At 44.0% G+C, this 115343-nt stretch carries 91 protein-coding genes, 1 other RNA gene and 3 pseudogenes (2 of these 95 only partly in view); 51 read left to right on the forward strand and 44 right to left on the reverse strand.

The window, feature by feature from the left end; all coding sequences use genetic code 11:
- The 3 genes from JMX03_RS09515 to JMX03_RS09525 all read left to right on the forward strand — a co-directional run.
- Positions 1–1622: the 3' portion of an ATP-binding protein gene (locus tag JMX03_RS09515; RefSeq protein WP_201596401.1), read on the forward strand. 1177 nt of this gene lie to the left of the window's left edge; the window shows 1622 of its 2799 coding nt (coding positions 1178–2799); its start codon lies off the left edge, out of view; it ends in the stop codon at positions 1620–1622.
- Between the two features lie 370 nt (positions 1623–1992).
- Complete coding sequence (locus JMX03_RS09520; protein ID WP_406947744.1) at positions 1993–3033, forward strand: helix-turn-helix transcriptional regulator; 1041 nt, start codon at positions 1993–1995, stop codon at positions 3031–3033.
- A 63-nt stretch (positions 3034–3096) separates the two neighbouring features.
- Entirely contained in the window at positions 3097–3750 is a 654-nt protein-coding gene (locus JMX03_RS09525; RefSeq protein ID WP_201596405.1) for a TerD family protein, read from the forward strand.
- 106 nt (positions 3751–3856) lie between these two features.
- Here JMX03_RS09525 and JMX03_RS09530 read toward each other — a convergent pair whose 3' ends face one another.
- Both JMX03_RS09530 and JMX03_RS09535 read right to left on the reverse strand, forming a co-directional pair.
- Positions 3857–4837: an ion transporter gene (locus tag JMX03_RS09530; protein ID WP_201574305.1), complete on the reverse strand. Its 981-nt coding sequence runs from the start codon at positions 4835–4837 to the stop codon at positions 3857–3859.
- Positions 4838–5153: 316 nt separating this feature from the next.
- Positions 5154–5381 carry a hypothetical protein gene (locus JMX03_RS09535; protein ID WP_201574304.1) on the reverse strand — a complete coding sequence of 76 codons (228 nt, stop codon included), beginning with the start codon at positions 5379–5381 and terminating at the stop codon, positions 5154–5156.
- 359 nt (positions 5382–5740) lie between these two features.
- Between JMX03_RS09535 and JMX03_RS09540 the strand changes: the two genes are divergently transcribed.
- The gene (locus JMX03_RS09540; RefSeq protein ID WP_201596407.1) at positions 5741–6373 is read left to right on the forward strand and encodes an OmpW/AlkL family protein; all 633 of its coding nucleotides are present in this window, start codon (positions 5741–5743) and stop codon (positions 6371–6373) included.
- Between the two features lie 171 nt (positions 6374–6544).
- Here JMX03_RS09540 and JMX03_RS09545 read toward each other — a convergent pair whose 3' ends face one another.
- From JMX03_RS09545 to JMX03_RS09555, 4 genes and pseudogenes are all read right to left on the reverse strand, one after another.
- Positions 6545–8179: a 2-oxo acid dehydrogenase subunit E2 gene (locus JMX03_RS09545; RefSeq protein ID WP_406947745.1), complete on the reverse strand. Its 1635-nt coding sequence runs from the start codon at positions 8177–8179 to the stop codon at positions 6545–6547.
- Positions 8121–8273 carry a hypothetical protein gene (locus JMX03_RS15360; protein ID WP_406947716.1) on the reverse strand — a complete coding sequence of 51 codons (153 nt, stop codon included), beginning with the start codon at positions 8271–8273 and terminating at the stop codon, positions 8121–8123. Before JMX03_RS15360 ends, JMX03_RS09545 begins: the two co-directional genes overlap by 59 nt.
- Before the next feature lie 41 nt (positions 8274–8314).
- Positions 8315–11134, reverse strand: a complete 2820-nt coding sequence (gene aceE, locus JMX03_RS09550; RefSeq protein ID WP_201596409.1) for a pyruvate dehydrogenase (acetyl-transferring), homodimeric type — start codon at positions 11132–11134, stop codon at positions 8315–8317.
- A 515-nt stretch (positions 11135–11649) separates the two neighbouring features.
- Positions 11650–12398: pseudogene (locus tag JMX03_RS09555) on the reverse strand (IS5 family transposase).
- Between the two features lie 669 nt (positions 12399–13067).
- Between JMX03_RS09555 and JMX03_RS09560 the strand changes: the two are divergent.
- The 8 genes and pseudogenes from JMX03_RS09560 (at position 13068) to JMX03_RS09595 (ending at position 25384) form a co-directional block, all read left to right on the forward strand.
- The gene (locus tag JMX03_RS09560; RefSeq protein WP_201596411.1) at positions 13068–13481 is read left to right on the forward strand and encodes a hypothetical protein; all 414 of its coding nucleotides are present in this window, start codon (positions 13068–13070) and stop codon (positions 13479–13481) included.
- 55 nt (positions 13482–13536) lie between these two features.
- Positions 13537–14285: pseudogene (locus JMX03_RS09565) on the forward strand (IS5 family transposase).
- Positions 14285–15997 (forward strand): hypothetical protein, encoded by a 1713-nt coding sequence (locus JMX03_RS09570; protein ID WP_201596413.1) that lies wholly within the window; start codon positions 14285–14287, stop codon positions 15995–15997. The pseudogene JMX03_RS09565 and the gene JMX03_RS09570 overlap by 1 nt, the downstream one beginning before the upstream one ends.
- Before the next feature lie 244 nt (positions 15998–16241).
- Entirely contained in the window at positions 16242–16706 is a 465-nt protein-coding gene (locus tag JMX03_RS09575) for a hypothetical protein (protein WP_201574299.1), read from the forward strand.
- Between the two features lie 47 nt (positions 16707–16753).
- Positions 16754–17221, forward strand: a complete 468-nt coding sequence (locus JMX03_RS09580) for a hypothetical protein (RefSeq protein ID WP_201596415.1) — start codon at positions 16754–16756, stop codon at positions 17219–17221.
- A gap of 134 nt (positions 17222–17355) precedes the next feature.
- The gene (locus tag JMX03_RS09585) at positions 17356–18873 is read left to right on the forward strand and encodes a hypothetical protein (protein ID WP_201596417.1); all 1518 of its coding nucleotides are present in this window, start codon (positions 17356–17358) and stop codon (positions 18871–18873) included.
- A gap of 146 nt (positions 18874–19019) precedes the next feature.
- Positions 19020–24305: a DUF11 domain-containing protein gene (locus tag JMX03_RS09590; protein WP_201596419.1), complete on the forward strand. Its 5286-nt coding sequence runs from the start codon at positions 19020–19022 to the stop codon at positions 24303–24305.
- A 116-nt stretch (positions 24306–24421) separates the two neighbouring features.
- Positions 24422–25384: a hypothetical protein gene (locus JMX03_RS09595; RefSeq protein ID WP_201596421.1), complete on the forward strand. Its 963-nt coding sequence runs from the start codon at positions 24422–24424 to the stop codon at positions 25382–25384.
- 214 nt (positions 25385–25598) lie between these two features.
- Here the strand turns inward: JMX03_RS09595 and JMX03_RS09600 are convergent, their stop codons facing one another.
- The 4 genes from JMX03_RS09600 to glpK all read right to left on the reverse strand — a co-directional run bounded on the left by JMX03_RS09600 (position 25599) and on the right by glpK (position 30209).
- The gene (locus JMX03_RS09600; RefSeq protein ID WP_201596423.1) at positions 25599–26312 is read right to left on the reverse strand and encodes a TetR/AcrR family transcriptional regulator; all 714 of its coding nucleotides are present in this window, start codon (positions 26310–26312) and stop codon (positions 25599–25601) included.
- 222 nt (positions 26313–26534) lie between these two features.
- A complete protein-coding gene (locus JMX03_RS09605; protein WP_201596424.1) occupies positions 26535–27563 on the reverse strand; it encodes an endonuclease/exonuclease/phosphatase family protein in 1029 nt (342 codons plus the stop codon).
- 121 nt (positions 27564–27684) lie between these two features.
- Positions 27685–28197 carry a hypothetical protein gene (locus JMX03_RS09610; protein ID WP_201596427.1) on the reverse strand — a complete coding sequence of 171 codons (513 nt, stop codon included), beginning with the start codon at positions 28195–28197 and terminating at the stop codon, positions 27685–27687.
- Between the two features lie 407 nt (positions 28198–28604).
- The gene (glpK, locus tag JMX03_RS09615) at positions 28605–30209 is read right to left on the reverse strand and encodes a glycerol kinase GlpK (protein WP_201596429.1); all 1605 of its coding nucleotides are present in this window, start codon (positions 30207–30209) and stop codon (positions 28605–28607) included.
- Positions 30210–30787: 578 nt separating this feature from the next.
- On the opposite strand from glpK, the gene JMX03_RS09620 reads away from it, so the two are divergent.
- The 5 genes from JMX03_RS09620 to JMX03_RS09640 all read left to right on the forward strand — a co-directional run bounded on the left by JMX03_RS09620 (position 30788) and on the right by JMX03_RS09640 (position 37102).
- A complete protein-coding gene (locus JMX03_RS09620) occupies positions 30788–32332 on the forward strand; it encodes a TolC family protein (RefSeq protein WP_227695580.1) in 1545 nt (514 codons plus the stop codon).
- Between the two features lie 66 nt (positions 32333–32398).
- Entirely contained in the window at positions 32399–33262 is an 864-nt protein-coding gene (locus tag JMX03_RS09625) for a YihY/virulence factor BrkB family protein (protein WP_201596431.1), read from the forward strand.
- Positions 33263–33407: 145 nt separating this feature from the next.
- Positions 33408–34619 carry an HlyD family secretion protein gene (locus JMX03_RS09630; protein ID WP_201596433.1) on the forward strand — a complete coding sequence of 404 codons (1212 nt, stop codon included), beginning with the start codon at positions 33408–33410 and terminating at the stop codon, positions 34617–34619.
- A gap of 3 nt (positions 34620–34622) precedes the next feature.
- Positions 34623–35891 (forward strand): ABC transporter permease, encoded by a 1269-nt coding sequence (locus tag JMX03_RS09635; protein WP_201596435.1) that lies wholly within the window; start codon positions 34623–34625, stop codon positions 35889–35891.
- Positions 35891–37102: an ABC transporter permease gene (locus JMX03_RS09640; RefSeq protein WP_201596437.1), complete on the forward strand. Its 1212-nt coding sequence runs from the start codon at positions 35891–35893 to the stop codon at positions 37100–37102. The genes JMX03_RS09635 and JMX03_RS09640 overlap by 1 nt, the downstream gene beginning before the upstream one ends.
- A 45-nt stretch (positions 37103–37147) precedes the next feature.
- On the opposite strand, the gene JMX03_RS09645 is transcribed toward JMX03_RS09640, so the two are convergent.
- The 5 genes from JMX03_RS09645 to ppsR form a co-directional block, all read right to left on the reverse strand.
- On the reverse strand, positions 37148–37654 hold the full coding sequence (locus JMX03_RS09645; protein ID WP_201596439.1) for an IS630 family transposase: 507 nt from the start codon (positions 37652–37654) through the stop codon (positions 37148–37150).
- Between the two features lie 44 nt (positions 37655–37698).
- Positions 37699–38184: a winged helix-turn-helix domain-containing protein gene (locus JMX03_RS09650; protein WP_201596441.1), complete on the reverse strand. Its 486-nt coding sequence runs from the start codon at positions 38182–38184 to the stop codon at positions 37699–37701.
- A 106-nt stretch (positions 38185–38290) separates the two neighbouring features.
- On the reverse strand, positions 38291–39946 hold the full coding sequence (gene sthA / locus JMX03_RS09655) for a Si-specific NAD(P)(+) transhydrogenase (protein ID WP_227677650.1): 1656 nt from the start codon (positions 39944–39946) through the stop codon (positions 38291–38293).
- 87 nt (positions 39947–40033) lie between these two features.
- Positions 40034–40438, reverse strand: coding sequence for a DUF4377 domain-containing protein (locus JMX03_RS09660; RefSeq protein WP_201596443.1), 405 nt, complete (start codon positions 40436–40438; stop codon positions 40034–40036).
- Positions 40439–40591: 153 nt separating this feature from the next.
- Positions 40592–41488: a posphoenolpyruvate synthetase regulatory kinase/phosphorylase PpsR gene (ppsR, locus tag JMX03_RS09665; protein ID WP_374220343.1), complete on the reverse strand. Its 897-nt coding sequence runs from the start codon at positions 41486–41488 to the stop codon at positions 40592–40594.
- A gap of 413 nt (positions 41489–41901) precedes the next feature.
- Here ppsR and ppsA point away from each other — a divergent pair, with 413 nt between their 5' ends.
- From ppsA to ssrA, 6 genes are all read left to right on the forward strand, one after another.
- Positions 41902–44286, forward strand: a complete 2385-nt coding sequence (gene ppsA, locus JMX03_RS09670) for a phosphoenolpyruvate synthase (protein ID WP_201574285.1) — start codon at positions 41902–41904, stop codon at positions 44284–44286.
- A gap of 140 nt (positions 44287–44426) precedes the next feature.
- Positions 44427–45404 carry an RDD family protein gene (locus tag JMX03_RS09675; protein ID WP_227677649.1) on the forward strand — a complete coding sequence of 326 codons (978 nt, stop codon included), beginning with the start codon at positions 44427–44429 and terminating at the stop codon, positions 45402–45404.
- Between the two features lie 292 nt (positions 45405–45696).
- On the forward strand, positions 45697–46101 hold the full coding sequence (gene rpsF, locus JMX03_RS09680; protein WP_201574283.1) for a 30S ribosomal protein S6: 405 nt from the start codon (positions 45697–45699) through the stop codon (positions 46099–46101).
- A 16-nt stretch (positions 46102–46117) separates the two neighbouring features.
- On the forward strand, positions 46118–46345 hold the full coding sequence (gene rpsR, locus JMX03_RS09685; protein WP_201553980.1) for a 30S ribosomal protein S18: 228 nt from the start codon (positions 46118–46120) through the stop codon (positions 46343–46345).
- Between the two features lie 25 nt (positions 46346–46370).
- The gene (gene rplI, locus JMX03_RS09690) at positions 46371–46883 is read left to right on the forward strand and encodes a 50S ribosomal protein L9 (RefSeq protein WP_201574282.1); all 513 of its coding nucleotides are present in this window, start codon (positions 46371–46373) and stop codon (positions 46881–46883) included.
- 189 nt (positions 46884–47072) lie between these two features.
- Positions 47073–47431: a transfer-messenger RNA gene (gene ssrA, locus JMX03_RS09695) on the forward strand.
- A gap of 193 nt (positions 47432–47624) precedes the next feature.
- Here ssrA and JMX03_RS09700 read toward each other — a convergent pair.
- From JMX03_RS09700 to JMX03_RS09710, 3 genes are all read right to left on the reverse strand, one after another.
- Positions 47625–49364 (reverse strand): hypothetical protein, encoded by a 1740-nt coding sequence (locus JMX03_RS09700; RefSeq protein WP_201596445.1) that lies wholly within the window; start codon positions 49362–49364, stop codon positions 47625–47627.
- A gap of 395 nt (positions 49365–49759) precedes the next feature.
- The gene (locus tag JMX03_RS09705; RefSeq protein WP_201596447.1) at positions 49760–50197 is read right to left on the reverse strand and encodes a hypothetical protein; all 438 of its coding nucleotides are present in this window, start codon (positions 50195–50197) and stop codon (positions 49760–49762) included.
- A 289-nt stretch (positions 50198–50486) separates the two neighbouring features.
- On the reverse strand, positions 50487–51158 hold the full coding sequence (locus tag JMX03_RS09710) for an alpha/beta hydrolase (protein ID WP_201596449.1): 672 nt from the start codon (positions 51156–51158) through the stop codon (positions 50487–50489).
- 381 nt (positions 51159–51539) lie between these two features.
- On the opposite strand from JMX03_RS09710, the gene JMX03_RS09715 reads away from it, so the two are divergent.
- From JMX03_RS09715 to JMX03_RS09725, 3 genes are all read left to right on the forward strand, one after another.
- Positions 51540–52349, forward strand: coding sequence for a response regulator (locus JMX03_RS09715; RefSeq protein ID WP_201596451.1), 810 nt, complete (start codon positions 51540–51542; stop codon positions 52347–52349).
- A 54-nt stretch (positions 52350–52403) separates the two neighbouring features.
- The gene (gene creC / locus JMX03_RS09720; protein WP_201596453.1) at positions 52404–54140 is read left to right on the forward strand and encodes a two-component system sensor histidine kinase CreC; all 1737 of its coding nucleotides are present in this window, start codon (positions 52404–52406) and stop codon (positions 54138–54140) included.
- Positions 54141–54314: 174 nt separating this feature from the next.
- Positions 54315–54500, forward strand: coding sequence for a hypothetical protein (locus tag JMX03_RS09725; RefSeq protein ID WP_201596455.1), 186 nt, complete (start codon positions 54315–54317; stop codon positions 54498–54500).
- 149 nt (positions 54501–54649) lie between these two features.
- Here JMX03_RS09725 and aroC read toward each other — a convergent pair whose 3' ends face one another.
- The gene (gene aroC, locus JMX03_RS09730) at positions 54650–55753 is read right to left on the reverse strand and encodes a chorismate synthase (RefSeq protein WP_201596457.1); all 1104 of its coding nucleotides are present in this window, start codon (positions 55751–55753) and stop codon (positions 54650–54652) included.
- Between the two features lie 65 nt (positions 55754–55818).
- Positions 55819–56988, reverse strand: coding sequence for a 50S ribosomal protein L3 N(5)-glutamine methyltransferase (gene prmB / locus JMX03_RS09735; protein WP_201596459.1), 1170 nt, complete (start codon positions 56986–56988; stop codon positions 55819–55821).
- 362 nt (positions 56989–57350) lie between these two features.
- Between prmB and JMX03_RS09740 the strand changes: the two genes are divergently transcribed.
- Both JMX03_RS09740 and JMX03_RS09745 read left to right on the forward strand, forming a co-directional pair.
- Complete coding sequence (locus tag JMX03_RS09740; protein WP_201596461.1) at positions 57351–58766, forward strand: L,D-transpeptidase family protein; 1416 nt, start codon at positions 57351–57353, stop codon at positions 58764–58766.
- Positions 58767–58966: 200 nt separating this feature from the next.
- Positions 58967–59758 carry an aspartate dehydrogenase gene (locus JMX03_RS09745; RefSeq protein WP_201596463.1) on the forward strand — a complete coding sequence of 264 codons (792 nt, stop codon included), beginning with the start codon at positions 58967–58969 and terminating at the stop codon, positions 59756–59758.
- A gap of 121 nt (positions 59759–59879) precedes the next feature.
- Here the strand turns inward: JMX03_RS09745 and JMX03_RS09750 are convergent, their stop codons facing one another.
- Positions 59880–60098, reverse strand: coding sequence for a hypothetical protein (locus tag JMX03_RS09750; protein ID WP_201574271.1), 219 nt, complete (start codon positions 60096–60098; stop codon positions 59880–59882).
- 420 nt (positions 60099–60518) lie between these two features.
- On the opposite strand from JMX03_RS09750, the gene JMX03_RS09755 reads away from it, so the two are divergent.
- Positions 60519–62267 carry a TIGR00341 family protein gene (locus JMX03_RS09755; RefSeq protein ID WP_201596465.1) on the forward strand — a complete coding sequence of 583 codons (1749 nt, stop codon included), beginning with the start codon at positions 60519–60521 and terminating at the stop codon, positions 62265–62267.
- Positions 62268–62484: 217 nt separating this feature from the next.
- Here JMX03_RS09755 and JMX03_RS09760 read toward each other — a convergent pair whose 3' ends face one another.
- The 3 genes from JMX03_RS09760 to JMX03_RS09770 are packed head-to-tail and all read right to left on the reverse strand — an operon-like array spanning position 62485 to position 63497.
- On the reverse strand, positions 62485–62661 hold the full coding sequence (locus JMX03_RS09760) for a hypothetical protein (RefSeq protein WP_201596467.1): 177 nt from the start codon (positions 62659–62661) through the stop codon (positions 62485–62487).
- 7 nt (positions 62662–62668) lie between these two features.
- A complete protein-coding gene (locus JMX03_RS09765) occupies positions 62669–62968 on the reverse strand; it encodes a transposase (protein WP_201596469.1) in 300 nt (99 codons plus the stop codon).
- 34 nt (positions 62969–63002) lie between these two features.
- Positions 63003–63497: a winged helix-turn-helix domain-containing protein gene (locus JMX03_RS09770; protein ID WP_201595887.1), complete on the reverse strand. Its 495-nt coding sequence runs from the start codon at positions 63495–63497 to the stop codon at positions 63003–63005.
- A gap of 274 nt (positions 63498–63771) precedes the next feature.
- On the opposite strand from JMX03_RS09770, the gene JMX03_RS09775 reads away from it, so the two are divergent.
- The 5 genes and pseudogenes from JMX03_RS09775 (at position 63772) to JMX03_RS09795 (ending at position 70332) form a co-directional block, all read left to right on the forward strand.
- Positions 63772–64854 (forward strand): YkvI family membrane protein, encoded by a 1083-nt coding sequence (locus JMX03_RS09775; protein WP_201574269.1) that lies wholly within the window; start codon positions 63772–63774, stop codon positions 64852–64854.
- Between the two features lie 111 nt (positions 64855–64965).
- Positions 64966–67638 (forward strand): alanine--tRNA ligase, encoded by a 2673-nt coding sequence (gene alaS, locus JMX03_RS09780; RefSeq protein ID WP_201596471.1) that lies wholly within the window; start codon positions 64966–64968, stop codon positions 67636–67638.
- Positions 67639–68036: 398 nt separating this feature from the next.
- Positions 68037–69323 carry an aspartate kinase gene (locus tag JMX03_RS09785; RefSeq protein ID WP_201574267.1) on the forward strand — a complete coding sequence of 429 codons (1287 nt, stop codon included), beginning with the start codon at positions 68037–68039 and terminating at the stop codon, positions 69321–69323.
- A gap of 361 nt (positions 69324–69684) precedes the next feature.
- Positions 69685–69852, forward strand: a pseudogene (csrA, locus tag JMX03_RS09790) (carbon storage regulator CsrA); the annotation flags it as partial.
- Positions 69853–69957: 105 nt separating this feature from the next.
- The gene (locus JMX03_RS09795; RefSeq protein WP_227677648.1) at positions 69958–70332 is read left to right on the forward strand and encodes a HopJ type III effector protein; all 375 of its coding nucleotides are present in this window, start codon (positions 69958–69960) and stop codon (positions 70330–70332) included.
- Positions 70333–70414: 82 nt separating this feature from the next.
- Here the strand turns inward: JMX03_RS09795 and JMX03_RS09800 are convergent, their stop codons facing one another.
- Entirely contained in the window at positions 70415–71731 is a 1317-nt protein-coding gene (locus JMX03_RS09800) for an IS4 family transposase (RefSeq protein ID WP_265090475.1), read from the reverse strand.
- Positions 71732–71907: 176 nt separating this feature from the next.
- Between JMX03_RS09800 and JMX03_RS09805 the strand changes: the two genes are divergently transcribed.
- Positions 71908–72855 carry an IS256 family transposase, variant Zn-binding type gene (locus JMX03_RS09805; RefSeq protein WP_455233745.1) on the forward strand — a complete coding sequence of 316 codons (948 nt, stop codon included), beginning with the start codon at positions 71908–71910 and terminating at the stop codon, positions 72853–72855.
- 62 nt (positions 72856–72917) lie between these two features.
- Here JMX03_RS09805 and JMX03_RS09810 read toward each other — a convergent pair whose 3' ends face one another.
- Together JMX03_RS09810 and JMX03_RS09815 are read right to left on the reverse strand one after the other, a co-directional pair.
- Entirely contained in the window at positions 72918–73229 is a 312-nt protein-coding gene (locus JMX03_RS09810; protein ID WP_201596473.1) for a YeaC family protein, read from the reverse strand.
- 54 nt (positions 73230–73283) lie between these two features.
- Entirely contained in the window at positions 73284–74288 is a 1005-nt protein-coding gene (locus JMX03_RS09815; protein WP_227677647.1) for an NAD(+) kinase, read from the reverse strand.
- Positions 74289–74588: 300 nt separating this feature from the next.
- Between JMX03_RS09815 and JMX03_RS09820 the strand changes: the two genes are divergently transcribed.
- Entirely contained in the window at positions 74589–75311 is a 723-nt protein-coding gene (locus tag JMX03_RS09820; protein WP_201596475.1) for a Bax inhibitor-1/YccA family protein, read from the forward strand.
- 113 nt (positions 75312–75424) lie between these two features.
- Here the strand turns inward: JMX03_RS09820 and JMX03_RS09825 are convergent, their stop codons facing one another.
- Positions 75425–78286: a heavy metal translocating P-type ATPase gene (locus JMX03_RS09825; RefSeq protein WP_201596477.1), complete on the reverse strand. Its 2862-nt coding sequence runs from the start codon at positions 78284–78286 to the stop codon at positions 75425–75427.
- A gap of 354 nt (positions 78287–78640) precedes the next feature.
- On the opposite strand from JMX03_RS09825, the gene mrcB reads away from it, so the two are divergent.
- From mrcB to purH, 6 genes are all read left to right on the forward strand, one after another.
- Positions 78641–81121, forward strand: coding sequence for a penicillin-binding protein 1B (gene mrcB, locus JMX03_RS09830; protein ID WP_201574263.1), 2481 nt, complete (start codon positions 78641–78643; stop codon positions 81119–81121).
- A 93-nt stretch (positions 81122–81214) separates the two neighbouring features.
- Positions 81215–82045: a tetratricopeptide repeat protein gene (locus tag JMX03_RS09835; protein ID WP_201596479.1), complete on the forward strand. Its 831-nt coding sequence runs from the start codon at positions 81215–81217 to the stop codon at positions 82043–82045.
- A gap of 153 nt (positions 82046–82198) precedes the next feature.
- On the forward strand, positions 82199–83125 hold the full coding sequence (prmA, locus tag JMX03_RS09840) for a 50S ribosomal protein L11 methyltransferase (protein WP_201596481.1): 927 nt from the start codon (positions 82199–82201) through the stop codon (positions 83123–83125).
- Positions 83126–83314: 189 nt separating this feature from the next.
- The gene (locus JMX03_RS09845) at positions 83315–84436 is read left to right on the forward strand and encodes a zinc-ribbon and DUF3426 domain-containing protein (protein WP_227695925.1); all 1122 of its coding nucleotides are present in this window, start codon (positions 83315–83317) and stop codon (positions 84434–84436) included.
- A gap of 289 nt (positions 84437–84725) precedes the next feature.
- Positions 84726–84938 carry a helix-turn-helix domain-containing protein gene (locus JMX03_RS09850; protein WP_201577160.1) on the forward strand — a complete coding sequence of 71 codons (213 nt, stop codon included), beginning with the start codon at positions 84726–84728 and terminating at the stop codon, positions 84936–84938.
- Between the two features lie 272 nt (positions 84939–85210).
- Positions 85211–86791 (forward strand): bifunctional phosphoribosylaminoimidazolecarboxamide formyltransferase/IMP cyclohydrolase, encoded by a 1581-nt coding sequence (gene purH, locus JMX03_RS09855; protein WP_201596485.1) that lies wholly within the window; start codon positions 85211–85213, stop codon positions 86789–86791.
- Between the two features lie 144 nt (positions 86792–86935).
- Here the strand turns inward: purH and JMX03_RS09860 are convergent, their stop codons facing one another.
- Positions 86936–88810 (reverse strand): SurA N-terminal domain-containing protein, encoded by a 1875-nt coding sequence (locus JMX03_RS09860; protein WP_201596487.1) that lies wholly within the window; start codon positions 88808–88810, stop codon positions 86936–86938.
- A 341-nt stretch (positions 88811–89151) separates the two neighbouring features.
- Positions 89152–89424 carry an HU family DNA-binding protein gene (locus tag JMX03_RS09865; RefSeq protein WP_201574257.1) on the reverse strand — a complete coding sequence of 91 codons (273 nt, stop codon included), beginning with the start codon at positions 89422–89424 and terminating at the stop codon, positions 89152–89154.
- 437 nt (positions 89425–89861) lie between these two features.
- Between JMX03_RS09865 and JMX03_RS09870 the strand changes: the two genes are divergently transcribed.
- The 8 genes from JMX03_RS09870 (at position 89862) to fdx (ending at position 97189) form a co-directional block, all read left to right on the forward strand.
- Positions 89862–90506: a hypothetical protein gene (locus JMX03_RS09870; protein WP_201596489.1), complete on the forward strand. Its 645-nt coding sequence runs from the start codon at positions 89862–89864 to the stop codon at positions 90504–90506.
- A 476-nt stretch (positions 90507–90982) separates the two neighbouring features.
- A complete protein-coding gene (locus JMX03_RS09875) occupies positions 90983–91495 on the forward strand; it encodes an Rrf2 family transcriptional regulator (protein WP_201596490.1) in 513 nt (170 codons plus the stop codon).
- Positions 91492–92718 carry an IscS subfamily cysteine desulfurase gene (locus JMX03_RS09880; RefSeq protein WP_201574254.1) on the forward strand — a complete coding sequence of 409 codons (1227 nt, stop codon included), beginning with the start codon at positions 91492–91494 and terminating at the stop codon, positions 92716–92718. The genes JMX03_RS09875 and JMX03_RS09880 overlap by 4 nt, the downstream gene beginning before the upstream one ends.
- Positions 92719–92882: 164 nt before the next feature.
- Complete coding sequence (iscU, locus tag JMX03_RS09885; protein ID WP_201596492.1) at positions 92883–93293, forward strand: Fe-S cluster assembly scaffold IscU; 411 nt, start codon at positions 92883–92885, stop codon at positions 93291–93293.
- 249 nt (positions 93294–93542) lie between these two features.
- Positions 93543–93863 carry an iron-sulfur cluster assembly protein IscA gene (iscA, locus tag JMX03_RS09890; protein WP_201574252.1) on the forward strand — a complete coding sequence of 107 codons (321 nt, stop codon included), beginning with the start codon at positions 93543–93545 and terminating at the stop codon, positions 93861–93863.
- Between the two features lie 157 nt (positions 93864–94020).
- Entirely contained in the window at positions 94021–94602 is a 582-nt protein-coding gene (gene hscB, locus JMX03_RS09895; RefSeq protein WP_201596494.1) for a Fe-S protein assembly co-chaperone HscB, read from the forward strand.
- A 251-nt stretch (positions 94603–94853) separates the two neighbouring features.
- Positions 94854–96734: a Fe-S protein assembly chaperone HscA gene (gene hscA, locus JMX03_RS09900; RefSeq protein ID WP_201596496.1), complete on the forward strand. Its 1881-nt coding sequence runs from the start codon at positions 94854–94856 to the stop codon at positions 96732–96734.
- 116 nt (positions 96735–96850) lie between these two features.
- Complete coding sequence (fdx, locus tag JMX03_RS09905) at positions 96851–97189, forward strand: ISC system 2Fe-2S type ferredoxin (protein WP_201574250.1); 339 nt, start codon at positions 96851–96853, stop codon at positions 97187–97189.
- A gap of 136 nt (positions 97190–97325) precedes the next feature.
- Here the strand turns inward: fdx and JMX03_RS09910 are convergent, their stop codons facing one another.
- The 4 genes from JMX03_RS09910 to JMX03_RS09925 form a co-directional block, all read right to left on the reverse strand.
- The gene (locus JMX03_RS09910; protein WP_201596498.1) at positions 97326–97757 is read right to left on the reverse strand and encodes an HIT domain-containing protein; all 432 of its coding nucleotides are present in this window, start codon (positions 97755–97757) and stop codon (positions 97326–97328) included.
- A gap of 296 nt (positions 97758–98053) precedes the next feature.
- On the reverse strand, positions 98054–101779 hold the full coding sequence (gene mfd, locus JMX03_RS09915; protein WP_201598015.1) for a transcription-repair coupling factor: 3726 nt from the start codon (positions 101777–101779) through the stop codon (positions 98054–98056).
- 283 nt (positions 101780–102062) lie between these two features.
- Positions 102063–102581: a ribonuclease E activity regulator RraA gene (gene rraA / locus JMX03_RS09920; RefSeq protein ID WP_201598021.1), complete on the reverse strand. Its 519-nt coding sequence runs from the start codon at positions 102579–102581 to the stop codon at positions 102063–102065.
- 114 nt (positions 102582–102695) lie between these two features.
- Positions 102696–103397 carry an NAD-dependent epimerase/dehydratase family protein gene (locus JMX03_RS09925; RefSeq protein ID WP_201596500.1) on the reverse strand — a complete coding sequence of 234 codons (702 nt, stop codon included), beginning with the start codon at positions 103395–103397 and terminating at the stop codon, positions 102696–102698.
- A 552-nt stretch (positions 103398–103949) separates the two neighbouring features.
- Between JMX03_RS09925 and rpsT the strand changes: the two genes are divergently transcribed.
- Positions 103950–104216, forward strand: coding sequence for a 30S ribosomal protein S20 (gene rpsT, locus JMX03_RS09930; protein ID WP_201574246.1), 267 nt, complete (start codon positions 103950–103952; stop codon positions 104214–104216).
- A gap of 94 nt (positions 104217–104310) precedes the next feature.
- Here the strand turns inward: rpsT and JMX03_RS09935 are convergent, their stop codons facing one another.
- From JMX03_RS09935 to clpA, 10 genes are all read right to left on the reverse strand, one after another.
- Positions 104311–105048, reverse strand: coding sequence for a histidine phosphatase family protein (locus JMX03_RS09935; RefSeq protein ID WP_406947746.1), 738 nt, complete (start codon positions 105046–105048; stop codon positions 104311–104313).
- 209 nt (positions 105049–105257) lie between these two features.
- Positions 105258–106052 (reverse strand): metallophosphoesterase, encoded by a 795-nt coding sequence (locus JMX03_RS09940; protein ID WP_201596504.1) that lies wholly within the window; start codon positions 106050–106052, stop codon positions 105258–105260.
- Between the two features lie 142 nt (positions 106053–106194).
- Complete coding sequence (gene pyrF, locus JMX03_RS09945) at positions 106195–106896, reverse strand: orotidine-5'-phosphate decarboxylase (RefSeq protein ID WP_201574243.1); 702 nt, start codon at positions 106894–106896, stop codon at positions 106195–106197.
- 80 nt (positions 106897–106976) lie between these two features.
- Positions 106977–107384: a lipopolysaccharide assembly protein LapA domain-containing protein gene (locus tag JMX03_RS09950; RefSeq protein WP_201574242.1), complete on the reverse strand. Its 408-nt coding sequence runs from the start codon at positions 107382–107384 to the stop codon at positions 106977–106979.
- Positions 107385–107565: 181 nt separating this feature from the next.
- Positions 107566–107868, reverse strand: a complete 303-nt coding sequence (locus tag JMX03_RS09955) for an integration host factor subunit beta (protein ID WP_201574241.1) — start codon at positions 107866–107868, stop codon at positions 107566–107568.
- Positions 107869–108312: 444 nt separating this feature from the next.
- Positions 108313–109998: a 30S ribosomal protein S1 gene (rpsA, locus tag JMX03_RS09960; RefSeq protein WP_201577149.1), complete on the reverse strand. Its 1686-nt coding sequence runs from the start codon at positions 109996–109998 to the stop codon at positions 108313–108315.
- A 326-nt stretch (positions 109999–110324) separates the two neighbouring features.
- Positions 110325–111095 carry a (d)CMP kinase gene (gene cmk, locus JMX03_RS09965; RefSeq protein ID WP_201596506.1) on the reverse strand — a complete coding sequence of 257 codons (771 nt, stop codon included), beginning with the start codon at positions 111093–111095 and terminating at the stop codon, positions 110325–110327.
- A 213-nt stretch (positions 111096–111308) separates the two neighbouring features.
- Positions 111309–111866 carry a tRNA adenosine(34) deaminase TadA gene (tadA, locus tag JMX03_RS09970; RefSeq protein ID WP_201596508.1) on the reverse strand — a complete coding sequence of 186 codons (558 nt, stop codon included), beginning with the start codon at positions 111864–111866 and terminating at the stop codon, positions 111309–111311.
- Between the two features lie 9 nt (positions 111867–111875).
- Positions 111876–112616: a uracil-DNA glycosylase gene (locus JMX03_RS09975; protein ID WP_201596510.1), complete on the reverse strand. Its 741-nt coding sequence runs from the start codon at positions 112614–112616 to the stop codon at positions 111876–111878.
- Between the two features lie 216 nt (positions 112617–112832).
- Positions 112833–115343, reverse strand: the 3' portion of a protein-coding gene (gene clpA, locus JMX03_RS09980) for an ATP-dependent Clp protease ATP-binding subunit ClpA (protein WP_201596512.1). 27 nt of this gene lie beyond the right edge of the window; 2511 of the gene's 2538 nt are visible here — the last part of the coding sequence; the start codon falls outside the window, past its right edge; it ends in the stop codon at positions 112833–112835.

The following is a 115343-nucleotide window of genomic DNA, read 5'->3' on the forward strand; positions in this document are numbered from 1 at the left end:
CAGTCAATGTCATGGTGAGTCATGACCCTGAGGATGGCGCACCAGTCATCTTTGAAGACTTGCCGACTCACTTGAACTTACTAGGACATGTTGAGCAAATTACTCAGTTAGGTACCGTCACCACCGATGTCAGTATGATACGTGCTGGCGCCCTACACCGCGCCAATGGGGGTTACTTAATTTTAGAGGCCAGTCACCTACTCGAGCACCCTTATGCTTGGCAAGGTCTCAAACGTGCCTTACAATCACGCAAAATAAAACTGTCTAGCCTTGAGCAGATGCTCACCTTAACAGGCAGTTTGTCGTTAGCACCGGCACCGATCGACCTTGATATTAAAGTCATTTTGCTCGGAGAAGCAGATTTATATTATGAACTGTTAGAGTTAGAGCCAGAGTTTGATGCCGTATTCAAGGTTCGTGCTGACTTTCATGATGACGTGATTCGCACCAACGAGCATGAATTGGCGCTGGTTGCCAAAATGGCCGACATCATCGATTATGCCAAGCTTTATCCTTTTGATAGTAGCGCACAAGCAGCACTGCTTGAGCATCTCAGCTTGCAAGCCGAAGACCAAGACCGTCTGAGCCTGCACAGCGATCGTCTTATTAAGCTGTTGCATGAGTCCAATCGCCATGCACGCCTAAGTGGAGAAAACATCGTCGACGACTCTCATGTTGCCCAAGCCATCAGCGACATGGTTGAGCGCTCAGGCTACTTGCGCGACTTGTACTGGGATGAGCTAAAAACAGGCCAGCAGCTGATTAATACGCAAGGTGAGGCCGTCGGACAAGTCAATGCCTTAACTGTCGTCAGCTATGCCGATAGCGAGTTTGGCATGCCAGCACGTCTCACCGCTGTGATTCAGCCCAATATCGGTGCTGGAGAAATCCTAGATATTGAGCGTGATGTCGATCTGGGCGGCAGCTTACACGCCAAAGGCATGCTGATTATGACCAGCTACTTGCGGGCATTATTTAGCCAACATCATGCACTCAATTTTAGCGCCTCCCTAGCATTCGAGCAAAGCTATGCCCATATCGACGGCGATAGCGCCACTGTCAGCGAAGGCTGTGCGCTGTTATCCGCCTTAGCAAACGTTCCTATCAATCAAGCCTTGGCGATTACTGGCTCTATGAATCAGCTGGGAGAGGTACAAGCCGTTGGCGGTATTAACGCTAAGATTGCCGGTTTCTTCGATGCTTGCCGCGAGCAAGGCATGACAGGGCAACAAGGAGTCGTCATACCAATGGCCAATGTCAAGCAATTGATGTTGCGTGACGACATCATTGCCGCCGTTGCAGCAGGCCAATTTCATATTTATGGCGTGCATACCTTAAGTGACGCACTCACATTGATGACAGGTTTACCCATCGACACGATGAACAAAAAAGGCCGTTATCGTAAAGACACTTTATTTGGCAAAGTCTTGCGCCGTTTGCTGTTATGGGATGAAAACCAAGGCACAGATGATGATGTCGATGACAAAAAATCTAAAAAGAAAGCCAAGAAGAAACGCAATGCCAAACGCCAGAAAAAAGAAGATGAGAGAAAACAACAACGCAAAAAAGAAACAGACGTTAGCAAAGATGATATGACAGATAATGACATCGAGCAGAAATAGTTAAAATTTCACGCTGGGTTTTTGATACTGAGTTTGCACACTAGGCTTGAAAATAAAAGCCAAATCTTATCGATGCTTGAAGTTTTTTTGCTTTTATAAATGGCTTTGATGATTTATCTGCGATAGGGTATCTTAAATGAATTATCTTAAATACTGTATTTTAAGTACTGTGTCTTAAGTACGATGCAAGCAGCAACCATAATAGATAAACTTAGCATACAGACTTAAGCTCTTTTGAGACTGACAACTTCATATAGGTAACCTCTCAATGACTGCGCCAAACGCTAACGCAACTGACATCTCGACTCTTAACGCTCATGAAGCGCAGGCAGATCAACCGTCTGCACCCTCTGACGATGAGACTGCTAATATGGCTGCCGATACAGCAGCCAGTCGTCATGGCGCCGCAACCACTGCGCGTCAATGGCAAGTATTGTCTCAGCTGCAGCGCAATCGCTGGGTAGGAACCACCCATATCTATGAACAGCTCAAACTGGCAGGATTTGATGTCAGCTTACGCACGGTGCAAAGAGACCTAAATGCTCTAGCCAAACGCTTCCCTATCGAAAAAAACAATGCTAACCCACAAGGCTGGCGCTGGAAAGATGACGCGCCTCTACAAAGCTTACCGCATATGAACTTATCGCAAGCGGTCGCCTTCAATATGGTCGAGGCCAATCTTACACAGTTATTACCGCCTGCTATTTTGGATGAGCTGTTTCCTTGGTTTGATTTGGCACGGCGTCAACTAAAAAACAGCAAAGTCACTCATTCATGGATTGATCGGGTGCGTATAGAGCCTGCGACGCAAGCATTGATTGCCCCGCATATTGACTTGGACAGTAAAGACAACATTTATCATGCTCTCTTTTATCAATTGCAAATCAAAGCCTGCTATACCCGCAGCAATAGAACAGAAGCCAGCGAATATGTGTTAAATCCTATCGCGATCATTCAGCGCGGCGTTATCATTTACTTGCTAGCGACCCGTGTTGACGACCCTGACTTCATCATCCGCACTTTTGCCCTGCACCGCTTTGAAAGTGTAGAGATACTCGAAAGCACAGCTGAGACACCTGATAACTTCCATCTGGATGATTACTTGGAGGCAGGCAGTATGGGCTTTACTCATCCCCTATTAAGCCAACTGCCTGATCATGGCAAAAACACCGCTATTGAGTTACATTTTACCAAACGAGCTGGTAAAAGCCTGACAGAGAGCAAGCTGAGTGACGATCAAACGGTGACGATCAACGATGATGAGACCCTAACAGTGAACGCAACAGTCAATCTGACCTCGCAACTGGTCTGGTGGCTACGTGGTTTTGGTAAAGGTTTATTAGACGCCAAGCCGCAGCTACTTTATCAAGTGGTCTTGGATAAAACGCTAGAAGATAACAATAAGCCCTAATATTTGAATGATCAACAGACCCTAATATTTAAAAGAATAACTTAATATTAAACAAGGATTTTCATGCCCACTACTGCCTCTCTACCACCATTGTCAGAAAACCTAAAAGCACTGGGGCTAACCACCGATACCATAGCTTTTGGCTTAAACTATGAGTTTACCAAAACCGAACCCAAAGGCATGATGAAGCGCTTTAAAAAAAACCAAAGCGCAATTGATATCGATATAGCCTGCATACTTTATGATGACAATTGTACGATAAACGACATGGTTTGGTTTAAGCAGCTGCGTGATAAGACCGAGTCCATTCGCCATCAGGGCGATAGCCTAAATGGTAAAGACCGCGGTGAGCAGGCATTGTACGATGGGCCGCTGGATCAAGAACAGATTCGCCTTTATTTGCATAAGATACCAGCCCACATTAACAAGATTGGTCTACTTGCAAGCTCATACTATGGACAGCCACTCGGCAAGGTTAAAGCCGGTGAAGTACACTTAAGCGACGATGAAGGCAACCGCGCTTTTACAGTGAATTTAAAACAGCTACCACGCGATTGCCACTCTGCTTGGATTGCCAGTTTGCAGCGCGGGGTCGATGATTGGCATTTGACGCTACAAAACCTACCGCTCTCTACCAATGACTTACAAGGTGCCGCGCAAGAGGTCGCCCACGAGTTAGCACGCGCAATTCCTGTCCCGCAAGCGGTTCGCACTTAATCAGAGCTATATCTTAATCAGAACTACCTATAAAAAAGCTGGAGACCTAAAGTTTCCAGCTTTTTACGTTAATAACGCTCGTTTTACAAGACAGCTTAGCTTATATTTACTCTAACGGCTCCCCGCAATGAGGACAAAAGTTCTTTTGCCGCACTTCCTTCTCACGGCGATCCAGCTCTTGCTCACGCAACACTTGTAACACGATATCTTGCGCTTGCTCTTTATCCAACCCCAGCTCACGGCGAATCTTTTCAATCATGACTTGGTTCTGTACCAAATCAAAATCACCATCTACTAAGAACTCACGAAACTGCTGTTCAAGCTCATCACGGCGCTGGGCAAGCTCGTTTGCCAAACCTGTCGCCAAAATACCCGCTGGCAGTGCTGCCAAGCCCACACCCAATATCGTAATGACTGCACCCAATATCTTGCCTGCATTGGTAATCGGTGTCACATCACCATAGCCGACAGTTGTCAGCGTCACGACTGCCCACCACATCGCCTTAGGTATCGACTCAAACTCCTCTGGCTGGGCATGGTTCTCCACCAGATAGATACCACTAGATGCTGTGACGATCATAATAATTAAGATAAATATAACGGCTTGGAACGACCCCTTCTCCTTGCTGATAACGACCAAGAGAATACGCATGGAGGCAAAATAGCGCGTTAGCTTAAGAATACGGAACAGACGCAAAATACGTAAGAAGCGTAGATCGATACTGACAAAGAAGTTTAGGAATGCCGGTACAATAGCCACCAGATCAATTAACGCTGAGGGGCTCCTTAGCCAGTCCCAACGCTGACGCCATGTAGTATGATCAGGTTTGGCGTCCGCCACACTCCACAAACGTAGCAAATACTCGATAGAGAATATAACGATGGAGAAGTTTTCAAACAAAGTGAAATATTCTTGATAAGGGTAATACCAAGTGTCGACCGACTCTGCAATGACCGCTGCGACGTTGGTCAAAATCAAAGCGATCAGAAAATAATCCACGTAGCGACTGACCAGTGTATCGTGCTCATCATTTTGTAAGATGTTATAGACAAGGTGACGCAAGCGCCGTATAGATTGGAAGAGCATACCGTCCCCATACGGCTTAACACCGCGAATTAGATAAATATCAAGCGAGCCGTAAAATGGTCGTGAAGGTCAATGACAAGTGAATGTATATGGACGTTTAAAGTAACTAGATATACTGTTTTAATCTGCTCACAACTTAAGAGCAGTACTTAAAATCAGTTCTGTCACTGTAATTGAATGTTCGGTATGCCCTATATTAACAACGATTTTGTATGGTAAGTCAACCATAAAACGGCTATTTGTAGGCCAAACCGAAACACCTCATCAGCGCTCATGGTAAGTCATCTAGCCTATCTCATACAGATTAGAGCTTTGATTATAAAAAACTGTCGTAATAAACATAGACCAAAGCCAGTATCAAAAACGCCATAATACCGAGGCCAAATTGCAAAAACTGTAGCTCCATACGCGCGTTACTGCTTAAGCTATTTGCGGGTACTAGAGACAAGCCACACTCTGGGCAGCAGTTATTAGCCTCATTTATTAAGGTCAGCGTACGAGCGTTAACACATCGTGCAGGTGAATTACTACAGTAACCTGTCATAGACCCTCACCCTTTTATCAAAAATCATACTTGTCATTTTCATGCATTATTTTAACTTTATTCGCTTGAAGTCTTTTTTTACCTATTATTAGGGTCTGCTGAACATTTACCACTAAACGAACTCACTTATTAACGTTTTACGTAGTTTAAGTCAAACCATGATAAATCTAAAGCCTCGAAACTGAAATGACTATGTTGCACATTTCCATCTAAATCACTACCGTTAGTAAGGAATGTGTATTATAATGAAGGTTAGAGGTTACAGATCAGAGCTTAACTGTAACGTTACCTATCAGTAACTGATGTTAATCCCAATCAGACAATTACTGACAACCCTTTATAGATTAAGGAACTTCGTGATGAAACTACAATCCCTAGTTTTAGCCGCTGCTACTGCACTTACTGTGACTACTGCTTTCGCTGTACCTGCTGGTACTTGGTCTGTGGCTGCTGGCGCGCACTATGTCGACCCTAAGAGCGACAACGGTACTCTAGCTAATGGCGCATTGGCTGTTGATGTTGATGGCGATGTACGTCCAACCATCAGTGGTGAATATTTCATCGCTAATAACGTTGGTATCGAATTGCTAGCAGCAATTCCATTTCATCATGACATTACCCTAACAGACGCTGATGGCGTTTCTACTGACGCTAAAACTCAGCATTTACCACCAACGCTTTCTGTACAATACCACTTCGATGGCTACAACATGCCAATGAATGTAAAGCCATTCGTCGGCGTTGGTGTCAACTACACCACTTTCTTTAAAGAAAGAATTTACAGTGATGTTTTTGAAAAGCTAGAGCTAGACGATAGCTTTGGTGTTGCTGGTCATATTGGTGTAGACATCCCATTCAATGCGACAGAGTCTTTCCGTATTGATGCCCGCTACATGGACATCAAAACAGATGCTAAGGTAGATGGTAATGATGTTGGTGAAGTCGATATCAGCCCTTGGGTATACGGCGTTGCTTTTGTAAAACGGTTCTAATATAGCTAATGGCTATAAGTTTAGAATAAAGAATAAAAGAAGCCAGCTTAATCGCTGGCTTCTTTGTCTCTAACGTTTCAGTATCTATCGTTTTATTAGATTCAAAAACATACAAACATAAAAAAAGACCACCGAAGTGATCTTTTCAACACATTTATAAAAATATTAAGCCTATAGCAGAATACGACGTGGATCAGCAAGTAAGCTTGCGATATAGCGCGTAAATACGGCAGCATCGGCCCCATTAATGACACGGTGGTCATAAGATAAGGACAATGGCAGCATCAAACGCGGCTCAAAGGTCTGCTTATCAGCATTCCAGCGTGGTTGCATCGTCGCTTCTGAAGCCCCTAAGATACCGACCTGCGGCCAATTTACCAGTGGTGTAAAGGCTGTGCCACCCAGATTTCCTTGGCTTGAGATGGTAAAGCTTGCACCTTGCAAGTCTTTGGTACCCAGCTTTTTATCACGGGCTTTTGCGGCCAGTTCACCGATTTCAATCGCAATCTGCTTGATGCCTTTGTCCTGTGCGTTTTTAATGACAGGGACAATCAAACCATCATCCGTTGCTACCGCAATACCCATATTGACGGTCTTACGCAAGATAATTTGCGTATTATCATCGCTGAGATGGCTATTGAAACGAGGATGCTGCGTCAATGCATGAGCCGTTGCTTTGATGATGAACGCCAAAATCGTCAACCCAATACCTTCTGCTTTCATGCCACCTTTTAGCTCACCACGGAGTTTTTCAGTCTCCGTAATATCTGCCACATCAAACTGCGTGACCTGTGGCAGATACGTATTGTAGTTAAGCTGCGGTATCGACACTTTTTGCAAGCGGCTCAGATCTTGAATCTCAGTCTCACCCCAGATCTCAGCATTACTCATATCAGGCAAGCTTGGCAGACCTGAACTAACGACATTACCACTAGCTGCGGCTGTCTTTTGCGTGCTGAGCTTTTCTTTAACATGGGCAAACAAGTCTTCTTTTAAGATACGATCGTTTAATGCCGAGCCATTGACTTGAGTAATGTCTATGCCTAACTGACGGGCAAGCTTGCGCACCGCTGGTCCTGCATAAACCTCAGTCAGCTTTTCATTCACTTGCGCTTCTGTCAGCTTGCGCTCTTGTGGCTGGCTTTGTGTTTTTGCAGGCTGCGAGTCTGGCTGTTTTTGCTTAGGCTTGCTAGCATCTGCTGCTTGTGACTGCTCCTTACTAGCGCTTGAGCTGTCTTGTGCCTGCGACTCAGTAGATGTTGTCGCACTGCTGTCCGTCCCAGCGCCACCAGTACCGACTATCACGATAAAATCTTGACCATTAGTGACCGTATCACCAGCTTCTACCAAGATTTTTTCAACCTTGCCCGCTTCTGGGGCGGGTACTTCAACGGAAGCCTTATCAGATTCGATCAGCAGGATTGATTGATCCACACTGATGGTATCACCGACGCTGACCATGATTTCAGCCACCTGTGCTTCATCAACACCTAGATCTGGTAGGGCGTGAGTTGTCGCTTGTCCGGCCTTTGTGCTATCAGCTGATTTCGATGGCGCCGGCTCAGACTCTGTCTGCTTGTCTTGTTCGTTTTCTGACTTTGTTTCTTGTGGCTCGTCTTGCTGCGCTGCTGGCGGCTCCTCAGCTGCAGGTGCTTGATCTTCATCGGCACTGGCATCACTGTCGAGCTCAATCAGCACTGTACCTTCACTAACCTGATCACCAACTTCTACATTGATCTTCGTTATCTTACCAGCGGCTGAGCTTGGTACTTCGACTGAGGCTTTGTCTGACTCTATTAAAATAATGTTGTCGTCTTTTTTCGATGACATCACCAACCTGTACCATAATCTCACTGACTTCGGCACTGTCTACACCCAAATCGGGGGCTTTAATTTCCACCGTATCTCTCCTTATCTTATGATTGCCTTGTCTTATCGTTGTTATTCTTTGACATCATCATCATTGAGTAACTGGGCATCGGCTTTGTCTTCAGCACGACCTTCACTACTGATTTCGTCATCATCTTCACCGACAAACTCAGGCACAGGACTTGGGTTGATATTATCAGGGGCTGGAGCTGGAGCATCTGGGAAATGGTCGTAATGAGGCTGCTGCTGCCATGCTGGTGGCTGATCTGCATCAATACCAAAGCTTGATATAGCATCTTTGACCAGGCGCATTTCAACCTCGCCTTCGTCTGCTAAGCGCTTCAGTGTTGCCACCACGATGTGAGCCGCATCTACGTGGAAGAAACTACGTAACTGCTCACGTGAGTCAGAGCGACCATAACCATCGGTACCAAGCGTGGTATACGGACGGTTATCAGGCAGCCAACCACGGATTTGCTCTGAGTAATTACGCATATAGTCAGTCGCTGCAACCACGATGCCTTTGTGCGGCGCCAGCTGCTCAGTCACCCATGGCACTTTTTCTTCTTCCATAGGGTGCAGACGGTTGTAGTCATCACAAGCCATACCATCACGGGTCAGCTCATTGAAGCTGGTCACACTCCAGACGTTGGAGTTGATATTGAACTCGTCTTTTAGGATCTGTGCTGCTTTTTGCACTTCACGTAAGATAACGCCTGATCCTAACAGCTGCACTTGGCTTGAGTTATTATCTTCAAGCAGATACATACCGCGCTTGATGCCTTCTTCCACGCCTTCTGGCATCGCGGGCTGCTCGTAGTTTTCATTCATCAAGGTGAGGTAATAATAGACGCGCTCGCCTTCACCATACATGCGGCGTAGACCATCGTGCATGATGACTGCCAGCTCATAACCAAAGCAAGGATCATAAGTAACACAGTTGGGTACGACACCAAATAAAATCTGTGAATGACCATCCTGATGCTGCAAGCCTTCACCGTTCAAAGTGGTACGACCAGCCGTCGCGCCTAGCAAGAAGCCCTGAGCCTGACAGTCACCTGCCGCCCATGCCAAATCGCCCACACGTTGGAAACCAAACATAGAGTAGTAAATATATAGCGGTATCATCGGCAGCGCGTTGACAGAATAACTGGTCGCTAGAGCAATCCAAGTACTCATGGCACCCGCTTCGTTAATGCCTTCTTCTAGCATATGACCATCGATGGCTTCTTTATAACCCATCAAGGCTTCGCTATCTTCAGGAGTATACTTTTGCCCCGTAGCCGAGTAGATACCGATTTGACGGAACATACCTTCTAGACCAAAGGTACGCGCTTCATCAGGTACAATCGGTACCACGCGATCTTGGATGTCTTTGTTCTTTAGCATGGCCGATAGCAAGCGCACGAATACCATGGTCGTCGATTGCTCTTTACCTTTACTGCCTTGTAGTATCCGATCAAAAATAGATATATCAGGAATGGTAAGCGGGATATGACCACTACGGCGGTTAGGCAGGTGACCACCTAACGCTTCACGGCGACCCTTTAGATACTTCATTTCTGCTGAGTCTTCTTCTGGACGGTAGAAAGGTAGCGTCTCTAGCTGCTCATCCGTAAATGGCAACTCAAAACGGTCGCGGAAGTACATCAACGACTCATGATCAAGCTTTTTGATTTGATGCGATTTGTTGACCGCTTGCGCTTGGGTAGATAAGCCATAACCTTTCACTGTTTTGACCAAAACAACAGTCGGCTGACCTTTGGTTTTCATGGCCTCACTGAAAGCAGCATAGACCTTCATTGGATCATGACCACCACGATTTAGACGAGAGATATCATAATCAGTCAACTCATCGGCCATCTCTTTGAGCTCTGGGTATTTATTAAAGAAATGCTCACGGGTAAACTCAGGCGTACGCGCCTCATAGAGCTGATACTCACCATCGACCGCCTCTTCCATACGGTACTGAAGCACGCCCGTATGATCTTTATCCAGTAGCGTATCCCACTTACCGCCCCAGACTACTTTGATCACGCGCCAGCCTGCGCCGCGAAATATCGACTCTAGCTCTTGGATGATTTTACCATTACCCCGTACTGGACCATCGAGGCGCTGTAAGTTACAGTTGATCACCCAGATAAGGTTGTCCAGCTTCTCACGACCAGCGAGAGAAATCGCTCCAAGGCTTTCTGGCTCATCAGTCTCACCATCCCCTAGGAATGTCCAAATCTTGCGATCTTCTCGTTCGAGCAAACCGCGGTTTTCCATATAGCGATGTACGTGTGCATGATAGATCGACATGATAGGACCCAGACCCATCGAAACGGTCGGGAACTGCCAATAGTCCGGCATCAAATATGGATGCGGATAGCTCGATAGACCCTTACCCCCTACTTCACGGCGAAAGTTCTCTAACTGCTCTTCCGTCAAGCGCCCTTCTAAATAAGAGCGGGCATAGATACCTGGCGCTGAGTGACCTTGATAATAGATCATGTCACCACCGAAGTGATCATTTGCCGCACGGAAAAAATGGTTGAAACCAGTCTCATAAAGCGTCGCACTGGAGGCGAATGTCGCTAAGTGACCACCCAGATCATCGTCGTTTTGGTTGGCACGCATGACCATCGCCAACGCATTGTAGCGAATCAAAGCGCGAATCTTGCGCTCGATGGCCAAATCCCCTGGATACATCGGCTCGTCTTCGACCGCGATGGTATTGATATAAGCAGTATCTAGACGGTTAAATGGCAAGTCTTCTTGTACCGCCATGTTATAGAGTGCTTTTAGTAAAAACTGCGCACGATCCTTATCGGCATGCTTGATGACAGACTCAAAAGCGTCTAGCCATTCCTGTGTTTCGGTGCTATCAGCATCCTTATAATAATTCATTTTTTTATCCTTTTATTTCGATCAGTCCCACCAACTGGCAGGGTGTTATTAAATAGTGTGACGAGATAACGGTTTACTTTTTAGCTTATTTACTACGCTCAAGCACTCCATTGTCTGACGCGTTTCGATGGCAATCTACTGTAGATAATATATCTACAATATTAATTGCTAACGTTCATTATTAATTAAATGATTACAGGGTTGGTGAATAATGACGCTTAACTTGACCCTGCAGTCACGTTTGCATACTTGACCATTACGTAATGATGTCTCTTCATTATAGACGCTTATGACGCAAATGTTTATGGCTATAAAGAAATGACGACATAACAAGTATTTTTTAAATAAATAATGATTAGTATTTTTCAAAATGACACAGTTATAAAATTAATTTTATGCGTATATAGGTCAACCATTATTCTTGAGATTCACAAGCCTTTGCTCTCTATCATAGTAAACTAACCGTTGGTAGTTTTGTGGTAGCTTTTAGCACTCTTACTACCTAGGGCGTGTCATCAATTAAGCCAAACGACACAAGAAACTAAGTGAATGGCACTAAGGAAATGACTGGCTAACTTATCATAGCGAGTGGCAATCGCACGATACTGCTTAATCTTGGCAAAGAAGTTCTCTATTAGGTGCCTCGCTTTATAAAGCTCTTTATCGAAGTCTCTTGGCTGCAGCCGATGACACTTAGATGGTATAACTGCATTACCTTGCACTGCTTTAATCGGTTCAATAACGCGGGCATCAGCATCGTAAGCTTTATCGGCAAGCCACGTTTGGCTAATACTGACATCAAGCAATTCATCTGAGCCACACAGGTCATGAGCTGCCCCACCTGTTAGATAAAAGCCAGTAGGATTGCCTAGCGCATCTGTTCGAGTATGTATTTTAGTCGTCAGTCCACCTTTGCTGCGTCCAATGGCTTGATCCCTTTTTTTCCAGCACTGTGCTGGTGGGCTTTAACAATCGTGGCATCTAGCATGGCATATTCGTCATCGGATTGTTCAGAGAGTTGATTAAAAACCTGCTCCCATACGCCTTTTTTTGACCAGCGACTAAAACGAGTATGAATCACTCTGAAGTCGCCAAAGCGTTCAGGTAGGTCACGCCAAGGTATGCCGGTCTTGTAACGGTACAGAACCGCTTCTACGAACAAGCGGTTATCCTTTGCAGTAACACCAACGTCACTTGGTTTACCAGGTAGAATGTCTTTAATTCTCTCCCATTGGTCATCACGTAGGGCATGTCGTCTTGTCATAGTCATTGAGCTCAAATTCCTAAATACGATCTAAGTATAGCTTATTCTGAAATATCTATGCTAATTGATGACACGCCCTAATATCTCCTACTTCATGACTACTATACCGACAATCTTATTTTGGATTCTCTATACTCCTTTTAAAGCCAAAAGAGACTCCTTAGCTGTGTATTAAGGAAGCTCTAAATATGAGTTTCCCGCACCATATTTACATCTAGCTTTTATCAACGCTTAGAATTCAATACCTTACTACCCACCTGTAAACCTTCTATGAAAAAACTCTAGTATTTATCCTATACTATTGAATAACCTGCCTATTTTTGTCATAAAACTGACAAAAAATGCAACCTCTTTTCTTTTTTAACGCTAAGCTTGCTTTATCGACATCACCTTAGGGAATTCCTCCTCACGCCAACACTTAGTCTATGGCATATTTCTTGCATACTTCTCCCTAAATTTGGTGACTTTTATCATTAATCATGTTTTAGTTACTGTCTATGATATAAGCACTTTAATTATTCAAAACGATGATATTAAAGTAATGCCATTGCTAAAATATGAGTAGTAAGAAGAAGATGCGTTGAGTACTACATCTAGTAGACTAGGCGAGTTTGACACGGACAATCATACTTTTTAGGCTCGGTATAAATTTAGCTTTGAGGAAAAAAGATGCAAGAGAGTAGCCATACTAGCTTTAAAAAACATACAGACACACAACTTACATTAGGCCTGGCTGTCTCCACTCTTTTGTTCATCGGAATGGGTATCAGCAGCCAAAATGTATTGGCCAATCCATTCTTACCATCAACTCCCCCAACCTCTCCAGTAGGCAGCTGCCCAGCTGGCCATAAGATGTACTATATTGGAGCAAACCCACCTGCATATAGTCCTATGAACTCTGAGAATCTCAGTTGGACTAATGGCAACCCTTCCAGAACTTTTACGTTTGTAGAGGCCTCTGGCGATAAGACCTTTTTAATTAATTTCCCCCTACTTTTAGACTTAAATAACAACTATGGCGGTACGCCTCCATTTTATGGATCTATCAATGGCGCTACTAGGGCGTGTCATCAATTAGCATAGATATTTCAGAATAAGCTATACTTAGATCGTATTTAGGAATTTGAGCTCAATGACTATGACAAGACGACATGCCCTACGTGATGACCAATGGGAGAGAATTAAAGACATTCTACCTGGTAAACCAAGTGACGTTGGTGTTACTGCAAAGGATAACCGCTTGTTCGTAGAAGCGGTTCTGTACCGTTACAAGACCGGCATACCTTGGCGTGACCTACCTGAACGCTTTGGCGACTTCAGAGTGATTCATACTCGTTTTAGTCGCTGGTCAAAAAAAGGCGTATGGGAGCAGGTTTTTAATCAACTCTCTGAACAATCCGATGACGAATATGCCATGCTAGATGCCACGATTGTTAAAGCCCACCAGCACAGTGCTGGAAAAAAAGGGATCAAGCCATTGGACGCAGCAAAGGTGGACTGACGACTAAAATACATACTCGAACAGATGCGCTAGGCAATCCTACTGGCTTTTATCTAACAGGTGGGGCAGCTCATGACCTGTGTGGCTCAGATGAATTGCTTGATGTCAGTATTAGCCAAACGTGGCTTGCCGATAAAGCTTACGATGCTGATGCCCGCGTTATTGAACCGATTAAAGCAGTGCAAGGTAATGCAGTTATACCATCTAAGTGTCATCGGCTGCAGCCAAGAGACTTCGATAAAGAGCTTTATAAAGCGAGGCACCTAATAGAGAACTTCTTTGCCAAGATTAAGCAGTATCGTGCGATTGCCACTCGCTATGATAAGTTAGCCAGTCATTTCCTTAGTGCCATTCACTTAGTTTCTTGTGTCGTTTGGCTTAATTGATGACACGCCCTAGATCAGCGCTGAATTTGGTTCATAACTCCCCTGCTACCAAAACCAACCACAGTTTAGATATCAGTATTAATCGCCCAGTGAGTAAAGTCGGTTATAAAATACAAGATTTGGACTCAACTGGCAGCTCTGGTCGAGTACCATACATCGAACAAGTTGACGTCTCAGCTAATCAAGGACAATTAACTTTTGATAGCAATTTTCATACTATCAATGCTGCTAGAGACATCGTAACAGCTCGTCAAGGAGAGAACTGTGGTACAGGAGAATGTACTATTGATGCGGCTTGGAGCTATAATATTGCTGACGCCCTTCTTAATCTAAAACATAGCAATGAGCTGACGCAAAGGAATAGTCCACACGCTGTGGGCTACTCAGACTTCTATTTCTGTCTTGCTCCTCCCAAACTCGTTGTCAAAAAGCAGCTAGATGCCGCTCGCGTCAATGATAGTAATAACAACCGTGATCAGTTCTCAATCAGTATAAGCAATGCAACAACACCGCTAAAAACTTTTGTGACTAGTGGCTCAGGACAAGCTATTACTAATGATAATAGCGGTGTGGTAGATCTGACAACCAGTACGACCTATACCATTACTGAGCGCGTCACCAACAGCCAAAACAACGGCGATATCGCTAATTATAATGCTGCTTATACTTGCAACAATGCTACCACTGGTAGTACGACAGTCATGCCTACTGCGGCGATGACTTATAACGCAGCTGCTCAAACCCGCTCATTCACCCTTTCTAATACGACTTATGGGGACGAGATCACTTGTACCATCACCAACAGTCCATCTGTCCCATTGAGCTATACGTTTGCAGGTATCGTTTTTAACGACAATGGCGGCATCACGGCTAACGACAGCTCCAAACAGGATATCTCTGCCACCTTTACTGGTAACCGCAGCTACTATAATGGTGTGTTCGATAGTAACGAATCAGGTATCTTTGCTAGTGGCTTACAAATTAGGCTGACTGACTGTAGTGGCAGCAATATCGTATCGACTTCACCCAATCCTCAAACCGTGTCAAGTGCTGCAGCCAGCATAGGTAGATACAGTTTTAGCGTCAGTCCAAGTGCACTGGTTGGTAAATCAAGAGTTTGTCTGGTTCAGACCGAACCAAGTGCTTGGGAATATAGTGAAGATACGACGATTAATACCCAAGAAGTCGCGCTAGTCGCTAACGTCTATGATTATAAAACCGAAAAGGACAGCTCAGGTAATGTCACACGCAATCTTGATTTCGGTGAAGTGAAGGCAGCCAATACAGCGTTGGTACTCAAAAAATCCCAATATGTACATACCTGTGATAGCGCGCTTAACTATTCTAATATCGCCAATACCAATCAGCCAACGACAGGCTTTAGTAGTAATCCTGCTAACAATGTCGAGCCAGGTAACTGCATTGCTTATAAGTTAGAAGCTTACAACCGTAGCCACGTTGACTTGAACGAAGTCAAAATTAGCGACTCTTTGCAACGCAGCCCCGTTGAGTCTGTATTCAATTTACCAAAACCGTTAGGAAACCCTTCGTCAGTGTTTAGAAGCACCAATACATCAGCGCCTATTGGTGAAAATGGCATCATTATCTCTGATGGCTTTAACTTGTTAAAAACGCCCGCATCCTCCACAGAACCAAGTAAGGCAACTTTATACTTCAACACCAAATATGGTTCTAAAAACATAAACCCCTAAATACAATTTATATCAACACTACTCTTAGATAACTGAGACTTCGACTTTTTAACTCTCTTTATATCCATTGATAGGCGTTTAAAGGTCATTTATAAGTTATTTAATGACGATTTATCATTTCTCTGTGAAAATAAGAATCAAATTAGTGTTGAATTTTTACTAGAAAAACATTGTTCATCGCCATAGATTTATATTAATTGGTATGGATATTGCTAGTAAAACCTACCCAACTGAGGAATTTGATATGAAATCATTTCAATTTTTACGCCATGCTCTTATCGCCACTGCAGTATCTGCATGTTTAATCAATATATCTTATGCAGAAGATGCGCTAAAGATGGAGCTACAGGCGAATAAAATTGTAAAAACTGCTGATGGCGAGATTAAATATATCTCAGCATCAAACGCTCAGAAGGGTGAGACCGTACAGTATCGCGCTACTTATACCAATGTCATTGACCAACCTATTAGCGATGTTACTGTGACTCTCCCTATCCCTGCCAGTATGATATTTACCGGTGAGGCAAAACCAAACAGTGCACAAGCGACTATCGATGGCAAAAATTATGCTGATATGCCGCTTATGCGCAAAATAGAGGGCAAATTCGTCAAGGTTCCATTTTCTGAATACAAAGCACTTCGCTGGAATATCAAATTACTTCCTGCGAACAAATCAGCAGACGTATCATTAAATACCATCGTTAACTAATAATTTTGACCTTAGCCTTTTATTTTTTTACTCAGGAGAATCTCTGGATGAAATCCAGCACCTTTAAGTACTCAGTATTAACAGTCGGCATCGCAGCAGCCTTTGGTATTAACAATCTTGCAAATGCAGCAGAAATCGTAGCTGAGTCAGCGCCTACCATCGAAAACATAGCCAGTGCTACCTATAAAATCGGCACTGTTGCCCAAACTCCCGTTCAATCTAATCCAGTAACCGTCAATATCACTCAAAGTGCCGCCTTTAGCTTAACGGCTAAAAACGATGACGATAATGCTGCCGATGATTATAACCGCGACGTTGAAGTGACTCCCAAAGGCCGAGTGACTTTTAGCCATACTTTAACCAACTCAGGTAACGTAGAAGATACCTATACGCTGAGCTTGGCTCAGGGTGGTACTATTCCAGGTACAGAGTTTGGGCAAGATCCAACAAGCTCTTATGATCTAGAGGCTACCAATGTTACCTATACTACACTACCTATAATGCAGAAGGTATAGATATAGGCACAACTACCGTTACTGGCACTGAGTTCAAAAATACTGACATCATCCTACAGCCTAATGAGCATGTTGAGATTTCTATCGCGGCAAAAACAACTGGAAACGTTGGTGGTAACTCCCAAAACTTAACCTTGTCGGCAACCAGTGATTTCTTTACCACTGCTGATACTAATGCAGCACCATTAATCAACATTAATAACAGTAAGACTAAATTACCCGTATTCAAGATTACCAGTAAGGCTGGTAGCACTCTAAACCTGAATGATTCAAGCTCGAAGGTCACGTACACTATAACGGTGAAGAACGATGATAGCGCTGACTATGCAGTGAATGCGAACAATATTACTGTTTTCAATGGTCTACCAGAAGGCTTACGTTTAGCGGATCAACCGAACCTGAGTGTCAGTAACAATGCCACTATCGTACCAGGTAATGAAGGCAAAGGTACTAGTACTGCAAACGACAGTATCAGAGTTACTTTATTGAATTTAGCACCAGGTGAAACAGCAACCATCACCTTTGATGTGCAAAAAGATAAAGATGAACCTCTTACAAATCCTAAAGAAACGATTAACCACGCTTCTGTCACCTTAAACCTTGGTGAAAACGTAGTCATGTATGATAGTACTGACAGTACTGATACTAAGCAAAATACTGATGAGTTTTATCCAGCTGGTGATGATAGTGAGGTCACAGATGGCACCGTTAGTACAGTCACTGGTAGCGACTCTGCAGCGCCTTTAGTTGCCAATCAGCGTGCAATTAGTCTTACCACACCTACCACCAAAGAGATTCCTACCAATACCGCAGATACTACCTTAGTCACTCATTCGGCTATTATTCAAAACACTGGACAAGAGGTAGAAGGTGATGAGCCAGGCGAAGTCAAATTCACGATTGCCCCAGACGCCAATAATAAAGTTACCGTAGTGACAGGCTCAGTTGAGCTAGTATATGACGCTGATAATAATCCAGCTACACCTAACGCGACTTACACCATCTTACGGGATATTAATGGTGATAATGACCTGACCAATGCTGTGTCGAAAGACGGCGCGCCAGCTTGGACTGGTATGGCTCCAGGCTCCACTGTTACGATCAACTACCAAGTAGAATCTAACGATGCAGTCTTGGGTACCACGGAAAATATCACCATAGCTATGGTGTTGGGCGGAAATGACGTACCGACCACAGGTGAGCGTCTGGTCAAAAACAAAACACAAGTGAAAGGTCTGACGCTTGATAAAAAGCAAGCATTAAATAAAGCTTGTGCCGCTGGCGCTACCCTTACATTTACACAGGATGTTGTCGCCGCTGAACCTGGTGATTGTATCGTCTATAAGATTACGGCATTTAATCAATTCTCAGCGGTAGATGCACGATTTACTTTCGATGATGTGGTCATAACGGATACGACAGATCGCTTTAATAACAAAGCGCAAGTGCTCACGTCAACCACTACTCCTGCTTATACTGTCAAGCTTGCCGACGTAGCTGATGCAAATACACTACCCGCAGACAATGCTCATGGAGCAACAGCTGGCTCTACTGCTGTTAGTGGTACGGTAACTAGCTTAGCGCCGCAAGAGTATGCAGCAATGGTATTTGCTGTACAAATCAATCCTACTGGTGCTGATGGCTCAATTTAATATTGCGTAAATTACTTATTTTTATATACCGTTATCTGTGATTAAGGTTTTAGATAACGCAAAAACTGTCCTTACTTAGATTGCTCTAAAAGTAAAAAAGTAAGGACAGTCCCTATGTTTTGGATTTGATTGGATAATCACGTAATATGACACTTCACTGTATCGCTCAGTCTACTCGTCTATCGGCTAAAGTAGCCAAACTGTCTGCATTAACTGCAGCCATACTGATTATGCAATCAAATTCCGCTGCGGCAGCTACCTCTGATGTGCTCAGCATCATCGATAATATTGCTAATGCCAGCTACACTGTCAATAACCAAACGGATAACACCTTAAAGTCTGAATCAAATAGAGTACGAGTCAAAGCCTCTGCTCTATCAGAGTATGGTATCAATCTAAGCAAGTCACCACGACAAACTGTAGCGCCAGGCAACACTGCCAGCTGGGTAAATGTACTCACAAGCAATAGTTATAATATTCAGACTGTCGATCTAAGGCTAACAATACCTGATACTTTATCGAATATAAGACTCTATCAGGACTTAAATAACAACGGCATCGTCGATGGTGAAGATAAGCAGCTATTGCTTGATAACTTAACTGCTCAAATTAGACTAGGACAAGGCGAAAGCATTCAGCTAATCGTCCAGGCACTAACTGCCGCTGATGCAACCGACGGCGACCTGATAGATATTCAGCTTGGTGCAACTGTCGTCGAAGACCCGTCGGTAAAGGCAGTCACAGAGACTGATAGCCTTATCATTGTAAAGCCAGGTATCGGTTTTAAAAACAAATCCTTTGACAGTGATCAACCCTCATCGCAAATTAGCAAAGACGTCTATGTCGAAGCCAGTTATGCGCAAGGCAACGTTGATCCTTATAAGCAAGATCAAGTATGGATCACTATCACCTCTCCAATGACAGGCGATCGTTATTCATTAAAAGCCATTGAAACAGGTGATAATACTGGTAAATATCGCTTAAATGTACCTACGCAAAACAATGCCAATGCGATTAACGATGATATCATTCAGACTCTGCTAGGTGACAAGTTAGTAGCTACTTTAGACGCTTATATTGATATAGAGGGTAATCGCGAAAACATCACCACCAATATCAGTAGCAATACCACCATCATCGATGTGCTGCCCAACCTCAAAATAGAAAAAGAAGCTGATGTCAGAACTGCCGAGCTTGGCGATTATGTCAACTACACCATTAACATCAAAAACGATGGTGAAACGACTGCTTATGACGTCGATTTAAAAGATGCGATGCCACGTGGCTTTGACTATGTACCAGGCACCATGCGTATCGACAGTGCAAAAACTGATGACTTCAAAGCAGTTGGTAAATATCAAGTATTAGGCTTAGGTAATCTAACGCCAGGAACCAGCAAAAAAGTCACCTATCGCGTTTTGATTGGCTCTTCTGCACTTGGTGGCGACGGTATCAACCGTGCTATCGCTCAAGGTAGCGACTTTGATACGACGGGTGGCACAATCATCACTTCTAGAGAGGCGCAGTGGCCAATCGAAGTCAACCGCGGGGTGATGAATACTGATGGCATCATCATCGGTAAGGTCTATCACGACATCAACCGTGACGGTATCCAACAAAAAGAAGATGGCGAGCTTGGTGTCGCTGGCGTACGTATCTATATGGAGGACGGTAACTTTGTCGTGACCGATCCTGAAGGTAAATACAACCTGTATGGTATCAGTGCCAAAACCCACGTCCTAAAAGTAGACCGCACGACTCTGCCTAGAGATACTGAGCTTGTCATCCAAAGCAATCGTAATACTGGCGATGCCGGTAGCCGCTTCGTCGACCTCAAATACGGCGAGCTGCACCGTGCCGACTTCGCTATCGTCGGTGGTATGGCGGACAGCACCGAACGTCTGAACCAAGAGCTGATCACTCGTAGCAAAACCATCAGCGCCAAGAACGATACACTCGAAAAAGCCATCAAAAACCAGCTAGCACTGGAGCCTGACTATGACCGTGACCGTGATAACAGCGACAATATCGATGCTAGTGGCTGTAAGTCCAATGATGACTTAGATCAAGGTATCAAATGTGACTCAGCGATAGTTGCAGACATGGTCGAGCCAAATGCTGATCGCGTCAACATGACGGTCAACACCATCAAGCAACCAAAATCTGAGCTGCTAGAAGAGTTCCTCAAAGAAGTACCAAACAACGATGTAAGCTTTATTAACCTAAGCTCAGGGCAGCAGTTGGCTTCATATAAGCAGCTGGTACAAGTACAAGCGCCACTCGGCTCTCAGTTTACTTTATATGCCAATGGCAAAGCAGTATCTGAGCAGCAAATCGGTAAGACCGCCGAGCAGAAAAAACAAAACGTCACTGCCTTTGACTACTATGCGGTAGATCTCAAGCGTGGCCGTAATACCTTGCGCGGTGTAGCCACTGATATCACTGGGCAAGTCATCTCCGAGCAGAGCATAGAAGTAGTCACCCCTGATAGCCTGCAAGCCATCGACTATCGTACGCAAACACAACTGATACAAGCCGATGGTGTCAGCGAATATCAAGTCGTCATCAGTCTAAAAGACCGTGATAACCGTCCTTATGTGGCTTCTACCCCGATCACCATCGATACCAATATCGGCCGTATCAACCTAAAAGACAGCAACAAAGACCAAGCGGGCACTCAGGTCACCGTCAGCGGTGGCGAGCTACTGATTCCAGTGATTGCACCAAGTGCACCAGGTAAAGGTGAGCTGGTCATCGATACGGGTAGTACCAAGCAAATTATTCCGCTGCAGTTCACTGCCAAGCTACGCCCATTGATCGCCGTCGGTATCGTTGAGGGCGCTATCTCACTCAAAGACTTCGATGGCGGCAGCATCACTGATGCTCAAGGCGCATTTGAAAAGGAGCTGCACGAGTTTTCGGGCAATGATGATTACTCAGCAACTGGTCGTGCCGCTATGTTCCTAAAAGGCAAGGTGCGCGGTGATTATCTACTAACCCTGGCCTACGATAGCGACAAAAAAGGCGAGCGCCTGTTCCGTGATATCGAGCCAGGTGAATACTATCCTGTCTATGGCGACTCATCGGCCAAAGGTTTCGATGCGCAGTCGACCAGCAAGCTCTATGTACGCTTGGATAAAGGCCGCTCGTTTGCCATGTATGGCGATTTAAAGACTGACGTGACAGACGACGAAGGCATTAAGCTTGGTCAGTACAACCGCACTTTGACCGGTGTCAAAGCACAGTACGAAGACGACAACACTCGTATTACAGCCTTCGCTGCAGAGACCAGCTCATCACAGCGTGTCAACGAAACTCGTGGCCTTGGTATTTCAGGCCCTTATCCGCTCGCAGAAAATTTCGACGCGGTACTTGAAAACTCTGAGACCATCGAAGTCATCACTCGCGATGCCAACAATCCTGGACTTATCGTGCGCCGTGAGACCCTGACGCGCTTCGCTGATTATGAGATTGACCCTATCAGCCGCAGTTTATACCTGACATCGCCAATTGCTAGCCAAGATTTTGATGGCAACCCTATCTACCTGCGTGTCACTGTGGAAGTAGATGAAGGTGGCGAGAACTATTGGGTCGGCGGTGTCGCTGCCAAGCAACAACTGACGGACAAAGTCTCTGTCGGTGGTAGCTACATCAATAGTGATGACCCACTGAACAAAGAAGAGCTTGCCAGTATCAACAACGTCATCAAATTCAATGACAAGCTAAAACTGGTCGCTGAATATGCCAAAAGTAAAGCTGAAAATCCTAATTACGATCCAAGCAATCAGATCAATGCAACAGAACTAACAGGCAACGATACTGACGGCGACGCCCTGCGTATCGAGCTAAACTATGACGACAATAAACGCACACGGGCAAAAGCTTACTACAACGACGCGGATAAAGGCTTCGTTACAGGCGCATCACCGCTTACCGCTGGTCGTACAGAATCTGGCGTAGAAGTCACTCATGCCCTAGAGAGCAAAAAAACTGCGTTCAAGCTGGAAGGTGTGCGTAGCAAAGACCACACCACTGAAGCCAGCATCGAAGGGGTTCAAGCCAGCGTTGAGCAGCGTTTAACTACCAACATCGTTGGTGAAATCGGTGTGCGTTATTATAAGCAAGATGCTACAGCCGCTTCACGTAATATTCAAGGTGCAACGGATGTAAAAGACCTCACTGATGACACGATATTCAATGACAATATTACCAATCAGTCTGCGCTCAATGGTGTCAATAACGCGGCCGAAGACATCGAAGGCACCACTGCCCGCGCCCGCATCACTGCCCGCCTACCCAAGCTCAATAACGCACTGGTATTTGCCGAATATGAGCAAGATCTTGAGCACAGCAATCGTAACGCCACCTCTATCGGTGGTGAGACGCCAATAGGAAATCTAGGCCGTATCTATGCTCGTCATGACCTAATCAACAGCTTATCAGGCAGTTATGGTCTTGATGATACTGATGAGCGCCAGCGTACCGTGATTGGCTTTGACGCCGCCTATATGAAGGACGGCAAGGTCTATAGCGAATACCGTATGCGTGATGCCATCAGCGCTCGCGAAGCAGAAGCTGCTATCGGTCTTAAGAACAAATGGTATGTACAAGAAGGCCTAACCCTCAATACTTTGTTTGAGCGTGTGGAGTCACTCGAAGGTGAAAAAGACAGCACCGCTACTGCCGCAGGTTTCGGTGTTGAGTATCTCGCGCAAGAAAACTACAAAGCATCAGGCCGCTTAGAAAAACGCTGGGGCAATACCAGTGATACCTTATTAGGTAGTGCTGGTATCGCCTATCGCTATACTGATGACATTACTTTACTAGCAAAAGACATCTACTCACGAGTAGACTATGATGATGGTCATCGCACCATCAATCGCTTTCAGCTTGGTGCCGCCTATCGCGACTATGACAGCAATCAGCTAGACATGCTCGCCAAGCTTGAATATCGCTTGGACGATAACATTACGGGAGCCGATCCGTACCAAAAAGACACTGTCATTTGGTCATGGAGTGGCAACTATCATCCAACGCGTCCGCTCACTATTTCTGGGCATTATGCGGGTAAATATACCGAGTATGATGCTGATGGAATCGCCAGTGACAATACTGCACATGCTGCTTACGCCCGTGGTCTATACGACATCAGCGAGCGTTGGGATATTGGTCTACAAGCAGGGACATACTGGAATGATCAAGCTGATGACATGTCATATATGCTGGGTGCTGAAGTCGGCTATAGTCCTATGACCAACCTATGGCTGTCACTTGGCTATAACTTTATGGGCTTTGAGGACGAAGACATCGCCTATGAAGATACCACCCAACAAGGCGCTTATTTTAGACTGCGCTTTAAGTTTGACGAAGATTTGTTTAAGCGTAAAGACCCTCGCAAAAACCAACGCTTAGACACTGACTCTACTTTATAATCTCTACTTTATAATTTTCAGCGTATGGCTTTTACAGTATTGGTTTTAGCGTTTGGCCCTTAGCAACCTTATGATTTCAAGCAACATGGTTTTAGCAATACTACTAAGCAGGATTTATGTTCAAATTAACAGCAGTATTAAAAAAAACAAATAATCGATTACCTACTCTCTCTACAGGTACAGCGCTAGGGGCTGCATTATTGCTGTGTGCTATGTCGCCATCTGTACCTGCAGCCAACCATTCTGATGACATTGTGATTAATAACACAGTTGCCAATAACACGGTTGGTAGTACTAATGATAACTCTACTATCGACAGCGCTCCCAGTTTAGCGAGTTTGGCTAACTACTGCACCGAGGATATTAGAGCGCAAACGACGCCTATAAAATATCAAAGTGCGCAACGGCAGTCGATTGATTGCATGTTCACTGAATTAAAGCGCTATCAGCAGCAAGCTCTCACGCCGCGTCAGCAGTACTTTGCTTACAAAGCACAAGCTTGGCTGAACTATGCCTATCACCAAGACAGCATAAAAAGTAAATCTGCTGCTGGCAGCCATGCCGTACAGGCAAGTCACACGATTTTACAAGCACTTGTAAACGATAATGATGAACAACTCGAGATAACCTCTGATATCCCTGTATTTTCAGCGTTGATGCGTCCTGATCTTTGGGCAACCCTCAATGCCTTAAAAGACAGTGGCGGTATAGAAACAGCACCGCGTGAAATGGCCTTTAGTGAGATTGCTTTAGTTTGGGCAGCCGCCAACCAATGTAAGCGCGGCTGGAGAGAGTCAGGCAGCCACTTTCGTATGGCAGACCGCTGGCTTGAGCAAGCTCGCGAAGCATACGTCAATGCTCATGACTCACAGACCAACGTAGCGCTAGAAAACGCAATCAACGACTATTACAAAAATTATGCCCCACTAGACCCAAGCGATGATGTCTGTCGTGGTCAAACCTTTCCTATCATGCCTGTCATGAATAAAAACTCAGCCAACAATACTCATATCAGTCATAAGTCTGCACCAACGATTGCTCTGCCTATGCCAATCGTGACTTATCATATCGGTGATTAACACAGTATCGCTGTCATTCCTACCAATAAAAAAGCTGGCTCATACTATGAGCCAGCTTTTTTGTAGTGCTATTATCCAAGACTATCTATGGCTATGCGCTAAAACTTATACCATTTCCAAAAATTAGAGTAGCGCGGAAAACTTGTGCAAGTACTATTCCTAGTAGGCTTAGCAAGTTTGATAACGTTAATCGCACTTTTTGAGTTTGGTATTACTACTTTTTACGTGGTAGGTTCTCTGGTAAGTAGCAGCGCAGGTAAGCGATGGCAGCGATGGTCGCTTCTTGCAGATACTTATCCGTGATTTCTTCATGACGGCGATACGATAAAGTAAATATCCCATTAATAATACTAAAAGTCACCATTAACATGTCTTTGACATCACCAAAATTAGGCAACTCATAACGCTGCGTCAAGCGCTCATATACCAACTCAACGATTTGCAAGTCAATATCTTCACCGAAGCTATCCCCTTCAAAATCTGGTGTATTGGTATCATAGATCAGCTTAGCTTTGGTGCTGTCATCATAAAAGATACCCACACTGCGCTCTATAATTGCCGTTAAGTAGCCCTGCCACCTGTCATAGTCTTCTGTTTCAACCGTTGCCAATATCTCTAATATTTCAATAGCATTCAAAAAACGCAGCGCTAAAAATATTGCTTCAATATTGGGGAAGAAGTGATAAGCGGATGCCCTTGGGATGCCTGCTTCTTCACACACATCAGCCAAGGTAATATCATTGATGGCTTTGGTTTCACTCAGCTTTTTGGCACCCATTAAGAGTTTTTGGCGGCGTGCACGGCCCTGCTGGCTAGTAAATTTGAATTTATTAGGCACCAGTTTTTTTGCCAATTCTGAATCAACTAATTTGTCTTCCATTTTATCGTCAACTTTATCGTCAACATTGTCGCTTACTTGCTCACTCATTACAGACCTCTCGATGTTATACCCTAATTTTTCATGAATAGCTGTTATTCGTTGATAGTAACAGCATCAAACCAGCCTGCTATTTACGGATTGTGATCAATATGACCATCTTCGTATCAGCGGTTAAGCATCATAGATACTTGTACATTATCAAGCAAAGGGCGTGTATGGGCTAAATTATTAATGTATCAATTAAATAGTATGATTAGACGTTGCAAACGATTAATCATGAATCTTTATTTTCGCTCGTATAATACCATGATCAGTGGCTCTATCGATATAATCCCACTTTAAGTGGTCGTTAAAATAATCTACTCGTTCGACAGCACCAAGTGCAAACTTGCTATCAGGCAAAAACTCCTCTGAGACAAACAGCTGATCGATCACTTCTGGCATGCCTTGATAAATATGAGTATAAGCCACATCCTTCATCCAGCCATAGCGCGATTGGATACGGGCAGCATCAAACAAAGCAACATCACGCATGCTTTTATCATAGTTGACTTCACCTGTCTCAGTCATCAACTGCGTGGTGACACTACCCGTCACATCGTTCATATCACCTAATAAGATGAGCGGTTCGCGAGTATGCTGCAGGCGCTTTATGATAGACATACGTATCGAGGCAGCCTCTGATGCGCGCATGCATAGACTGCGAAGTTTGGCGCGCACACGGATATTAGGATCATCCATATCCTCTAATAGATTACCGTCTTCATCGCGCAAATGATAGGCACGCTTGCTTTTTAGATGCGCGGTAATAATAGTAATTGGCTGCCCAAAGGCATTGACACGTAAGAGTAGCGGCGGACGATTGAATCGCTCATAAGGCCCGACATCAGGAACATCGATGATGGCTTCTGGTGCTATCTCTTCTAATAAGGTCGTTTCTATCTGCTCAAAACGGCTAATAATACCGACGGCAGGTGTCTTTTGTGCACCGTGACCTTGGGTATAAGGACTGGCGCTATCATTGCTTGCCAGCGGCGCGACCACATGTTTGCGCTCAAATCCTAATGACACCGCCAATGCCTCTAATGCATCGGTATCCCATACCTCTTGCACCGCGATGATATCGGCATGAGCCTTGGCAAGTAAATCCGTAAGCCCCTTTAGCTTGCGCTGATAAGTCTTCTGATCATAAGCTGGGGCGTTTTCGTAATAAACTCTGCTAGGGTTGGCTAAGTTAAGTAAATTTGCAGTAGCGATATAGAACTGCTTTTTACCTTCGGCAATGGCGTACTGACTCATAATATCCCTATTCTTTTTATTTTTAACATCAAATTAAATCTATTCACAATAAAAAAGCCTCTAGAGTTTTCCCTAGAAGCTTTAACATAGCACAAATTGCCATGGCTTTGGCTATCAGTGATTAGCTGACACGGTTCCAAGCATCACGAGATGCTTCGCGAGCTTCCTCCCATGCCAGACGTGAATCACCTTTTACCTCTTCCCACGAACGCTTTAGGTCTGCTTCGTGATCATCAAAACGGGCGTCTACTGGATAGCGCGCACGGTTAGCATAGCCAACTGCATAGGCTGGATGCAGGTCACGATCAAATTCATAGCCATCTTTGAAGTAGCTGGCATTGGCATGTTCTGCACGCCAATAAGCTTCCTCACGTGTTGGATCAATAGCTTCTGCAGCTGCATGACCTGCGCCGCCACCGACGATGGCACCGATAGCACCACCGATTAAAGTACCCAGTGGCCCTGCCATGGTACCAATGGCTGCGCCCGCTGCTGCACCACCGACACCGCCAACCCCCGTCCCTACTGGGTGCGATCCTGGCTCTCCAGTAATGATATCAGCATTCAAATCTTTCTTTGACTCTTTCGACATGTGTTTTACTTCATTGCGATCGATATCGTCATAGTTACTCATATTGTTATCCTTATATTATTGGTTATAGGTTTGCCATTAATTAATAATGTCTAGAACCAGTGATGATTGCTAATCATACTTTGGTCTACCACGAATAAATTATATGAGTCACAAGCACCTAGCTGATACGCCCGTTATGTAAACTGTGTCCACCTCGCGATGAGCTTAAGTTACAGCGTGTATGTTTATAACAGAGATACTTGACTAGGTTACTGACCATGTAAACGTCAGCCGAACTCTGACGTTTTTATGTTGCGTACCGTATTAATTAAATCACCGTTGATTAAGTCGCCGTTTGTTGAGTCACCGCTAGTCAAATCACAGCTTGAAGCAACGACGGCGATGTTTGCCCTTTAATAATATAAGCACTTTATATGAGTACTTTGCAGCTTGAACTGATAACTTGCTTAGATATCTATCAATGCCCTGCTAATAGCAGCCTGCCATTTATCAAGGTGCTGTGCACGTCTCTCAGCTGACATACTAGGCTCAAAGACACGGTCGACTTGCCATGACGCCTTCATCGTACTCTCGTCATATAAACCGCTTTTTAGACCAGCGAGAAGCGCAGCACCCTTAGCAGTGATTTCAGTATCTTGCGGGCGCAGTACCGGCACGCCAAGCAAGTCTGCTTGAAATTGCATGAGCAGGTCATTATTGGCAGCGCCGCCATCGACTCGTAGCTCGGTGAGTGGATGCGGACTGTCTTTTTGCATGGCGATAAGCACGTCATAGGTTTGATAGGCAATCGCTTCAAGCGCAGCGCGAGCGATATGCGCTTTGGTGGTGCCGCGGCTCATACCGCTAATACTGGCATGAATATCAGAGCGCCAATAGGGAGCGCCTAGACCAGTAAAAGCAGGGAGCAACACTACATCCTCACTACTCTCTACTTGCCGTGCGAGATCTTCCACCTCACAGCTTTGTTTGATCATGCCCAGATTGTCACGTAACCACTGTACGATGGCACCTGCCATAAACACGCTACCTTCGATGGCATAATTGACTTCGCGACCAAAAAACGTACTAGGAGCTTGTATAATGCGCCTACCAGATTGCACAATATCACTGATAGACAGCTCATCCACACGGCTCATTGGTGTTCGGCGCTGCCAAGCTATAGTGGTGAGTAATTGATGCTCACTAAGCTTAGGGGTTTGACCAATGTTCATCAGCATAAAACAGCCAGTGCCATAGGTATTTTTTGCCATACCAGGATCGAGACAGCCTTGACCAAAGAGTGCTGCTTGCTGATCGCCCAATACCGCATGGATAGGAATTTGTTTGGCAAACAGTCCCCTTTTAGTTTTGCCAAAATCGCCATCTGATGGCAGTACTTTGGGTAATATCGCCAGCGGAATATCAAAGCGTGCACACAGCTCCTCCGACCACGCCAGCTTATGAATATCATATAGCAGAGTACGCGAGGCATTGGTCACATCGATGACATGCTCACCGCCAGTTAACTGATAAATCAACCAACTATCGATAGCCCCTACTGCTATCTGCCCACCTTGGCTACTATTGGCGCGCGCTTTAATCTTGGGATAATGCTCAAGCAGCCAAGCAATCTTACTGGCACTAAAGTAAGGATCCAAGCGTAAGCCCGTAATCTGCTGCACCCTCTTTGATATATCTACCTTTGACACATCACCAATAGCCTCATTAGCCATATCTTGACAGTAGCTTGCTGTGCGCCGGTCTTGCCAAATAATGGCAGGTGCCAGCGGTGCGCCGGTTTGCTTATCCCACATGACGATAGATTCGCGCTGATTGGTGATGGCGATGCTGGTGACATCGGTAGCGAGTAGTCCTGCTTGGTTGATGACATCGTGAGCACAGCTGATTTGAGTTTGCCAAATTTGGCGCGCATCTTGTTCCACGTAACCAGCTTTTGGGGTTTTGAGCGTGGTAGGCTGCTGAGCAATTTCAATAGGCCGCGCCTGATCGTCGTACAAAATCGCCCGACTCGATGTCGTTCCTTGATCCAGCGCCAATATATATCCTGCCATTATCCACCTCTCAGTATGCTATATGATTTACTAGGCTTGCCTAACGTGTTGACGAATTTTTCTGATAACAACCTATTGCAATCCTATGCTTTACACCAAAGAATACACCATCACTCTATGACATTTAGCATATTGTATGACACTTGTCTCTTTATAACTTTGAATATCTCACTATCCAGATACCTGCATCTCTATCATTACCTTGTTATAAAAGCCATATACTTACTAGCTTATCCTCATCCTTTATCATAAATAATGCTATCCTTTGGATTAAAAATAGCGTTTTAGTTTGAAAGAAATCAGTATTCAATGAATAACAAGCCAATAATGAGCATTGACCAGTCATGATTGCAGCACTACAGTGTATGCTTTATTGCTATCAGCAAGTTATGTAGATAGCTGCTGCTTTTATGATTTGCTTTATTATTAGAGTCTATTACTCTATTGGCTTTTACTTTTTGATAATAAACCAATGTTTTTAATGCCAAAACCTCAACAGTATTGACCATTAAAACACTATATATTCAAATACCTTGCACGATAATATTTTGCTTCCTGATTAACGGTATAAGTCTCTTATGAAATTTGCTATCTCGTCTCTGCCTAGTGCTATTGCGACTCTCATGTTGATAGGAGTCTCAAGTCATACGGTCGCAGCAAGTACTCATATTAACACTGACTCTGACAGCCAGCCTTTAAATACCCTCGTCGATCCAATCACCCATAAAAGCATCGCTAACAGCTATCCGATAGAGGTCTCTAGCCATTTGAGTCTTGAGCAAGCGCAAGATATTTTATTACAAGTCTCACCCAAGCTTGCTGCCAATCAAGCCGCCATTGCAGCCAGTGAATACCAAACCGATGCACTCAAAACGATAGACAGGCCCTTTGTCTTTGCAAGAATGTCAGCGAGTACTTACACCATTCAAGAAGATATTGACTTGTCATCGCTAAGAAACGAAATCATCAGTGGTGTCAATGAGGTAGGCGACAACATAGGCGATGCGCTGGAGTCGTACCAGCCACCAAATATTCCCGACTTCGGTGAGCGTATCCCAAACTCTCATGAGTTTAAACGCTCAGGCTCAACGTCAGGCGCAGGTCTTGGTTTTGCATGGCCAGTCTATACTGCTGGGCGTACGGCGGCGCTCACAGGTGCCTCCAGTGCCCGTACCCAAGAGGCCATAGCAGATAGTGTATTAGATAAAAACGAGCTATATAACACCTTGATTGAGCGTTATTTTAAGGCGCAGTTGGCCATCATTGCTGCCTACCTACGTGAAGATGCTTATGATACGCTGCAACAGACTGACCATATGGCACAGCGATTATTCGAAGAAGGTTTTATCTCGCGTGTCGATCGCCTAGAAGCACAGTCTGCTCTTGCCGACGCCAAAAGCGAGTCCATAAAGGCAAACAATGATGCGCGTCTGGCGATGATTGCCTTACAGCGTTTGCTACGCACTGATTATCGTATTAAGCCTACCACGCCATTATTTGTTTCCAGTCGCCCCTTGCCAGATATAGAATACTTTCAACAATTAGCCCTGAACAATCATCCAGGCCTACAAAAAGTGGCGGCAAAACGCGCACAAGCGCAGCAGTTACATGCACTGTCGGACACTGGCTACAAGCCGACTGTCATGCTCTATGGCTATGGACAAGCTGAAAAAGACCCCAGCTGGATTGCTGGTATCTCTGCCAGTTGGAAGCTCTGGGGCGGTTTGGATAAATCCGCATCTTTGGCGTCGAGCACGGCTAAAATTCGCCAAGCCGATCTTTCGGAGATTGAGGTCAATGATAATCTGCTACTACTGGTCGAAAAAAACTGGAACGATGTCAATAATGCTCAGTCGCGCTACCAAGCACTACAAAGCAACGTGGATCTGGCGACTGAAGTATTACGCTTACGTCGTCTTGGACTACAAGAGGGCGTGAATACGGCCATTGAAGTGGTGCAAGCGCAAACGCAAGCACTCAAAGCTCGTACCGAGCAGGCGCAAGCGGCCAGTGATTATGTGCAAGCACTCGCCGCATTGATGCAAAGTGCTGGCACACCGCTCGCCTTTAATGCGTATCTCAATGCTGCTGATATTCGCCTGCCGACTTTGTATAGCGAGTAGTAGTTTGCTATTAAGAATAGTGTTATTAAAAACAATATTACTAACCCTACTGTGAATAACCATGTTATGAAAAAACTGACCTCTAAATCGACAAGCTGGCTACAGCCCTTGCTGCAGGCATGGCGTATAGCAAACAATTCTAATGTTTGGGCACATTGTGCGAGCGTAGGTTTTTTTGGTTTTTTATCTATTTTTCCAGTAATGGCGGTGTTTGTACTGCTTTATGGTCTCGCTTTTTCACCCGCTGAAATGCAAGAACAGATCTCACTTTTGCGTCAGTTTATACCTGATTCTGTATACGACGTCCTTAATTCACGCTTGAGCGAACTGGTCTCTAATACCAAGACAACTCTGACATTTAGTCTTGTTGCATCGACGTTATTAGCGCTTTATGCTGGCTCTAAGGGTATCAAGTCTTTAATTGTTCTGGTCAATCTTGCCTTTCACATCACCCAAGAGCGTAACTTTATACAAGGTACGATTCGAGCGCTTAGTCTAACCTTTGCAGCGGTAGTGGTGTTGATCATAGCGATCTCCTCTATCGCTATCATTCCTTTGGGGGCAGCCTACTTTCCCTTCCCTCAAATAGCCAAAACCATTGCGCTGTGGAGCAGATGGCCGATATTGGCTGGCATCATATTCTTAAGCTTCTTAAGCCTTTATCGTTTTGCGCCAAACCGTGATGCCAAACCGCTAAAAAAACTGGTGCCAGGAGCAACGCTCGCGACCGTTCTCTGGATTTTATTGTCTGTGCTGTTTTCAATTTATGTGCAAAACTTCAATAACTATAGTGCTGAGTTTGGGGCGCTTTCAGCTGCCGTAGTTATTATGCTATGGCTTTATTATTCAGCTTTCATCGTCGCCTTTGGTGCTATTTTTAATTTTGAAGCCATAGAAAGATCTAAACCCCATGCTATTCGAGTGTACTAAGGCGTGTTAAAACGCCTTTAGGGTAGTAGTTTTGATAATTACTGATTGCTATCACTGTTAGAAGTCTACCTTGCAGCCTTTTACTCTTCTACCTTTACAATAAGCCCTCCACTCTCAACTTTACTGCTTTAGGAATCTCACTGTCATGACTGAATTTCCAAATGAATCAGACGACTCACGCAAATCAACTGATTCGACCGAGTACACTGATGAGTCACAGCTGTCTCATGATGATCAGCCGTCAGTGGATTCTGTAGAAGACAGACCTAATGCAGAGCAAGGACAGGCAACGTCTGCTTATCGTCGTGATAATGCCAGATCTGATAAATCAGCCATGCTAAAAAAAGCAATTCTTGCTGCCTTGGTCATTGCGGTACTTGGGGTCATCGCTTATGGGCTTTTCAAAAGTAATCAGCATAGCCAGCCAGAAACGATTAGCTTGCAGGGGCAGATGCAAATGCAGCAAACCTCCATCGCCGCAAAAGTGCCTGGACGTATTGCGCAAATCATGGTCACCGAAGGCGACAAAGTAACCACAGGTCAACAGCTCATCGAAATGGACTCGCCTGAAATCAACGCTAAGATTAATCAGGCTCGTGCTGGTAAGCAAATGGCGCAAAGCCAACTGGATAAAGCGGAAAGCGGTGCACGCCCGCAGGAAATTGCGCAGGCAAAAGCGGCATGGCAAGCCAACAAAGCTGCCTCTGACTTGGCCGCCAATACTTATGAGCGTGTCAATCGCCTGTATCAAGAAGGTCTCATGGCTCGGCAAAAGCGCGATGAAGCTTATGCTCAATACTTGGCCACGCAAGATCAGACCGAAGCGGCACGCCTGCAGTATGATCTTGCGACGGAAGGCGCGCGTAGTGAAGATAAAGCAGCCGCGAGCGCTCAAGTGGCGCAAGTCGATGCTCAGCTTGAAGAGGCCCTGGTAGCAAAAGAAGAGGCTAACTTAAAAAGTCCGATTACAGGTATTGTAGACGATGTGATTGTTAGCGCAGGTGAAGTCATCGGTCAAGGTGTACCAATACTGACTTTAGTCAATCCAGACGATCAATGGGTCGTGCTAAACGTCACCGAAAACCACTTAAATCAATTTGCTATTGGTCAACGGTTTACGGGCACGATTCCAGCGCTGTCCTCTACGGATAAGCCTTTTACTAAAGAGTTTACCGTCTACGCCACCTCAACTCTGTCTGACTTTGCCACATGGCGACCGACCAATAATGATGACGGCTTTGATGTACGCACCTTTGAGATCAAGGCGAGACCCTCAAACCCAGACAGTCGTATTCGCTCTGGAATGAGTGTCATTGTAAAGATTGATCCAACCGCTGCTATTCAGGCTGAAGAGTAAACCATGCACTTGCTAAAAGCGTTTTTACGCAGTGCTGCCTATGAGCGGCGGTTCTTAGCCAAAAACCAGTGGGATTTGGCGATGGTACTGTGGATACCACTAGCAACTGTATTGCTGGTTTGGTGGATATTTTCGCAGACTCAAATCAATGACTTGCCTATCGGGGTCGTTGATCAAGACAATGGTCCTATCGCCAATACTCTGGTGCGCTATCTAGAAGCCAGTCCTGAGCTAACCGTCTATCAACATTACCACTCGCCAGCCGACGTCGAAGCAGCTATCTTGCAACGGGACGTGTATGCGGTTGTTATCATCCCTGAGGACTTTTCACGCAATATCTCATCTAGTAAGCCTGCGCCTGTCGTTTTGCAAGTGAACGCTCAGTATGGTACTCATTCAGGTATTATTCAGACCAGTGTACAAGCGGTCGTCGGTACATTATCAGCAGGCGTTGAGATACAGCGTCTGGTCAAGCAAGGGATGGCACCTTCGCAGGCAGCAATCAACTACTCTCCTATCGCCATTCAGCGCACCAGCTTATTCAACGCCATCAATAATTATCAGCAGTTTTTGGCATCGACTGTGATTCCTGCATTATTACATATCTTGGCAATGGTGATTGGTGCAACGACAATTGGCCGAGAGCTACGCGATAAGCAACTGGGACGTTGGTCTCGTTTTATCGATTCAGGCACGCCTGATTTCACATTGGGTAATTACAATGGTCAATATAAAAACAATGATATAAAGCACACGAATAGTATAAGAAAAGCAAGCTTATCCGTATTATTCGTAGGCTTATTAGGCAAGTACTTTTGGCCCATACTGGCTTATAGCGTCTGGTCAGCATTGGCATTATGGCTTGCCACACCGCAACAAAGCGTGGACACAGTATCGTTGTTAATCACTTATATGAGTCTGGTATTGCTGATGACTCTCTCATTTTGGCTTGGCGCTGTCTTTACGCTCGGCTCATTTTCATTACGTATGGGGTTACCTGCTACCGGATTCATCTCCGTCCCTTCTTATGCCTTTGCAGGCGTGACTTATCCTTATATCGCCATTACCGACAGTGCTAAATATTGGGCGGACGCCCTACCCTTAACGCATTATCTGCAGCTGCACATTGCCCAGCTACAGATGCAAGCACTGGTTGCGGTATCATTGCCCATTGTTTATGGCTTGCTTTTGGCAACCATCATTGCGCTGATATTGATGGTTGTATTGACCAAACGCGCTTTAGCGCATCCTGAGCGCTGGGGAGCACGCTAATGTCGAATTTACCTAAAGCCAAGGCTGTAAAAACACCAACCTCCTTAAAGAAACCACCAGTGCCACAGTCGTTTTGGGCAAACTTTATCCAAACGCTCAAAGATGTGTTTACCGATAAAGGCGTGCTCTTAATGTTGATTATAGCGCCTATTATTTATGGTTTTTTTTATCCATGGCCCTATTCATCTGAGGTAGTCAATCATGTGCCGGTCGGTATTGTCGATTATGACAATAGTGACTTGTCACGTACCATTGTTCGCTATAGCAGCGCTAGTCCACAGCTAAACACCAAACGTTTTCTTAATGAACAAGCAGCCAAAGAAGCCATTTGGTCGGATCAAATTGCAGGCTACATGATTATTCCAAGCGGACTTGAGCAGAAAGTGTTATCAGGAAAGGCAGCCAGCGTCAGTGTACTCGGTAATGGTGGTTATTTTTTATTAAATAAAAACGTGCAGATGGGGTTCTTACAAGCGGTCAGTACGGTATCAGCAGGGGTAGAAGTCAAAAAAAACGTTGCTCAAGGGGTTTATGCGCCTACTGCTGCGCAAAACACTCAAGCCGTACCATTGCAGATTATGCCTTTGTATAACCAAACTGAGGGCTACGGTGCCTATGTGGTGCCAGCGGTATCGATTATTATTCTGCAACAAACTCTGTTAATAGCGACTGCAATGCTTATTAGTACTTGGTACGAGCAGCGTCGCCATAGCACCAGTATTCGCGGCTGGCTCGGACGGATTGCTGCTATGAGCGTACTCAGCTTCGCAGTTGGCTGCTTTTATTATGGCTGGACCTTTGAGCTGCATCATTATCCGCGCGGACAAAATATGCTTGGGAGCTTGCTATTTCTGATGATATTTTGTCCGACCGTAGCGACACTTGGTTGCGTGTTTGGTTTATGGTTTCGACTGCGTGAACGCAGTATGCAAATATTGATTTTTAGCTCACTGCCGATGTTTTTTATGAGCGGTTATCCTTGGCCGGCCAATCAGCTGCCAGAAGCACTGCAAGTTTTGCGCTGGTTAGTACCTACAACCCCTGCGATCAACACTTCAGTCCAGCTTAATCAAATGGGCGCCAGCCTCTCGCAAGTCGCTACAGGATTCTATGCTTTAATTGGTTTATGGCTGTTTTACTTCGCCTTTCTGTTATTTATGCGTCGGCGCACGGATTCCAAACAACCTGCTTTACAAAAAAGCTTTCTTTGATTTATAAAGCACTTGTTTGCAAGATACTGATACCAAACCCAACAATTAAAGTTGCGCCCAAGCACGAGCAGTTAACGACCGAATTCTTTGTGGCTGTTTAAGCAAATTATTCCAAGCCAAGCAAGTGGCATCGACAATAGCCTCATAACTGTCATAACAACGATTAGATAGCTCATTTTGCTTAAGGTACTGCCATACTCTCTCAGAGGGATTGAGCTCAGGTGAATAAGGCGGTAGTTTAAGCATAGTGACATTAGCCTGATTCAAGCTTGGTTGATGCCATAATGCGCCGTCCATCACCACCACCGCATGACGTCCTTTTGGAACGGCTTTACTAATCTCTTGCATATGCAATAACATGGTGTGTTTATTAACGAAAGGCAGTACTAAGCCGACAGCCTTCTTTGTCGCTGGACAAAAGGCACCAAACAGATAAGCGGAATGAAACTGTTGCTGCTTGATCAGTCGAGGTCGCCCACCGCGGTAATGCCAAACTCTGGTCAATGAGCCTTGTTGTCCTATTCGAGTTTCATCTTGAAACCAGATGTCCACTTGATCTAGGCTCACATCAGTAGGCAGTGACGCCTTAACCTGTGCTATAAAGTTTTTTTAAAAGCGTCTTGAGCTTGTATGTCGGCTTTTGGATGCTGACTACGAGCACTTATCCAACTCATATCAATACGCTTGAGTAGCTCGTAGATACCGTTAACGGTGTAGTGAGCGTTGTAGTGTTCTTTAGCCAATTGCTGAATGTCTTTGCCGGTTAGACGACCGCCAGCGCGCTTTTCTTGTTCAGAGACTATCATGGCTTTAAAAGCGGCTGTGTCTGCTTCTGCCAATTTGCTGCGACGACCTCGACGATGACGATCGTAGAGACTCTCAAGTCCTCGTTCATAATATCGCTTCAATGTCCATCTGGCAGTTTCAGGATGTATGCAGAGGTCTTTGGCAATATCGTTGGTGGCTTTGCCTATACTATATTGGTATAAGATGAGCAGGCGTAGTCGGGCTCTGGGATTGCGCTCAGTCTTTGAGTGTTTGCCAAAATCATGGTCTTCTAGGTTATGTATTGGTATAGTCATAAGTGGATTATACTATATATTTTGGGTTTGGTATGACTTCAAAATCAAGTCAAAAAAAGCGCCTGTTAGATATCTAACAGGCGCTTTGCTTATAACAAATTAAAATCTAGAACACTCGGTTGAGACCGTTTAGTGCCGCTACCCGATAGGCTTCTGCCATGGTCGGATAGTTAAAGGTCGTATTGACAAAATACTCAAGCGTGTTGTTGCTCTTGCATTTCATCACTGCTTGGCCAATATGAATAATCTCAGAAGCATGGTTGCCATAGCAATGGATACCTAATATCTCAAGCGTCTCACGATGGAACAATATCTTTAATACGCCAGAACGCTCACCAATGATCTGCGCGCGTGCCAAGTGTTTAAAGAAAGCTTGACCTACTTCATAAGGGACTTTTTCATCTGTCAGCTCTTGCTCAGTTTTACCGATACTCGAGATTTCAGGAATGGTATAGATACCAGTAGGTACGCTAGATACTGGTTCGGCATCGCTATCACCAACCATAAAGGCGGCTGCACAGCGTCCTTGGTCATAAGCCGCAGAAGCTAGAGATGGCCAGCCAATCACGTCACCAGCTGCGTAGATATTGTCTACGTCTGTGCGATAATTGTCGTCAACCTTAAGCTGACCACGGCTGTTAGCCTTAAGACCGAGAGCTTCTACATTGAGGCCTTCCGTATTACCTGAGCGTCCATTCGACCAAAGAATGGCATCAGACTTGATGCGCTTACCACTTTTTAGATGCAGAACCACATAGTCGTCATGGGTCTCCAGATAGTCAATCTCTTCGTTGCTGCGGATAAGCACACCAAACTGTCTAAAGTCATGGGCAATGGCATCACTAATCTCGCTATCCAAATAGCTCAGCAGCTGATTTTGGTTGTTGATCAAATCGACTTTATAGCCAAGACCAGTAAAGATAGAGGCATATTCACAACCAATCACCCCAGCACCATAAATGATGATTTTTTTAACCACATAATCCATTTGCAAGATTTTGTCAGAGTCAAAAACGCGTGGATGATTAAAGTCTAAAATATCAGGACGGTAAGGACGACTACCGACCGTGATAATGGCTTTGTTAAAGGTGACAGTTTCAAAGACGTTTTCATCAGTTTCGACACGTAAGGTATTCTTATCTACAAAACTTGCCCAACCTTGGATAACTTCAATACGGTTACGCTCATAAAAGCGCGTATGGGTACTGACTTGGCTACGTATCACCCGACGCGCATTGGCGAGCACCTTATTTAGGGGTACTTGCTCATACTCAAGGGCTTTGGTAAACATGGGATCGCGGCGAAAGTTGATCAGGTTAAAGACCGATTGGCGCAATGCTTTACTCGGAATCGTACCAACGTGCGTAGAGTTACCGCCGACCTCATCACGCGGATCAATCACCGCTACCTTTTTACCAGATTTGGCCAGCTTCATCGCTGCCGCTTCGCCAGCAGGGCCTGCACCCAAAACAACAGCATCGTATTCAAAATTATGCTTATCGCTTTTTATACGTTGCGAGTCTTTGGTAAAGCCTGACTTGATATCGATACGCTTATCATCCAGTGGATTGATCAAATCCGGATGGTGCATGACATCATCTGTAACTTGCTCATGCGTTTGCTCGATTTGTTCTTGCTTATCTTGAGCGACTGTCTGCTCAGGTGTAGTCACCGGCGCACTGCCGCTATCTTTATTTGATACTTCTGTATCAATGTCCTTACCAGTATCATTGGTAGCATCATCTTTACGTTTGCTTCCCATGCTGTCCTCTTTTATATATGGATGTATTTATTGGTTCATTATTAATTTGATTTTGAATGACCTATCGTCAAATATTTATTCACGATATTAAGGGGTGCCTACCATACGTTGAGACAAGATATTTTGCAATGTCCAATGCCCAGTCAAGCTTTTTTGAGTCTCATCAATTTGCGGACGTACGCTGATTACGTATTCAGTCCCAAGGGTTGGCGCAAAGTCATCAATCCAATCATAGGGAACTTGGAATACTGAGCCATCTTTATGAGACTTGGCCAATAAGCACTGCATCGGCAGTGCTGAGGCACAAGCGACACGCTGCGGCATGATGGTCAAGGTTTGCGCTTCGCCTAATACGATAGTCGGCACATAACGCGGCTCAGGGACCGGCTGACGTGAAAAAGGCGAGGTTTGACAGGCGCTAAGCAAAGTAACACTGCATAGTAGTCCCATTAGTAATAAAGGTGATTTGGTCGCTTTGTGGGGTAAACTCATCATATGCTCTATATATAGTAGTAAATATTTGGTAGTGATTAACGTGCAGTGACACATTATAAAATCAGCAAGCATTACCTTTTTTTAGCTGCTTTATAAGTAGCCGATTTATAAGATGCCATTACATAACTTCAGAATATGGCTTCAGAGATTTTAACCAATTCGGCGTTTAAGACCTGTCATCTGCAAAATACGCGTAGCAATTTCTTCAACCGACATCTCGGACACATCAAGGCTTGGAATTCCATGTGTGATATAAATCCCTTGGATTGCACGCTGTTCTTGTTGAACCTGCTGATAGCTTGAGTAACGGCTGCCCGCACGACGCTCCTGTCGTATTTTTACCAAACGATCTGTATCAATGACTAACCCAAATAATTTGTCTTTGTGCTCACGTAGCGCTTTTGGCAGCTGATTGTCGTACAAATCATCTTCAGTGAGTGGGTAGTTAGCAGCACGAATCCCAAACTGTAAAGCCAGATACAGCGACGTCGGCGTTTTACCCGAGCGTGACACCCCTACCAAGATGATATCTGCCATATTATAATGGCGAGTACGAGCTCCGTCATCATTATCTAATGCAAAATGCACCGCATCGATACGCTCTTTATAAGTCTCAGAATCGACATGGTCGTGGGCATGACCTGAGTGCGCATCTGGCTCAACGCCTGTCTCTTCAGCGATACGTCCAATCAAGCCTTCATACATATCTAAGTTACAGCTGTGGGCAGAGTTAATTCTCTCGCGTATCTCAGGACTGACAATGGTATCAAATACCAATGGCAACAACCCATCACGTTGATAGGCCATATTAATCTGCTGAACGGCATCTTCTGCACGCTCCAAGCTATCAACATAGGGCAATACTCGAGTCTCAAAAGGCACCGAGGCAAATTGACTTAATATAGAACGGCCCAGAGTTTCAGCAGTAATGGCCGTCCCATCAGAGATAAAAAAGGCGCTTCTGATGGTTTGTGAGTTATCCAAACTCAATGCATGGCGGTTTTGAATAGTGGCTTTGTCTTGTTCAGGTTGGATATTAGAGTACATAGCTTAAAAACCTCAATAGTCACATGCTGTAATCAACACCCTTAGGACGTGTCGACATTTTATGCTCTCCATTATACTCATAATAGACGTTTAATAGGAATCAATGTTCGTACAATCTCCTAACCACGCTGCCAGCTAGTCATCCTATTTTTACGACATAAACCATACTGTTAAATCAGATGTGATTTATATAAAAGCCAAATTTTAGAGATGCTTTGCAACTACTTGACACACTTAACATTACCTCTTAATAAGACAATAACGACTTCATTCATTACCAAATTATCTCAAAACCCTACAATTTGTATTTTTTTAACAAGTTTTTTGGTTCAGCTATCGAAATTGTCTGAATATAGCGGTATAATTTACCCCGTTATAATCCTTACTAAATAACCTTATTTTTTGGAGTTATCATGGCAGCGCAATCTTCAGCACTTGTGATCAACCTTGATCAGCTAGGAAAAAACGATATTGACATGGTCGGCGGCAAGAACGCCTCACTTGGTGAGATGATCAGTCACCTATCTGATTTGGGCGTTAGTGTACCAGGCGGCTTTGCTACTACCTCAAATGCATTCAATCGCTTTTTGACAGAAACAGGCTTACTTGACAAGATTAATAGCGAACTTAAAGAGTTAGATGTTGATGATGTCAATAAACTAACAGCGACAGGCAAAAAAATCCGTAACTGGATTGTTGAGCAAGAGTTGCCAAAAGACCTTGAGCAAGAAGTACGTAAGTCTTTTGAAGCCATGAGCGATGGTAAAGATATTGCTGTTGCCGTACGTTCTTCTGCCACTGCTGAAGATTTACCAGATGCCTCATTTGCTGGTCAGCAAGAGACTTATCTAAACATTCGCGGTATTGATAACGTCCTGATTGCCATTAAAGAAGTCTTTGCTTCACTATATAACGACCGTGCTATCTCTTACCGTGTGCATAAAGGCTTTGAGCACGAAGGTGTTGCTTTATCTGCCGCTGTACAGCGCATGGTACGCTCAGAAACAGGCGCAGCGGGCGTTATGTTCACCTTAGATACCGAAAGTGGCTTCGATCAAGTGGTCTTTATCACCTCAAGCTACGGCCTAGGTGAAATGGTCGTTCAAGGCGCGGTCAACCCAGACGAGTTCTACGTGTCAAAGCAGCTACTTGCTAATGGCAAACCTGCCATTATTCGTCGCAACTTGGGTAGTAAGCACAAAAAGATGGTCTATGGCGATGAAGGCAGCACCAAAAAATCTGTCAAAGTCGTTGATGTTGAAAAACAAGAGCGTATGCAGTTCTCGCTCTCGACTGAAGAGCTGAACTCTCTTGCCAAACAAGCCATGACCATCGAAAAACACTATGGTCAGGCGATGGATATCGAATGGGCAAAAGATGGCGATACCAATGAAATCTTTATCGTTCAAGCCCGTCCTGAAACCGTGAAGAGCCGCCAAGACAGCAATGTCATGGAGCGTTATGTCATCAACACGACTGGCGCTAAAGTGTTGTGTGAAGGTCGCTCAATCGGCCAGCGTATTGGCGCAGGCAAAGTACGTATCGTTAGTAATCTAAACGAGATGGACAAAGTACAAGAAGGCGACATATTGGTTTCAGACATGACAGACCCTGATTGGGAACCCGTCATGAAGCGTGCTTCTGCCATCATTACCAACCGTGGTGGTCGTACCTGTCACGCTGCGATTATCGCGCGTGAGCTTGGTGTACCAGCCATCGTTGGTTGTGGTAATGCCACCGAACTATTGGTTGATGGTCAAGACGTCACTGCTTCTTGTGCCGAAGGTGATACTGGCTTTATTTATGAAGGTCAGATTGATTTTGACATCCAAACCAACTCTATCGAGACCATGCCAGAGCTGGCGTTCAAAGTCATGATGAACGTTGGTAACCCAGATCGCGCTTTTTCATTCACTCAAATGCCAAACGAAGGTATCGGTCTTGCGCGTCTTGAGTTCATCATCAACCGTATGATTGGCGTGCATCCAAAAGCCTTGCTAAATATGAACAGCTTGCCACGTGAGATATCACAAGCAATCCAAGAGCGTATCGCAGGTTATGCCTCACCAGTTGATTTTTATGTCGATAAATTGGTTGAAGGTATCTCAACGCTTGCCGTTGCCTTTATGGATCAGCCAGTCATCGTTCGTATGTCAGATTTCAAATCGAACGAATACGCCAACCTACTTGGTGGTAAACTGTATGAGCCATCAGAAGAAAACCCGATGCTGGGATTCCGTGGTGCTAGCCGCTATGTTTCTGATAATTTCCGTGACTGCTTCGAGCTTGAGTGTAAAGCGCTAAAGCGTGTACGTGATGAAATGGGCTTGACCAACGTTGAGATTATGATTCCATTTGTTCGTACCGTTGGCGAAGCCAAACAGGTCATCGAACTACTTGAGAAAAATGGTCTAAAGCGCGGTGAGAATGGCCTACGCGTCATCATGATGTGTGAGCTACCAACCAACGCCTTATTGGCAGACGAGTTCCTAGAGCACTTCGATGGTTTCTCAATTGGTTCAAACGACTTAACACAGCTAACACTTGGTCTTGACCGTGACTCAGGTATCGTCTCTCATCTGTTCGATGAGCGTGATCCAGCAGTCAAGAAGTTGCTATCTATGGCAATCGACGCTTGCCGTAAGCAAAACAAATATGTTGGCATCTGTGGTCAAGGTCCATCAGACCATCCAGATCTTGCTTACTGGCTCATGGAACAAGGTATCAACTCAGTGTCACTGAACCCTGACTCAGTACTAGATACTTGGTTCTTCCTAGCTGGTGAAGAAGTAAAGTAAGCCCTAACGTTAAGTCACAGCAGCAATTCACACAGTCGTTAACAATATAACCATTAGGGTCTATTTAAAAATGTTAAATAGACCCTAATATTATAGAGTATAGATAACGATTTAAGATATGACTAACTATGCAGGCAATTATGCAGATTTTTCTTGCTCGAAATAACGTACAAGCTGGCCCCTACACCTTGGATCAGCTTAATATTATGCTGACATCTGGTGAAGTAGTACTAGATGATTTAGTGTGGCATGAAGGCCTAGATCAGTGGCAGCGTCTTGGTGATGTGACAGGTAATCAGTTTACCTATCGCCCAACGGTTGCTACGCCTAGTGACTCTATCATCAATAATGTGACTGTGTTCCCTGAGGACTCAAACAAAAGCGCTTCAGCAGGTGACAAAAAAGTTTCTATTGATAGGCTCTATGGCAAGCCTGAACGCCCAAAAACCGATGCAAAAAATGCCAAAGCTGATATGACAACCAACCGTCATCACACTCCGCATAATAATGTATCACTCAATAAGCCAAGCACAAGTAAACTTGCTTCAAGCACAGATAAAGTGATTGGTAATGTGGTACTTGCCCCTATTATGTCGCGAGTATTAGCAACCGCCATCAATGCTCTGCTTTATTTATTAGCGATTTTTCCGCTGGTATTGGCATTGACAAAGATGGATATCGATTACACTAAGTTTCAAGACATCCAGAATATGGACGCCGCTTATCAGTATTCAATGACGCTCATGGAAAGCCTACCCAGCTCTACCTTGATGATGTCGCAAGTGATGGTATTTGGTCTATTTGCTTTACAATTGGTGTTTATTACCCTACGCGGGCAGTCACTGGGCAAACTCATTACAGGTATTCGAGTGGTCGATCAAACCACGCACCGTCTACCTTCTTTTACCAAGCTTATCGGTATGCGCACCCTCCTGCTATTTATTATCTATAACTTGCTGTTCTCATTTACCAGCTTTTTAGGCTTTGTAGTCATTGCAGTACATTATTATATGGCATCAAAAAGCCCTGAAAACATCGGCTGGCATGATAAGTTAGCCAAAACTTTGGTGGTAAAAGCGGATAGCAGTCAGTTGATAAAACAGCCAAAAATAAAGTAGCTTATTGATGGTTTACAACCTTATTTAAAACGAGAATAATCAAAAAAGCAGCGCTCAGTCGTTGCTTTTTTATTGCTAACAACTACTACATACTATTTTATCCTTTTATTTATTCTTGATTAGGTTTTATTATCCTTTGTGTTAGCACAGGGTTACTGTTATAATACGGCGCTTTATATCCTAAGCTTATCTTCAACTTTTCATTAATGATTTGTTTGAGATGCAGCTTACCTTATAAATCTCCTTGCTATTAACATAGGGTTAATAGCTACTAATCCGTAAGGAGTCCAATATGCGACATTACGAAGTGGTGTTAATTGTACACCCAGACCAGAGCGACCAAGTGGTCGGCATGGTTGAACGCTATATCAAGTTGGTTCAAGACAACAACGGCGCCATCCATCGTCTAGAAGATTGGGGTCGTCGTCAACTGGCTTACCCAATCAACAAGATTCACAAAGCTCATTACGTTCTTTTCAATATCGAAACTGACGGTGAGACTTTGGCTGAGCTTGAAGAGTTATTCCGTTATAACGACGCGATCATTCGTAGCCTAGTTATGCGCCGTGACGAAGCAGTCACTGAAGAGTCGCAGTTAGCTAAAAATGCCGATGAAAAACGTGCACGTAAAGCTACTACTCGTCGTCCAGACAGTCGTGAAAGCGATAGTGACGACAACGACAACAGTGAAGACTAATTAAAGGAGAATACTCATGGCACGTTTTTATCGCCGTCGCAAATTCTGCCGTTTCACTGCTGAAGGCATCACTCACATCGACTATAAAGATGTTGAATTGCTAAAACAGTACATTAGTGAAAATGGCAAAATCGTACCTAGCCGTATTACTGGTACATCTACTAAATATCAGCGCCAATTAGCAACTGCTATCAAGCAAGCTCGCTTTCTTGCGCTACTTCCGTATACTGATAACCATCAGTAATTCGACGGTTAACTAGGAGTGACTCATGCAAATTATTTTGTTACAGCGTATCGTCAACCTTGGTAAACTCGGTGAAACTGTCGATGTGAAACCAGGTTACGGACGTAACTTTCTTATCCCGCAAGGCAAAGCGTTGCCTGCTACTAAAGCTAATATCGAAAAGTTCGAAGCACGTCGTGCTGAGCTTGAAGCCGAAGAAGCCAAAGAAATCGCTACCGCTCAAGAACGTGCTGATGCTTTAACTGATGTTAATGTCATCATGCGCGCCAAATCAGGTGACGAAGGCAAGCTATTCGGTTCTATCGGTACTCGTGATATCGCTGAAGCACTAACCAACTCAGGCCTAGAAGTTGACCGTTCAGAAGTTAAGCTTCCTGAAGGCACTCTACGTCAAATTGGTGAGTATAACGTTGATATCCAGCTACATCATGATGTTACTGCCAGCATCCTAGTCACCATCCTCTCTGAAGATGGCGATGACGAAGATCTAGTAGAAGATGAAGCAGAAGACGAGAACGAAGACTATTCTGAAGAGTAATCTTTAGAACCTTCGACTTTAGTTTAAAAAGAGAGTCAACATTATGCTGGCTCTCTTTTTGCATTGAAAATATGAAGCGTCTGACTCAATCTATATGCTTATTATGCTCAACATGTTATGAAGTGTAACGGTTCGACTGTCTTAGCTTGCTAATACTCGCACTTATACTATATAATGTTTTGCTCTATTGGGGATGTTCTGGCTTCGACGCTGGTGATGAAACTCAATGATGCATGTCGAGAGTGTATGTCCTCTCGTAAATCAAACATATATTGTTATAGTCGCAAACGACGAAACTTACGCTCTAGCAGCTTAAACCCTGCTTACTGCGCTGCCGATTACCTATAGTTGGTCAGCCCAGTTGAAGCGTCCGCATATAGGTTCGCCACAAGGGATTGTCTCAATCTCTTGGGTTCAAAAGTAGAGAATCGTCCAATCCATCCTGCCTGTCGGATCGGTGCGGACTAAAACTAAAGACAGAATCTAAACATGTAGATTCATGAGCGTAATGCTGGCGGACGCGGGTTCAACTCCCGCCATCTCCACCAAACATTTTAAATCAAGTCAATCACTTAGGTGGTTGGCTTTTTTTATAATTGAAATTTAATATCAAGCGATTGTTTCAGAGTCCGTTAAGCATATATTTTGCTCTATCTCTACCGTTAGATTGGATATAGTCTCAACAGAATGACGGTTAATACGATCTTCTATTTTTCAATAAGTTCAATTACTGGCTTTTATTCAATTAAAAGTCCATGCTCCATAACTGTCGAAAATCTTTGTCTCCCCACCTTCAGTATTTTGTAGTTCTATCCAACAGTCTGGCGTTTTACTCTGTGCTGTGGTACTAAATCCATTTGCTTTCTTTATTTTTAATCCTTTAATATTACAACTGTTGCCTGTCGTTTTTGTTGAAGGAGATAAGCCTATTTTCAACTTGCGATAGTCGCCAAGCGTTGATACAGAAGGCTCTTTAAATCTCCTATTGCTAGCACTTGGTTCTACCCATATCTCATTACCAAACTTCACTGAAGATATATCAGAGCCGGTCTTTACCACAGTCCCTTGCGAACCGATGACAGTGTCCTTACCTCCTAAAGATGTACTGGTTGATTTTTGGCGTATTGAGATACCTTTAGAGTTTTTCTCGTCCGCTAAAAACTTGTAGCCATTAATGATAAAATCTGATTCTTCGGGTAAAGTATAAGAGATCTCTCCTCCTGCTTGTATATTATTGATAGTAACATTACCAAACTGCTTGCCTGGAAATTTAGTAATAATATCACTACTGGTTATGCCAAAATCAGCGCCGCCATGTAAATAGGTGACCTTATTGATTTCTAAATCTAAGTTACTGGCTTTGTTCCAAGCTAAGCTCATTGGTGTTAAGTCAGTAGGAGTCTTATAGTAGAGCTCATCTATTAATATCCTGCCAGTATTATCAGCACCGCTCAAATAAAACCCTACTCCTGCTCTGAGGTTACTTAATGTCGTTTTGCCTTTGATATGTAAAGAAACCTCTATATCATCACGAAATATCGAAGTAGACATGCCCCAATAAGACCCTTTACAGGTGGGGCTTTCTATCACTGAGTTCACGATACGAGGTGGTGGCGCTCCTTCTGCCCCTTCTGGCTCTACATCAATACACGCTTTTGGCCATGTACCTTCAATACCATCACTATCACCAACCTTCTGTATTCTAGGTCTAATAATATTAACATTATCCCCTGATGCAAGCGTCAATCCATTACGTCTAGCGCCACTCACAAACGGCTCTACTACCGTAATATTAGTTGGTACTTGCTTGCTTTTTGTACCCCATTCTTTACCGATATAAATACCATCGCCCCAAACATTTTCTATAACTGGTTTTTCAATATAACCGTTTGAGCTTTCATAAATGGTTAAACCATACCCCCATTCACCATCTCTTGCTTTACTGGTAAGTCTGTCTCCAATAAGATGAGGATTAGATATCTTGTAATTATCCACATCTCTGGCTACCACTATATTATAAACCTCATTGTTCTCAGAGATGAGTTTTAACTTAGCGTGTGGTGTAAACCTCAAGTCACTATTGTCTCTAATGATTAAGCCAACATTCTGGGTACCTATGTACGTCCTATTCGCTTTTATATGATAAACACCATCAATAATGAATGGCTTACCTTTACTGGTAGCATAATCATATCCTGCCTGCAATTTTAGAACTTGATCTTGTTTAATGTCAGGCGTAGCAAACCAAGAAGCTAAGTACCCTTCTTGATTTTGCGTAACAAATTTGTTTTCAATATCTTGCATAGAGTTATTACTTCGAGCGTAGGTATTAGCCTGCAGCATATCAGAATCAGTTAGACTCTGACTCATGGGCTCTGGAGTAGTGTCAGACGAGCGGCTATCACTAAATAAAGTCACGCCACCCAACAAGACAATACCACTTAATAAAGCTGCACTACCTAACCATGTCCAACCATTCATAAAACCACCTGTTTATTTATAGTAGTGAGTGTTGATGCTCTTTTATTATTCGTCAGCAACTTGTACTGCATAAATTTAGCAGTATATATTCTTTACCTATTCAATATATTGCTTAATAGTGCCTTTTCATGGCTTACTAAGCCATATATTCTAGGACAAGAATATACTATTAAATTAAAAATTGTAAGTCATTGGTTTCGATACTCATACTTATTATAAAGTAGTGTTATATATTGCTGTGCCTGACTCTACTCTTATCCTCTCCACCAAATACTAAAAAACCGATCACTTGAGGTAATCGGTTTTTCTATGCTTAAAATTTGACTTTTAAGATTAGATGCTCAGGCTGCTCTGATCTAAACTTTGCATTTAAAGCCCTATCGAGAGCATGCTTATTACATGGCAGGATTATCCAAAGCCCATCGATATAGCTTTCTAAGCCCATAGCTTGCTGGATCCACAAGCTCAAGCATATCCGCGCAGGCTTCAGAACAAAACAGTCGACGCTCAGGATTATAGAACCCTGGAATTACCGTTCTAATCAAAGCCAGATAGTCGTATTTAAAATTCTGGCGTTTATTAAACCAACGTATGGCATAGTCAATATCGCACATAACTGGTACCAGTACCCAGTGACTAGGTTTCATATCAATTATCTTACGCCGTAATCCGCCATCACGATGACTTGAGCTAATACAGTCATAGCGCCCCTCACCTAAGTTATTAATCACCAGCTCGCAATGACTATATGGAGAACCATCAATCATACTGATGATACGATCTAATGCCTTACCCTGATCAGCTATGTAAAAAGCTAAATAAGTCAGTTTCATCGTAGGCCTCCAGAAATTATTTTCTTATTAATTCTCAGACTACAAGTATGAACAAAGTTGTTCAAAAACATACTATATCATATTATTTATACTACACGATTATGTAGGAATAGGTTGATAAAGATGATTGAGGTAAAATAGTTTAATAGTTATGGAGAAAACCATAAAAAATACTGAGGGTTGTCCTGAGTAGTGCTGATATTTATCATCTACAAACATAAAAAAACTCCATCATTGCTGATGGAGTTTCACTAGAGCCTTATTTAAAACTTGGAGCTGTCCTAGTTAACTAATCCAATACCTTATTCAGCCATTTGCCAATGTTTTGAATTTGCGGCATACAGACCTGATGCGCCATTGGATAAGTGTTGTATTCCACCTCATAGCCTTTGTCTGTTAATAGTTGCTGCGCTTGCTGACCTAGAACCACTGGAACGACTGGGTCGTGAGTACCATGCTCAATGAGAATCGGTAGATCTTTATTGATGTCACTATAGCTCAAGCTGTCATTGGTAGCCAAATAGGTGGATAACGTCATCAGACCAGCCAAACGCTGTGGATAGCCAAGGGCAACATGATAAGCTACCGCCCCACCCTGCGAGAATCCTGCAATCACGATATTTTTGGGCTCAACGCCGCGCTCAATCTCACGCTGAATCAGATCGCGTATCTGCTGCGCTGAGCGCTCAATTTGAGCGATGTCGACTTTGCGCTCAAGGCTCATCTCAAGGATATCGTACCAAGCCGGCATCACCATACCGCCATTGATAGTAACGGGGATATTAGGCGCATGTGGAAAGACAAAGCGTACCGCCATATCATTAGCCAAACCTAGTTGCGGTACGACTGGCTCAAAGTCATGGCCACTGGCACCCAAACCATGCAGCCAAATCACCGCTCTATCTATTTGCTTGTTTGATGGGTTATGTTCAACAATGACCGCATCTAAATAATTACTCATATTTTTTATATTCCTTTTGTAGAAAGTTAGACGTCTAACAAACTTATATTCCAAATAACAGACGTATTTACAATATCTTTAGCTTTTTCTTCTTACTATGAGGCTCATTATTCTACAGCCTTTACGTAAAACTGCTAATCAAACAACTCATTAACCAATCAACCCTAGTTTCCATCAATTTTTCACATCTTTTGAGGACTGACAGCAAAACCTAAAACTGCTTTTGTGCTACGATAACTTTATGATTTCGGCGTACTGCTCTAAGGCGTGCCCTAGCTACTGTATGACGCCCTATTATTATTTTTCAATATCTGTTTTACACAGACATAACTGACCACAATTTTGCTATACCCTTTTTTCTTATACAACGATGTAGAGCCTATGACCCATATTTTACTGGTAGAAGACGATCCTGCTATTGCCATGTCGCTCAAAGTGACTTGCAAGCGTGAAGGCTGGAGAATCACGTGGCTAGATAACGCCAGTAGTGTACTGCCGATGCTACATAGTGATGAAGCGCAAGACCTATCGGCTATCATTCTGGATGTTGGCTTGCCAGATGGTGATGGTTTGAGCTTATGCCAACAGATACGCCATACGTCTGCTCTTAACGCTCTAAAAGACATTCCAATCGTATTCTTGACCGCCCGTAGTGATGAAGTCGATCGCATCTTGGGTTTGGAGATGGGCGGTGATGACTATTGTGCCAAGCCTTTTAGTCCACGCGAATTGGTCGCCCGCCTCAAAGCCATTTGGCGACGTGAGCAATTATTGTCTCAGCAGTCTGCAACTCAGACAACAGCAACAGATAATACAGATGGCAAGGCTTCCTCTAGCCTATTACCTAATTCAGCTTCTGCTAATAATATGTCAGGACAAGCATTAACCTTTGAGTGCCAGTCTGGTGTCTGGCATTACCAACCGCTCAATTACTCTTTAATGTGGCAAGAGCAAAAACTTGAGCTGAGCAATACAGAACGCAAAATCTTATTGACCTTATTACAAGCACCCAATCAAGTCTTTAGCCGTGAGCAGCTGTTAAATGCGGTGAGCGACTATCCAGATCATCGCTTGGCGCGGACGATAGATAGCCATATCAAGTCCATTCGTAAGCAACTGGCGACCGTTGACGCTAGCATTGATGTCATTCATACACACCGCGGGCTTGGTTATGCATTATGCCCTGCTTAACTATATTCCACTTAGTACTGGCATTTTACAACTTTAAATAGCACCTTCAAGTATATGAATTCTAAAGCTAAAGAAAACGTTAATAGCCATGCCAATAAAAGCGCCCATACTGATCACAGCAATTGGTATGCAAAACTGCATCCGATTGGCACAGCACAGCAAACCTCTGAGCCTAAACGATTACTAAATTTAAGCATTTTTTTTAGGATTTGGTTAGCCGTCGCTTTGGTAATTATTATTTGCGGTGTACTTGTATTTACTCAGCTGTTCGGTTACGTCAAGCCCACCGCGCAGCAAGTCATTGAAGACACCTTGCTTGATACCAGTCAAATACTAGCAGCCAGCCTACAAGTACCATTACAGTCAGGCGAGCTATTTGAAGACAACTTTCAACAGCAGCTCGACAGCGCCTTTATCGGTACGCCCACCATAACCAAATCATCTGATAATATCGCTAGCTCAAGATCCATCGATAGCATCAAAGAGCCCATTCATCTGAAAAAGACCCGCAGCAGCTTTCGTATCTATGTGACAGACAGTAATGGCAAGGTTATTTACGACTCCCTGCCAACGCCTAACAATGCTGAAGGTGAGGATTATAGCCGCTGGAATGACGTTTATCTGACCCTTCGGGGGCAATATGGGGCTAGAAGTACCGCCGATGCAAACAGCAAACGCAATGGCTCAATCATGTATGTGGCACAGCCTATCAAAGATGAGATAGGCAATCTTATCGGGGTGGTGAGTGTCGGTAAGCCTGTCGATAGCGTGTTGCCTTATCTGGACAATACACGCAATCGCATGCTTCTCACGGCATTGCTCATTAGTATCGTCGCCCTTATCTTAGCAGGACTGGTCGCATGGTGGCTTAAGCAGAGCATTACTTTGGTTACTCAATATACAAGTGCGCTGGCTGAGGACACTAAAAAGCCTTATTTTTACTTAGGCCATGAGCTCAACAGCTTAACAGACACGATCGAGACCATGAAACATCGCTTAGAAAATCGAGCGTACGTCACGGACTATGTCCATACCCTAACCCATGAGCTCAAAAGCCCTTTGACGGCCATTCGTGCCAGCAGTGAGCTATTAGAAGATGACGGACTGGATTATGAAGATCGGCAAATGCTCATCCAAGCCATTGGTGAACAAAGCATCAAAATGCAGCAATTGATTGATCGGCTACTATTACTTGCCAAAATTGAACAACCGAGCTTTAAGTTGAATCGGCAGTTGACGCCTTTATTACCCTTGTTACAAAGCTTAGCTAAAGACAATGCTGCGAAACTGCAACAGCAGCAGCTCTCGCCTATTGAAATCTATATTGACGATAAGTGCTTTACAAAAACAACGACTTTATCAGCAAATATGTTGGCAAATACCAGTGTTTTCGCTGATCAGTTCTGGTTGGTACAAGTGCTACAAAACGTGTTAGATAATGCCATTTATTTTGCCGACAGCACTGTCAACATTCATGTACATAACATAGCGCAGACGGTAACCATTGATATCTTCAATGATGGCAAATTATTACCTGATTATGCGGTTGATAAAGCTTTTGACCGTTATTTTAGCCTATCGCATCAAACTCAAAAAGAACATACCTCTATGTCTAGTGGCGCTCTAAAAAAAGGCACTGGTCTTGGTCTAACCTTAGTTAAACAAGTGATTGAACATCACGGAGGCCATGTGACTATTCGTAATGTTAATGCTAATGATGATAGAAAGGCTGCTATCACTAAACGTTCTGGCGTGATGGTAAGCATTACCCTACCCTTAGCTAAAGATTAAAAAGGTTGCGCGAAATAAATACTTGTCTTTTTCAATAAGTCTTTTTCAATTATTAAAAGCCAAATTATTGATGACAGTTCATTAACTTTCCATCATTCCTACATATATTTTCTATCTTCTTGTTTTACGATAGCGTTATTCAAATTCGTAAATAAAACTTAAGAGAGAAATTCTATGCAACATATTGTTATTAAAAGCTTGCTAGGCCAGAACCGCCATCATTGCGCACAGACTTTATCAAACCACGGCATCGACAGTATTGAATTTGGCCATTGGTTGGCCATTCCCAGTCAGCAATTATTATTGGTTTTTCGTCATCAGCAGTGTGTGGCTATTGATGATTATCAATTGGCAGCTTAAGACTGCTATTAATTTGCCAACTAGAACTCAACCATCAACTGGGTAATTACCCTTTTAAACATCCATAAAAAAGCCCTCTATCGTTTCTAATCATATTTCATTAGAAACGATAGAGAGCTAATCGCTTTACAATATACTTTGAGGCGACTCTAAGTAATCGATTCTACCGGTTGCTTAACATCCCCGTTTTGACCACGATGACGCAGATAATGATCGAGCAATACAATCGCTAGCATGGCTTCTGCAATGGGCGTTGCACGTACCCCAACACAAGGATCATGACGACCCTTGGTAAGCATATCGACCGCCTCGCCTTGAGTGTTGATACTCTTGCCAGGGGTAGTAATACTAGACGTTGGCTTAAGCGCGATACTGACACTGATATCTTGTCCTGACGAGATGCCGCCCAAGATACCGCCAGCATGATTGGCAGTGAAGCCATCTGGCGTCAGCTCATCACGAGAGCTATGACCAAACTGCCCAGCCACCGCCATACCATCACCAATTTCTACGCCTTTGACCGCATTGATGCTCATCATCGCATGGGCAATATCAGCATCTAAGCGATCGAATACTGGCTCACCAAGTCCGACCGGTACGCCACTGGCGATAACTTCTAACTTCGCCCCGCAGCTAGTACCTTCACGGCGGAGACTGTCTATCAAGGTCTCAAAGCGACCAATAGCGTCTTTGTCAGCAGTGAAGAACGGGTTGCTATTTACGAAGTCCCAATCAATTTGGCTAGGGTCTGTGACGTTACTATATTCATTACCAATTTGGGTAACATGACCACGGATTTGCACGCCCAAGCGATCTTGCAAATACTTCTTAGCAATAGCACCAGCCGCCACTCGCATCGCCGTCTCACGTGCAGATGAGCGCCCGCCGCCGCGATAGTCGCGAAAACCATACTTCATACTGTAAGTATAGTCAGCATGACCTGGGCGAAAAGTGTCTTTAATCTCGCTATAGTCTTTTGATTTTTGATTGGTATTACGAATCAGCAGACCAATAGACGTACCAGTAGTTTTGCCTTCAAACACGCCAGAGATAATCTCGACTTCGTCAGACTCGCGGCGCTGAGTTGAGTACTTAGAGGTACCCGGTTTACGACGGTCCAAATCTACCTGCAAGTCGTCTGCGGATAATGCCAAACCTGGTGGTACGCCATCGACGATTGCCATGAGACCTGCACCGTGCGATTCACCGCAAGTGGTGACAGTGAAAACCTGCCCAATACTATTGCCTGCCATATCTATCCTTAAACCAATAAAATCTATTTAGAAGCGTCTAATTGAGGTCTAGAGCAATCACTATACTACTGAGCATTATCCAGTAGCTGTACATAGTGCGCAAACAGCTCACGATATTCCATCAGCTCATCATAAGTAATGGCAAACACACCATGACCGCCAAGCGCGAATTTGAGCCAATCAAACTGGATGTCTGGATAAGCTTGACTGAGCGCCCACTCACTATCTCCCACTTCACACACCAGCAAACCCTCGGGGCTAAGATAGTCTGGCGCCTCAAATAAAATACGATGCACCAAATCCAGCCCATCTTGACCTGCGGCTAGTGCGTGCTCAGGCTCATACAAAAACTCAGGTGGCAAGTCTGCCATGATAGCCGCATCGACATACGGCGGATTGGTTACGATGAGCTCGTACTGATTTTCGGCAGGAATTTTCGCGAATAAGTCAGATTCAATCACATTCACTTGATGACCAAGATCATGATGATCGACGTTGACCATAGCGACTTCAAGCGCGCCTTTATCAATATCGACAGCATCCACTAGCGCATCCACAAAACGTGTCGCCAGCGCGATCGCAATACAACCAGAGCCAGTACACAAATCTAAAATGCGCTCTGGCTGTGACAATTGTTTCACCTCAAGCCCGTGCTCATAAAACTTAGCAGGTTGCTCATTGGCGGTCATACCAAGAGGCTTGGCAAGCTCATTGATATCAAAGTACGGATAAAACTGTTGGCGAATCAACTCGGCTACTGGCGAGCGTGGAATAAGCACGCGCTCATCCACGTAAAAAGGCAAGTCGCAGAAATAAGCCAAATTAATCAGGTAGCTTAGCGGCTTGCGCTCAGCGATACGCTCTTCTAGCAAGCTCAATACTGCTTGCTTCTCTGAAGCCGTCAAGCGGCAGTCAAGTATCTGCTCGTTCGCTGCCCAGTCCAAAGACAAAGAATGCAAGACAATAGCAGCTGCTTCAGCAAACTCATCATTGGTCCCTTGCGCGACGACGACGTCGTAATTGCGTAGCTGTGTCACTGCAAAACGAATAAAGTCACGAATGCTAAATAGCTGTTCACGTGCTTCTTCAAGCTCGCTATGCAGGTTTGCATAGTCGCTGTGATCAGTAGCAAACTCTGTCTCGCTTCCTATATCATCTTCCAAGTCTAGAGTTTCTTGATCATTGAGATATTGGTTTTGAAACTCTTCTGCACTCATAGTCTGGTGTTCTGGCATATCGCACCTTGCTAGTTACATGTTGGCTACATGCTGGTTGGTTAAATAAAATATTGTTCTCGCATTATAGACGCAAAGCCGATACAGCGCCAACGACTATAAGTATTAGTTTAAAAGAATGTACTGACAAATCTCTAAGATGCCTCTGGCCTGCCCTGTCAACATCTTGCTAAAAACTTGCTATAACAAGCATTTACGCAATTTGACAGTCAAACTATTGATTGAACATTGCCTGATTGTAGTCAATACGTCAGCATTTGACGCTTAGCATTTCATCAATGCAAAAAGATGTGTCAAAAGTTTGCGTAGCGTCTGAATTATGAGCATAATAGCCTCACTGTAACAACTAACTGTGATCAAACATGATGAAAATAAAGCCACTTATTACCGCTATGTCTATCGCTGTTATCAGCGCCAGTATTGGCATTAGCGCATTTGCTGCAACGACCGACAGCTCTCGCACCCTACCAATACGCACTGCTGACTCACTGCCTAGTATCGCCAAAAAAGTTAGCCTCGATGTGCAAGAAAATCGTAGCAGCTCAACCACTGGCAGCTCAACTACCGATAGTAGCAAGGTAGCACCTAAGTCTACTGACCGCATGAGCCAGCTGATTGACTCAAAGAAAAAAGCCAATCAAGTAGAAGCGCCAGCCGTAGCAGCTGACAACATGAGTGCGCAAGAGCTGACTCGCAAAGACGAGCAATCTGATAGCACTGACGACATCACTGAAGGTCAAGCTTTTGCCGCCCCTAGTGATGCCGCTCCTATCGACTCAACTGATCCGTTGTCTTTTGAGCTGCCTGCCGATCAGCAACTACAAGGCGCCAGCGATGACACTGCCATCAAAAGTATCGAAGACAAAGATGGCAAAAGATATACCACGCTGAACCTATCCAACTATGCCAAACAAGTAAACGATGCCATTTGGTCGCCGAATATGAAAGTCAACTCAGCGATGACGATTAAGATGCAGGCTTTGCTTGATTGGAACCATGCGTCTCCTGGTCCAATTGATGGCGGTTGGGGCATGAATAGCAGAAAAGCCTTAACCAATTTCCAAACCATGAAAGGCTTGCCAGCAACGGGTAAGATGGATCAAAAAACATGGGATGCCTTGATTAAAAACATTCCTGCCAACAAACCTGTGCTCGTGACATATACGCTCACTGAAGATGATATCAATACCAAGTTTGCGACCACTCCTGCTGGCTCAGAAGCCAAGTCAAAGATGAAAGGCTTGTATTACCAAGACATCAAAGAGATGCTTGCCGAGCGCTTTCATATGGATGTACGCTACTTAGATAAGCTCAACAAAAATAAAAACTATCAAGCAGGTGAAACCATTACTGTGGTCAACAACCGCGCACCGCTTAACAAGCGAATCAACCGTGTGGTGGCAAACAAAGCAGACAAAACTTTATATGCTTATAATGGTAACCAATTGGTCGCCACCTATCCAACCACTGTCGGTAGTGATGCCACTCCTTCACCTCAAGGCACGTTTAAAATCATCAATAGAGTGAAGATGCCTTGGTATAAAGCGACTGTCGGTGACGGTGCTCAAAAGAAGGTGCATATGCTACCACCAGGCCCGAATAACCCAGTAGGCGTGGTGTGGATGGGACTATCCAAACCCTCTTATGGTATTCATGGCTCGCCAAAGCCTGAAGGCATCAGCCGTCAAGCATCAGCAGGCTGTGTACGCTTGACCAACTGGGACGTGTTAGAAGTCTATGCCAATATCGAAAATGGCGCGACAGTCGAGCTCAAATAATCAGTATGCAACGACAGCTTAGAAGTTAGATATAATAAAAAGACCTTTTCGTAAGGTCTTTTTGTTTTTTGACTGTTGGTTTAGTTATAAAGTATGGTCAATTCAATGTAAAAGAGGTAACAGAATGCAGATGGCTATATGGCACCTTCAACGAGAGACTATCACTCTTTTATAGTAGATTGAATAACTAGGAGTTAATTATGAAAACAGTGATGTTTATAGGTTACGGATCTATGGCAAGAAAGGTGCACGAGATGCTACCTAAAAATGTCATATTGTCGACTGTATTGGCCAGCGCTAGAAGCGCAAGCAGACTAAAAGCGGAGATAGGCGATGCTGTCAATGTGATTACCTCGGTAGATGATTTGGTAGAGGTGCCTGATATCGCTATTGAAATGGCAGGACAAGAGGGAGTCAAAGAACACGGTCTAAAAATTTTAAAAAAAGGCATACCACTTTGGATTGTCTCGGTTGGCGCTTTTACCGATGAAAAATTAGCGATAGCGCTACATGATGCCGCTAAGGCGCACGGGGTAAAAATTCATATCTTAGCAGGAGCAGTAGCAGGCATTGATGGTATCAATGCTGCAAGCTTAGCGGGACTAGATAAAGTGATAGATCAAGGCAGAAAAAGCCCGTCTGGTTGGCAAGGCAGTCATGCTGACGAGCTTATTGATTACGACTCTTTAGACAAAGCAACGGTGTTTTTTACAGGCAGTGCCAGAGACGCTGCGACTTTATTTCCTGAAAACTCGAATGTAGCAGCAACCATCGCTCTTGCAGGGGTTGGACTTGATGACACCCAAGTGGAATTGGTTGTCGATCCAGCGCTTGAACACAACATTCATCGTATAATGGCTGAAGGCACGTTTGGTAAGCTTGAAATCAGCATCACAGGCCTACCCTTAGCTGAAAACCCCAGAACTTCGAGTTTAGCAGCATTTAGCGCATTACGTCTGTGCCACCAGCTTGACCAAGCTCTACAAATATGAAGTCAAATTAGGACTCGTCTTCAATTGATATAAAAAAACAGCCTCTAATGGGCTGTTTTAAAATTTGTTAGTCGCTACTCTTTTGTGAGTTGTTACTCTACAGTATAAAAGTGCTCATTAACTAGGCTCGATGTCCGTTTTTACCTTCTTCGCCTGTGATGCTTCCGATTTTTTTAGTAAAAAATAAGCCAGCTGGAATAGAAACCAATAGGCCAACAGCCACAGCGATTTGAATATGAGGAATCTCATTAAACCCTGTCACTAGAGCGGCAATCATGAGCACACCGACGATGACGGTTGCTGCCATAGAGTAGATCATTGAAAATAACGGCCAGTTCATGGTTTATTCCTTATATTTTTTGTGGTTATACCTATATTTATACACTAATTCCTTACAAAAAGTAAGCCTTAACCATAGACTGGTAAGACAACAATAATAAGAGACTTACAGATAAACCCATGCTATAATTAGGGATTTATATATCGGCTATTTTATGCTCGCTTACAGAGTATCTTATCTAAAGCCATTGAGCATTTATAACAGTCAGCACCCCCTCCCTATATAAATCATCTTTTAGTATTTTTTCCTAATATCATTCCCTAGTACTGTTCCGTTATCTGCAATCTTGATTGCGCGCGTTAATACCTTTTTCTGTATCGCTCTTCTTTTTTAATATTTTTGAGTCATAAAATCTGCTAGGCTTTTACTGATTTACCATTACAATGGTGGTTCTTACTCATCTGCTAAAGCTCTGTCGCCATGACTTCATCTAATAACCACTCACCTGACTCTTTATCTAAACAACATCCACTAGATAATGCAGACCATACTAATAATAATGAAGCGACCACCGAGCCTGACACCCAAACAGCGCAAGAGCCTTTAACCGACCCTATCAATAATTTGTCTGCGAAAAGTGCTGAGAAAAATAAAGATAATAAGGAAGAGACAGATGGTGAAGAAAGTACAGAGAGAGAAGATCAAAAAGTAGAAACCGATTGCGCACAGCATCCTGAATCTGAAGTCACCATCACCTCGCCTAGCCCTGATGTGGTTATTGCTACCGTAGAAACCCCAGATGTTGAAGACTTGGTTCATGAGGACATAAAAGCAGAGCAACAAAACCACAGCGCATCAACCTCCTCCGAAGTAACAACGACCCAACAAAACAACTCTAAAGATAATGATACTCAAGCAACCCATACAGAGAACGATAGCGTCAATGAAGGACAGAGTGACAACAACACAGACAGTCTTGATAAAACAAATAGTGTCGGTGATGAAGTCAATCAAAGTGAGTCAAACCAACATAGCTTTAATGAAAAAGAGCACGCGAAGAAACAAAGCCTCACTTCTGAAGATGGCGAAAATGAAGAATATCTGGATGATGAAGAAAAACAAGAGGCTGTCGAAAAACAGAAAGAAGCCAAACTCGAATCTTATAAGCAGTTCGTCGCTGAACAGTTTAGTCATCAAAAAGTAGATTATCCTGAGGTACGGGTCAAAATCGAGGCCAATGCCTTACCGAGCAAAATGTACTTTGTGATGAATATCCTCTCTGCCATTATTGCCAGTTATGGATTGGTGACCAATTCTGCAGCAGTAGTGATTGGCGCGATGCTCGTCGCCATGATGCTAGGCCCTATTACTGGCATAGCATTGGCGATTATTGATCACCGTGCGCCTCTACTACGCAAATCGCTATTCACCGTGATAGCTGGCGTATCTTTGGTAGTCTTGGTTGGATTTTTGGTAGGTTGGCTGCATAAGGAACAACCGCTAACCGCAGAGATCCTATCACGTACTCAGCCGACGTCGATGGATTTGATGATTGCACTCGCAGGCGGCACGGCGGGTGCATACGCTATGGTCTCTCCGCATTTATCAGTCGCTGTGGTCGGCGTGGCAGTTGCAACGGCGTTGGTACCGCCATTAGCGGCCAGTGGTATTTTATTTGCCAATGGTGAGACCCAGCTCGGGCTTGGGGCATTGCTACTCGCTATCACCAACATCATCGCCATTCAATTTACCAATGCCTTAGTACTATGGGTTTTAGGCTTTCGGCGCTTAGTCGATGACGATTATAAGTCGAGCAATTATTTGACCTTTTTGCGCCGTAATGCTGTCACCCTACTGCTACTGGTTGGGCTAGGTATCTATTTATCATACAATCTGAATAAAAACGCCAATCAACAAACTTTTGAGAATAGTATCAAAACAGCGATTAACAACTACTTTATCGATAAAGGCAATGTGCTGACCAATACTCAGTTTGATAATACCTCTGAGCACTTAACCATTCGCGCCGTCATTCAGGGTGAGACGACGCCAAGCTCCTATGATGTGCGCCAAATTGAGGCCATTATCTCTAAAGATATGGCGGATAGCTTTGCTACCGACACGCCTATTAAACTGCAATTACGCTATTTTCCTGTACAAGTGATTGAGGCCGATCCATTGACTGCTGATAAGCTTGATAAAACCGATGCCGCAATTTTGACTAATTAGCCCTTAAGCTAACAAACCCTAGTCTACCTTCTCAACAACCTGCAAAAACTCAGGCTTTTTATGTATAAAGCCTTGCCGCCATGATCTAACCACCTGATGCCCAATCCTCTTGCAATGAAGTACTGAATATCCATTCCTGATGTGATCATGGCAACGATCGAGATCTCTTATATTTATACCAAACCCAACAATTAAAGTTGCGCCCAGGTACGAGCAGTTAACGACCGAATTCTTTGTGGCTGTTTAAGCAAATTATTCCAAGCCAAGCAAGTGGCATCGACAATAGCCTCATAACTGTCATAACAACGATTAGATAGCTCATTTTGCTTAAGGTACTGCCATACTCTCTCTCAGAGGGATTGAGCTCAGGTGAATAAGGCGGTAGTTTAAGCATAGTGACATTAGCCTGATTCAAGCTTGGTTGATGCCATAATGCGTCCATCCATCACCACCACCGCATGACGTCCTTTTGGAACGGCTTTACTAATCTCTTGCATATGCAATAACATGGTGTGTTTATTAACGAAAGGCAGTACTAAGCCGACAGCCTTCTTTGTCGCTGGACAAAAGGCACCAAACAGATAAGCGGAATGAAACTGTTGCTGCTTGATCAGTCGAGGTCGCCCACCGCGGTAATGCCGAACTCTGGTCAATGAGCCTTGTTGTCCTATTCGAGTTTCATCTTGAAACCAGATATCCACTTGATCTAGGCTCACATCAGTAGGCAGTGACGCCTTAACCTGTGCTATAAAGTTTTTTAAAAGCGTCTTGAGCTTGTGGGTCGGCTTTTGGATGCTGACTACGAGCACTTATCCAACTCATATCAATACGCTTGAGTAGCTCGTAGATACCGTTAACGGTGTAGTGAGCGTTGTAGTGTTCTTTAGCCAATTGCTGAATGTCTTTGCCGGTTAGACGACCGCCAGCGCGCTTTTCTTGTTCAGAGACTATCATGGCTTTAAAAGCGGCTGTGTCTGCTTCTGCCAATTTGCTGCGACGACCTCGACGATGACGATCGTAGAGACTCTCAAGTCCTCGTTCATAATATCGCTTCAATGTCCGTCTGGCAGTTTCAGGATGTATGCAGAGGTCTTTGGCAATATCGTTGGTGGCTTTGCCTATACTATATTGGTATAAGATGAGCAGGCGTAGTCGGGCTCTGGGATTGCGCTCAGTCTTTGAGTGTTTGCCAAAGTCATGGTCTTCTAGGTTATGTATTGGTATAGTCATAAGTGGATTATACTATATATTTTGGGTTTGGTATTAGTAGTTTATCCCAATATGTAAATCAGACTTGAATTCAAGGCCCTGCCAAGTACAATGTGCTTCGAGCTAAACAGGCTCTCAGCCCTCATCGCAAGTTATGGGCTGATAAGCAATTCGGCGGCAGAGGTACTATCGCCTACTCAGCCGATGTTTATATATTCTATATTTTGCGCTACTGCAATAACTCAGGCACGTTAGCCTAACGAACCTACAGCTTCAGGGATAGGAGTACATAATAGTGAACAAACAATCTTGGCAAATAGCGGCGGCCTATATGTCGGTAGTGGTTGGCGGAGGTTTTGCCTCTGGTCAGGAAGTGCTTCAGTTTTTTACTGGTTACGGTATGGCGGGTGTTATTGGTACGCTGGTCAGTGCGGCACTTTTTGCTTTTTTGGGAATGCAAATTGCACGCATGAGCTCAAGTATGCAGGCCAATTCACACAAAAAAGTACTGTATACCCTATTTGGCACACGTGCTGGATTTGTTATGGACGTGGTTTTGTCATTCTTTTTGTTTGGCGTTGGTGTGGTTATGCTCGCTGGTAGTGGCTCAATTTTTGCTCAGCAGTACGCTTGGCCACCGCTGGTTGGCGGTGTTTTTATGACGATACTAGTGATTGCCACACTTTGTTTAAACGTAAGAGGCATTATAAGACTAATCAGTATCATCATGCCTATACTGCTATTATTAATATTGGCCATCACCACTTACTCAATTTTTACCAGCAACGTCGCCAATGACACGCTAAATGAGGTAGCAAAGGAAATACCCACTATCAGCTCGGACTGGCCAGTATCGAGCTGGTTTTTTGGTGCGGTGCTTTATGCTTCATTTAACATTGCAGTTGGCTTTCCTATGCTGGCCGTGATTGGGGGTATGACGCGCTCACAAAAAACAGCGGCGAGCGGCGGCGCGATGGGCGGTCTTGGCTTGGGTTTATTAATCTTCTTACTCAACATTGGCCTTTTTGCCAACATCGATACCCTCATAGGCGTTGAAATGCCTACTTTAGGGTTGGCCTCAAATATTTCACCAGTGTTAGCGGTGATTATGTCAGTGACGCTCATTTGTATGATATACAGCACTGCAGTAGGTATGTTTTTTGCCTTTAGCACACGTTTTGCTACGCCAGGGACGAAGGGTTTTAAATGGCTTAGCGCCTTTTTTGCTGTCGTTGGGCTGGGCTTAAGTCAGCTTGGTTTCAGTAAGCTCATTGGTACAGTGTATCCAATGCTAGGCATCGTTGGTCTAATCATGATTGTGGCGATTATTTTGGCATGGGTTCGAAGCCGCAACCAGCCAGCACAAATACCAAGCTAAAACTGACCATACTTAGTATCCTATATCAACACCCTTGGCGTTTGTGCTAAAATCGCTTGCAAAATTACTTTACTTATTCTACTTAATATTATCCGTCAGTAAGGAGCCGCTGTGAGCCAGCCATTTCGCTCAGCCGATATTCGTCAAGCCTTTATAGATTATTTTATAAGCAAGCAGCACACCGCAGTCCCCTCATCGAGCCTGATTCCACATAACGACCCGACATTGCTATTTACCAATGCGGGGATGAATCAGTTTAAAGAGACGTTTTTGGGAATGGAGCCTCGTGACTATACGCGCGCGGTGACCTCGCAAAAATGCGTCCGTGCAGGTGGCAAACACAATGACTTAGATAATGTTGGCTATACTGCCCGTCATCATACTTTCTTTGAGATGCTTGGCAACTTCTCCTTTGGCGATTACTTCAAGCAAGCTGGTATCGCTTATATTTGGGAGTTTTTGACTTCTGATGAATGGTTGGCAATCGACAAAGACCGTTTATATGTCACTATTTACGAAACCGATGACGAAGCCTTTGATATTTGGCATACAGATATCGGCGTGCCTGCAGAGCGCATCATTCGTATTGGTGACAATAAAGGCGCGCCTTACGCTTCTGATAACTTTTGGACGATGGGCGATACGGGTCCTTGTGGCCCTTGTACCGAAGTCTTCTATGATCACGGCCCTGACATCGAAGGTGGCCTCCCAGGCACACCTGAAGAAGACGGCGACCGCTTTATCGAGATTTGGAACTGTGTATTTATGCAGTTCAATCGCCAAAAAGACGGCACTATGTTGCCATTACCTGCGCCAAGTGTCGATACGGGCATGGGGCTTGAGCGCATCAGTGCCATCATGCAAGGTGTCCACAGCAACTATCAAATCGACTTGTTTGTCAGCTTGATGGATGCGGCAGCAGATATCTTAGGCATCGCTAATGAGCAGCAAGCCTCTCTGAACGTCATTGCTGATCACATTCGTGCAGTCGCGTTTTTGATTGCTGATGGTGTGCTACCAAGTAATGAAGGTCGCGGCTATGTCCTGCGCCGCATTATTCGCCGCGCGGTACGTCATGGCAATAAGCTTGGTGCAGAAAGCGAGTTTTTCTATCAAATGGTTGCGCCACTTGTCGCTGAGATGGGTGACGCGTATCCAGAGCTAAAAGACAAACAAAGCCAAATTGAAAGTGCGATTCAAAAAGAAGAAGCGCAGTTTGCCAAAACATTGGCGCAAGGCTTACGCCTACTTGCCAGCGAGCTTGAAGGCTTGCAAGATGGTGACATCCTCTCTGGTGCGGCAGCATTTAAGCTTTATGATACTTACGGCTTCCCGCTGGATTTGACCGCTGATATCACTCGTGAGCGCGGCATTACTATTGATGAAGACGAGTTTGACGAGCACATGCAGGCACAGCGCGAGCGTGCACGTGATGCCGGCAAGTTTGATGTCGATTATAGTAGCGTCATTCAAGTCGATAGCCCGACTGAATTCATTGGTTATGAGCAATTAACAGAAGACAATGTCACTCTGCTCGCTCTTTATCAAAACGGCGAATCTACTGAAGCCTTGAATGAAGGCATGGAAGGCGTCGTCGTTCTTGATCGCACGCCATTTTATGCTGAAGGCGGTGGTCAAGTCGGTGAGCTTGGTGAAATCCGTACCGCTACGGGCGTCTTTGAAGTACAAGACACCAAAAAATCTGGCCAAGCCATCATTCATCATGGTGTCGTTACCATGGGTGAGATTAGCGCTAAGCAAAGCGCTGAAGCGCAAGTACTCTCGAATATCCGTATCGCTAGCGCTAAAAACCACTCTGCGACTCATTTATTACATGCTGCTCTACGCCAAGTGCTCGGTGGCGAAGTCACGCAAAAAGGCTCATTGGTCTCAAGTGAGGTATTGCGCTTTGACTTCTCCTACGATAAGCCAGTCAGCAGCGCTGAGCTGATGCAGATTGAGCGCTTGGTAAACGAGCAAATTCAAGCCAACGCGCCAGCTTGCATCGAGCACATGTCTATTGATGAAGCCATGGATAAAGGTGCCATTGCGCTATTTGGTGAAAAATACGGTAATGATGTACGGGTACTGACCATGGGTACAGACAAAGTGGTTGATGGTCAGCGCCAACCCTTCTCTATCGAGCTATGTGGTGGTCTGCATGTAGAGCGTACTGGCGATATTGGTATCCTTAAAATCACCAGTGAGTCAGGTATCGCCGCTGGCGTGCGCCGTATTGAAGCCGTCACTGGCATGAACGCTGTCAAATATCTACAACAAGGTGATCAACAGTTAAGCGAGTTGGCAGGTCGACTAAAAGTCAAACGTCCTGAGATTGCCCAGCGTGTTCAGACCATGGCAGACAAGCAACGTGAGCTTGAAAAGCAGATAGAACGTTTAGAGCAAAAGATGGCCAGCGCGCAAGCAGCGAACCTACTTGATGATGTGCAGAATATTGCTGATGTACCTGTATTGATTAGCACCTTATCAGGCGTAGATGGCAAGTCGATTCGCACGCTGATGGATGATATCAAATCCAAGCTTCCTGATAGCGTCATTGTCTTGATCGGTGATAAAGACGGACAACTGGCTTTGGCAGCCAGTGTGGCCAAGTCGGTCACCAATCGCATTAAAGCGGGTGATATCGTTCGTCACTTAGCAGGTGAGTTAGGTGGTAAAGGTGGCGGTAAGCCTGACTATGCACAAGGCGGTGCGCCCAAGCCTGATAATAGTGCTGCTATTGTCAGCAGCTTACCCAGTTGGCTTGAGTCTCAGCTTGGCTAACCAGCACTTATTGAGCGCAGTCATGCTTTATTAAGCAAGAAACACACGATTGGTTATATAGCTCATAACCAATCGCCATACATCAAAACGCAGCTATGACTTAATTTCAGCGCGTGATTATGGTATAAAGTACCACTGTCAGACAACAAGTCCGTCAATATATAGTCAATCCACTATAAAATGATGCAGTTTTTATAATTCGGCTTCAAGGGTGTTAATTTAATCAACAACGGTGCTTGGCCTCAGCCATCAGACCTACAATCTTTATCCAAAGGTATTTTATTAATAGATACACTTTATTATCGGGTAAGTAAGGTTACTCAGCTTTAGGTATCGAAACGCCGTTCATTAGAGATTGATATTCACCAACAGCCATCGATGAATAATAGGTAAAACTTATGGCGTTAATAGTACAGAAATACGGCGGTACCTCAATGGGCAGTATTGACCGTATCAAAAACGTCGCGAAACGTGTCAAGCGTTGGCATGATAACGGCCATCAAGTCGTCGTTGTGGTCTCTGCCATGAGCGGCGAAACCAACCGTCTGATTGATCTGGCACGCCAAATTAGTAACGACCCTGATCCTCGTGAATATGATCAAATGGTCTCTACTGGCGAGCAAGTGTCTATTTCTCTACTGGCAATGGCAATTAAAGAGCTAGGCGTTGGTGCGCGCTCATTTACTGGCCGTCAAGTCGCGATTAAAACTGATAGCTCACACAATAAAGCCCGTATCGAAAGTATTGATGACGAAAATATTCGCGAGCAATTAGATGCTGGCAATGTCGTCATCGTTGCAGGCTTTCAGGGTATTGATGAGCACGGTAACGCCACCACATTGGGTCGCGGTGGATCTGATACCACAGGCGTGGCCATTGCAGCGGCGCTAGGTGCTGATGAATGTCAAATTTATACTGACGTTGACGGGGTCTATACCACCGATCCACGTGTCACCTCAAAAGCCAAAAAGCTTGAAAAAATAACCTTTGAAGAAATGCTAGAAATGGCCAGTCTTGGCTCTAAAATCTTGCAAATTCGTTCAGTCGAGTTTGCTGGCAAGTACGGTGTACCATTACGCGTACTCTCTAGCTTTGATGAAAACACTGATGGCAGCTTCGACGAAGATTTTCAAAACAATGTCGGCACCCTAATTACGATAGACGAAGGAGACAGTATGGAACAGGCAATCATCTCAGGTATCGCCTTTAACCGCGACGAAGCAAAAATTGTAGTACGCGGTGTACCTGATCATCCCGGTATTGCCTCTGCAATCCTGACTCCGATTGGCCGCGCGAATATCGAAATCGACATGATCGTACAAAACTTATCGACTGGCGGTACGACTGACTTCACTTTTACTGTCAATCGTACAGACTTAGACAAAGCCATGAAAGTGCTGAATGACGAAGTCAAAGACGAGATTGGTGCCAAAGAAATATTGGGCAATAGCGAAGTCGTCAAAGTTTCTTTGGTCGGTGTTGGCATGCGCTCACATGCAGGTGTTGCAAGCCTCATGTTCCAAACTCTTGCTGAAAACAATATCAACATCCAAATGATCTCAACCAGTGAAATCAAAATCTCTGTTTTGATTCAAGATCAGCACTTAGAAAAAGCCGTTAAGTCCTTACATACGGCCTTTGGTCTGGATCGTGAAGAAGGTGATAGCAAGGTTTCAGGGCAATAAAGCGCTCTAACTAAGCAATCTGAGTCTTCAAAACTCTTGATATTAGCTGATAAAACAGGGTCATTTATGACCCTGTTTTTTTTCACTTTTATATTGGTTAAGAGTGATGTTTACCCACCAGTTTTGTTAAAAGCCGTGACAGTATCTGTTATGGCGCCTATAATGGACGCTCATTTGGGCTAAATGAACCTACCTATCATCGTCGCTTATCCCATCGCACTTTATCTATAATATGAGACAAAATGTATCATTTTGGAATTATTATTGATAAGATACATGTGCAATGATATAGCGATGATTTGCAATTGAGATGTAATGTAATGAGTAATATTTTCTTAATGCGACATAAGGAGTGTGACGCATGCTAATTTTGACACGCCGCGTGGGCGAGACATTAATGATCGGCGACGAGGTCAGTGTGACTGTCCTAGGCGTCAAAGGCAATCAGGTGCGCATAGGCGTTAACGCACCAAAAGATATTGCTGTACACCGCGAAGAGATCTATCAACGTATCCAGCATGAGCGCTCTGTACAGTCGCAAATGCAACATCTTGAGCAAGGCAATTTTGCGCCTTCATTTGATGACGAAGATTATTTTAATCGTTAATTTAACTTGCTTTGAGGTCACTTACTTATGAGTATCCGCCAATCAGACATATCGGCTCTACTTAATGGTTTGAACAAAAAAGCCATTGGATTCAATGATGTCATCAGCTTTATTGATGATTTCTATCGCTACACACCCGTACCCTTTGTCAATGGCATGGTACATAACCAAGCTGGCGAAAACGAGGGCAGTGCCAAGATTTTTGGCTTTGCAAAGCTGCATGGTCTAGACCAATTAGATACCCTGAAGCTATTCGGTGAGCATTACGCCAAGGTACAGGCAACACCGAAAGGTACAGATCATGCCAATATTCGCAACTTTTTGCATTGGGGCTGGCAAGGGTTTTTGATGGAAAACAACCCTCTTACAGAGCGTCCAAGTGTAGATACTACTGCGCTATAGTTGATACATAGGCAACCTGATCAAGACTGCAGTAACAACGACCGTAATAGAAAGCCACGCTATATAGCGTAATGCCAGTCAGTTAAGGCCGACTGGTATTTTTTTTGGGATATTTTTGTGGTTTACCCTTAACCACCCTCGGGCAAGATCGCTTTCTGCGTTCAGGAATGACAAACAATTTTCCTTCCTCTAAAACTGCATCTAACAACTTAGGGAAGAGTCCTGCAGCCTGTAAAGGCGCAAACCGTAAAAGATCAACAATCGTAATAGACACCATATGAAAGCTAATTCGTAGAGGGCTAACCTTAGCTCTAACTGCCATATATCGCATCAAACGTCTTATCAGATTATAAGCAATCATAAGCCCCCAGAACTCTTGTAACACAAGCTGTGGCAGCTTACTTCTTAACAACAGCCCCTGCTGTAGATCAGACTTAATTTCCCTAAAAGCCATCTCGATCTCCCAGCGCTGCAAGTACAGCTGTGCCACTTTATCCTTAGTAAAGCGTTTATCATCTATTAAAGAGGTGATGTATCGTCTTATCTTACCCTCATAACGACACTCAATTAATCGAGCTTGCCAAGTATCGGGTAGGTTTGGATTTTTCTTTTGAGCTTGGGGAGAAACCGGCATTTGTATCAAGTAGTCCCCTTCACTAAAGGTTTCAATCACAGTGTAACGCAGATTATCTTTAGCCCGCATGAGCCAGTGACTGTTTGGATGGGTTTGTTGCCAACTAATCAGTAGGTCTGCTGAGAAATAGGCTCTATCAAAGAGCGTAATGCTGTTGTCTTGAATATTTAGCTGACGGGCTAATGTGATCTCTCCTTGACCCATATCTCCAAGGGTTGTGTCAATGATCTCATGCGTGTCAGTATTGATCAGGCATACCGAACGCATTTGGGGATAGGGCGCCTCTTTAGTTCTGCCTTTGCTTGAACTAAAGTACTGAAGGTTCTCATCAGTATAGGGTAGTGAGTATACGACACCGTCTACAGCTTGGACGCTAAGTCCCATAAAGTCTTGCTGCTGGGCTCGTGATTCTGTTTGGTAGTGAGCACTTAGTTGATGAAATAGCTGCTTTAGAGGCTCATGCCCGAGGCGTTGTCTTGCTTGTACCACTGCACTGGGTACGCAGGCCTGTGAGTCTATATTAAGCCGCATCTGCTCTGTGATATACCAAATTGAACGGTTTCGATATAAAGCTGTGCCGATGACTATCCAAACAACGTGTTCGGCAGGTAGCTTACGCCTTCTAATGCTCGCCTTGCCGGTATACTCTAAAGCTTGCTGTATCCACTCAGGGTCTATTAATTCACTAAATTGTTCTAGGGTGTCTGGAATCCTTTTATGCGTCTCATTAATAGCGTCTTGTAGTCTCATAGTAAAATAGCCCATCTACTTATTAGATGGGCTATTTTATTACTTTTATTGAGTTTTTGCCTTAACTGACTGGCATTACGCTATATAGCGTGGCTTTTCTTCTGTTGACTTTTATGGCTTATAAACATCTTTATTTATGGTGTAATGGACAAAATTCATGCTGGTGTAGGGTCTAACGCTATATACTGTCTATATTTGCAAGGAATCAACGCTATGAATCAAAAAACTGCCCTTTTTGTAGTAATAAACACACTAAAAAGAATGGACGCAAACTAGGCAAACAACAGTACCAATGCCTATCTTGCAAACGGCAGTTTTTAGGGGGCACAAGACTCAATAACCAAATGCTTTGGACTGAATATACGCAAGGGAAACAGACGTATAAACAACTGGCTGACAAGTACCACTGTAGTCTTAAAACCATTCAAAGACGCTTAGACAAAGTGAGTATTGAGTACCAAATCAAACGACCTAAGCGTGCTAATATCATCATGGACACGACCTATTTTGGCCGTGGGTTTGGTCTCATGGTATTTATGGACAACGCCACTAGAATGGTTCTCCATTACGCTATAGTCAGTCATGAAACCAATAGTGCCTATAAGCAAGGGGTTGATTACTTAAAGGTGCTAGGCATTGATATACAAAGCATCACCTGTGATGGTAGACGAGGACTTAGAACGCTATTTACCAGTACTCCTTGTCAGATGTGCCAGTTTCATCAGATACAAATAGTGACTCGCTACCTGACTCGTCGCCCTAAGAATATCGCTAGCATTGAGCTTAGGCAGCTTACTTTGACCCTAACACAGCTTGATAAAGCCGCGTTCATAAAGTGCTTAGATCACTGGTACCTGACTTACGAAGCCTATCTCAGTGAACGTAGTACCAATGAGGATACGGGTAGAACTTGGTACACGCATAAGCGTCTTAGAAGTGCTTATCGTAGCCTGCGAACCAACAGTGATTGGTTGTTTACTTATCAAGAATATGAGCACTTAGATATACCAAATACAACCAATACGCTTGAAGGTTTATTTAGTAAGCTCAAGCGGCAATTACACAGTCATCATGGCTTAAATGAGCACCGTAAGTTACGGTTTATTAAAGACTTTTTACTCTCAAAGTCACGCAAATAGCATGAATTATGTCCATTAGCGACTACCTTCTACTTTTTAGCATGAATTTTGTCCATTACACCTTATTTATCAATAAACTTGATTGGCTGGATTGCGCCTTTAGGATTGGGCATATTTGGATAGTGATGTTCGTGCTCCACATCACACTCAGCACCCACGATAGAGCCATCCTCTTTGACAGGTTTATGAATATAACCTGTACGCTCAGCAGGCGGTAAGTGCTCGTGCTCCCACACCATGACTGCCTGCATACAAGTCTCACGTTGTTCGACCGTTAGTCGTCTACCATCAGGCCATTTACCTAACTCAATGGCGACACGAAACTTCTCGACCACTTCTGGGGTTAAGCTTGCCAATATTGTTTGTTTGTCCATGTTACCTACTCTCCACCGCTGTTTTTATGTGACATTTTCATATAAAAGATATGTTTACTCATCATCAATACTATCATCATCGTCATCAAGGCTAAACTCTTCGGCATGCACATTCCAGTGCAGTTTAGTGCGGCACGCTTCATAAAAGTCAAATCCTGGAGGATGCAGCAAGGTTAGCTTGTCTGGATGTTTGCGGATATACAGACGCTGATCCTGCTCCAAGGGCATACTTGCTTTGCCATCAGCACTGACCATAGGTTGGGTACGATTGTCTTCGTGAATCCTAATACAGACCTCACTGTTTCCACTGACCACAATCGGTCTGCTAGACAACGTATGCGGATGCATGGGTACTAAACAGATGGCATCCATGCTCGGATGGATAATAGGCCCGCCACCAGAGAGCGCATAAGCAGTTGATCCTGTGGGTGTCGCTGCAATCAAACCATCACTATGCTGGCGATAAACATCCTGTCCATCAATTTTCATTTGAAAATCAATCATATGCACAGACTTACCTGCATGCAATACCACGTCATTGAGCGCCATATCCTGATGAATAATCTCTCGGCCCTCACGTATCTCCATCGTTAATAAAAACCTATGATCCAGCTGATAATCACCCATCAATACTTGGCGTAATTTAAAAGCGGCCTCATCAGGCTTTACATCAGCCAAAAACCCCAAACGACCACGGTTAACTCCCAATACAGGCACTCGGTAACGGGCAAGTGCTTCTGCAGCATGGAGTATGGAGCCATCACCGCCTACCACAATGACTAAGTCGCAAATTTCGCCAATCAAACTACGTTTGACGATCTTAACTGATTCAATTTCGGTCAGGTCTAAAGTAGGCAAGTTGGCCGTCTGCACATCCATAATCAGCGTCAGTTTCATCTCATTGATGGTTTGGGCAATTTGCACAAGACTTTGGGTGACACTGCGTTTTCCTGCACGCCCCATCAGACCAATACGGCGAAAAGCAGGGTTTTTGATAGCGTGAAAAAGCTCTGATTGATGTAGATGTGGCAATCTTTCTGACTGCGCTGAGTTTTCCATAAAACGACTCGACATAACTTTAAAGTACAGCGCAATGATAGCGATAAATGAGCGCTTAGACTAGCATGTTTATCAATTATCGTTGTTAACTGTCGTAATTGACCCCATATATCAGCTATCATACGTCATCTTTAGACGTATTTTTCTGGCGACGCAGCAGCCCTTTATCTACCTGTCAATATGCGACTCAATAATCTCGTGAAGCCTTGATGGCTGTCACGTAAACACAGTTGACAATAATGGCTGTTTTGCTAAAGTAGCTGGCATCTAAATTATTTATATTTTATTAAGGACATATATATGGCCAATCCTATTGTCAGTCGCGCAGAGCTTGCGATCGGCGGGAATCCAATGACGGTCAAGGGCGTGATTCAAAAGACCAGTCTATTACTTGGATTATCTGCGATCACTGGTGTGGGCTTTTTCTTTTATGCGCTTATGGCAGGTCTATCGCAGGGTTTCATTACGATGGCGGCCTTTGGTAGTATGTTTGCTGCCTTTGGTTTAGCAGTTTTTATTACCTTTAAACCACAAAAAGCCAAGACCTTTGCCGTACCTTACGCGTTACTAGAAGGCATATTTTTAGGCGGTATCTCGCTGTTTTTTATGAGAATGTACCCAAGCGTGCCAGTCACTGCTATGTGTGCAACCTTCGTGACAGCAGCAGTGATGCTAGGACTCTACCGTTCTGGCTTTGTAAAAGTGACTGAAAAATTCCGCTCAATTGTGACGTCGGCGATTATTGCCATTATGCTCGTTTACGTTGCGCAGTGGGTGCTTTCTTTAGCTTTTGGTTCAAGCTTACCCTTCCTATTCGAAGGTGGTGCTATTGCCATTGGCTTTAGCTTGTTTGTCATCGTTATCGCCTCTTTCACCCTATTATTAGACTTCGATAACATTGATCGCGGAGTTGCGATGGGCGTTTCTGAAGACTACGAATGGCTATTTAGTATTGGTATTCTTGCAACGCTGGTGTGGATGTACATTGAATTCATGCGCCTGCTCAGCTATCTGCAAGACTAATTCATTAAACTGTCTCATAAAAGCTTTGCATAAAAACAAAAACCGCCTTTAGCAAAAGGCGGTTTTTTTTATGGGTGTAACTAATCATGGATGCAACGAATGGCTTATTTAAATTAGGCACGTTTTAGACGTAAGGCGTTTAATACGACTAACAACGAGCTTAACGACATCCCGATAGCAGCAAGCCAAGGGGGTACATAGCCTAGCGCCGCTGGTATTAATACGCTACCGTTATAAGCGAGTGCCCAGCGAAAGTTTTGCTTAATGATACGTTCGGTTTTGTCAGCGATACGCTTGGCAGCAGTAATGGCTTCGATTTGTCCATTCAATATGATACTGTCACTAGAAACCTGCGCCAAATCGGCTGCCCCAGCAATCGAGGTCGAGACATCCGCTGCGGCTAGTACGGGTGCATCATTGATGCCATCACCAACCATCAGCACTATCCCGCCTTCAGCCTGCAGTTTTTGAATATGATTGACCTTATCTGTCGGTGACAAACTATTATAAGCAGCCTGCATGCCCAAGCTCTCAGCCATCACCAGTGCTTGCGGACTTGGATCGCCTGTCAACATAATAGGCTCAATGCCCATGCCTTTGAGCGCATCAAGCATCGATTTGGCGCTATCACGCACCCTATCGTTAAAGTAAAAACAAGCCAGTGCTTGCCATGATTTTGACTGACTCTGTTGGCAAGATAACACCACTGCTGAGCTGGCTCGCTCGGCAACCAAATCAATGGTTAAATCGTTATCCTCATTAAAGTCGCTGTTCGCTCTATCTAAAGCAAAATCCGCATGACCAATCCGGTATAGCACACCCTCAATCATCGCTTCTACCCCACCTGCAGGATGATGACGCAACGCTTGAGTAGGTGGTAGGTGTAGCTGATAAGCAGCGGTGAGCAGCGCATGAGCGATAGGGTGGCGACTGCCTACTTCTAGCGCCGCCGCAATCGCTAATAGCTGATCTTTTTGTGCAGCCAAAGCTAAGTCTTCCGTGTTATTTTGACGAGCAAAGTCTGTTAGCTCAATATTTAATAAGTTGGGCTTACCATAAGTCAGAGTACCCGTTTTATCAAAAGCCACATGCGTAATCTCAGCCAGTGTTTGCAGGGTATGTCCACGAGTAGTCAAAAAGCCATAGCTGGCCAAACGGTTGGTGGAGACGGTCAAAGCAATCGGCGTGGCCAGTGACAGCGCACAAGGACAAGTGGCCACTAGCACCGCTACCGTTGCCCAAATCGCTTGGCTTGGATCGACGATATACCAACCGATAAATACCAAGACCGACAGTACCAAAACCCGCGCGACAAACCAACGTGCCAGCTTATCCGCTTGCTGGGCGAGCTTTGGCTTTTCACTCATGGCGCGGTTCATGAGTCTATCAATCAAGCCTATTTGGCTGTCTTCTGGCAAGGCTGTGACCAGCATTTCAAACGGCTGACTGTCGTTTTGCGCACCGCCAACGATATAGTCGCCTTGGGCTTTGATAATCAAGTCACCCTCGCCCGTCAGCAAGCTTTGTGAGACAGTCGCGGTTGGACTAAGCAAAATACCGTCACTGATAATTTCAGATCCAGCATCCACCATAATAATGTCGCCGACTTGCAAGCTATGAGCCGTCACCATGTGTTTTTCTTCTACAGACTGCTCTGATTTTGAAAGAGAGGCTGATTGACTACTTTTCTGTTGCCAGTCTTGTGCAATACGGGTGGTTATTTTGTGAATATTGGCATCCATGCTCTGCATAAAGTTTGGCAGGGATTCTGGCGTCGTGTTTAATTGGTCTTGAGCGTCTGTATTGTTAGCAGTTTGATTAATAGAATCTTGGTTTACCTGATCAGATTCATTTTGCTTAACAGCATTTTTCTTAACAGAGTTTTGCTGTAGCTGCTGCAAAACACGCTCAGCCGCGTCTTTGTCTTCAGCAATTTTTTGTACCAAGACTGGTTCAATCACCACCAAATCATTGGCCATGGTGGCGGCTTTTAGACGCGCATTATGCTCAATATAACGTCCTGCCAATAAGAAGAAAATAAACATACTGACCGAATCGTAGTACGTCTCCCCTTGCCCCGTAATGGTGGCATAAAGACTGGCAAAGAAGGTCACAATCAAAGCGATACTGACTGGCACATCCATATTCACCTGACGGGCGCGAATCGCTGACCACGCTGAGGTAAAGAAAGGTATTCCCGCATAAAAGAATACAGGCGTACTGACGAATAAAGAGACCCAGCGCAAAAAGTCACGCTGAAAGACCAACATGTCGCTGTAGTTACCAAGGTAAATCGCCACAGAATACATCATCGCTTGCATCGAGCCCAATGCAGCGATACCGAGCCTTAGTAGCATTTGATTGGTATGACGCGCTAGCATGGCCTCATGGGTGTCTTGGCGATAGGGTTTCGCCTCATAACCAATTTCATTGATAATACCTAAGATACGGCTAATCGGCAGTTTGTCTTCATCCCAAATCACGCGCATACGCTGATTGGTCAAGTTCACCTGACATTTACTGATCCCCTCTAGCTCATCTAGACGCGACTCAATCAACCAAGTACAGGCCGCACAGCGCAAATTATTGACAGACAGCTCCGCAACCGACATACCATCCTGCGCATAGACAAACTGTGACTTTATCTCGTCATGATCATAAGCTTCGAGACGAGTGAGCTGCGTTGGCAAGCTTGCTGTTCGGTTAATCTCAGAGCGGTCAAGGTAGTATTGCTCGAGACCAGCCTCTACAATACTTTGCGATGCCAATTGACAGCCCATACAGCACATCTCACGCGGCAAGCCCAAGATCTCGGTATGAAACGGCGGCTGTGGTACTGGATCGCCGCAGTGGAAACAGTGACCAGCGCGCGGTAATACCAGACCTTCAGTAATGGAGTTGTCTTCATAAGAAGATGATGCTGGATTTGCTGACACGGATGACGAGGCACTGGACGACCTACTAGAAATAGTCACGCTTACTTCCTTTAGATATACTGACTTTGGATATACGGTGTTGCACAAACATTACTTGGATTTAATAAAATGCAAAAATCACAATAACTTAGCAACGATTGGTAGAATAACCGCTGCTAATCCACACAAAAAACATCGTTATCATAATGATAGATTGTTATCTTATATGGCACTCGCTCATCGAATTAAAAGCGTTAATAAGTTATATAATATGGTGACGATAAATGCTGTGCTTAGTATACACTTTCACAGCTCAACACTCCTGAATGACTGCGTAGATGATGAGAGATTGAAAATTTAATCAATTTGCGTCATTATGAGTCAGTTTTTTTATGTTAAAACGGTGCAACATCAGTGCAAAAACCCAAATTTACTCAGTCAAAGCTTCCTAGATCTGCTATAAGCACTTTGCCATCGCAGCAGCGCGGCATTGTATTTAGCAGTCTCTTATTAATCGTTGTCATCGCTGGCATGGTGTTGTTGGCACTGTATTTGCTCAAGCTCGATCGTACCATCACCCAAAAATTTGAAGGTAAGCGCTGGGATATTCCTGCCAAGGTATACTCACAGCCTTTAGAGCTGTATCAAGGTGCCAAAGTCGATAATAACGCCATGAAGACTTGGCTTGAGCTGCTCAATTATCGCAGCAATAAAGATTATAATCGTACGGGCAGCTACCATAAGTCAGGCAGCACCTACTATATCCACACGCGTGGTTTTAGCTACAGTGCAAATGATGTCGATGAAGCGCAAGTCATTAAGATGACCATTGCTGACAATATGGTGCAGTCCATACAAAGCACTGTGCCTGCAGAATCTGGCATCATTCGTCTTGAGCCAGTAAGTATCGGTGGTATCTATCCAGATAGCAATGAAGACCGATTGGTCGTCTCTTTAGATGACGTACCGCAGCCATTAATTGATGCCCTGATTGCGACTGAAGATCGTAGTTTTTATGAGCATAAAGGCGTGTCCGTACGCGGTATTGCTCGTGCTGTGCTCAATAACTTCTCTGGTGGCTCTATGCAGGGTGGCTCGACCATCACCCAGCAGCTGATCAAAAACTTCTATTTAAACTCTGATCGCACCTTAAAACGTAAAGCCAATGAAGCTTTGATGGCAGTATTACTAGAGCTGCACTATAGCAAAGATGAAATCTTGCAAACCTACCTCAATGAGATTTATCTTGGTCAAAATGGCAACCGCTCTATCAATGGTTTCGGTTTGGCTTCGCAGTTTTATTTTAATCAACCACTGAAGGAGCTACGTTTGGATCAGCAAGCAATGCTTGTCGGCATGGCAAAAGGACCAAGTGTTTATAACCCACGTCGCCATCCAAATGATTCAAAAGCACGCCGTGATGTGGTACTTAATAATATGCTCAGCATTGGCATGCTGTCTCAAGAAGAGTATGACGCTGCCATTGCCAAACCCTTAGATGTGGTCGATAAGCCAGTAGAAGGAAAGAGTCAGTTTCCAGACTTTCTGGATATCGTCAAACGTGAGCTCAATGAAGTTTATTACTCTGATGACCTAAAAAACGAAGGTCTGATTATCATCAGTACGCTCGACCCTATTACGCAATTGGCAGCCAATAAGGCAGTTGATAACAAACTTGGTGAGCTACGACGCCGCGGTAGCAAAACCAAAGACTTACAAGGGGCTTTGGTCAGTGCCAATCCAGAAACTGGCGAGCTAGTCGCCGTAGTCGGTAGTGGCAGCGAGTTTACTGGATTTAACCGCGCTGTCGATGCAAAGCGTCAAGTGGGTTCACTCTTAAAGCCTGTCATCTATATGACGGCGCTTGAAAGCGGTCGTTATAACTTGGCCAGCCCTGTTGATGACTCACCAATTACGGTCAATTTAGGAGATGGCAGTAAATGGAATCCTAAGAACTACGACGGCCGTGATCATGGCTATGTACCCTTGACCACTGCCCTAGCAAAGTCTTATAACCAAAGTACCGTTCGCTTAGGAATGGAGTTTGGCGTAGATACATTTGCCAAGCAGCTACGCCGTTTGGGTGTTGAAGAAAAAATTCCTGCGTATCCATCAGTACTTTTAGGCTCGGTTAACTTAAGCCCGATGGATATGCTCGGCGTCTACCAAGTCTTTGCCACAGGCGGTTTTCGCACCCCTATTCACAGTATCCGTACTGTCATTGATGATCGTGGACGTATCTTGCAGCGCACAGGGCTGAATACCCAGCGTAGCATCCCGCCTGAGACCAATTATCTGACCAATTATGCGCTACAGCAAGTGGTAAAAAACGGTACCGCTAGACGTGTGCAATCACTCGGTAGCAACTTGAATCTGGCGGGAAAAACAGGGACAACCAACGATTACCGCGACGCTTGGTTTGCAGGTTATAGCGGTAACTACGTCAGTGTGGTTTGGGTTGGCCGTGATGATAATAAGCCCATTGGCCTGAGCGGTGGTACTGGTGCATTACCAGTGTGGGTTGATTATATGAAACGCTTAAGGCTGACCCCAGTATCTATGCCTGAGCCTGAAGGTATTGAATGGTTATGGCTTGAGAACAACTCAGGTAAACTGTCTCATGAGCGCTGTGAATCTGCACGATATTTGCCCGTTATGTCAGCGCACTTACCAACAGAGGCCAGTAGCTGTGCTCTCGCTTTATATCAGCAAGAGCAAGCCCGCGATCAGTTGCAGTGGCAACGTGAACAAAGTAGTCTGAATCAGCAGCGCCAACGTGAAGGATTAGAGATACCCAATAGTGAGGTGATTAATCCAGATGAGCAAGGAGCAGATGAAGGTACTGCCCAAGAGCGTGCGGACACTTGGTATGATCGAGCACTTGAATGGTTCTAATACCTCAAATGGTGCTGATAAAAGATGAATGGATTGTTTATCAGCATATAGCGGTATTTAAAATTATCTAGGATTTAGAATAAGGGATTTGGCATGGCATTATCTATCAACGAACAGTTAGTAGCAGCTAAAGGGCGCAAACTAAGTGCTACGCCTATTCTCGTTTTAGGCACCTTCATGAGTACCTTGGTGCTAAGCGCCTGTCAGACGGCTCCTTATTCAACGCCCCCTCATACCAGTACCGCCACCACTACTCACCTGCCAGCAGCTAATGAGGTTGAACAGGCGGCCGACTACCCTATTGAGCCTTACATACCGCCTGCCGAGACAGCTAATGCACCTGTCTATCAGCGCTATCCTGGGTCACAAGGTTTTCCTAGTACTGAGCAACCCTCGACAAGTACCAATCCTTTAACTCAGCAGACGCCAATCATTCAACCGTCTCCAACCATTCAACCACCGATAGTTATCCCGAATGAGCCGCTTCCCAGACCTTCGCGTGACGATTATATAATCTCACAGCCGCCAGCAACACCATCACATAGTGACCTGCTAGAGCGTGCGCGTCAGAACTCGCAGCAGCAAAGTCATAACACTACCAGCAGTCAAAGCGACCTGCCAGCATTTCGCAGCTTGATGCAAACGGGCACCAACCAACTCAAAGCGGGTAATTTGACTGCCGCAGAAAACAGCTTTACCCGTGCTCAGCGCTTAGCACCAAGATCCTCAGCAGTATATTTTTATCTGTCACAAGTGGCATTAAAGAAAAATCAACCACGCAAAGCAGAAGCGATGGCACGTCGTGGCCTAACCGTTTCCGAAGATGCCAACCGCCGCCGTGCACTATGGCAACTCATCTTAGTTTCAGGACAACAGCAGAACAATGCGCGCGTCGTGCGTGAAGCTCAACAAGCACTTAGGTAATTGCAACACTTTAAGCTTTGAACAACTTAAAGCAATAGTCGCTGGTCATAGCAATGCTGGCGACTATTGCTTTAGATTTATTAATTTTTATATATTGTTCTTTGTCTAATTTAAGCTCAACTCTCTAACTTAAACTCAATTAAGGTTATTTTTATGGCATGGCAACAACTGCACCTACAATGTGAAAAAGCAAACGTCGATCTTGCAGAAGCGCTGTTATTAGAAGCAGGCGCACTCTCTATTGCACTAGACGATGCAGGCGATCAGCCTTTGTTTGAACCCTTACCTGGCGAGTCGCCTTTATGGGATGAGGTCATACTGACGGGTCTGTTTGATGCCACTACTGAGGTTGGTAGTCGACAGGCTGTTGAGCAGTTAAGTCATGACATTGCCGCGCAAGTACAAGCCAGTCGTGTTTGGCTATCAGCCGTTGATGACAAAGACTGGGAGCGTGAGTGGATGTCACATTATCATCCGATTGAATGCGCTAATAATTTATGGATTGTGCCCAACTGGCTGACGCCTCCCGATTTAAATGCTACCAATATCATCATGGATCCAGGTCTTGCTTTTGGCACTGGCTATCACGCGACCACGCGTTTGTGTTTAGACTGGCTCACCGAGCAAGACCTAAAGGATAAAGTAGTCATCGATTATGGCTGCGGTTCAGGTATCTTAGGTATCGCCTCACTCCTCTTGGGTGCAAAACAAGTCTACGCGGTAGATATTGACCCACAAGCAGTACTTGCAACCAATCAAAATGCCGAGCGTAATGATGTTGCTGGGCGACTTAAGGCATTCTTACCAGAGGACTTTACTGACTACTGCGCCCAACATGATGTAATACCTGTTGATGTCATTGTTGCTAATATTTTAGCCAAGCCGCTGATTGGTCTAGCGCCTTACTTTGCCACCTTAATGGCACCCCAAGGTCGGATTGTTTTGGCAGGCCTGATTGAGTCGCAAACAGAGCAAGTAAGTGCAGCTTATGCGCCTTATTTTGCTCTTGATCCCAAGCATGCTTTTACTGCACAAGAAGATCAACATTGGCAACGACTGTCAGGTAAGTTTACATACTAGCTACACTTCTTTACATATGTTACGATAGGGAATCAGTTAAAGCTCACTGGCTTCATACTGCTTCCCTTTCTTATTTATACCTGTTTAATAAATATTCGCTTAAAAAAATAGCGGTATATAGGGGGTAAGACAGCTTTTGGTGAGTGAGTGCGTGATAATTATTGCCGTATCTTTTTGGATTTTGCAAACATGATCTCACTTATAAAAACCCAATGCCCCACTTGCCATACGCTTTTTAGTTTGGCGCCAGCTCAACTGAGCAAGGCGCAGGCGAAAGCGCGTTGTGGCAATTGCCAGCAGGTGTTTTTGGTGAATGAGCATCTGATAGAGACAGAGAGTGAGTCGTCGGCTAAAACCGCCACTGTGCAAAAATCCACGACAGTCAATACACAAAAAAAAGCAACTCAACAAAGCGGCTTTTTAGATTCCGATACTTTGACTCATGACGATATGCCGCATGCGCAGATGCAAGATAACGATGCACAAGATAACTCTCTAGATGAGATGGACGCATGGCTCTCACAGCCCAACTCGGCATCAATAGATAATATAATTCAAAGCTCTCGCTCTCAAAGCAATCCATCTAATCATACATCTACAGTTACAACACACAAAAAAACGCCTACGACAGTACGCAAGTCAAAAAAACCTACTAACCATGCAGTGGTTACTGATGAAAAAAGTATGAGTCGCTCCACGAGCTCAGCACCAGCGTCTGATACTGACTTATCGCAACTATTGACCAATATGGGTGTGCCAGAACCTAGCAACATTACAGCGCTTAGCTCAAAACGAACAAACACCACTCATTCTAAAAGCCCTGCAGTACAAGCTCAAGCTCAACACCCTGCTGCATTAATATTATGGCTGAGTGGTTGTTTGGTGTTGGTAATGCTATTATTTGCACAGTATGTTATTTTTAATCTAGAAACCTTGATCAAAGATCCAGACCATGCAGCACGCTTGCAAGCCGTTTGTGCGGTTGCCGTTTGTAGTTTACCTAGTGCTGATTTAACGACATTAAATATCACCAACCTCAATGTCAAACCCAGTAATATCAAAGCTGCTGATCAATTTAGTGACATTGAGGCATGGTTGGTCAATCAAAGCTTACAACCGCAGCTGCTACCAAGTCTGAAAGTGAGTATTTATGGCGCCGATAGTTTGATTGGCGAGTTCATTGCAATGCCAGGCGATTATCTGGCTAGCCCGCAAAACCTACTAACAGCCGAACAAATCAAACCTTTGATGTTCACTATTCCAATTACTCAAAAACAAATCCGTGAAATTACTATCGACCCTATTTATTAATACCCTATTAAGACAAATGCTAGAGCGTGTTGAACAGAATACCTTACTGCATTCTCGTCACTCTTGAGGACATCACCTTATGGCACACCGCGCACACATCTCTGCCAACCGTTTTGCCCAAAGCTATACTCATCCTGACCATCATAGTCTGGATAGCGATCACCAGAATAACCACTATCAAACCTCTCCTAATGTAGAATCTCATTCTGATAAATCAGATCATGGCGACAGCCACTCTTACGACGACACATCCGCACCGATAACTATCGATCCACAAGCTCCATTACGTATGCACGTCGAACGTGTGGTTCGTGAATACTTTGCAGCGCTGGGTGATGAAGTTCCAACAGATCTTTATGAGCTTATCTTAAAAGAAGTGGAGCTGCCGTTATTGACTGTGGTTCTTGAGCAAACCCGCGGCAATCAAACAAAGTGCGCACAAATCTTGGGTCTCAACCGCGGCACCCTACGCAAAAAAATGAAAACTTACCATTTAATGTAGTTTATCTAAAAAAACATACATATTTACACCATAAAATGGCCTAGGGTTTTGTGTAAACTCGCCAGATGTTTTATCATAGCAGTCCTAAAATCTAGAAAATCAATTGGCAGTATTTAAATATCGATGAATACTGCCAATTGATAATGAAGCATCATTCCTCGTTTTTATCACTACTATGCTCGGTGACTCATAGCTTGAACCAATGACAGCTATGATTGCCATTACTATCCTGCCAGACATTTATGTCAGGCTTTTTTTATGGAACTGTTTTTATGGGTACAAAACCGCTTGCTCTACTCTCGGTCTCTGATAAATCCAACATCGTAGAATTCGCTCAAGGATTGATTCAGTCAGGATTTGGTCTGCTATCTACTGGCGGTACTTATCGTTTACTTAAAGAACACAACGTAGAGGTCACTGAAGTATCAGACTATACTGGTTTTCCTGAAATGATGGATGGCCGTGTCAAGACGCTTCATCCAAAGATTCACGGCGGCATCTTAGGACGTCGTGGTACGGATGATGCAGTTATGAGCGAGCATCAGATTGATCGTATTGATCTGGTCGTGGTCAATCTCTATCCATTTGCTGAAACGATTGCTCGCCCTGACGTTACCATGAAAGATGCCATCGAAAACATCGATATCGGTGGCCCTACTATGGTACGTGCTGCTGCTAAAAACCATGCCCACGTAGGTATTGTCACTGATCCTGCTGATTATGAACGTATCATTGCAGCCTTGACAGGTAATGGCCAGCTAACTGCGGCTCTACGTTATGATTTAGCCGTAAAAGCCTTTGAACATACTGCCCAGTATGATGGCATGATTGCTAACTTTTTAGGTAGCCGCGTCAATGAGACTCAGCAGCCAGAAACCTATGCACGCACATTGAATCTACAGCTCGATAAGGTCCAAGACTTACGCTACGGTGAAAACCCGCATCAACAAGCGGCTTTTTATGTGGAGAATCATCCAGGTCGTAGCCAACAAGCGTCTATTGCAACAGCTAAACAGCTACAAGGGAAAGAGCTGTCTTATAACAATATCGCTGACACCGATGCTGCCCTTGAGTGTGTCAAAGCCTTTAGCGCTCCTGCTTGTGTGATTGTCAAACACGCCAACCCTTGTGGTGTCGCAGTTGATAGCGATCAGGTTGCCGCTTACCGTACTGCCTTTAGTACAGACCCTGAGTCTTCTTTTGGTGGCATTATCGCCTTTAACCGTCAGCTGACCACCGCGGCTGCCAAAGCCATTATCGACAACCAGTTTGTAGAAGTCATCATTGCTCCTAGCATTGAAGAAGGCGTGCTAGAAATAACTGCCAGCAAGAAAAACGTACGTGTGTTGGTTTGCGGCGAACTGCCTGCTCCCGATCAGCGTCAAACACAGCTCGACTATAAGCGTGTCAATGGTGGCTTGCTAGTACAAGAGCAAGATCTAGGCCTAATCACTGCTAATGAGCTAAAAATCGTCACTGACGTACAACCAACAGAAGCGCAGATCGCTGACCTATTATTTACTTGGAACGTGGCAAAATATGTCAAATCTAATGCCATCGTTTATGGTAAAAATCAGCGCACGATCGGTGTCGGCGCAGGTCAGATGAGCCGTGTCAACTCAGCACGTATCGCTGCTATCAAAGCTGAGCACGCTGGACTGGCGACTGCAGGTGCTGTCATGGCCTCAGATGCCTTCTTCCCGTTCCGTGACGGCATTGACAATGCTGCAGACGTTGGTATTTCGGCTATCATTCAGCCTGGTGGCTCTATGCGCGACGATGAGACCATTGCTGCGGCAAACGAACATGGTATTGCGATGGTATTCACCGGCATGCGTCATTTCCGTCACTAATCTGATCGATAAATCGTCATTAAAATAAAGATTGTCCACTAAAAAAGCCACTGTATAAAATACAGTGGCTTTTTTTATGCGGCTTTCCTGTGGGTTGATATCGGTCAAACAAGCATTAAGTACTGGGTCATTAGCGACAGGCCTTTAGCGACCTTGTGCGCCAGCCATATTGGCTTCATTGATATCAACTTTATAGACCAAACGTAGATAGTCTAAATAATCTTGTAATTGGTCTTGCCCTAAATTATCACGGATAATATTGGCTGTTTGCGACTTTTCAAGATCAGATAGCTGTGACTGGCGCTGTGTCTCGATGCGATCACCGACTAGCACACTGGCGCCCATTTCTGTTTCACTGGCTAATGCCACAATACCATTCTCAGGAGCCTGGGTACTAAATGCTAGGCTACGTTCTTTCTCTGTTAATAAAGCATTCTGGCGACTCACCTCACCCAATGCTTGCAAGCTTGCTGAGTACTTACTGATATCAGCAGGGGTTTTAATATTAGCGGCTAACTGCTTGGCATCTTTGAGCGCCAGTGCACTGGCTTTTTGTTGACGCAATATCTGTGTGATTCTTGGCGTTGCTGCTGTCAAGGCGAGGATTTTGGTCGGACGATAATTACTCGGTTGTACCCATACCGTCCCCGTTCCTACTTCAATACCTGCTGTGACGGCTTGATCTTGAATCGTAAACTCATCAAAGGCCTGATTGATCACCGCTGGTTGTGACAACGCTGAGGTATTATTTTCTTTAAGGTAGTCTTTGATACGCTTAAGTGCTACGTTTTCTTGTTGCGCGATATCCTCGATACTAAAGCCATCCGCTGCCAAGTCATTGATTGCAGTTACTTTATCCGCATAGACTGCTTGACGCTTATACTCTTTAGCTTTAGCGGTAAGCTCCTCACGCATGCTCTCCATAGTAGGCACTTTATTACCACTGTCTTCTGTTATCATAAATATCTGATAACCAAAGCTGGTTTTAATAGGTGCTGTCACGTCACCCACGCTCAAACCTTGAAGCGCCGTTTCAACAGCGGCAGCGTCATCACCAAACACTGATGGATTAAAGCGTCCAATGGCGCCGCCCGTCTCGCCAGATGGGTCATCTGACTCAGCTTGCGCAAGTGCTGTAAATGACTCACCTTTATCTAAACGATTTTTGATGCTTTCAGCACGTGCCTTGGCACCGTCACCCGTTACTAGGATTTGACTAAGCTGACGCTCATCGACGACAGCCAGTCCCTGTTTATAAGCCTCATATTGCTGCTGCAGCTCTTCTGTGGTGATATCATCAACCTTGATCGTCGATGGGCTGATCTGGATATAAGCCAAATCTACCATAGCATCACTTTTGAGCGTGTCTTTATTGGCATCATAATAAGTCTGTATATCAGCATCAGTCAGATTAACTTGCTGCTGATAATCCTGCCAGTTAAACCGTTGGAGCCAAACATTACGTGACTCTAGCTGCAAGTCTATCAACTGGTTGACAGCTTTCATTGGATAAATGGCCGTACCGACAATACTGGCATTAAGCTGATCAAGGCTCAGCTGATTGCGAAATTCAGCAAATAGCTGGTCTTTAGTCATGCCGCGCTGACGCAAAAAGAATGAAAACTGCTCGTTAGAAAACTCACCATTCTCATCTTTAAAGATCTCTTCTTGCAGTAGCAGGCGGTTGATTGTGTCATCAGACACCGTCATCCCAAGCTTGCCTGCTTGTTGTTCAAGCAAAGTACGGTCAATGAGGCCTTTGAGCACTTGCTCATGCAGCACATCTTCGTTTAATAAACTGGCATCATCGAGTTGCTCTAGTATCTCAGAGCGTCGGCTATTAACAGCATTCTGATACTCTGACAGCCCTACACTTGCCTCACCTACCTGAGCGACCTGATTAGGATCAACCCCACCTTGAAAATAGCTTTCGATACCTAAGAGTGCGAGTGGTGATAGGCATAGAATCAATAAAATGCGACCAGGCCAGCTTTTTAAAAAATCGCGCAATTTATCCATAATTATTTCTACTTTTTAAGCTAAATTGATGAAAAACCATTGCAACACAGCCAATATTATTTAAGCCTGCAGTGGAGTGGTGAGGGACATCCGTACTATCTACACTTATATTCAGTTGATACATATAGTGAGTGTTTTTTATACATACACAACTTATGTAAATAGCAGCGTCACGCGCGCCCTATGATACGTGATTTTTGACTTAGACTCAAAATATTCACACTACTAACATACAAATTTTGGCAATAAAAAAAGCACCTTTATTAAAAGATGCTTTTTTACTGCTTGCGTTGCCATTTAAAACTTAAACGGCAACCTTATATTTACAAGCAAAGAGTCGCTTAGTTTAAACGCTCTTTTAAGTTTTTACCGGCTTTAAAGCTTGGTACTTTGCTTGCTGGAATCGCAAGCTCTTCACCTGTCTTAGGATTACGGCCAGTACGTGCTTTACGGTCTTTTACGCTAAACGTACCAAAACCAACTAATGAAATGCTATCACCAGCTTCTAGAGCTTCGCCGATGCTTTCCATTACTGCATTTAGTGCATCACCAGCTTGTGTTTTGTTTAGGCCGCTTTTGTCTGCGATGCTATCAATCAATTCTGACTTATTCATAAAATTTCCTTCAAGTTTAAGGGCTGTAATAAACGCTAACGTCAGGCATTGTATCGCCCTCAGAGTATTTAAGCAATAAAAACAAATCTCAATGTCTTTATTTACAGATTTTGCGTTATTAACGCCTTTATATCAAGGCTACATAAGGAGCGCAAGTGATTTTACATTTTTTCGTAGCCTATCTTACTTATTTAACACTTAACGTTACGCAATTCAACTGTCAATGATCGCCTAACATATAAACTTGTATTGAATTTACAAAACAATTGGTAAATCTCAATTATTTACCAATGAGCACATCTATATGCGTTACTTTTTATAATGAAGACGTTATGATATACGCGTTATAATTTCCACGCTATCAGTCGCCTTGTGCCACATATTACTTCTAGATATTATTTTTACTTATAACTTGCCCAATAAAATGGATTATTTACATGAAGCGTTCTACGTTATCTCACTCTCTTCTTAATATCATCTTAGTGTTCGCTGAGTCAGCATTGACGCTCGTATTGCGCTTAGATCCTGAGTTACGTAAAGCCGCTTATCCTCTTGCCAAGCAAGGTACTGTCGTCTGCTTACGATTATATTTACCTCATGTGGAAGTATTTGCAACTTTCAGCTACAAAGGTGTGTTATTAGACGCTCAATTACCTGCTGATCGTAGTGAGCCTGACATTGTCATTAATGCTTATAGTATCCAGGTATTAAATGCCATCACCTCTCATGGCAGTGATGCCACCGATAAATTACAAATGCGCGGTGAAGTCAGCCAAGTACAGCAGCTGAAACAGTTCATTATGCAACTGGGCATGGGCAGCCTGATTCAGAGCGTTATCAAGAGATTTAAAGGTGGTAATAGCAAGAACAAGCCCAGTGCTGAAGAAACGGAAGAGAAAAAAAATGAATACAAGCTACGTATTAAAGAACAGCAAACTCAAATCAACACCTTAACTATCAAAAACCGTGAGCTTGAAACCACTGTAAAAGAGTTACAAAGCAAACAAAAGACATTGACCATTTCTGCTGTAGTTGCCATAGTGATTGCGATTATCGCTCTTATAGCGTTATTTATAAACTAGTCATGTACCTATTAGTCATGTAGTCATGCACCTATCATGGCAAGTAGCTGCTCATCTTTTTTTTATGCGCTCAATGGCTATATTAAAATGACGATACCAGCTAGCTGTTGAGCCTTTTGCTGAGCCATCCTCTATACCTATCTTCTAACTACATATATCATCAGCCGCCCATCTGTATTTATCTATATTCTTCAGTATAAATATTATGGTTTGATTCTATTAATAATGGTGATAGATAAGATTAACCATTCAACGACATTTCAATCTTGACTAAATTACTCGGGATTAAGTATAATGACTCTATCGCAGCACATATCAGGTTATTCACCTGTTGTTTGACAGCGGTAATATTAGAATTACTTAATTTAGATTTATTAGCAGGGTTGATATCTGTAAAGTTCAGCTTAACGACCCAAATTATGATAATAAGCTCGTGATTGAACTTAGCCTATCATTTATCAGCTTGGAGATACTTTATGCGTTTAACTACTCGAGGTAGATATGCCGTTACTGCATTGCTAGATTTGGCGTTACAAACCAGCCAACAAGACAGCGCGGTCTCTCTATCTGATATTGCCAAACGACAGTCTATATCTATTTCGTACCTTGAGCAGCTGTTCTCCAAACTCCGCAAACGTGGATTAGTCACTAGTATACGTGGCGCTGCAGGCGGTTATCATCTAGCCAAGCCATTGCATGAGATAGATGTGATGAGCATTATATCTGCCGTTGACGAATCAGTGAATGCTATGCAGTGCGAAGGACGTGGTGACTGTCAAGGTGGCGCAATGTGTTTAACCCATGATTTATGGTGCGCATTGTCCAATCATATCGAACAGTACTTGAAAAATATAACATTAGCGCAATTATTAGATATAGAAAGTGTGCAGTCCGTATCATTACGTCAGCACCTATCTTCTACAAAAGAGTTTTCTTTGAAAGACATTAACACTATTACCTTATCGACCAGCGAGGCAAACCCAGCATGAGCCAACATAACTCCCTTATTTACTTAGATTACGCTGCCACTACGCCAGTTGCCAAATCGGTGGCTGCAAAGATGAGCGAGTATCTGACTGTAGATGGTATCTTTGGTAACCCAGCCTCGCGCTCACATGGCTACGGTTGGCAAGCAGAAGAAGCAGTAGAAACGGCGCGTCAGCAAGTTGCAGAAGCAATTAATGCCGATCCACGTGAGATCGTCTTTACTTCTGGTGCCACAGAGTCAGACAACTTAGCTATTAAAGGTGCTGCGCATTTTTACCACTCTCGTGGCAAGCACATCATTACTAGTAAGATTGAGCATAAAGCCGTCCTGGATACTTGCCGAGAGCTTGAGCAAGAAGGGTACGAGATTACTTACCTTGAGCCACAAGCCGCTACTGGCCTAATCATGCCAGAGCAAGTTAAAGAAGCTCTGCGTGACGATACCATCTTAGTATCACTCATGATGGTGAACAACGAGCTTGGCACAATCACAGATGTGGCGGCTATTGGTGAGATCACTCGTGAAGCTGGCGTTATCTTCCATGTAGATGGTGCACAGTCTATCGGTAAAGTACCTGTCGATCTTGCAAAGATGAAAATCGACTTGATGAGCTTTTCAGGTCACAAAGCATACGGCCCTAAAGGTATCGGTGCCCTATTCGTCAGTCGTAAACCACGTGTGCGTCTAAAAGCAGAGCAGCACGGCGGTGGACATGAGCGTGGCATGCGTTCAGGTACACTACCGACGCATCAAATCGTTGGTATTGGTGAAGCATTTGCTTTGGCTAAAGAGCGTTATGAAGAAGATCATGCACACGCAGCAAAACTGCGCCAAAAACTGTGGGACGGCCTACAAGATATCGAAGAGACTTACCTAAATGGTGATCTTGAAAATAGCGTACCTAATATTGTGAACATCAGCTTTAACTTCGTTGAAGGCGAATCATTGATGATGTCGCTAAAAGACTTAGCAGTATCATCAGGGTCAGCCTGTACATCAGCAACGCTTGAGCCATCATACGTATTACGCGCTATCGGTCGCCCAGACGAGTTAGCACACAGCTCGATTCGCTTTAGCTTTGGTCGTTATACGACTGAAGAAGATATCGACAGAGTGATCAAGCAAATGCATGAAGCAGTCGACAAATTACGTGCCCTATCACCACTTTGGGATATGTACCAAGACGGCGTAGATTTAGATTCAGTCGTATGGGCTGAGCACTAAAATTAAAAAAGCGACATGGTTATGACACATAGCCATTAAACAATTGATCAGACAATGACAAAGACAGTTTTTATTAACTGAATGTTTGACCCCAATTATCGATGAGTAGTGAGACATTCAAAGTCAGTAACTGACTACTCATCATCTAACTAGGAGAAAACCCCATGGCCTATAGTGACCAAGTTATTGATCATTACGAAAATCCACGCAACGTCGGCAATCTTGATAAAGATGCCAAAAACGTTGGAACTGGTATGGTTGGTGCCCCAGCTTGTGGCGATGTGATGCGTCTACAAATCCAAGTCGATGATAACGGTATTATCGAAGATGCACGCTTTAAAACTTACGGCTGCGGTTCAGCAATTGCTTCAAGCTCGCTCGTGACTGAGTGGCTAAAAGGTAAAAGCTTAGATCAAGCTGGCGAAATCAGAAACAATGACATCGCAGAAGAGCTTGCATTACCACCAGTAAAGGTGCATTGCTCTGTACTTGCAGAAGATGCCATCAAAGCCGCTATTAGCGACTACAAAGGCAAGCATGGCGCTGCTGAAGCAACAGAAGAAGCGACGAGCTAAGCCTGTTAGCGTAGAAACTATTAGCATAAAGCTATATTGTAGTAGCGCAGTAGAGAACCCTTCTCGAAGCTACTAACGCTAAAGAGGTGACAATGACGCTTATGTAATTGTCACCTTTTGCTTTTAAAAATTTATTCACAGACTGTTGTGGCAATCATATATTTCATCAGTTGCCAGTTTAAACAGGACTGTTCATAGAGAATTGTATTAAAATATCATTATTAATTTTGATAATCAGTAGGGGTTGGCATGATTGAAATGACAGAACGCGCCGCTCAGCATGTTCGAGATTTTTTGGACAATCGCGGTAAAGGCGAAGGTATTCGAGTTGGCATTCGTACAGCCGGTTGCTCAGGCTTGGCTTACGTTTTAGAGTTTGTAGATACGCCTGACGAAAATGACACACGCTATGAAAGCCGTGATGTCAGTATCTTTATTGATCCTAAAAGCTTGGTATATTTAGATGGCTTGTTAATGGATTATGAAAAAGAAGGATTGAACGAAGGCTTTAAGTTCACTAACCCAAATAAAAAAGGCGAATGTGGTTGCGGTGAGTCCTTTACAGTTTAATAACTTAACGCTTCTGAGTTTATAGCATGATCTTTTACTATCAGGCAGTGACGAACGACTAATACTGTCGTTAGCTCAGTGCTGTACATCCGTTCGCAAGCAAATCTTCAGCCAGACAAAATTTTGAAATTACCAATAAAAAAGCAAGGCGTATGATATGACAGACATCACAGCAGAAGCACAGTTTGATAACTTCTTTGCCCTATTTGAGCAGCCTGTACAGTTTGAAGTCAGTCAAGACAGTCTCGACCAGCATCTACGTCTGCTACAAAAACGCTATCATCCTGATAATGTCGTAAAAAACGTGTCAGATACTGCACAAGCGCAAAAACAATCTGAGCAAGCTTCAGCACTCATTAACCAAGCCTATCAAACGCTAAGTAAGCCTGATAGCCGCGCTAGCTATTTGTTAGATATGGCAGATCAAGCGCAAAATCTAGAACATTCAATCGCAGACTTAGAATTTTTAGAAGATGCGATGCAGATGCGTATTGATCTAGACGAAGCGATTGAGGACAAAGACCGTGCGACCTTACAACAGCTACATCCGCAGATTACAGGACGCTTAGCCAAACAGTCTGAGCGTTTTAGCACTGCCTACCAAAATCAAGACTGGCAAACGGCGATTGATGCGACGCAAAAGTTGAAGTTTTTAGTAAAGTTAAACGCTGACGTTACTATTGGTCTCGATAATCTAGCGACTGCTGAGCATTCAGATGACGATGATTTATATGTTTAACTGCGTATCGCTGAGTTCAGCTATTAATGCTTAGAAACTACAAGCCTAGTGAGTTTGATTTTTATTCACCAATGACAGTTAAAATAGCAGCTGCGATATCGTATAATCCCTTGTTTTAAGCACTATTGATCGCTGACCTTCTTTGTTTTCAACGTGAGAACAAAGTAGTTAAGCTTTAATGGTATGTATGTCGTCTTTGCTTCATTTCACTTATTCATTTTATCTCTTTAATTTTATCTTTGAGTTATCTTATGTCTTTATTGCAAATTGCCGAACCCAATCAAAGTGCTCAACCTCACCAGCATCGTTTTGGTCTGGGAATCGATCTTGGTACCACACGTTCATTGGTCGCAGTGGTACGTTCAGGCAAGGCGCAAGTCCTAGAAGCAGGCGCAACGACAGATACCTTATTACCCTCTGTTGTCTATTATCCAAGTACAGGCAATCCACTAGTTGGCTATGATGCCCTAGCCCATTTAGCGGATGATCCAAAAAATACGATCATCTCGGCTAAGCGTTTTATGGGCCGTAGCCAAGCTGATATCAAATTCTCTCATCCTTATGAGCTAAGTGGCAGCAAAGATGCTATGCCAGCATTCGTGACGGCTCAGGGCGAAGTATCTCCTGTCGAAGTATCCGCACGTATATTAGCAGCGCTCGAGCAACGTGCAGCTAGCGCATTGCCTGCTGACAGCATCGAAGGGGCTGTCATCACTGTACCAGCTTACTTTGATGAAGCGCAGCGCCAAGCGACTAAAGACGCGGCACAAGCGGCAGGCATTAATGTCCTACGTCTATTAAATGAGCCTACCGCGGCAGCAGTCGCCTATGGTCTCGACCGGCCTTCACAAGATGGCAATAAAGAAAGCTACTACTTAATTTATGATCTGGGTGGCGGTACTTTTGACGTCTCTATCCTAAAGCTGACTGATGGCGTCTTTGAAGTATTGGCAACTGGTGGAAATAGTGCCTTAGGTGGTGACGATATTGACCGCCTGATGACCAATTGGCTTATCAAGCAATTGAACATCAACCCTAAAGATGTGAGCCTCCATGACAAATCGATACTCGCACAGCAAGCCAAAGCCTACAAGCAAGCACTGACCGACGCTGAACAAGTTGATATTGATATTACTGTCAATGAGCAGTCTTATCAAGGTGTACTACGTCGTGAAGATTTGCTCGCTATTGCAGAACCAGTTAACCGCCGTACGCTCAGCGTCTGTGAACAAGCTCTACGTGATGCCAAGCTTGAGATTAAAGATTTAGATGAAGTTATCTTGGTTGGCGGTTCTACGCGTATGCCTGCTGTACAACAAGTCGTCACTGAGTTTTTTGCTAAGCAGCCACTTTGCCGTCTGAACCCAGATGAAGTGGTCGCCTTAGGTGCTGCCCAAACAGCGCATCAATTGGTCAATGGTGATAGTGACAACAATCTTTTATTATTAGATGTAACGCCATTATCGCTCGGTCTTGAGACCATGGGCGGCCTAGTTGAAGTACTTATTCCACGTAATACTCCTATCCCTGTTAAGAAGCGTCAAGTATTTACCACGTATCAAGATGGTCAGACTGGCATGGTGATTCACGTGGTACAGGGCGAGCGCGAAACGGTTGAAAACAACCGCTCGCTTGGGCGCTTTGAGCTATACGGCATTCCACCGATGAAAGCTGGCTTTGCCCGCATCGAGGTGACTTTTAGTATTGATGCCAATGGTCAATTGACCGTTAGTGCGCAAGAAACCACTACCAAGACAGAAAGCAAAATTGAGATTGTGCCTTCTTATGGACTGTCAGATGAGCAAAAAGAGCAACTGCTTATGGCAGGGTTCCAGCATGCTGAAGAAGATAAAAATGCGCGCTCTTTGATTGAGACCAAAGTAGAAGCGGAGCGTGAAGTGCTCGCGTTACAATCTGCATTAAAAGAGTTTGCCGCCCTATTATCTTCTGATGAGCAGCAATCATTAACTGAGCAGATGCAGGCACTACAAACCGCATTAAGCACTGATGATTTAACTGTTATCGAAGCAGAGCAAGCCAAGCTAAAGCCTTATAGTGACGCCTTTGCGGCACGTATTATGAATCAGAGCGTCAAAGCCAGCATGGCAGGTACCATTGCTCAAGATTGGTAACAAATACATCTAGGAATATTTATACTTGAGAATTAAGCTTAGCCATCCTACTAAGCTCACCTTTTATATTTCTCAGTTTTCATTTTTTTAATTGATTAGCATCGGACAAATAATTTATGCCAAAGATTACCGTATTACCTCATCATGAAATTTGCCCTGAAGGCACTGAGGTCGAGCTAGAAGCTGGCCAGAACTTATGTAAAGCACTATTAGAAAAAGGCATTAAGATCGAACATGCTTGTGAGATGTCAAAAGCATGTACCACCTGTCATGTGGTCGTACGTAAAGGCTTTAATAGTTTGGATGAGATGGATGATATCGAAGCTGACTTACTTGATCGTGCTTGGGGCTTGGAGCCTGATTCACGCTTGTCCTGTCAGGTTATGCTGGAAGATGAAGACTTAACCATCGAGATTCCTAAATATACGCTCAACCATGCAAAAGAAAATCACTAATATGAAACTGCTTAAATCTTGCTATTAAGCTTGAATAAGCTGTTCATAAAAAAGCCAGCTATTAAATAGCTGGCTTTTTCGTGTGTGAATATCTAATGTCTGGACATCTGGTTATTACTGTTACTGTTACTCTTATTTACATCTGCCAATCAAATGGCATCTGATGATGACCACGCAGCGCCATCATCAGTGTCTGCTGCATCTGTGACAATACTGCTGGCGTATACGGAATAGCAGGGACACCCCATACTGGGTTTGGCCACTGCATATCGTTTTGATAACGTACAATGTGATGAAAATGCAATTGTGGCACCTGATTTCCTAGTGCTGCGACATTCATCTTGTCTGCTTGAAAAGTTTTCGCAAGTTGGCTTGATAACCAGCTTGACTCACGTAAAAACTGCGCCTGATCAAATTCAGAAAGCTCATACAGCTCTTTGATGCCTGAGACGCGTGGCACCAATATCAACCAAGGAAACTGGCAATCATTAATCAAACGACACGTCGATAATGGAAAATCGCCCACCAAAAAACTATCAGCGGCAAGCTTAGGATGCAGTTGGAACATAATGAAGGCTTCTCTTGTTATAGAACATCAATAAAATAAAAGGAGGTAGAAGTTACTAAAATCTAAAATATATATTGCCACTATTTTATCAGTTATCTACGAGATAAAATAGCAACATTAGCCATTCACTAAAAGCTAATTGAGTTATGCCGTTTCACCCACCATATAGTCAGCTGAATGTAAAATTGTTATGGATTTAAACGCGCTACTGGTATAAATTTTACTTGCGTGCTGCGTACCCAGAGGCTGCGCAACTGTACTTCAAAAGATAGCATCCCAGTAGCGCTATGACATTTTTAGAGTGTATCGACTATATGCTCACTAAAATAGCGCAGTAGCTCTTGAATGACCGTTACTCGCTGTTGGGCAGTCTGTAGCTTATCCGCATCGCTATAGCGAATACCTGACGCGCCATTCATACGATAACGCTGACCATCAGATTGAATCAACTTAATAATCGCTAACGCATCGACTGGCGTATCGGGGGCAAACTCTAACGTCATACTATTGCTATTGGCATCTATTTTATTAATCTTCAGCGGCTCCGCTTGGAGGCGCAGTCCATGAATGGCAAAAAGCTGCTTGGTTTGATCTGGCAGAGTACCAAAACGATCTATCATTTCAGTACGAATATCCGTTAATGCCTCTTTATCATCGGCATTGCTAATGCGTTTATAAAATAACAAACGCTGGTGTACATCGTGCAAATACTCTTCTGGTATCAATGCTGAGCTATGTAGATTAATCTCACTGGTCAGCGATAATGGTGTATTTAAATCCGGCTCTTTACCCGCTTTGATCGCCTTAGTAGCACGCTCAAGCATGTCCATATACAAGCTAAAACCAATGGCCTGCATATTACCACTTTGCTGCTTGCCGAGTATTTCACCTGCCCCGCGAATCTCTAAATCTTCGCTTGCCAGCATAAAGCCTGCACCCAAGGTATTGGCACGCTCAATGGCATGGAGACGACGCTTGGCATCACCTTTAAGGCCTTTAATAGATGGCACAAGTAAGTAACAATAGGCCTGATGATGGCTACGACCGACACGACCACGCAGCTGATGCAGCTGAGCAAGACCAAACTTGTCAGCGCGCTCAATAATAATGGTATTGGCATTGGGTACATCAATACCGGTTTCAATAATCGTCGTACAGACTAAGACATTGAACTTTTTATGATAAAACTGCTGCATGATCTGTTCAAGTTGCCGCTCCTGCATTTGTCCATGCGCGACCCCTACTCGAGCTTCTGGCACCAGCTCACGAATTGTTTCTGCCATACGCTCAATGCTCGCCACATCATTATGCAATAAATAGACCTGTCCACCGCGTAGTAGTTCACGCAAGATGGCCTCTTTCATCAAGGCTTGCGTCTTTTGCATGACAAAGGTCTTGATGGCGAGACGGCGGGCCGGCGGCGTAGCAATGATAGACATATCGCGCATACCAGATAGCGCCATGTTCAGAGTACGCGGAATCGGCGTCGCTGTCATTGACAGGCTATCTACATTAGTCTGAATGGCTTTGATACGCTCTTTATGGCGTACCCCAAAGCGATGCTCCTCATCAACCACCATCAAACCTAAATTGGCAAATTTAACGTCTTCTTGCAGCAGCTTATGCGTTCCAATCACGATATCCACTTTCCCAGCAGCCAGATCTGCCAGTACCGTCTGCTGATGTTTTTTGCCGCCGAAGCGTGATAAGGTCTCGATACGTACTGGCCAATCGGCAAAACGATCGCGAAAGTTATCTTCGTGCTGTCCTGCCAGTAACGTCGTCGGCACCAGCACCGCCACTTGATAGCCAGCGCTGACCGCAACAAAGGCGGCGCGCATCGCCACTTCCGTCTTACCAAAGCCCACATCGCCACAGATGAGTCGATCCATAGGCTGGTTTTGCTTCATATCATGCATCACAGCATGAATCGCATTGGCCTGATCTGGTGTCTCTTCATAGGCAAATTGGCTGGCAAACAGCTCATACTGTGAGAGTTCAATTTTAAAATGAATACCCACCTTGGCTTCACGTCTGGCCTGCATATGCAGGAGCTCAGCCGCGACATCGTGAATTTGCTCTAGTGCCTTTTGTTTGGCTTTGTCCCATTTACCACTACCAATCTTATGCAGCGGTGCCAATGCAGGATCGCCACCACTATAGCGGCTAATCAATTGCAAATTCGCCACTGGTACATAAATACTGGCATCGTCAGCGTATTTTAGATGGATAAACTCCTGTTCACCATCACCGACATCTAAGGTAATAAGGCCATTATAACGACCAATACCATGTTCAATATGGACAATTGGACTGCCCTCAGTCATCTCTGTGACGCTTTTGACTAAGAACTCTTCTGACACCCCACTCTGCCGACGACGGCGCGTTTGTAGCACTTGACGACCAAACAGCTGCGTCTCACTAATCAGCACCAAACGTTCGGGTACATAAACGCCGCGCTCAATAGGCGCAACAGTCAAGCCAACATGGGGTAAAGTATTATGCTGTGCAGCTTTATGCGCATGATCTGTCGCTAAAAAATCTTCAAAACTGCTATAAGCCTTGATATCAATCTTGCCCTTGAACAGCTCTATTAATATCTCACGGCGACCAGCAGTCTCAGCGACGATCAGCACTGGTGTACCTGTCTGCGCTTGCAGCTCCAAGAACGCTAGCAATTCAGCCAAAGGCTCAGCTTTTTGATGGTTGACGGATAGCTGTGGCGGTACAAGCGCACTTAGCGTGATTAGGCCTTGCTGTTTGTTTGAAGTCGTTTGCAATTGTGGTTGTGACTGTTGTTCTAATGACATGTCCTCACTATCAGTTGCAGCGACGTCGGTCATTGTAGCCAGCTCATCACGCGCACTTAAAATCACGCGCGGATAACGGTTTAGCTGTTCATTCAGCGCATTTGATAACAGATACAACCATTCGGGAGCGACAATAGGCTTATCAAGGTCATGACGACGCTCTTCATAGCGGCGCTGGATCTGCGACCAATAGTCGGCCTGTTTTTCACTATTTAATTCATCAGTGATAAATAAAGCATCGCTTGGCAAGTAGGAGAATAAAGTACTTTCTGCCTCCCAGTCCTTTAAATCAAAAAACAGCGGCTGATAGTATTCAAGTCCACTAGTTGCAATACCTGCCATCACGTCTTTATGCAGCTCGAGTTTACGACTGCTGGCATTAGGGAACATCTCAGCAAAGTTGGTACGAAAGATCTCACGGCCTTCTTCTAGCGGGAACTCTTTTGCGGGTAATATCTGAAACTGGGTAATAGGCTTAGAGATGTCTGGCAGTTTGTGCAGTAGGGATAGCGACTCTTGTCCCATGCTCTGATCATTATTTGCAATCAATGCTTTGAGATCATCTTCGGTCAAGGTACGCTGAGTTTGCGGATGAAAAAAGCGAATGGTCTCGATCTCATCATCAAACAAATCTAAGCGCAATGGGAATGGCTGCCCCATCGCAAAAATATCAATAATGCTACCACGTACTGCAAACTCGCCTGGTTCAAACACATTTTCAACGGCTCGATAACCCGCTTTTGCCAGTAGTTCGCGCTGGGTGTTGATATCAAAGGTGTCACCCACGCTGAGATCAAAGTGTTGACCAATCACCCAACTGGGCGGTGCAACACGCTGCATGAGCGTCTGTACAGATATGAGCAAGACCCCTGACGTTGGCATATCGGTAAGCAGGTTAATACGCTCACTGACAATATCCTGATGCGGTGAGAGCTCATCATAGGTCAAGGTTTCCCAATCGGGAAACACGTAAGCATCGACACCGCAAAATGCCAGTTCAGTCTCTATCTGATTGAGTTGGTTCTGATCACGAGTTACCACGACTTTTAATCGATCCGCAACCTTCCTTAACGGCTCATCAACCAAACTTGCTAGCCACAAGCTACTGACTGCACCATGGACAGGTGCAAGCCAACGCTTCTGAGTATCCTTAATAGGAAACAGCTGCTGATTAATAGGGGCAAATGCGTCAGTCAAAGCAGTGATAGGCATAGCAGATAGAATCAAGGTTAGGAAACAGAAGGCTATTATACGAGCATTTTGACCATTGACCAAACCAATGCCGTAACGGTTTGTCAATATCAACAAAAAACCCTATTACAGGCTCAATTTGTATCGTATTTGTGCAGTAAATTAAAATATGTTGTTGGAGTTAGAAATGATAGAAGCTTGCACTTTTGAATTTTAAAAACAAAAAGCCCCAGTCTTTACCTGTAACCCAGTAGCAGACTGAGGATTTTATATAAACGTAGTACTTATGACAAACAGAAGTCTATTAAGCGGTTAAAGGCTTGTCGCTTGCGATAATACCATTGTTATCCGCATAGACAAACATACTAGAAGTCAGAGTTAAGTCACCAAAGCTAATCTCTAAATCAGTCTGACCTTCGTCACGGCGGGTAGATTTGCGCGGGATACAGCCTAACGCCATCACCCCGATATCCATCTCTGCCATGTCGTCAACATCACGTACACAGCCATAGACAATCACTCCGGCCCAACCATTATCAATCGCTGACTGCGCAATCATATCTCCTAGTAGCGCACAACGCATAGAACCACCACCATCAACGACCAGCACCTTGCCTTCGCCATTTGTGTCCTTGCCATCGCTATTGAGCAATGCCTTAACTCGGCTATTATCTTCAAAGCACTTTACCGTCACAATCTCGCCACAAAACTTGTCTTTAGCACCGAAACTATGAAACGATTTGCCTTCGATATTAGGTAAGCAAACTTGTGACTCAGGATTGGCGTCCAATAAATCACAGGTTACGAAGTTTTCTTTGGTCATTGCTGTCGATTCTGACATGGCTATACACTCCTTGTTGAAGGTTATTTACTTCTTCTATTTTACTTAGGCTATTTTTAATGATATGAAATACTGGTTAGTTATTTTTATCTTATCTCAATTTTTTACCCGCGTCATTGCCAGCATTTGTTTATTTTCGATAATGTCTGTCGTATTTGGCACGGTTGCCTTACGAAATTTACTACGCTCATACACCTCATGCGCAGCCATTGCCATCGCGATTGCCACACGTTTAGCAGAAATAGGATGCAAGCGTAACGACTCAGAAACCAACGGAGAGATAAGCTGAAAAGCTTTTTGGCTGATACTCTCGAGCGGTCGGCCTTTGTGTTTTCCCAATAACAATGAAGGGCGAAAAATTACCAACTGCTCAAAGCCTAACGCCATGATTGATTGCTCGGTTTCTGCCTTGACTTGATTATACAAAAACCGGCTGTCTTTATCGGCATTCATCGAAGACAACAAAAAGAAGTTCTTAACCCCTTTGTCATGGCATAGCTTGGCAAAGCTCACGTTGTAATCATGATCCACTTTTCGAAAGGCTTCATCACTACCTGCTTGCTTTCTAGTAGTACCAAGACAACTAAACGCATCCGTTGAGCGATCGACACCCACACTGGCAAACACTTCTGCTAAGTTATCAAAATCGTTGACTTGATAAAAACGCATACTGGTGTTGATATAGCGCGGTGGACGCCGTGCAATCACAACTAAAGTGTCATAAATCTCACTAAGCTGCTTGATAAGATGCTGTCCTACCAATCCTGTCGCGCCAATTACAATCGCTTTTCGCTGCATACCTTGTCCGTCTTCTTTTAGTTTTAGTCTTAAAATAAAACATCGTCTTCAAATATTGCGTATTACACGGCTATCAATCATTTTAAACACTGTATATTTTAAGTATGATATATATGTATGGCCTTTATTCTGTCTTACTTTTAAAACATACCATTAGGCTATCATACCTAAGTTAGAGTATGACAGAGGCGATTAATCAATAATTTATTGTAAGAGATTTTATCATAGCGATTGGCATCAACCGACCAGCAGCTGGTGACAATTTGCTGATTCTACGAATAACCAAGCCTAATCAAAACTTCTTTACGCATTAGCCGTCAAATATATTGTCCTTAGTGCAATAATTTGCTAAGATGTTCGGCTTTACACGTCAACGCTATTTAATTATTCCAAATGGCTTTGACGCTTGCGATGATCTCTTGATATTAGATACCTTAATATTAGACATCGACATCATGTTTGACGAGACGGCTGCTCGTCACCGATGATTGTTAAACCTATTATTGCAACCAACATTCATATTTTTATCTGTCTTTCATAAAGGAGATACGCGTGGCTAATACTGCACAAGCTCGTAAACGCGCCCGTCAAAACACCAAACGTCGCCAAGAATCTGCGTCACAACGCTCAATGGTTCGTACTTATTTAAAGCGTGTTGATGCGGCTATCGAAGCAAAAGATTATGACTCAGCTACCGAAGCTTTCAAAAAAGCGGTACCTGTTCTAGATCGTATGGCTGACAAAGGCGTTATTCATAAGAATAAAGCTGCTCGTCGTAAGAGCCGCTTAAACAAAGCTATCAAAGGCTTACAAGCTTAAGATTTGCTGCGCTCACATTACGTGCTAGCGAAAACCTTGTCCCTGTGACAAGGTTTTTTTATGCTTGTTCAAAAAGATAAATTTAATACAAACCTTATGTCCATTTGACCTCTGGTGGCAATAAGAGTTTATTGGGATGAAACCCTGACAAGCGATAGCCCTCTAACAAGCTGTTAATCGGACGCACATAGACCTCACCGCGCCAAACAAAATACGCACTAGCCTGCTCAAACGGTTTATCATCGAACCACAAAAAGACCCCTTCCATCATCTTTGGCCAGTCATTCCAATCAATCTCGATGACATCGAGCATGACTGCCAAAAAGGCAGACAGTAACGTATCATGGCTAACTGCTAGCATTAAATGACCCTGCTGCGGCTGATTTTGGTAAAAAAGTGATAAAAGATCTAAACCACCCTGATAGGCATTCTTGGTACCTTCAAGGTTTCCTTGCAAAAAACGATTGATAAAATTAAGCACACCAATCTCTTTAAACACTTGATTGGCAATATCAGGCTCTGTCACTAAGCTACCAGGCTCTACTAATAGCGACTGATGTTCAATATGCCGCTGTAGACCAGCACCCTCTTGCATCAGCTGCGCGGTATCTATACAACGTCCGATAGGGCTTGAGATACTGTCCACATTAAGTGAGTATGGCAAATGACCTGCCAGCCAGCGTCCCCATGATTGTGCTAATACGCGGCCTTTTGGCGTCAGTGGCAGCTGATAACTGGCAAAGCCATTACCGTCAGAGCGCTCACGCAAGGAGTGTCTGGTAAATAAAATAAGACGCTTATCAGTCGGTAACAAGCTGACCGAGGAGATCATACTGTCAGGTAGGTGCGCAGGTGCTGGCGCAATTGGATTTTTGGTCACAGGGGCAGCATCAGTCTGTCGTTTGGGTATATTAGAATCAGGTAGTTTACTCATGGCAGCTAGCGTAGCAGAATTTTTGTCTTAAGTGAAAGAAATACAAACTGAGTAACGATATAAACTCTAAGTTTACAATGTTCTAATATTTGAACTCCAAAAAAGCATTAGATTTCAATCACTTTATCCCATGCAAACTCTATTTCAGTACTACTGACTTCATTTGGATAAGCACGAGGATTGACAATCACACGCGTGTTATGAATTTGATAATCAAATGCCTCATGCGTATGTCCATGTACCCAAAGCGTAGGCGCCCACGACTCATGCATCCAAGCACTAAAGTCGCTTACAAAAGCGGCATTACTTGGCAAGTTAGCATACTTCTCAGACACAGATAATGGGCTGATACTATGATGACTCATTACCACTGTTTTTTTACCAAGCGTTTTTGCCGTTATCAATGCTTGTCGTAACCATTGACGCTGCTTGGCATGGATTTGCATCGATACTTCAGGTGAAAAAAGATCACTCCCCGCATAAATCTGCTTATAGTCACGCATAAAACGCCTAGCGATCACCATCGTATCTTCATGGGCTTGGTATTGATAATCCGTCCATAGCGTACAGCCTAAGATACGTATATCACCGATATCAATATACTGACACTGTAAAAATCGCACACCTTGCCCAGAGGCTTCATTATAATTGTCCCAAGTCGCCAGTTTTTGATCAAAATGCAGCACATCTTCACTAAAATACTCATGGTTGCCAGCGATAGTGATAATTGGCACTTGCAATCTTGCCGCCTGCTCCTGCAGCCACGGCATACCACTATCACTGTTGGCAGTATCCCCTGCTACGAGCACCAAGTCCGCATCTGTCTTGGGGATATGCCCCATCGGATGCGACTGACGAGCATAGCTATCGATGTGTAAATCGCTTAAAATCTGTAATTTCATACTATTCAATACAACCAAAAAATGTCAATAAATAGAAAACAGTGTAACACTTAGCTTTGCGCAGTTAAAAAGTAAAAAAGACAACTCAGGTGAGCTGTCTTTTTTATTATATTTCAAAAATAGATATTCCGTTTTACTCTTGTTAAATACCTTGCAAAATTTTATGTAGCTTTGCAGTAGGGTCTGGCGCTTGAGTAATAGAGCGACCGATGACCAGATAATCTGCGCCATCTTCTAAAGCCTGCTTTGGCGTGCAGATACGCTTCTGATCATCCGCATTGTCTTCAGGTAAGCGGATACCAGGAGTAATCAGTTTGAAGTCATGACCGCACAGCTCTTTTAGCGCCTTTGCTTCTTGAGCAGAGCAAACGACACCATCAAGACCTGACTGCTTCGTGAGCTGCGCTAAACGGCTCACTTGCGACTCTAGGCTATCAGTGATACCAATCTGAGGTAATACATCTTCGGTCATAGAGGTGAGCACTGTAACGGCTATTAGTAGCGTCTCATAGCCACCTGCTACTAATCGCTCCTTCGCTAGTGACATCGCTGCACTACCCGCGCTGGCGTGCACGTTCACCATCCACACACCAAGCTCAGCCGCTGCTAATACTGCTTGAGCAGTGGTATTAGGAATATCATGAAATTTTAGATCTAAAAACACCTCAAACTGACGCTGATGCAAAGCTTTTACAATCTCAGGGCCTGAGCGCGTAAACAGCTCTTTACCTACTTTTAGACGGCACAAGGTAGGATCTAGAGTATCAGCTAATGAGAGTGCCGCATCCATCGTATTATTGTCTAAGGCAACAATAACAGGGGAAGTCATGGTTTTTTTATTCATGGTTTTTTTTTACTTTGTATCAGAATTATAGAAATATTATATATAAGGGTTTTCTAGCAATGGTCTGACCCATCATCAAATCAGTCACGTTTACGCTTAGTCAGAGTAGCCCCTTCATCATGAGTATTCTCTGATGCATCGTGCACCTGAGCGGCAGTAGCGCCATAGACGGCTTCCTCTACCGTTGGTGCCGTTGCCTGACGATCGATAACGGCATTTGCTTGCGTTACCTGCTCCTGCAAGTTCTTATTTAACTTTTGCAAGCGAGATATCTCCCACTTGTTTTGTAATACACGGAACATCAAGAGTGCCAATAGCATCCCAATCACAATACCCAGTATCAAGCATAGTATGAGTAATAGCCCTAAATTCATGGCAGGTGCTTGAGAGAACAATAAATTCACACCCACTTCGGTATTATTAGCCAATACCAAACCAAGAGAATAGGCAAAGCTCAAAAACAATAAGACAAACAGTAAAAATCGCATTATCTATATACCTCAGTTCTCAATCATATAGGACACTTACTTGATAACAGTATGCTTGATAAGCATATGCCATTAGTCAGCATCACTCGAGTTATAACTTGTAACTTATGGCTCACAACTGCTTAAGTAATTGGTTATGTAGAAAGTTTATAAATGCTCAAACATTCTAAGTGTTTTTTTATTAGACTGCTACTTTTTCATTTACTGCTTCACGTAGCGCCTTACCAGGCTTAAAGTGTGGAATGGCCTTGGCAGGCACTGGCACACTCTCTCCCGTTTTAGGATTTCGACCTATACGAGCGCGGCGGTGATGCAAGCAGAAACTCCCGAAGCCGCGGACTTCGACTCGGCCATCATTTGCCAAAGTATCTACCATCAAATCCAATATCTCACGTACTGCGTCGTCTACTACTGTTTCCGCCATCGTGTCACAGTTAGCACTCAAATTGTTAATAAAATCGGATTTATTAATCGCTTGTTGCATTATTACGCTTGCCTTCTCATTTTGTAGTTATCCTCTTTATCTAATAGCAGTAACCTTGAATAGTTATTTAATAAAAATCCTATTCATAACTAAACCATTAGTAATAAAGACTGGTTCTACAGTTAAGTTAATATTTAATTATCGCTTAATATCTTTATTTTCAGAGTACCATCAAGCAGCTAAAAAAACTCTACTCATGAGCCTTTATGTACTCCAAAAGCTTATAGTCTTCAAGTACTTAGTCCTAGTTTACATTTCGTTACTCAGGGTTGCAAATGATAACGGAATTTATTGTAAATGGAAATGGTAGTTTAAGCAATTAAAGCAAAAACTTCATAAATCGTATTTTTGGAAACTAGAAATAATTTACTCATAAAAAAAAGCGACCGAGGTCGCTTTTTTCTTATAACTTGCTATTAAAAACAATCTACAGTTAGCAAAAGCTTACTGCATTTGCTCTTTGATTAAGTCACCAATTGTTTTTGGCTGGGCATCAGTCGACTGTGGCGCGCTGCTGCTACCTAGATCTTTAATCGCTTGACGCTCTTCAGCTTCGTCTTTCGCTTTGATAGACAGGCTGATGTTGCGTGTTTTGCGGTCAACACTGATGATCTTAGCTTCAACATCGTCACCAACTGTTAGATGCTTAGTTGCATCTTCAACGCGGTCACGCTGAATTTCAGAGGCACGTAGATATGCTTCAACTTCTTCAGCTAGCTCAATAGTAGCACCTTTAGCGTCTACTTCTTTCACTTTACCATTTACGATAGCACCGCGGTCATTAGCGACTAGGTATTCGTTGAATGGATCAGAGCTTAACTGCTTCACGCCTAGGCTGATACGGTTGGCTTCTGCATCTACAGACAATACCATTGCTTCAACGGTGTCGCCTTTGTTGTAGTTACGAATAGCGTCTTCGCCAGTTTCGTTCCAAGAGATATCAGATAGATGAACAAGACCATCAATACCACCATCTAGACCGATAAAGATACCGAAGTCAGTGATTGATTTGATAGTACCAGTGATTTTGTCACCGCGCTCATGCTTCTTATCAAACTCATCCCATGGGTTGGCTAGAGTTTGTTTGATGCCTAAGCTAATACGGCGACGCTCTTCGTCGATATCAAGAATCATAACGTCAACTTCATCACCCACTTGCACTACTTTTGATGGGTGGATGTTTTTGTTGGTATGATCCATTTCTGATACGTGGACTAGACCTTCAATACCTTCAGCGATTTCAGCAAAGCAACCATAATCAGTTAGGTTGGTTACGCGAGCTTTAACGATGCTACCTACTGGGTAAGTGCCGCCAACGTTATCCCAAGGATCAGTACCAAGTTGCTTAAGACCTAGGCTAACGCGGTTACGTTCGCGGTCAAACTTCAATACTTTAACTTTTAGATCCTGACCAACTTCAACCACCTCAGATGGGTGCTTGATACGGCGCCATGCCATGTCAGTGATGTGAAGTAAACCATCGATACCACCAAGATCTACGAACGCACCATAATCAGTAAGGTTCTTAACGATACCTTCGATCTCGATACCTTCTTCAAGCTTGTTCAATAGCTCTTCGCGCTCAGCTGAGTTCTCAGCTTCCATAACTGCACGGCGGCTAACCACAACGTTGTTACGTTTTTGGTCAAGCTTGATTACTTTGAATTCTAGCTCTTTGCCTTCAAGATGCGTCGTGTCACGAATAGGACGTACATCTACCAATGAGCCTGGTAGGAACGCACGTACTGAACCAATATCTACAGTAAAGCCACCTTTAACTTTACTTGAGATAATACCTTTTACGATCTCATCATTGTCAGAGATTTTTTCAAGGATGTTCCAAGTTTCAACGCGTTTGGCTTTTTCGCGTGACAGTAGGGTTTGACCCATACCGTTATCAACCGCTTCAACCACTACATCAACGCTATCGCCAACTTCAACTTCAAGTTCGCCTTCTTCGCTTAAAAACTCTTCACGAGCGACGATACCTTCAGATTTAAGACCAGTATCTACTGTGATCCAATCACTATCGATGGCCACAACAGTTCCTGTGATAACCGAGCCACGCTCGATATCCAGACCCTGCTCTTCAATGCTCGCTTCAAATAGTTCAGCAAATGATTCCATTATGTCTACCTTTGTATAGCCGTATCCTGTCCAGCACAGTACGGATCAAATTTATGAATATATAAAACGAGAATACTGGTTTTATATCTTACATATTCATATAAAAAAACGGTTGTTGGTAATAAGCGTACTATATTGACTCATTAGCAACAACTTTCTTTTCGTCTGATTGCTTTCTAATATAAAGATAGCGCTTATAAAACCGCTATCTTGTTATAATTGCTATAATTTTATACTAAAACCCACCCTTTTTGGAATCTTTTAGTCGTTATTTTATTGTTTATGTTGACTGATGTTGTAATAGCTAGGATTTTATAGCCAAATTAACATTAGCCACTAAAACAAATGCCTTGTTTTTGACAGTGTATTTTAAGCTGCTCATAAACCGTATCAGCATTTAACATTGAGCTATCAATCATTAATGCATCTTTTGCTGGCTTAGAGGGTGCCGTTGAGCGATTTTCATCACGATCATCTCGCTCTTTAATCGTCGCTAAAATAGCGTCAAAATCTGCTGTTTGCCCTGCATTCAGTAGCTGAGTCACACGGCGCTCGGCACGCGCTTCCGCACTGGCCGTCAAAAACACTTTGACATCTGCATCTGGAAATACCACAGTACCCATATCACGACCATCAGCGACCAATCCTGAACGGGTGGCCATATCTTGCTGCAATTTTAGCAATGCTTGCCGAACCTGTGGGAATACTGCGATTTGTGATGCATAACCACCAACCGTTTCATTACGAACTTGCTCACCGACTGCTTCACCATTAACAATGATATCTACACGGCCTGATTCATTATTAGGTACAAATGAGATATCCAAGCCTTGCGTTAATTTAAGCACAGCTGTTTCATCTATTGGCTGACTGGCATCAGCTGCAATCAATCCAGCTTCATAGGCTTTCAAGCCTACAATGCGATACAATGCACCTGAGTCCAGCAACTGATAGCCTAATGTCTGTGCGAGACGCCACGCTACCGTACCTTTGCCCGCGCCACTTGGCCCATCAATGCAAATGACAGGAAAACGCAGCGTTGGCAATTGACTCTTGTCTTCACTATCAAGTAGAGAGTTATCAGCTGTGGAGACAGTCATAGCGTTCACTTAGTCATTATCAATATTAAAATTGAAATTTGCTTTAAAGAATAACGGTTGATCAAAAGATAAGACAAACATATATTTTTAATGATATGTACTTAAGCTTCAACCACTTACGAGACAGCCAATTACCCAGCTGCCAAACAGGGCGATATTATAGCAAAAAAACACACCCATCACTAGCATCAAGGCTGATATGTTATTGATTAACTATATTGTCTTTGCGTTTGCTTTGTTTTTCTTTGCCGCTTGCCGACGTTTACGAAAAAAACCTTTGAGTATCTGACTGCTATGCTCCCTACACAAGCCTCTATAAGCTTGGATTTTATGATTATAAAAAGGCTGGATAGATAAATCCATTTGGCTGCCTACCATACCTGCTCGCGGCTCACTCGCCGCATAAATCAGCTTGTCAACACGCGCATGAATCAAGGCACCGATACACATGGTGCATGGCTCCAAAGTAACATATAAGGTCGTGCCCAACGGTAGACGATAATTGTTAAGCCTTAAACAAGCATTTCTGAGCGCAATGATTTCTGCATGAGCCGTTGCATCATGGCGACCTATCGGTTCATTGAACCCTTGGCCAATAATCTCTTGATTATGTACTAGTATTGCCCCTACTGGCACCTCACCAAGCTCAGCACCACGCTGCGCTAATGTCAGCGCATATCGCATCCATTTGGCATCTTCAATGCTCCAAAACTCATGCGTGCTAAAATCACCAATACTAAGCCTATACGGCTGTAGAAAAGAGCGTGTCATGATTGGCATCTACTGTGGCAACTGCCAGTCAATGGGCATTTGACCGTGCTGTTTTAGATAGTCATTGGTTTTGGAAAACGGCTTTGTACCAAAAAACCCACCGCGATTGGCCGCGAGTGGTGATGGGTGTACCGCCGTCAAAATGAGATGTTTATCAGCATTGATATACTTACCCTTTTTTTGTGCTTTACTGCCCCACAAAATAAATACCGTATGCTCTGTTTGCTCATTGACCACATCAATCACTGCGTCCGTAAACTGCTCCCAGCCTTTGCTTTGATGACTGTTTGGCTCACTTTCTTTTACGGTTAGAGAGCTGTTCAATAGCAAGACTCCTTGCTGTGCCCAATGCGTCAAATCTCCATGCGCTGAGGGACTTATCCCTATATCATCCGCCATCTCTTTTAAGATATTATTCAGTGAGGGCGGCTTTGGAATGGCTTTTGGAACTGAAAATGAGAGTCCCATCGCCTGACCTGGGCCATGGTAAGGATCTTGACCCAAAATCACCACTTTCACCTGCGATAAGGGGGTCAAGTTTAGCGCATTAAAAATCAAAGGTGCAGGAGGATAAACACTATCGCCTGACTGATACGCCTCTTTTAAAAATTCACGCAGAGTATCCATATTGTCCGAGGTCAGCTCATCTGCAAGCGCAGCTTTCCAATCCTCTGGCAAACGTACCTTGTCTAGTATTGCTTGCTTTTGTGCTGCTGTTTTTTGCTCAGCTTGCTCACCGAATAGCTCCATGGAACATCACCTAATTTTTATTAATTTTAAGATAAGTTAATACTTTTGAATTTCACTAAAACTTGATTAAAACAATTCATAATAATGGTAGCAAAAAAACAGCTCGCATTGCGTTATAAAGTTTAATAATCACATAACAGCCCACTGAATAATCGTCATAAAAAAACGGTTACTCCCATAAGAAATAACCGTTTCTATCTAAACAAACGACCTTGATTAGCTCGCTACTGATTCAGAGTCTGAGTGTGGCTCATGTGTTTCAACCACCGTCAGTATGATTCGACTATCTGCTGAACCTTTATCACTTTTACCAATGTTGGCAGAAGGTTTTTGCAAGTCTACTGCTTCTCCCTCAGCTTCCAAGGTAACATGAACCACGCCACCATTAACCAAGTCACCAAACAAAATCATATTTGCCAACGGTTTTTTTATCTCATCTTGGATCAAACGCTGCATCGGACGTGCACCCATTAAGCGATCGTAGCCTTTGTCAGCCAGATATTCTCGGACTTCATCGTCAATCTCTAAGGTAACTTGCTTATCGTCAAGCTGAGCTTGTAGTTCAACCAAGAACTTATCAACGACTGAAACAACTACTGAAGTATCTAGAGGGTTGAACTGAATGATCGCATCCAAGCGGTTACGGAACTCAGGCGTGAATACGCGTTTGAGTGCCTCAGTATTATCACGACTATGATCTTGCTCAGTGAAGCCCATCGATGAGCGGCTAATGCTATCCGCACCGACGTTGGTAGTCATAATAATAATTACTTGCTTAAAGCTCGCCACACGGCCGTTATTATCCGTCAGTGTGCCATGATCCATCACCTGCAATAGCAAGTTGAAGACGTCAGGGTGTGCTTTTTCAATCTCATCAAACAACAATACACAATGCGGATGTTGATTTATCTTTTCAGTAAGCAGGCCACCTTGGTCATAACCAACATAACCTGGGGGCGCACCGATGAGACGTGAAGCAGTGTGCGCTTCCATGTACTCTGACATATCAAAGCGTACCAGCTCTACTCCCAACAAGTTTGCAAGCTGACGAGATACCTCTGTTTTACCAACCCCAGTAGGGCCTGCAAACATAAACGAACCAATTGGCTTCTCTGGCGCTTTTAGGCCTGCACGTGATAGCTTGATTGCATCCGCAAGCGTTGCAATCGCTTCATCCTGACCAAACACCAAATGCTTAAGATCACGATCCAAGTGTTCGAGAATACTCTTGTCATCTGTAGAGACTGACTTAGGTGGAATACGTGCTAGCTTAGCCACGATAGCTTCAATATCCGCCACATCAATTTTTATGACTGGCTTTTTACTGTTGGCCGTTTGCAGGTCATCGCTGTCCTTCAACTGATCATCTGCTTTGGCAGCTGCGGCTTGATCTTGCATCTCATTGTCAGCACTGGTATCCGCTTCAATATCAATATATTCTTGCTCATCGATATTTTGCTCTAAATCAGCAATGAAGGTATCTTCTGCATCAATGTCTTTGGCATCAGGAACGACTCCTAAACGCTTATAGGCACCCGCTTCATCAATCACGTCAATCGCTTTATCTGGTAAAAAACGCTCATGAATATGCTTAGATGATAACTCTACTGCAGATACCAAAGCTTCGTAAGTGTACTCGACATTATGAAATTCTTCATAGCGCGGCTTTAAGCCACGTAAGATTTCAATACTGTCTGCAACACTTGGCTCTTTCACGTCAATCTTTTGAAAACGACGAGACAATGCATGATCCTTTTCAAATACCTGACGGTATTCGGTAAAGGTCGTTGAGCCTATGCAACGTAACTCACCATTGGCAAGTGCCGGCTTAATTAAGTTTGAGACATCCATATTGCTGCTCATTGATGAGCCTGCACCAATAATCATATGAATTTCATCGATAAATAAAATTGCATTAGGTTTTTTCTTGAGCGCATCAAGCAGTGACTTCATACGTTTTTCAAAATCACCACGATACTTAGTACCTGCAATCAGCGAACCAATATCTAGGCTATAAATCACACAACCATTGAGCGGTTTTGGGGCTTTATTATTGATAATCAGCCACGCTAGACCTTCAGCGATAGAGGTTTTACCCACTCCTGGCTCACCAACCAATAAAGGGTTATTTTTACGACGACGACATAGTACTTGTGCCGTACGCTCAATCTCAGGAGCACGGCCAATCAATGGATCGGTTTTACCTTCAGCAGCGCGCTGGTTCAAGTTGGTGGCAAATTCGACCAATGGATCTTTACTGGTTTTTTCTGAGGCACTACGGCGCTCACCAGTCATAGAGGCGCGCGGCTCAGACGGCTCATCTTTATCTTGGCCATGTGACAGATACTGTGTCAGCTCCAGACGACTAATGCCTTGCTTTTTTAGCAAGTAGACGGCGTAAGTATCATGCTCTGAGAACATAGACACCAATATATCTGAGCCTTCAACCAAACGACCACCGCCAATGGACTGCACATGAAAAATAGCCCGTTGCAGTATACGATCAAAGCTTTGAGTAGGCTGCGGCGACTGTTCCATATCTACATCTATCGTTGGAGTATGCTTACTGATATAAGCTTCAAGCTCTGTACGTAGACTTGAGACATTTGCATTACAGGCCGTCAAAGTATTAGCGGCGTGAGTGTTTTCTAAGAGCGCTAGTAATAGGTGCTCAACAGTGAGGTACTCATGTGATTTTTGGCGCGCAAGCGTCATTGCTAAACGCAA

This window comes from Psychrobacter fulvigenes (assembly GCF_904846155.1).
GTDB lineage: Bacteria > Pseudomonadota > Gammaproteobacteria > Pseudomonadales > Moraxellaceae > Psychrobacter > Psychrobacter fulvigenes.

Coding starts and splice junctions, on each gene's coding strand:
- JMX03_RS09520 (WP_406947744.1), top strand. CDS start 1,993: ATGGCTGCCGATACAGCAGCCAGTCGTCATGGCGCCGCAACCACTGCG.
- JMX03_RS09525 (WP_201596405.1), top strand. CDS start 3,097: ATGCCCACTACTGCCTCTCTACCACCATTGTCAGAAAACCTAAAAGCA.
- JMX03_RS09530 (WP_201574305.1), bottom strand. CDS start 4,837: ATGCTCTTCCAATCTATACGGCGCTTGCGTCACCTTGTCTATAACATC.
- JMX03_RS09535 (WP_201574304.1), bottom strand. CDS start 5,381: ATGACAGGTTACTGTAGTAATTCACCTGCACGATGTGTTAACGCTCGT.
- JMX03_RS09540 (WP_201596407.1), top strand. CDS start 5,741: ATGAAACTACAATCCCTAGTTTTAGCCGCTGCTACTGCACTTACTGTG.
- aceE (WP_201596409.1), bottom strand. CDS start 11,134: ATGAATTATTATAAGGATGCTGATAGCACCGAAACACAGGAATGGCTA.
- JMX03_RS09560 (WP_201596411.1), top strand. CDS start 13,068: ATGCAAGAGAGTAGCCATACTAGCTTTAAAAAACATACAGACACACAA.
- JMX03_RS09570 (WP_201596413.1), top strand. CDS start 14,285: ATGACACGCCCTAGATCAGCGCTGAATTTGGTTCATAACTCCCCTGCT.
- JMX03_RS09575 (WP_201574299.1), top strand. CDS start 16,242: ATGAAATCATTTCAATTTTTACGCCATGCTCTTATCGCCACTGCAGTA.
- JMX03_RS09580 (WP_201596415.1), top strand. CDS start 16,754: ATGAAATCCAGCACCTTTAAGTACTCAGTATTAACAGTCGGCATCGCA.
- JMX03_RS09590 (WP_201596419.1), top strand. CDS start 19,020: ATGACACTTCACTGTATCGCTCAGTCTACTCGTCTATCGGCTAAAGTA.
- JMX03_RS09595 (WP_201596421.1), top strand. CDS start 24,422: ATGTTCAAATTAACAGCAGTATTAAAAAAAACAAATAATCGATTACCT.
- JMX03_RS09600 (WP_201596423.1), bottom strand. CDS start 26,312: ATGAGTGAGCAAGTAAGCGACAATGTTGACGATAAAGTTGACGATAAA.
- JMX03_RS09605 (WP_201596424.1), bottom strand. CDS start 27,563: ATGAGTCAGTACGCCATTGCCGAAGGTAAAAAGCAGTTCTATATCGCT.
- JMX03_RS09610 (WP_201596427.1), bottom strand. CDS start 28,197: ATGAGTAACTATGACGATATCGATCGCAATGAAGTAAAACACATGTCG.
- glpK (WP_201596429.1), bottom strand. CDS start 30,209: ATGGCAGGATATATATTGGCGCTGGATCAAGGAACGACATCGAGTCGG.
- JMX03_RS09620 (WP_227695580.1), top strand. CDS start 30,788: ATGAAATTTGCTATCTCGTCTCTGCCTAGTGCTATTGCGACTCTCATG.
- JMX03_RS09625 (WP_201596431.1), top strand. CDS start 32,399: ATGAAAAAACTGACCTCTAAATCGACAAGCTGGCTACAGCCCTTGCTG.
- JMX03_RS09630 (WP_201596433.1), top strand. CDS start 33,408: ATGACTGAATTTCCAAATGAATCAGACGACTCACGCAAATCAACTGAT.
- JMX03_RS09635 (WP_201596435.1), top strand. CDS start 34,623: ATGCACTTGCTAAAAGCGTTTTTACGCAGTGCTGCCTATGAGCGGCGG.
- JMX03_RS09640 (WP_201596437.1), top strand. CDS start 35,891: ATGTCGAATTTACCTAAAGCCAAGGCTGTAAAAACACCAACCTCCTTA.
- JMX03_RS09650 (WP_201596441.1), bottom strand. CDS start 38,184: ATGACTATACCAATACATAACCTAGAAGACCATGATTTTGGCAAACAC.
- sthA (WP_227677650.1), bottom strand. CDS start 39,946: ATGGGAAGCAAACGTAAAGATGATGCTACCAATGATACTGGTAAGGAC.
- JMX03_RS09660 (WP_201596443.1), bottom strand. CDS start 40,438: ATGAGTTTACCCCACAAAGCGACCAAATCACCTTTATTACTAATGGGA.
- ppsR (WP_374220343.1), bottom strand. CDS start 41,488: ATGTACTCTAATATCCAACCTGAACAAGACAAAGCCACTATTCAAAAC.
- ppsA (WP_201574285.1), top strand. CDS start 41,902: ATGGCAGCGCAATCTTCAGCACTTGTGATCAACCTTGATCAGCTAGGA.
- JMX03_RS09675 (WP_227677649.1), top strand. CDS start 44,427: ATGCAGATTTTTCTTGCTCGAAATAACGTACAAGCTGGCCCCTACACC.
- rpsF (WP_201574283.1), top strand. CDS start 45,697: ATGCGACATTACGAAGTGGTGTTAATTGTACACCCAGACCAGAGCGAC.
- rpsR (WP_201553980.1), top strand. CDS start 46,118: ATGGCACGTTTTTATCGCCGTCGCAAATTCTGCCGTTTCACTGCTGAA.
- rplI (WP_201574282.1), top strand. CDS start 46,371: ATGCAAATTATTTTGTTACAGCGTATCGTCAACCTTGGTAAACTCGGT.
- JMX03_RS09700 (WP_201596445.1), bottom strand. CDS start 49,364: ATGAATGGTTGGACATGGTTAGGTAGTGCAGCTTTATTAAGTGGTATT.
- JMX03_RS09705 (WP_201596447.1), bottom strand. CDS start 50,197: ATGAAACTGACTTATTTAGCTTTTTACATAGCTGATCAGGGTAAGGCA.
- JMX03_RS09710 (WP_201596449.1), bottom strand. CDS start 51,158: ATGAGTAATTATTTAGATGCGGTCATTGTTGAACATAACCCATCAAAC.
- JMX03_RS09715 (WP_201596451.1), top strand. CDS start 51,540: ATGACCCATATTTTACTGGTAGAAGACGATCCTGCTATTGCCATGTCG.
- creC (WP_201596453.1), top strand. CDS start 52,404: ATGAATTCTAAAGCTAAAGAAAACGTTAATAGCCATGCCAATAAAAGC.
- JMX03_RS09725 (WP_201596455.1), top strand. CDS start 54,315: ATGCAACATATTGTTATTAAAAGCTTGCTAGGCCAGAACCGCCATCAT.
- aroC (WP_201596457.1), bottom strand. CDS start 55,753: ATGGCAGGCAATAGTATTGGGCAGGTTTTCACTGTCACCACTTGCGGT.
- prmB (WP_201596459.1), bottom strand. CDS start 56,988: ATGCCAGAACACCAGACTATGAGTGCAGAAGAGTTTCAAAACCAATAT.
- JMX03_RS09740 (WP_201596461.1), top strand. CDS start 57,351: ATGATGAAAATAAAGCCACTTATTACCGCTATGTCTATCGCTGTTATC.
- JMX03_RS09745 (WP_201596463.1), top strand. CDS start 58,967: ATGAAAACAGTGATGTTTATAGGTTACGGATCTATGGCAAGAAAGGTG.
- JMX03_RS09750 (WP_201574271.1), bottom strand. CDS start 60,098: ATGAACTGGCCGTTATTTTCAATGATCTACTCTATGGCAGCAACCGTC.
- JMX03_RS09755 (WP_201596465.1), top strand. CDS start 60,519: ATGACTTCATCTAATAACCACTCACCTGACTCTTTATCTAAACAACAT.
- JMX03_RS09760 (WP_201596467.1), bottom strand. CDS start 62,661: ATGCTTAAACTACCGCCTTATTCACCTGAGCTCAATCCCTCTGAGAGA.
- JMX03_RS09770 (WP_201595887.1), bottom strand. CDS start 63,497: ATGACTATACCAATACATAACCTAGAAGACCATGACTTTGGCAAACAC.
- JMX03_RS09785 (WP_201574267.1), top strand. CDS start 68,037: ATGGCGTTAATAGTACAGAAATACGGCGGTACCTCAATGGGCAGTATT.
- JMX03_RS09795 (WP_227677648.1), top strand. CDS start 69,958: ATGAGTATCCGCCAATCAGACATATCGGCTCTACTTAATGGTTTGAAC.
- JMX03_RS09800 (WP_265090475.1), bottom strand. CDS start 71,731: ATGGGCTATTTTACTATGAGACTACAAGACGCTATTAATGAGACGCAT.
- JMX03_RS09810 (WP_201596473.1), bottom strand. CDS start 73,229: ATGGACAAACAAACAATATTGGCAAGCTTAACCCCAGAAGTGGTCGAG.
- JMX03_RS09815 (WP_227677647.1), bottom strand. CDS start 74,288: ATGGAAAACTCAGCGCAGTCAGAAAGATTGCCACATCTACATCAATCA.
- JMX03_RS09820 (WP_201596475.1), top strand. CDS start 74,589: ATGGCCAATCCTATTGTCAGTCGCGCAGAGCTTGCGATCGGCGGGAAT.
- JMX03_RS09835 (WP_201596479.1), top strand. CDS start 81,215: ATGGCATTATCTATCAACGAACAGTTAGTAGCAGCTAAAGGGCGCAAA.
- prmA (WP_201596481.1), top strand. CDS start 82,199: ATGGCATGGCAACAACTGCACCTACAATGTGAAAAAGCAAACGTCGAT.
- JMX03_RS09845 (WP_227695925.1), top strand. CDS start 83,315: ATGATCTCACTTATAAAAACCCAATGCCCCACTTGCCATACGCTTTTT.
- JMX03_RS09850 (WP_201577160.1), top strand. CDS start 84,726: ATGCACGTCGAACGTGTGGTTCGTGAATACTTTGCAGCGCTGGGTGAT.
- purH (WP_201596485.1), top strand. CDS start 85,211: ATGGGTACAAAACCGCTTGCTCTACTCTCGGTCTCTGATAAATCCAAC.
- JMX03_RS09860 (WP_201596487.1), bottom strand. CDS start 88,810: ATGGATAAATTGCGCGATTTTTTAAAAAGCTGGCCTGGTCGCATTTTA.
- JMX03_RS09865 (WP_201574257.1), bottom strand. CDS start 89,424: ATGAATAAGTCAGAATTGATTGATAGCATCGCAGACAAAAGCGGCCTA.
- JMX03_RS09870 (WP_201596489.1), top strand. CDS start 89,862: ATGAAGCGTTCTACGTTATCTCACTCTCTTCTTAATATCATCTTAGTG.
- JMX03_RS09875 (WP_201596490.1), top strand. CDS start 90,983: ATGCGTTTAACTACTCGAGGTAGATATGCCGTTACTGCATTGCTAGAT.
- JMX03_RS09880 (WP_201574254.1), top strand. CDS start 91,492: ATGAGCCAACATAACTCCCTTATTTACTTAGATTACGCTGCCACTACG.
- iscU (WP_201596492.1), top strand. CDS start 92,883: ATGGCCTATAGTGACCAAGTTATTGATCATTACGAAAATCCACGCAAC.
- iscA (WP_201574252.1), top strand. CDS start 93,543: ATGATTGAAATGACAGAACGCGCCGCTCAGCATGTTCGAGATTTTTTG.
- hscB (WP_201596494.1), top strand. CDS start 94,021: ATGACAGACATCACAGCAGAAGCACAGTTTGATAACTTCTTTGCCCTA.
- hscA (WP_201596496.1), top strand. CDS start 94,854: ATGTCTTTATTGCAAATTGCCGAACCCAATCAAAGTGCTCAACCTCAC.
- fdx (WP_201574250.1), top strand. CDS start 96,851: ATGCCAAAGATTACCGTATTACCTCATCATGAAATTTGCCCTGAAGGC.
- JMX03_RS09910 (WP_201596498.1), bottom strand. CDS start 97,757: ATGTTCCAACTGCATCCTAAGCTTGCCGCTGATAGTTTTTTGGTGGGC.
- mfd (WP_201598015.1), bottom strand. CDS start 101,779: ATGCCTATCACTGCTTTGACTGACGCATTTGCCCCTATTAATCAGCAG.
- rraA (WP_201598021.1), bottom strand. CDS start 102,581: ATGACCAAAGAAAACTTCGTAACCTGTGATTTATTGGACGCCAATCCT.
- JMX03_RS09925 (WP_201596500.1), bottom strand. CDS start 103,397: ATGCAGCGAAAAGCGATTGTAATTGGCGCGACAGGATTGGTAGGACAG.
- JMX03_RS09935 (WP_406947746.1), bottom strand. CDS start 105,048: ATGATCTCCTCGGTCAGCTTGTTACCGACTGATAAGCGTCTTATTTTA.
- JMX03_RS09940 (WP_201596504.1), bottom strand. CDS start 106,052: ATGAAATTACAGATTTTAAGCGATTTACACATCGATAGCTATGCTCGT.
- pyrF (WP_201574243.1), bottom strand. CDS start 106,896: ATGAATAAAAAAACCATGACTTCCCCTGTTATTGTTGCCTTAGACAAT.
- JMX03_RS09950 (WP_201574242.1), bottom strand. CDS start 107,384: ATGCGATTTTTACTGTTTGTCTTATTGTTTTTGAGCTTTGCCTATTCT.
- JMX03_RS09955 (WP_201574241.1), bottom strand. CDS start 107,868: ATGCAACAAGCGATTAATAAATCCGATTTTATTAACAATTTGAGTGCT.
- cmk (WP_201596506.1), bottom strand. CDS start 111,095: ATGACTGTCTCCACAGCTGATAACTCTCTACTTGATAGTGAAGACAAG.
- tadA (WP_201596508.1), bottom strand. CDS start 111,866: ATGACACGCTCTTTTCTACAGCCGTATAGGCTTAGTATTGGTGATTTT.
- JMX03_RS09975 (WP_201596510.1), bottom strand. CDS start 112,616: ATGGAGCTATTCGGTGAGCAAGCTGAGCAAAAAACAGCAGCACAAAAG.